This is a genomic window from Streptococcus pantholopis, assembly GCF_001642085.1.
Taxonomy (GTDB): domain Bacteria; phylum Bacillota; class Bacilli; order Lactobacillales; family Streptococcaceae; genus Streptococcus; species Streptococcus pantholopis.
In genome coordinates, this window is the sequence record NZ_CP014699.1 from 345,785 (window position 1) to 461,127 (window position 115,343).

Genomic DNA, 115,343 nt, shown 5'->3' on the forward strand with positions numbered 1-115,343 from the left:
ATTCTGCTGAGGAGCCTCGTCTTCGGTCAGGTTCAGCTGATCATGTGCTCTGGCATAGATACTGGGCGAAGAGATGTGTACTAAGCGCTGGCAGTGATATTTTTGACAAAGCTCCAAAATATGCTGTGTCCCTAAAACGTTGGTGTTGTAAAAATCCTGCCAAGGTCCCCAAAGATCAGATAAAGCGCCCGCGTGAATAACCGCTGAACAGCCTTGAATAGCTTTTTCAAGGTCAGAGAGCTGTCTTAAGTCCCCCTGAACAAAAGTCAGTGCGCCGTGCTCTCTTTCCAGCTGTTTGCCGATCTCTTTCCTGCGTCCAAAAGCAACAATTTGATAAGCATGTGCTGCTAATTCACGGACAATATACTGTCCCAAAAAGCCGGTTGCTCCTGTAACTAAAATTTTCATATTTCTCCTAATAAACGATTGATTTCTTTTTCCGCAGCAGCAGAAGGGGAGTAGGCCTGAGCGGCCTGTGAGAGTGCTTTTAAAGCCGGCCAGTCACGCGTCTCTATTAAGGCCGTAAATTCCTTGTCGATTGTCTCAAGCGGGTCAGATCTTTTGAGGCGGCGGCCGGCGCCAAACCAAGCCAAACGTGCGGCATAATCCGGCTGATCATAATCATAGGGAATGGCCAGAGCAGGCTTGCAGTGTCTGATACAGGCATAGGCAATACCTGCTCCGGCATGATGGATAACCGCATCAACCTGAGGCAGAACCGTTTCATAATCAAGATAGGTTCTGACAAAGATATTATCGGCTAAAGGTTCTTTAGCTAAGTCAGAGACTTTCTGACCGAGTGAGACAATGAACTGGATCTGGGGGTGTCGGGCAGCCAGATCGGCTGTGATCTTCAGCATATCTCTTTTTCCCCATAAAAGGTGGGTGCCGTTAGTCACTAAAATCCGTTTGGTGAATTGCTGTTTCCATATTTTTTCTGTCAAAGAGGGCGGCTCTTTCAAATAAGCAGGGCCTGCCCACTTAAGCTGCGGCGGGAAATCGTCACGAAATTCAAATTCTTTCATGCCAAGAGCCAAGATAGATTCCGGAGAGTAAAGGTTTTCCAGACCTTGTTCATTGTAGAGTTTGAATTGATAGGCTGACAGCCTGCGGTGATAGTAAAGAGCGGCGCTGAGTTTAAAAAAATGAACCAGTTTCCTGCCGACAAGATCTCTTGCTTCCCCCCATAAGCTGTTTTTTGGACTTAGTCCGCCCAGATAGCTGGGAATACTGCGGGTACTTTCAATAACAAACGGACTGGGTATCGTTGTTATCCATTTAAACTGCAGTTTTTGATGGAGTAAGGCAATTGGAGCTGCGACAAAGTCTGCTATAACGATATCCGGCTGATAGTCTGAAAAAGCGCATTCCAGCTCAGCAGTCAGCTGTTCAAGAATGGTTAAATACTGCGAGAGCTGTTTTAACATTCCCAGAGCAGAAATCTTTCGTTCCGTGTTGGCAATCCGTTCAAAGGCATAAGGGTCCTCTGCATGAATCACCTGACAGGAAAAACCGCTGGCTGCAGTAATCTCCTTTTTAGCTAAACCGGTGTAGACACAGATCTTGTAAGTAGAATTTTTTAAGAGCGGTCTCAGCATTCCCAGCAGCGGATAAAGGTGGCCGCTGAAGGGCGGAGCAACCGCGGCTATTTTAATTCTTTTTGATCTGCTCATAAATAATCCTCCTAATATCAGGATTGCTGGGATAGTCAAAATGACTGCCGGCAGTCCAAGTCTCTACCTGATGCCGGTCTAAAAAGCGCGAATAATAATCTTTACGGCTCTTGATAACATGCAAATCCAGCAGAGGGAGGGCAGGAAGGCTGTAAGCGACTGGACCAAGAGCGAATACTTTTAAAGGGTAAATCAATTCTTCCTGCTGCAGCAGGAGAGACAGGAGATTTAAGCCCTGGCTTTGGGTGATGATAACACAGTCCCGATACTGCAGGACAGGTTTTAGAAGGCGGCATACCATATTTTGAAACTCTTTGTCAAAAACAGTATGCCCAAAATAATGGATATTAGACCAGCTCGCTTTAAGTAGGGAGATGCTTTTGCTTTTGTCATGTTTAAACTGCTGATGGTAGGGAAAATTACTAAAGACAGGACTGTAACCTGCCAGACTTAATTCCTGCAGCAGGTCTTTTTGGACAGCGCTTAAGGCAGCCGTTTCCAGCTGGCTGCTGCCGCTTAGAAGCAGCAGTAGTTTATCCTGGTTTAAGAGGCTTCCCTGCTTTTCATCGAGCTGCTGAAGCTGCTTTTTATAATGGCTGAAATTAAACATAACGAATCTTTCCATCGATAACTTGAATTTTTCTTTGCCGCCAGACAATCACAGGTCCCGTTACCAAGGTATAAAGATAAATAAAAGGGAGGAACAAATCGTTTAGGCATTCAAAACCAATCGTTAGAAGTGTTTCCTTTTTTTTCAGCATATGCCAGCGGAACAGGTATTGTGCAGAAGCCTTCAGCAGAAGCAAAGCAAGTCCCCATATCAATTCTTGATAACCGAAAAAAAGACTGCTGACCAGCAAGCAAAACGGCAAAACGGCGGGGAAAAAAGCGATAAGTAAAAAAGGGAAAGAAACAGCCTGCTTCATAAAAACATTAGCAAAGAGCAGCCATCTTTTTAGCAGAAGCAGATAATGGTGTCCTGAATGGACAGTGGTTCGGACTTGGCAGAACAGTCCGGACTGAATGATTCTGATATGCTCTGATTGGCAGACTGTGGCCAGAGCTAAATCATCGCACAGCCAGTCCTGAATCCGCTCAAAAAGATGATAGTTTTTGAAAGTGGCGGTTTTAGCAAAATAAAACATGCCATTAATCGACTGGCTTTTCTTGAGAGCAGCCATTGAAAAGTAAGTAAAAAAAGACTGGCTGCTGACAAAGGCTGCAAGTAGAGCCGACCAAAAGGTTTCATTATCATCATTATAAGGGATACCGGTTACCAGCCAGTCATCAGCTTGATTGCTGTACAGTTTGATTTGGGGTAAAACAGCCTTATCAATAATACTGTCATCATCCAGAACGATTGTATAAGCAGTATCAACAAATTGCAATCCTTTTTGCAGTTTAAAGACTTTTGGATTAAGACTGTCCGGCACCTCTTCACAATATATCAGATGAATCCGTTTGGAATTAGGCTGCCTATCTATAATACTGCGGCAAATATCCTGTGCCAATTTATCATCTTGATCGACCAGCCAAATGAACTGCATATCCTGAGTATGATCAAGATTAGCCTGCAGACAGTCAGAAAGCCGTTTATCTCCGGATAAAATAGGCTGCAGTACCGTATAATCACTGTCCTTTAAAACAAGGTCAGAGCTGGAAGGGAGCTGTTTAAAGTAGTGCTGTGCTAAAACCATGCGCAGTCCAAATAACAGAACAAAAGCTAAGAGGCTGATGAGATAAAACATTTTAACTCCTAAGTCTGTCTAAAAAGTTAGCTATCAAAAATAAGCTGATGCGAGTCGGTAAAATTTTAAATAGGCCGTCAAGAGTTCGGCTTCCTAAGCCAAAAACAGCAAAAGGCCGCCTGCTGCTGCAGATTGACAGGATTTTTCTGGCTGCTGTCTGTGGTGAAAGCTGGCCTCTTTTTTCAGCCTGTTTGGGACCTAAAAAAGCTGTGGCAACAGGCCCCAAACAGACTGCCTGAATGATAATACCGCTCTTTTTCAATTCCTGATTCAGGCTCAAAGAATAAGAGAGCATAGCTGCTTTGCTGGCACTGTACATAGCCATATAAGGATGAGGAAAGCGTGCGGCCAGCGAACAGACAGTGATAACCCTGCCCTTTTGTTCAGCAGCCAGCCATTTCTGACAAAAAGCTTTTGTGAGAGTGACCGGACTTAAAAAATTAAGCTGCAGCATCTGCTCGTCATCATAGGCAGAAATGCTCAACGCTTCTGCAATCTCCCCTCTGCCAGCACAATTAATCAGTAAATCAATATCTAAATCAGTTAAAGCAGATAAATCTGACGATTGGGACAAATCAGCTGCTATGATTTGACAATCGATTTGATAAGACTGAATCAAATCTTGTTGCAGCTGCAAAAGAACAGACTGTCTTCTGGCAGTTAAAATGAGATCCACCTTGTTTTCAGAAAGCAGGTAGGCGACTTCACGCCCTATCCCTGAACTGGCTCCGGTTAGAAGTGCCCGCATAATGTCATCTCCTATTTTTCCCCATTATAACATACTATAATCAGAAAATTTATCAAAAAACAAACAGACAGAACAGCCCGTCTTTATTAGTTTGAAATCCCCAGTATTTATAAGGAATCTCTGTCCCATCTCTGCCCAGTTTATTAGTGAGGTCGCTGTTCCTTGCTTGACAAGGGATAAGAACGTCCAATCAGCCGCTGCGTCAAACGCATCTGTCTAAAAAGTGAAACGAGGCAGGACTTTTATCCCAGCCTCGTTTCTTGCTCTTCAATGGCAGACAGCAGCGCAGGCACTTATTTCCCACTAAGCATTGTCTTTTCTATTCGCTGCCATCTTTCTCAGCAGCAGAAAAAACAATTTCTGATTCTTGCTTTCTCTGATTCAAGCAAATCTCCGATTAACTGCAGAGCAGTAGGTAAAAACCGGCCTTCTCTGAAGTGAGAGCCTATTATAGTATGCTTATTTTTTAAAGGTCATGTCCAGCCAGTCTAAAACAATATGATTCATGAGTCTCAGATTATTGACCTGACAATGGGCATCCGCACCGCTGAGACTGTCAAATTCTTTAAGCGTAACTGGAATTCCTCTTGCAGACAGGTTTTGGCTTAATACTCTGGCTTGCCTCAGGAGTTCAGGGCTCTCCCCTTTTCCAGCTAGAAATAAAGACGGGACGGCGATTTGCTCTCTATTTACTGTCTGTGCCTGTCTTAAAACCTCTTTGACCGCCAAAGCAAAGTTCTCTGTTCCGAACTGCCAGGCATATTTTCCCAGACTGACATCAGTCACAGCATTGAAATGAGACAGAAGCTTCCCCGCAAACCGCAAAATCGGGTGAGGCAGTGAAAGGACTTGCCCAAAAGAACGCCGGAAAACCGCTTTGATATCGTAAATCGGTGTGGAAGCAATCCAGGCCTTGATTCTTTTATCTTTTTCAACGGCCTGTGCTGTGAAATAGCCGCCTCCGCTCAATCCCATAAGCGCAATCTGTTCTGACGGCGCTTCATACCAGTCCAGAACAGCTGAAACGGCTTGAGCGGCATCAATAGTAAAAGTGAGATTTCTTGCCGGGTTGATACCTTGCCCCGGTAAATCAACCATCAGTACATTATAGTCCGCCAGATAAGCCTGCCGGCCAAGAAAATAAAACAAATCAACTCTGCCGGTATCGCCGCCTCCGATTATCAGCAGAGTGGCTTGTTTATCCTTCTTGCTTTTTAATTGATAGCCCGGTAAATAGGTTTTTTGGTAAGGGACTGTGATTTCCTGCAGGGGAAAGCCGGCTGAGCGAGCTCCTTTGAAGAAGTTATTTTCCATTTCCCGATAGGCTGTCTGATAATCAGCTGTTTCTGGTTTGGAAAACTGCAGAGCCGCTTTTAAAGCATAGCAAGCTCCAAAATACTGCTGCGAGGCCGTGCGGTAAAAGCCGTTTTTTGCAGAGAGCTGTGCCTGCTCTGACAGGTAATAAGCATGTCTGGAGAAGGCCTGTACCCAATCCATAGGATTTCCGTCTCTTATCTCTTCTGAAATAGCAAGGATTTCCTCAGGACTCATACCGATTAACTGACTGATTCCTAAATTCCAGTTCAAGGTAAAATTCATGTCTTCATTGCGAAAGATTCTTGTCCTCCCCTGTCTTTTTAGGAGTACTTTGCTTTTCTTCATAGCTACCTCCTTTAAATGTCTTGATAATAGTCATAACAGCTTGATCTAGCTGTTTATATAAGTCAGCTGTATTTAAAAATTCCTGAGCATATTCGCTATCGCCTTGATGCCAAAGGGCTGCCTGCTCAAATAAAAGCCGCATTTCATTTAGAATCTGCATGCGGTGAGACAGGTAGAAGACAATGCCATAGAGGTGAGGGCTGATTTGCCGTTCGCGGCTGTTCTCAAGCCGCTGATAGCCAATCAGCTGTTTATCTGCCAAGGAACGGAGAGCTGTGCTGGTGCTGGCCTTTGAAAGACCAAGTTCTTTTAAAATGCGGTTGAAGGTCACCGAGTTCTTTTCTTCCATAATCAAGAAAGCCAAAATCAGCGCTTGATTTTTGGGGAAATCCAATCCTGTAAAAATTCTGCTGATATCTTCTATTTTTTTAAACTTTTCTGTGCCCATATTCCCTCTTTTTAAATTATAATTAGTTTAGTTCATTATGAACTAAACTAATTATAGCCTGATTCCCTTAAAAGTTCAAGCAAAAATCCCTTCTCACATTTTGATAAGAAGGGATTTACTTTTTATACCGATTTTACTGAAGCCGTATTACTAAAGCCACATAGCTGTTAAGATGGTTTTGTCACCATTAGGTAAAGAAAATAAGGAGCACCGATAACGGAGACGACAATTCCTGTCGGAATACCGGTACCGACCAGCAGCACGCGCCCAATTGTGTCAGCGGTGAGTAGAATAAAGATACCCACAAACATTGAAGCCGGAAGAACAAGACGGTGATCGCCTCCAAAGATTCGGCGCGTAATATGCCCTGCCACCAGACCGACAAAAGTAATGTTTCCTACTAAAATCACACTGAATGCTGCCAAAGCAGTGGAGAGGATAAGCGTATAGAGACGTTCCCTTTGCAGCTGCAGACCAAGCGCAAGGGCCGTCTGTTCATTGAGGTTCATAATATTAAGCGCATAGCTGCGGCTGTAAGTTATCACCCAAAGCAGAATCAGAATCGGTGCAAAAAGAGTCAGCATTGTCCAGTTCCCGCCTGTTACCTTACCGCTCAGCCACTCAACAATATAGGACATCTTATAGTCATCAAGTTTAGAAATAATAGTGACCATAGCACCTGAAAGCATGCTGGAAACACCGACTCCGGTCACAATTAAGCGATTCGGGCTGACCCCGTGATTTTTTTTTCGTGAAATGAAGTAAACTGCCATAATGGTTGTTCCGCCGCCAAGCATAGCAAAAATCGGTGTCATACTGACAGCGGCGGGATTGCTGAAATCAGTCAGGCCGACAGCAAAAGCAACAGCCAGACCGGCTCCGGTGTTTATCCCCAGAATCCCAGAATCAGCTAAGGGATTTTTGGTTAGTGTCTGCAGGAGAACACCGGCAAGTGCCAAGGAAGCACCGCCCAGAATGCAGGCGATAATCCGCGGCAGTCTGATTTGACTGATAATCAGCAGCATGAGCCTGCTTTTACTGCCGCCAAAAACAGCAAAAACATCTTTAAATGAAGAATTAGCATAGCCGACTGAGAGTGATACAGCAACTGTCAGGACTAAAAGAAGCAGCAAGAGGGCAAAGCGCAGTCTGATTTGTTTATAAGACATCATAGATTTTTACCCTTTCTGACCAGCCAGAGAAAATAAGGCAGGCCAATGATAGAAATAATAGCACTGATTGGTGTCTCAGCAGGCGGATTCAGGGTACGGCAGACAATATCAACCCACAGCATGAATGTGGCACCAGCGAAGGCAGTCATAGGCAGCAGAATACGGTAATTTTTAGGAAGGAACATTTGCATAAAATGCGGAATGATCAATCCGATAAAGGAAATGGATCCGACTAGAGCAACAGCTCCGGCTGACATTAATAAGACAATAGCCAGCAGGCTGACAGTAATAGCAAATGTATGCTGGCCCAAAGCTTTGGCTACTGTTTCATTCAAACTGAGAATCGTCAGCTGATGAGCCAGTAACTGTGCTAAAATCAGACCAGCTGCGATGAAAGGAGCGATGATGGCCAGCATCCTCCAATTAATCTGGATCAGGCCGCCAGCCTGCCAGCCAATAACAGCTGTTGACAGATTAAAATAAATGGTTACTGCCTGGCCGAGAGCAGAAAACAGGGTGGATACCATAGCACCAGCCAGAATTAACCGCAGCTGATTATAGCCTTTTCCTTTCTGGTAAGACAGGCCGAAAACCAGCAGAGCCGAAGCAAAAGCACCGATTAAACAGACTGTTAAAATCCGTGTATAGTGCATATTATCAAAGACAGCATAAGCGATAATTAAGGCCAGCCCGCTGCCCGCATTTATGCCTAACAGACCGGGATCGGCAATCGGATTGCGTGTTACCCCCTGCATAATAGCTCCGGCCTGAGCCATAGCGGCACCGACCAGAATAGCAGCAAGTGTTCGAGGCAGCCGCAAATCGACAATCACATCCTGCTCCCTTGAATCCGTTAAAGGATGCTTAAGCACTTCAAGGAGCTGTGTATGACTGTAAGTCACAGCTCCAAAGCGCAGCCCTGCATACCAGCCGAAGACAAAAAGCAGCAGTATCAAAATGACAGCCAGCCAAAGTGTTTTAGACTGGCCACTGCGGCTGAGAAAAAATTTTTCACTCATCATACGATGCCACTTCTGCTAAGAATTAGCGTCTTTGACAGCCTTGACGAAGGCATCAATCTGTAAGTCCAGGGACATCGGGTCAGAGAAGTAAAAAAGATTGTAGTCAACTTCAAGCGCGTGCCCATTTTTAACAGCCGGAAGACTCTGCCAAATATCACTTTCTTTAAGGGAAGTCGCAGCCTCTTGGGTACTGGAATTAACATTTACAATTGCATAATCACCGACATAATCGGGAAGAGCTTCTTGCGAAACGCCGAACCAGCCGTCTTTAAAAACGTCATCAACAACTTTTTGAGGTGCAGGATAACCCAAGGACTCATAGATTAATTCCCCGCCGCGGCCGAAGTTGTCGCCGTACAGATAGATATTTTTATCATAAAAATCCATAACCGTAAAGGTTGTATCTGCATCCAAATAATCAGCTAACTCCTCCTTAGCTTGCTCAGTTTTTTCTTTCCAGGCGTCAAGCCAAGCCTGAGCTTCTTTTTCCTTGCCGAAAATTTTTCCGAGATCGGTTATCATCTGTAAATAATCACTTTTACCATAAGAGATTTCGATAACTGGCGCAATTTCTTTGAGGGGTTCCAGATTATCATCGCCGGAAAAAACAAGAATTAAGTCCGGTTCTTCAGCAGCAATGGCTTCAGTATCAGAAGTTGTTAACTGCACAGCGTCCTTTAACTGGTTACCAAAAGCAGCACTGTTTTTTTCAAGATCAAGCGAGTAACTGGACACATCAACCCCTAACTCTAAGAGGTAGCCTGTGTAAGAATAAGCAAAATTCACCACTTTTTTGGGATTTTCAGGGATATCACCATAATAGGTAATCCCTTCAATCTCAGGCATAGAAGAAAGAGCAGCAGAATCTTTATTATCATTTCTGCTGCAGGCAGCAAGAAAACAAACTGCCGCAAAAACAGTCAAACAAAATAAAATCTTTTTCATCACAACACTCCAAAAACAAGATACAAAGCCCGTTAAAAGAGCAAAGCAAAAATGACGGTAAGCCAGAAATCTTCGATTTCGTCGGCGCACCTCTGCCAGGACGACTAGAAGGCTGCGGTCGGCCGTTAAGACGACAAAGCCTTCAGACGTCTACGGCTGATGGTAACTAAGTAACGACACAAATTTCCAGCCCCTCACTCTCCCGTTTCTAGATTCGGGCTGAAATCATCCACTGGATGATTTCACTGCACAGCTCTTAGGGCGTGTTCAGTTCACAAGATACCAAGGGCGTTCAAGCTCACAGCAAAAATAGGAGCCTGACCGCCGAGTCACTAAAGACTCTAGGAAGGGCTGTCTTTTTTGCAAAGAGCTTAGCCCGTGTTCAATTCGACAAGATACAAAGCCCGTTAAAAGAGCAAAGCAAAAATGACGGTAAGCCAGAAATCTTCGATTTCGTCGGCGCACCTCTGCCAGGACGACTAGAAGGCTGCGGTCGGCCGTTAAGACGACAAAGCCTTCAGACGTCTACGGCTGATGGTAACTAAGTAACGACACAAATTTCCAGCCCCTCACTCTCCCGTTTCTAGATTCGGGCTGAAATCATCCACTGGATGATTTCACTGCACAGCTCTTAGGGCGTGTTCAATTCGACAAGATACAAAGGGCGTTCAAGCTCACAGCAAAAATAGGAGCCTGACCGCCGAGTCACTAAAGACTCTAGGGAGGGCTGTCTTTTTTGCAAAGAGCTTAGCCCATGTTCAATTCACAAGATACAAAGCCTCTTTCAAATTTCTACAGACAGTGAAATTAGAAATAAGCAAGAGCTGTCTCTTTTACAATGAGATTTGAGGCTCTGTTTTGCAGTTTAATAAGATATTAGCTTAACGTTTATAAAGCTAAAGCGGATTTTGAGTTTTTCTGCATTCTGATGGCAGATCAGCCGCCAATAGCTATCTTATTAAATTTATCTATATAAGCTGGTAAGTCAGCAATATTGGACATTTATGGATAGGATCTTCAATAATTTCAGCCTTTATTTGGAAAATATCGCGCAAAACCGCATCAGTCATAATATCTGAAACACAGCCGTAATATTTTATTGCCCCATTTTTCATAGCAATAAGCTGATCAGAAAAGCGAGCTGAAAGGTTTAAATCATGAAGAACCATGATAATCGTTTTTTGAGATTTTGAATTGAGCGTTTTCAGCAATTCTAAAATCTCAAGCTGATGGTTCATGTCCAAGTAAGTTGTCGGTTCGTCAAGAAAAATCGTATCTGTATCCTGAGCCAGAGCCATTGCAATCCAGACCCGCTGTCTCTGACCGCCTGACAGCGAATCAACATCTGCGTTAGCGAATTGAGTGACTTTGGTTGCTTCCATAGCCCAGTGGATTTTACTGCGATCCGCATCACTTAGACTCCCCAAATATTTTTGATGGGGGAACCGTCCGTAGGAGACTAATTCATAAACTGAAATCCCTTCAGTAGCTTCTAAAACCTGAGGCAGCAGGGCAATCTTCTGAGCAACCGCCTTGGTCGGTAAGTGGGCAATGGCCTGACCGTCAATATAAATCTGACCGCTTTTTAATGCCTGAATACGGGTCAGAGCTTTGAGCAAGGTGGACTTGCCAGATCCGTTAGCCCCGATAATGGTCGTTATCTGCTTATCCGCAAGTTTTAGAGACAGATTGTCAATAACAGTCTGTTTATCATAAGCCACAGAAATGTTTTCAGCACGAATGTCTGACATATAGGACCTCCTTTCTAAATAGACTGAAGAAGCTGTCTTTAATCCTTATCCGGCTTCCTGTCGGCTAAGCAAGGAGCTTACAACAGGGCGGATTTATTATCAAGACAGCGCTTCTATTTTACAAGCAGCCTAAAACATAAAGTTTTACAGCAAAATCTTGTAAAATTACCATTTATTATAGCATAGAAAAAAGGCTTAAAAAAGCCTTTTCAGAGATATTTTAGAACTTTTAGTCTTGTTTAGAACGGTTAAAAAGAAGGGACCAGAAAGGTCCTTGCTATCTTTTGCTGGCTCAGCAATAGCTTTTGGCCGTTTCTAGATCTCCCGCATAGGGAGCGCGTTTTCCCTCAACAATTTGGTAGGCATCAGCGCCTTTTCCTGCGATAATAACTGCATCTTTGTCAGTCTGTGTCAGGCTGAGACCGGCTTTAATGGCCTGCTTGCGATCAACGATGATTTGAACAGGCCTGCTGATATGTCGGGCTATTTCTTCGGAAATGGTTTGCGGGTCTTCAAAATTAGGATCATCAGCCGTTAAAATAACCTGTAAATCAGGATGGGCATTAATGACATGGGCAAAGTCCTTTCGCCTGCTCTCTCCTTTATTGCCCGGAGCTCCGATTAAAAGAATAATTTGACCGCTGTGATAAGTTTCAACCACCCTGACTAATTTTTCCAGACTGTCACCATTGTGGGCATAATCGATAAAGACATTGGCGCCATTAGCCTGTCTCAGCACCTCCATCCGCCCGGGGACAGTCGTTTCAGCAATCCCTTTTTGAATATCAAAAGGAGAAATTCCAAGTCTGAAACAGGCTAACCCAGCGGCCAGCGCATTTTCCTGATTGAAGGCACCGATTAGCTGAATGCTATAGTCTCCAGCCAGCTGGCCGGTAACTTCAAAAGAAAAGGCCTGAGAATGATGGATCTGATTGTCTGACTGAGAGCCGTAAAAGGCATGCGGTTTAAGGCCGGTCTGTTCCGCCAGAAGTGAGAAATGGTCCATATCACTGTTAATAACGACAAATTTGCTCTTGTCTATCAGCTGGCGCTTGTGATAGAAATAATCTTCAAAAGTTGGGTGCTCAATCGGCCCGATATGATCCGGGCTGATATTGAGAAAGACCCCGACATCAAATTGAAGGCCATAAACCCGGCTGGTCAGATAAGCTTGGCTGGAAACCTCCATAATCAGATGACTCCTGCCATTTGCTGCGGCTTCTGCCATCATCGCAAATAAATCCAGACTTTCAGGGGTGGTTAATTGTGATTTAAAAAAGTTTTGACCGTCTAGGGTTGTGTTCATGGTTGAGAGCAGAGCCGGTTTATGGTTTTGCTTGAGAATGTGATAAGCAAAGTAAGCAGCAGTTGTTTTTCCTTTTGTGCCGGTGATGGCAAGGAGCTTCAGTTTATCCTGTGGGTTATCATAAAATTCCATGGCAATAAGACTCATTGCCTTCTTGATATCTGTCACAAGGACTGCAGGAATACCGACATCATAATCCTGTTCGGCTACGTAAAACTGCAAACCGGCAGCAACAGCGCTTTCCAGATAGCGCTTCTTAAAAGCTGCTCCTTTGACGAAAAAAAGCGTCTGAGCATCGGCAGACCGGCTGTCATAACTGATTTTTGAAAAGGAAAAGGGCTTTTCCCAAGTGAAATAGTAGTTCTGTCCTGCTATAATTTCCCGAAAATTGCAGTCTTTTTTTAAAATCTCTAATGTCTTTTCAATAGTAATCATACTCCTATTTTAGACTGAATGGTCCCGTTTTACAAGTAGCGGGCAAAAGTTTATAATAATTAATAGTCTTTGATATTAATTTGAGAAGGAAAAGCTATGTCTGAAAACGAAAAAAAAATGTCCCAGCAGGCTCAGATGGTCCGCGGGACGGCTTGGCTGACGGCCTCTAACTTCATCAGCCGCCTGCTCGGGGCTCTTTACATTATCCCTTGGTATGCCTGGATGGGGACACATGCCGAAGAAGCCAATGCCTTATTTGGAATGGGCTATAATATTTATGCCCTCTTCCTGCTGATTTCAACGGCAGGTATCCCTGTCGCTATCGCTAAACAAGTTTCCAAATATAATACCTTGGGTCAGATGCAGACCAGTTATCAGCTTTTGCGCAGGATTTTGCTCTATATGCTCGGTTTTGGTCTGATTTTTGCGCTGAGTATGTATATCGGCTCTCCCTTGCTGGCTGCCTGGAGCGGGGGCGGTGCAGATCTGGTTCGTGTGATGAAAAGTCTGTCCTGGGCTGTCCTGATTTTCCCGGCTATGAGTGTTTTGCGCGGTTTTTTTCAAGGTTTCAATAATTTAAAGCCCTATGCCATGAGCCAAATTGCAGAGCAGGTCATCCGCGTTATTTGGATGCTGCTGACAGCCTTCATTATTATGAAAATCGGTTCCGGCGACTATGTTGCTGCCGTTGTACAGTCGACATTTGCGGCTTTTATTGGGATGATTGCCAGCTTGGGGGTTCTGTTTGCTTTTTTGTGGAAAGAAGGAATGTTCCGGGCTATTTTTACTAGGCAGCCTCAGCATGCTGATATCAACACCAATGCTCTCATTATTGAAACCTTTAAAGAAGCGATTCCTTTTATTATCACCGGTTCAGCGATTCAGATTTTTCAGCTTGTTGATCAGTGGACTTTCGTCAATACTATGGAGAGTTTCACCGATTACAGCAACCGAGAGCTCCATATCCTCTATGCTTATTTTTCTTCAAATCCTAATAAGATTACAATGATTTTGATTTCCATTGCCACAGCAATCGGCGGTGCCGGCATTCCCCTGCTGACTGAAAACTTTGTCAATCAGGATCAAAAAGCGGCCGCCCGTTTAGTTGTCAACAATATCCAGATGCTGCTTTTAGTGCTTGTTCCTGCTCTGGTTGGGGCAATCGCTTTAGCAGAGCCGCTTTATACTTTATTCTACGGTGCTCCCAGTCAGACGGCTCTGTGGCTTTTTGTAGCTGCTTTAGCCCAGGTTATCTTTCTGGCTTTATACAGCATGCTGGCCCCTATGCTGCAGGCACTGTTTGAAAACCGTAAGGCAATCTATTATTTCATCTACGGTCTGCTTCTTAAATGTGTCCTGCAGATTCCAGGGATTTGGTTTTTCCAGGCTTACGGCCCTCTGCTGACTACGGCTGTCGGTTTAAGCTTACCGATTTTTCTAATGTACCGGCAGATTCACAAAGTAACCCATTTCAGCCATCAGGCTATTCTTAGAAAAACACTGCTGATTGCCATAATGACAGTTATTATGGAAATTGCTGTTATTCTGTCCATTCTGCTTTTTAAACCTTTCTTAGAACCAGCTACGCGTCTGGGAAGCATTCTCTATCTGGCTTTGATTGGGGCTGTCGGTATAGCTGTTTACGGCTATCTGTCTTTGGCTACCCGCACTGTGGATCCTTTATTAGGCAGCCGAGCAGAAAGCCTGCGTCAGAGGCTGCACATTAAGGCAAGGCGGTGACTGTTAAGCCGTTTCTAACAGCAAAAAAAGACCCTCCCTTGAGTTACTAAACCCCCAAGGGAGTTTTTTTACAAAGAAGTCAGAAGCGTACTCAGTTAATCAAGCTGCAGAGTCTGTTAAAAGAGCTAAACAAAAGACGAAAAGTCTGACATCTCTCCTCCCCCGCTAAGACGATAAAGCCTTCAGACGTCTCCGACAGGCGGTAGGTTAAGAATAGCAGGGACAGAATTTTTTCATTTTTCTTCTTTGTCAGCTTTGCTATAAAAAAAAGCTATAACCCCCTATTAGGAAATAAAATAGCCAAAGACCTATTTACAGCAGGAATAAGTGATAGAATAGTAAGAAGATACAGAAAAGGAGAAGGGAAAGATAATGACAAAACAATTAGGCTTGGGAACGATTCTGGCTCATGCGGGCATTAAATCTGATAAAGCCACAGGAGCACTGGCTGCCCCGCTGCATTTTTCAACCACCTATCAGCATCCGGAATTCGGGCAGTCGACAGGCTTTGACTATACCCGTACAAAGAATCCGACCCGGGCAGCCTTAGAAAAAACTTTAGCTGCTATTGAATATGCTGATTTTGCTTTGGCAACCAGCTCTGGTATGAGTGCTGTTGTTTTGGTTTTTGAAACTTTTCCAATCGGCAGCAAGGTTGTTGCAGCCCGAGATCTTTATGGCGGTTCTTTCCGCTGGTTTGATGAGCAGGAGAAGAACGGCCGCTTTTTCTTTACATATGCTCAAACAGAAGAAGACCTGCTGGCAGCTATCACAGATGATACAGATATTGTTTATTTAGAAACGCCGACTAACCCTTTAATGATTGAGTTTGATATTGAAAAGATAGCCCGGCTGGCTCATGAAAAGGGAGCAAAAGTGCTTGTTGACAATACTTTCTACAGCCCGGTTTATCAAAATCCTCTTTTACTGGGGGCAGATGCTGTTATCCATTCGGCAACGAAATATTTATCAGGACATAATGATGTTTTGGCAGGTGCTGTTATGACCAATGATCAGAACCTTTATGATAAGCTTTTTTATAATCACAATACAACCGGTCCAACCCTTTCTCCTTTTGATTCTTATCTGCTGATGCGCGGTTTGAAGACACTGAAACTGCGTATGGAAAAAGCGACAGAAAACGCTCAAAAAATAGCAGCTTTTCTGAAGCATTCCCCAGCTGTCAAAGAAGTGTACTATACAGGCAAAGGAGGCATGGTTTCCTTTAAGGTCTGTCATCCGGCTAAAATTCCTGCTATAATCAATCATCTGGAGCTGATTACTTTTGCTGAAAGTTTAGGCGGTGTAGAAAGCCTGATTACTTATCCTGCGACACAGACACATAAAGATATTCCTGCAGCAGATCGCGAATCATACGGTCTGACCGATGATTTGCTGAGGCTGTCAATCGGTATTGAAGATGCTGCTGATCTCATCGAAGATTTGCAGTCAGCGCTGGAGGGTTAACAGATGCAAACATACGATTTCACCACTAAACCTAACCGCCTCAATCAGTCTTCTGTTAAGTGGCAGAAAAGTGAAAATCAGCCGGATTTGCTGCAGATGTGGGTGGCCGATATGGACTTTTTACCGCTTCCGGCTGTCAAAAAGGCTCTCTCTGATTATGCTGACCAGCATGTTTTTGGCTACACTTACCCAAGCGACAGTTTGTATCAGTCTATACTTGACTGGGAAAAAAATGAGCACGGCTATTCAACGGAAAAAGAACATGTGGTTCTCATCGAAGGGGTCGTTCCGGCTATTTCAACAGCTATTCAGGCCTATACTCAAGAAGGAGAAGCTGTTTTGATTAATACGCCGGTTTATCCGCCATTTGCCCGTTCGGTAAAGTTAAACCAGCGGCAGCTGATTACCAATTCTTTAGTTATCAGAGACGGCCGGTTTACCATCGACTTTACGCAATTGGAAGCAGAAATAATAAAGCATAAGGTAAAACTTTATCTTCTATGCAGCCCTCATAATCCCGGCGGACGCGTCTGGACCAAAGAAGAGCTGCTTAAGCTGCTTGAAATTTGCGAAAGGCATCAGGTTATACTGGTTTCTGACGAGATTCATCAGGATTTAGCCCTTTTTGGGCATCATCACCACTCCATCAATACAATTGACCAGCGTTTTAAGAATTTGACCCTGGTGCTGGCCTCTGCGACAAAAACCTTTAATATTGCGGGAACCAAAACCAGCTTTGCGATTATTGAAAATGATACCCTGCGCAGGGCTTTTAAGAAAAGACAGCTGGGCAATAATCAGCATGAACTCCCTGCGGTTGGCCTATTGGCTACAGAGGCTGCATTTACCTACGGAAAGCCTTGGCTGGAGGAGCTAAAAGCTGTCTTGGAAGAAAACATCACTTACGTTATAGATGTTTTAGCAGAAAACACCAAGATTAAGGTGATGAAACCAGAAGGAACTTACTTGATTTGGCTGGATTTCAGCGCCTATGGCCTGCAGCAGCCGGAGATTAACCAAAAACTGCAAGATGAAGGCCGTCTGGTCTTAAACGATGGTTTCAGCTTCGGTCCTGAAGGTAAAACCTATGCCAGACTTAATGTAGCAGCGCCGCTGACGACTGTCAAAGAAGCCTGCCGAAGGATAATTCAAGTATTTGGGAATAAATAATAATATAAGAAAAAACCATATGTTGCTGTACAAATCAGTCAAAAGCCGAATAAGTCATTCAACTTTTAACTGATCTGTCTGCTCATATGGTTTTTGCCTGTTTAACAGCTTACTCACCTGATATCAGCGGTTTCGATGGTTACTTGATTGCCATCGGTCGGATCTTCGGTGAAAATTTTGAAATCCTGCTGGGACGATGGACTGAAGCGGGCAACAGTATAGGTCTGTCCGTTAGGGAAGATAAATTCAACACTGTTAATATCGGTAACAACCTGCAAGGTAATGTTTTGCTGCTCTTTTAGCTGGCTGTCTGCCAGATAGCCGTTGCCATTGCCCAAGAGCCCGTTATGATAATAATCGGCTGCTCCCTGACCGTTTATACCGCGGTTTAACTCAGCTGCGTACTGCTTAACGTTATACATGCCATTACTTGGATCATAGTTGAAATGAATATAGTCTTGTCCCTGCCAAATATCAATATAGATACGTCCTGAATAATTTCCTTTTGTATTGACAAAATCCAGCTTATAGTATTGAACAGCCGACTGATTGGGAATATCATAAAGCCCGTAAACCTCACCATTTGTGTCCTGTCGGTCGACCCACAGATTATGGCTTTCCGACTGCGGATTGTCTTTAGTGATATTGTCATAATAGCCAGTACGGCTTAAGGCTCTTTCAGGCAAAATCAAGCTTTGGCTGACGGTCAGATCGTTTTGCAGGACTAATTCACGAGCGCTTGAATAAGAACCTAAGCGCTGAGCATAAGGACTGCTAGCTTCTTGGTCTGAATGAACCCCATTAGTGAAATAGTTCCAGTTACCGACCCAGCCAAGCGTGATTATAGAAGTATTGCTGCTGTCAATATCATCGCTCCCCGAAAAATTAGCGCCGTAATAGTCGGACCCTTGATCCAGACGCCTAGCATCCGTTTCAGGAACAAAAAGCCCGTTAGCATCAAGATGGCCAACAATATAGTAGGTTCCTGTTGTTTCACCCTTGGAAGCGTCTTTGGCTCCAAAGAAGAGGACCTGCTTGCTCTGCCCGTTGGGCATGGTCAGTGTCTTGAGGACCGGACATTCAACGGGAGCATTATTTTCCCAGGAATGCCCCTGAAAGAAGGTTGCACTGATGATTTTGGAATTTCCTTGCCTGTCAGCTTTTTTCCAGTCAAGTCCATTGTTTGACTGATAGACACCGATGTCAGATCCTTCTGCGACATACATCACCATCTTATTATTCCAATAAAAAACATTTGGATCGCGAAAATCGGGATGTCTGCCGCCCACAGTTTCTGAATCAGTGATATCAGCAACTGCCTTGCCTTCATTTAAAATATGGCTGAAGGTTCTTCCGTTATCCGATGAGTAGGCAGCATAAATATTCTGCTGACGGTCGCTCTTTCGTATTCCAGTAAAATAAGCCACTTTTACTCCAACAGGGGCTCCCTCGATGGAACCATCATTATAGACAACCGAACCGGTCCAAGCAGACAGCCAGCCTTCTGCAGCATCACCGCCTGACGCCGGCAGAGCACTGTGCTGCTCACTGTAATGGATAAAATCAGTAGTAGTCGTATGGTACCAATCCTGTCCCTGCTCACCAAAAGGATTTGTGGCGCCGTCGGCAGAATGTAAAAAGTAGATATCATAGTACTGACCTTCCTCGTTCCAGAGGATAGTCTGCAAGTCATTAGACCAGCCATGGGCTGTACTAAGATGTGCCTGCTGCACATGTTCACTTGAAGTCAGTGATTCAGCCATAATGACCCGCTGCAGCAGCCAAAAAGCAGCTGTTCCCGCAAACAAAACCACTCCTCCCCAAAAAATCCAGTTCCTCGACGCTTTCTTCATCGTACTCCTCCTTTTAAATAAAGATACAAAGGCCGTATAAAACGCAAAAGGGAAATGACGGTAAGTCCGAAATCTTCGATTTCGCAGACGCAGCCCTGCCAGAAGGACTAGAAGGGTGCGGTCGACTGTTAAGACGACAAAGCCTTCAGACGTTTACGGCTGACGGTAAGTCTGAAATCTATGATTTCGTTGTCCCACTCCCGCAAAGCCTAGTAGGCCATTTAAAGCTTTGAAAAAGCGAATAAAGTGCCACTAGACGACTAGCGTCTTGCACATAAGACTATAACAAACATTAAGGCCTATTTTTAAAATCGTCTTTCAGACATCTACGGCTAGCTAGCTTGAAATCAATTCTCAACTTAGCCACATCTGTTTCCCCACAACGCTTTCATATTATTTGGCAAGATAACATTATGATTACAAAAATTATCCGTTTTTCTGTTTTATCAAATACAGGTCAGAATATCTAAAAAATCTTCTTTTTTGCCCTGATTTAATTGTAAAAAAAAATCGGGAAAAAGCAAATATCGGAATAGCAAGTGTTACCTAAAAATAATCTTAAAGTAATAGGAAGCGCTTTCAAAAATGCGGCGTTACAGTTCTGTAATTTGTTTTTGACTTTTTGCCATGTTAGAATGCTAAGCACAAAAAAAGAAAAGGAGATTTCTGATGAAAGTTCGGAAAATTATGCGTAAATCCAAAAAAAGATGGATTGTACTGACTGTTGCTACTGCAAGTTTAGCTCTTGCTGCCCAAGGGAAAACTACTTTTGCTGATACAGTGAACAGCAGTGAACAGGAAACAGTGACACAGACGGAGACAGTTCCAGCTGAAGCAAATGAAACAGCTGAACTGCAGGCAGTACAGTCTGAAACGGACAGTAACGATATTCAGGCTACCTCAGAAGAGCTGACTGCTGAAAATACAGATTCGGAAGCTCCTGATTTGGCTAATAAGGCAGCTGGTTTGTCAGACTCTGAAAGTGAGCAGGCTGAGGAATTGGCAGAAGCAGGAGCTGTCAGAGCCGACGATAATCAAGAAACGGATGCTGAGGCTCAGACAGATCCTGCTGCTGAAAACACTGTTGATCCTGACACCGGTTTAACAGCAACAGCTGCTTATATCGCTCAGGAAGCACAGCTGGATATTTCCAATTTAACGGATGCCCAAAAAGAAGCTCTGAATAAAATTCAGCTGACAAGCGATGCTGAAACGGGGACCCAGATGACTTACAAGCAGTTTGAAGAAATTGCTAACATCTTGGTCGCTCAGGATCCGCGCTATGCTATTCCTTATTTTAATGCCGAAGTCATTGAAAATATGCAGGCTGCTACAACAAGAGATGCTCAAACTGGAGAGATAGCTGATTTGGATGTATGGGACTCTTGGCCAGTACAGGATGTCCGGACTGGCGAGGTTGTTAACTGGAACGGCTACCAGCTTGTTATCGCTATGATGGGGATTCCAAATACCAATGATAACCATATTTATCTTCTTTATAATAAATACGCTGATAATGATTTTTCTAATTGGAAAAATGCCGGTTCCATCTTTGGTTACAACCAAGATGCTGTCACTCAGCAGTGGTCAGGTTCTGCTACTGTAAATGATGACGGAACCATTCAGCTCTACTATACACAAGTTGACACGAGTGATAATAACAGCAATAATCAAAAATTGGCCTCTGCCACTTTAGTATTATCATTTGACGATGACAATGTTTATATTGATTCTGTGGAAAATGACAAAGTTCTCACCCCAGGCGGTGGCGACGGTTATTATTACCAAAGTTATGAGCAATGGCGTTCAGCCTTTACCGGCGCAGATAATATTGCCATGCGGGATCCGCATGTGATTGAAGATGACAATGGTGACCGCTATCTCATCTTTGAGGCCAGCACCGGAACACAGAACTACCAAGGTGAGGAACAGATTTATAATTGGACCAATTATGGGGGCGATGCAGCCTATAATGTTCAGAGCCTCTTTCGCTTATTGGAAGATCCGGATATGTACACCCGTGCCAGCATATCCAATGCGGCCATCGGAATTTTAAAATTGACAGGTGATGTTAAAGATCCAGAAATTGCAGAGTATTACACGCCTCTTTTGACTTCGCCGATGGTCAGTGATGAGATTGAACGGCCTAATGTTGTTAAACTGGGAGACAAATACTATCTCTTTGCTGCTTCACGCCTCAATCACGGCAGCAATAATGATGCCTGGAATCTAGCCAATGATGTTGTGGGAGATAATGTCGTCATGCTGGGCTATGTTTCTGACAGCCTGACTGAAGGCTATGTTCCTCTCAATGATGTGGGCATAGTTCTGACCGCTTCGGTTCCTGCTGATTGGCGGACAGCTACTTATTCCTACTATGCGGTTCCAGTTGCTGGGTCTGAGGATACTCTGCTGATCACTTCTTACATGACCAACCGCAATGAGGTGGCCGGTCAAGGTAATAATTCAACCTGGGCCCCAAGTTTTCTTATTCAGGTTTTACCGGACAATACGACCCGTGTTTTGGCGAAAATGACAGAACAAGGGGACTGGATCTGGGATGAAGGCAGTGAAAGCCAAAGAACGGTAGGAACACTGGAAACAGCCTATCTGCCGGGAGAAAATGATGGCTATATTGATTGGAATGTCGTTGGCGGTTACGGTCTAATACCGCATACACCGGCTCTTCCGGATGAAGACACAGACAATCCTAATGGTGATGAAGAGGATATCAATGATAAGCAGAATAATCCGGACAATGAGCAACAAGAACCTGACAGTAAACCGTCTGATAAAACAATTTCTGTAACAGTCCACTACAATGCCGATATTTCGGGCACTATTACGCTGACTGAACAGAATCTTAAAGACTTGCTTAATCTTATAGCGCATCGGCTTCAGCAGCCGGAAAAAACGAAGCAACAACAGACTTTTGCACCTCAGCACACAATCAAAAAATCACGAGACAGCCAAAAATCACGGCAAAAATCTCTGGATAGTCGGTATAAGGCAAGAGGGCAAAAGAAGGCCAGACGGAATAAATCACAGTCTAAACGGTCTGCAGGCTTCTTTGCCGCTTCATCGCTGAGTTTTCTTTCGAGCTTATTTGCCTTCTTTGGATTAAAAATCTTTTAAACTGGTCTAAACTTCTTTGGTAAGCAGCAGTACTACCAGCTGCTAAAACTGAGGTAAATCTTATAAAAACCGCTTGAGAATGGATTTTCAAGCGGTTTTTGTTCGCAGTTATTTTGACTGCTCCGTTTTGAACTTTTTTATGACTAAAAAAGTGCTGTTTTTGCTTTTCTGATTTTTTCTGTACAGCCTTTTTTTCTAAATTTTGGTATAATCAGTAAAGGTACTGTAAAAACATGGCCTACAAGCTCAGAAAAGTATTTTGTCTCCGTATCTTGCCAGTCGGTTGGCTTAGGGTTGCTTTTCAGCTGTTTTATACGGGCTTTGTGTCTTGGTTTAATTGAACACGGGCTAAACGCTGCGGGAAAAAGATGTCCTGACTTAGAATCTGGCGATTCGTCAGTCAGTCCCCTATTTTCCTTTTGCGTTTTATACGCCCTTTGTATCTTATTTGAAGGAGTTTAATTGATTATGGGGAAATTTCAAGTTATTTCACATCCGCTTATTCAGCATAAGCTGTCTATTTTGCGTCAGACGGAAACGTCGACCAAGGAGTTTCGGGAACTGGTTAACGAAATCGCTATGCTTATGGGATATGAGGTGTCGCGAGATCTGCCTTTGGAGGATGTTGAAATTGAGACACCTATCACTAAAACGAAGCAAAAGCAGCTGGCTGGTAAAAAATTGGCAATTGTGCCAATTCTGCGTGCCGGTATCGGTATGGTAGACGGTCTGCTCAGTTTAGTGCCCGCAGCTAAAGTTGGCCATATCGGCATGTACCGCGATGAAGAAACCCTGCAGCCGGTAGAATACTTGGTTAAACTGCCTGAAGATATTGACCAGCGCCAGATTTTTTTGGTCGATCCTATGCTGGCGACAGGAGGTTCAGCAGTTTTAGCTGTTGATACGCTGAAAAAACGTGGAGCAGCTAATATCAAATTTGTGTGTTTAGTTTCAGCCCCTGAAGGTGTCAAAGTGCTGCAGGAAGCGCATCCTGATGTTGACATCTATACAGCTGCTCTTGATGAAAAACTTAATAAAAATGGTTACATTGTTCCGGGCTTAGGGGATGCCGGCGATCGTCTGTTTGGAACAAAATAAATTTTTTCTGAAATGCAATTTATTATTTGACCTTTATTGACCAAATGATTATAATAGTATCAGATGCTGAAAGAAATGGAGAAAATTTATGATTCCTGTAGTTATTGAACAAACAAGCCGCGGCGAACGTTCGTATGATATCTACTCTCGTCTTTTAAAAGACCGTATTATCATGCTGACAGGTCCGGTTGAAGATAATATGGCCAACTCAATTATTGCCCAGCTCCTTTTTTTGGATGCCCAGGATAATACTAAAGATATCTACCTTTATGTTAATACTCCGGGTGGTTCTGTGACAGCCGGCCTTGCGATTGTTGACACAATGAACTTTATCAAGTCCGATGTGCAAACTATTGTTATGGGGATGGCTGCTTCCATGGGAACCATCATTGCTTCAAGCGGTGCTAAAGGAAAACGTTTCATGTTGCCTAATGCCGAATATCTTATCCACCAGCCGATGGGAGGAACAGGAAGCGGTACGCAGCAGTCAGACATGGCAATTGTTGCCGAACAGTTGCTGAAAACCCGCAATAAGCTGGAGCAAATTTTATCAGAGAATTCCGGCAAACCGATCGAACAAATCCATAAAGATGCTGAACGCGATTACTGGATGGACGCTAAAGAAACGCTGGAATACGGCTTTATTGACGAAATTATGGAAAATAATGAACTGAAATAGTTCAGCCGCTGATGGTAAAAGTAAATATGAGAGGGACAAGCTGCCATGTTTGCAGAGAGCAGCCTGTCCCTTTTTTTGAGGCGGTGGGAAAATGCAGATAGAAAGACTACTGCAAAAACAAGTAAGAGCAAAATCTAACGATAGATTGCAAAACATAGGATCAGGCAGCTACCATACCCTTGTCTATATTTCATGTGCCTGAGTTTCTTGGACCGTGTTCAATTACAGTTGCTGCCTCTTAAAGGCTGCCCGTTTTTAGAGCTGTCAGCTGGTTTTTTATGAAAAAAAGTCTGCATTTATGTTATAATTTTTTTATGTTAAAAATTGATGATCAGCTGCTGGCTATTGAGGATGCGATGGATGATGTTCTAAAGGCTTTTTTATCTTTAGAAATGGTGAAGCAGTACCGTCAAGCTAAACAGGATTTTTTAGCTGACAGCAGTCTGCAGCAAGAAATTCAGGCTTTTCAAAGACTTCAGGAAAATTATGAAGCAATTAAGCCGTATGAGGTAAAACGGGATGAGGCTTATGCGCTTCGCAAAAAACTGCTGGTCCAAAAACGGGCAATTGATATGAACAGCCGTCTCATTCGCTACCGGCGTCTCGAGGTTGACATGCAGACACTCTTAGCAGAGCTTTCGCAAAAAATTTCTGCTGCAGTTTCGTCCGATGTTTTTGTTGATACGGGCTTGCCTTTAGCTCCGCATAAACGTCCTCATAAAAGCGGCAGAGGCAATAATATTAGAGAAAGAGGGGAGAATCATGCTGAAACCAGAGGATAGGCAAGGAATTGCTGTTTATCTTTATTATAACCGTGATGCGCGGAAACTAAACAAAATCGGCGATATCATTTATCACTCCCGCCGGATGCGCTATCTGCTGATTTATGTGGATAAGGCTGTGCTTGAGGAAAAACTGGCTGAGCTTTCCCAATATAAATTTGTCAAAGATGTGAGAGTTTCGCATTTGGATGCTGTCGACCGTGACTTTGTAGGGAGTTTGTTCAGAGAAGAAAAAAATTAGTTTAAAAGTCTTGACAATTTTCAGATAATTCAGTATTCTTATTAAGGTATCTACTAAGAATTTTAAGGAGAAAACTATGAAGAAGAAATTTGCTTTAAGTGCAGCAGCTTTCTTGAGTACAATTGTTTTGGCGGCCTGCGGAGCAGCCCCGTCCAGTAATTCATCAGCTGATGGCAATGATATCGGCGATACTATAAAAATCGGTCTGAATCTTGAGTTAACCGGCGATGTTTCAGCTTATGGCAATGCTGAAAAGAATGGCGCCGAATTAGCTGTTGAGGAAATCAACAAAGCAGGCGGTGTGGATGGCAAAAAGCTTGAACTTGTATCCAAAGATAATAAATCGGATAATTCAGAAGCGGCTACTGTGGCAACTAATTTGGCGACCGAAAGCAAGGTTAATGCGATTGTCGGTCCAGCAACTTCTTCTGCTGTAGCTTCTGCCAGCCCTAATGCTCAGTCAGCTGCGGTTCCGCTGGTAACCCCTTCAGGCACACAGGATGATTTAACTGTTGATAAAAACGGTGATGCTTATGAGTATATCTTCCGGACGACCTTTATTGACAGTTATCAGGGGCAGGTACTGGCCAAATATGCAACAGAAAACCTGAAGGCAGATAAAGTTATCCTTTACTATGATAACTCCAGCGACTATGCCAAAGGGATTGCTGAAGAGTTTAAAAAAGAATACAGCGGCGATATTGTCGCCGAGTCCACCTTCCAGTCCAAAGACACAGACTTTCAGTCAGCTTTGACTAAATTTAAAAACAGAGATTACGATGCCATTATTATGCCCGGCTATTATCAAGAGACCGGAACAATTATCAAACAGGCACGTGAAATGGGGATTGATGCGCCGATTGTCGGTCCTGACGGATTTGCTGATGAGCAGCTGATTAAATTGGCCGGTGCTGAAAACACCAATAATGTTTACCACATTTCCGGTTTTTCAGCAGCAAGTTCTGATAAGGCAGCTGCATTTGTTAAAGCATATGAAGAAAAATACGGCCAAGCTCCGTCTATGTTCGCTGCTTTGACTTATGATTCTATCTACATGATTGCCGAAAGCGCTAAAGGTGCAGATAATTCAAAAGACCTTGCAGCTAATCTTGCAAAATTGGAAGATTTTGAAGGAGTTACGGGAACAATGACGATTGACAAGAGCCATAATCCGGTGAAATCTGTTTCTATCATTGGTTTGACTAATGGTGAAGAGTCATCATCAGAAGTTGTCGAAGCGGATTAGTCTTAAAAAGGAAGTGAGGCTGAGACAAGAGTCTTAGCCTCTAAATGTTGTCTCAGGCCTGATTGACTTGAAAGATGCAGCCATTTCCGGTCTTATTTAAAGTATGAAGCGGCTTATCTTTCCGACTTCAGCAGTTATCCGCATACTGTAAAGTCTGCCAGGTCTTGCGGGAGCGGGACTGTGAACCTTTTTTCAGCCGATAAAGAGGTTCTGTCCCGCTCCCTATATTATTTTATGTTAGAAAGTTTGGTGAAATTATGCTTCAGCAGCTTGTAAACGGTCTGATTTTAGGGAGTGTTTATGCTCTTTTAGCCCTAGGATATACTATGGTTTATGGGATCATCAAGTTGATTAACTTTGCTCACGGTGATATTTATATGATGGGGGCTTTTATTGGCTATTACTTGATCAGCTACTATCATTTAAATTTTTTTCTTGCTCTCCTTTTAACGATGGTCATTACTGCCGCTCTAGGTGTTCTTATTGAATTTCTGGCTTACAGGCCTTTGCGCAACTCGACTCGGATTGCTGCTTTAATTACAGCAATTGGTGTTTCCTTCTTTTTAGAATATTCAATGGTCTATCTGGTCGGAGCGCAGGCCCGTCCTTTCCCTCAGGCGATCAAAACGGTTAAATACGCCTTGGGTCCTGTAAGCATCAGCAATGTCCAGATCATTATTCTGCTTGTCTCTGTTATTCTGATGCTGGCTTTGCAGTTTATTGTGCAGAAAACAAAGATGGGCAAGGCCATGCGGGCCGTCTCAGTTGATAGTGATGCTGCGCGGCTGATGGGAATCAATGTCAACAGCACTATCAGTTTTACTTTTGCACTGGGATCCGCTATGGCAGGAGCGGCTGGTGTTCTGATTGGGCTTTACTATAACTCCATCAATCCGCTGATGGGAATGACACCCGGAATTAAAGCCTTTGTCGCTGCGGTTCTGGGGGGATCGGTATTATTCCGGGAGCTGCTTTAGGCGGTTTTATCATCGGTCTTTTGGAAACTTTCTCTATTTCTATCGGACTGTCCAGCTACCGTGATGCGGTTGTATATGCTATTTTGATTTTTATTCTGTTAATCCGTCCTGCGGGTATTCTTGGCAAATACATGAAAGAGAAGGTGTGAGACAATGAAAAAAAATCTGAAATCTATTCTGGCTTGGATTGCTGTGATTGCACTTGTCTACATCATTCTGGCAGCACTTATTAATTCAGGCTTTTTAGGTGTCTACTATATTCAGATTCTTATGGGAATCGGGATTTCGATGATTATGGCTATGGGAACCAATTTGGTTCTGGGTTTTTCCGGGCAGTTTTCTTTGGGACAGGCTGGCTTTATGGCTATCGGAGCCTATGCGACAGCTATTATAACAGATTTTAATCCGACTTACGCCGGCTATTATCTGTCTATGGTTGTTGGTGCGCTTTTAGCAGGAGTTGTTGCTGTTATTGTCGGTTTTCCTACACTGCGGCTTAAAGGCGACTACTTAGCCATTGCTACTCTGGGTGTATCGGAAATCATTAGGATTGCTATTGTCAACGGCGGTGAGCTGACGAACGGAGCAGCCGGCTTGACAGGTATTCTGCCTTATTCACAATGGACAACGGTTTTTATCTTTGTTGTGCTGATTTTAATTTTCTTTATGAACTATCTGCGCAGCTCTTTTGGCCGTCAGGTTATTTCCGTTCGTGAAGATGAAATTGCCGCTGAAGCAATGGGTGTTAATACCACCAAGGTTAAGGTGATGACTTTTGCTATTGCAGCAATGACAGCAAGTATTGCTGGTTCTCTGTATGTCGGCTATATTGGGACAATCGCTCCTAAAGATTTTACAATCATGAGATCGATTGATTATCTTATTATTGCGGTTCTGGGGGGACTGGGCTCGATGACCGGTACGATTGTGGCGGCAGTTGTTCTGGGCTTCCTCAATATGTATCTGCAAAATTTCTCAGATGTGAGAATGATTATCTACTCTTTAACTTTGATTCTGGTTATGGTCTTCCGGCCGGGAGGCTTGCTGGGAACAAAAGAGTTCAGTTTTGCACGCTTATTTAAAAAGAAAACTAAGGAGGGCAGACAGTAATGGCACTTCTTGAGATAAAAAATTTAACAAAGAACTTCGGCGGTTTAACTGCAGTCGGGGATGTGACAATGGAGCTCAATGAAGGGGAGCTTGTTGGCCTTATCGGTCCTAATGGCGCTGGTAAAACGACTCTCTTTAACCTCCTGACAGGTGTTTATGAGCCGAGTGAAGGGACAGTCAGTCTTGACGGCACTATTTTAAATGGGAAACTTCCTTATCATATTGCCTCTTTAGGTCTGTCGCGTACTTTCCAAAATATTCGGCTGTTTAAGGACATGACAGTCCTTGACAATGTGCTGATTGGTCTGGCTAATAAAGCCTCTCTCCCAATTTTTTCCAGTTTGCTGCGTCTGCCGAATTTTTATAAAAGTGAGCAGGAACTGCAAAAACAGGCTTTCGAATTGCTTTCCATTTTTGGATTAGAGGACAAGGCTGAGACCTTAGCTAAAAATCTGCCTTACGGTCAGCAGCGGCGCTTAGAAATCGTCAGAGCTCTGGCAACCAAACCTAAAATTCTCTTTCTGGATGAGCCTGCTGCTGGTATGAATCCGCAGGAAACGGCAGAACTGACCCAGCTTATTCGTCAAATCAAGGATCGATTTAAGATTACTATCATGCTGATTGAGCATGATATGAGTTTGGTTATGGATGTCACTGAACGCATTTATGTTTTGGAATACGGCCGTTTAATTGCCCAAGGGACACCGGATGACATTAAAAATGATCAGCGCGTGATTGAGGCTTATCTGGGAGGTGAAGCATAATGGCTATGTTAACAGTTGAAAATCTCTCAGTCCATTACGGCGTTATTCAGGCTGTTAAAGAGGTTTCATTTACAGTGAATGAAGGAGAAGTGGTCTCTCTAATTGGAGCTAACGGCGCCGGTAAAACATCTATTTTGCGAACGATCTCCGGCTTGGTCCGCCCAAGCAGCGGCAGTATCGTTTTTGAGGGGGAGGCTATCCATCGGGCCGCAACGCGTAAAATTGTTGCCAGTGGTCTTTCTCAGGTACCAGAAGGACGTCATGTTTTTGCCGGCCTGACTGTTCTGGAAAATCTTGAAATGGGAGCTTTTTTAAGCAACAACCGTGAAGAAAGTCAAAAGAATCTGCGACAGGTTTTTGACCGTTTTCCGCGTTTGGAAGAAAGGAAAAACCAAGATGCTGCAACTCTCTCAGGCGGGGAGCAGCAAATGCTGGCTATGGGCCGGGCTTTGATGAGCAAGCCGAAACTTCTTCTGTTAGATGAACCGTCCATGGGTTTGGCGCCGATTTTTATTCAGGAAATTTTTGACATCATTCAAGCTATTCAAAAACAAGGAACGACTGTCCTCCTTATCGAGCAAAATGCGCATAAGGCTCTCTCTATCGCAGATCGCGGCTACGTTCTTGAAACTGGGAAGATTGTCCTTTCCGGAACTGGTCCGGAACTTTTAGAGTCCGATGAGGTGCGCAAGGCCTACTTAGGCGGCTGAGGAATCAAAGGATAACATGGAGGCGGTGCTTCTTTGACTTATCCATTGTCAGGGAAGAGCTAAAAATCATCTGCCAATCTGTTTTTCTTTTCGGCCTACCTAGCTAAAGATGAACGGTGCAAAAGGTAAAATGATGCGCAGATTGCCAGAATCAGAACAATATTGCAGAAGTTTGGGGGAAGACCGAGCTTCTTTAACTGTACTGACTCGGACTATCCGCTAATAAATTTTGCTATATTTAGAAAGAATAGAACCTATAGTTAAGAAGCATAAGACTTATTTCAAATAAGCATTTGCTCTTAGACGGAAAAGGCTGTAAAATAAAATTATAAGAAAAATTTGGTCTTTAGATAAAGAGTTAATAATCCAAAGACCATCTGACACTTATTTTTAATGAAAGGATTGAACGTCTGGGAATGTCTTGACAGATGATTTCATCTTCACTGAACTTAGATGGAAAAATCTGAGCAGGAAGAAGTTTTAGCATCCTAAACCTGATAACAGTTTAAACTGTTGGCAATATCAGGAAGGGCAGATTTCCTCGACGTTCTCGGTAAGTATGTATGAAAACAGCTATTTTTGAACACGCTGGTTCAATGGTTATTGAAGATGTCGCTAAACCGACACTTCAGGCAGATGATGATGTGATTATCAAAGTTGTCCGTGCCTGTGTCTGCGGGTCTGATTTGTGGTCCTATTCGCATGGCGATGACAAACCGGCTCATTCAGATAACAGCGGACATGAGGCGCTGGGGATTGTCGAAGAGACAGGTCCCGCTATTAATACGGTTCAGCCGGGTGACTTTGTAATTGTTCCTTTTACTCACGGCTGCGGGGAGTGTGATGCCTGCCGTGCTGGATTTGATGGTACTTGTGATAATCACAAAGGCGCTACTAATTGGAGCGGCGGCTACCAGTCAGAGTATATTCGTTTCCACTATGGGAACTGGGCTCTTGTTAAGGTTCCCGGCCAACCGTCAGATTATTCAGAAGGTATGATTAAATCCCTTTTGACTTTAGCAGATGTTATGCCGACAGGTTACCATGCAGCGCGGGTAGCAGATGTTAAACGCGGAGATAAGGTTGTTGTTATCGGGGACGGCGCTGTCGGACAATGTGCAGTAATAGCGGCCAAAATGCTTGGTGCTTCACAAATTATTCTGATGAGCCGCCATGAAGACCGCCAGCAAATGGCTTTGGCTTCAGGAGCGACAGGAATAGTTGCTGAACGCGGAGAAGAAGGAATTGCTAAAGTACGCGAGATTTTAGGCGGCGGAGCAGATGCTGCTCTTGAATGTGTCGGTACAGAGGCTGCTATGGATCAAGCACTGGGTGTACTGCACAATGGCGGCCGGGTAGGCTTTGTAGGTGTGCCGCATTACAGCAACCATCCGCTGGGGTCTACCTTTGCTCAGAACATCATAGTTGGTGGCGGTTCGGCATCGGTGACAACATATGATAAGCAAGTCCTGCTGAAAGCCGTTCTTGACGGGGATATTAATCCAGGGCGTGTTTTCACGGACACTTACTCATTGGCAGATGTCAATCAGGCTTATCAGGATATGGCTGACCGTAAGACCATCAAGTCTATGCTTGTTGTGGGCGATTAAGATATAAAAACAAAGCTGAGATGTTAATCTCAGCTTTATTTATTGGGAGAAAAGGGGATAAGTGAGATAATTATAGCTGCAAGCTAGGTGAGAAAATTCTATTTTTTCTTTTTGATAAGCCGCTATCTCCTATGGAGCATACTACTACTTTAATTCCTCTCTTACCAGTTCTAAAAATTTTTTGGTTAATCCTGACTGGCTGCTTTGTTTTTTCCAAAGAATTTGTAGCGAGTCAAGGTTGTCTTCGGCAAAAGGAACAAAGTCCAGCTTACTGTCTTTAAAATCTGTTTCAATAATGCCATCGAGCGTTAAGGCGATACCAACGCCCTCTTTAACCAGAATAGAAGCGTTATAGAGCAGATTATAAGTGGCAACGATTCGGTAGTCGCCAAATCCTGCCAGAAGCGACTCATCAATAGTTGTCTGAGCAGAGACAATGAGCGGATAAGCCAGCGCATCTGCTAGACTTGGTTGTTTATATTTGGTTAAGGGATGGTTTTTAGGAACTAAGACTCCCCAGCGGTCACGATTCGGGAGCGATAAGTGATTGTACTTTTTTATATCGTAAGGTCCAATAGTAATGGCTAAATCATAGACCCCTCGGTTGAGCCGTTCAAGAACATCATCTGCATTGCCGCTGCGGATGTGAATCCTGATATTAGGATAGCTGACTGTCAATTTTTTGACAGCACGAGCCACTATATCTAAAGACTGTGTTTCAGCAGCTCCGATATAGATATCACCAGCCAAATTTTCTGATCCGCGTATGCTGCTTGCGGTCTTATCCACCAAACTCAAAATTTCAATCGCTCGATTGTAGAGATACTGGCCATCGTCAGTCAGCTGAATCTCACGGCTCCCGCGGTGAAAAAGAACGGTGCCGAGTTCCTCTTCAAGTTCCTTAATCTGGCGCGATAAGGTCGGCTGGGTGACATGCAGCGCTTGCGCAGCATTTGAGATGCTCTTTGTCTGTACAATGGTCACAAAATAATTAAGAACACGAATATCCATACAGCCTCCTATACCTGATAATGATATACCAGCTTTATTATACCATTGAGACCGAAAAACTGCTTAGTTTTCCTTTCTATGCTTTTAAACTATAACTTGTATTTATTATAAGTATTTGCTATATAAAAAGACGCATGGTAAAGTATAAGTACAGAATGCGGAAGGAAAGAAAAGCATGAAAGAAATCAACCAAGCTTTACTGACAGGCGAACGCGCTTTATTTCAGCAAAGAGAAACCAGCATAAAAAATTCAGTTTTTGAAGATGGTGAATCACCTTTGAAAGAAAGCCGTCAGATTGAACTGGAAGATACGATTTTTCGTTGGAAGTACCCGCTTTGGTATGCCAAAGAGATTACCGCCAGACATCTCAGTCTTTTAGATACAGCACGTTCTGGTATTTGGTATACACATGGGATTGCTATCTCAGACAGTGTCATCCAAGCTCCAAAAACATTTCGGCGCAGTTCTGCTATTACCCTCAAAAATGTTCAGCTAACCAATGCGGAAGAAACAATGTGGGCATGCGAAGATATTCAGCTGGAGCAGGTTAATGTGGTAGGGGATTATTTTGCTAAAAATGCTAAAAACATCAAGGCTAAGCACCTCACGATTACAGGAAATTATGCTTTTGACGGATCAGAAAATGTTGAATTGTCACAAGCAACCCTGCTGAGCAAAGATGCGTTTTGGAACTGTAAAAACGTGACTGTGAAAGATTCAACTATTGTTGGCGAATACTTGGCTTGGAATTCTGAGAATATTACTTTTATCAACTGTACGATTGAAAGCAATCAGGGATTGTGTTATCTGAAAAATTTAGTGCTTAAAAATTGTAAAGTGATCCATTCAGACTTAATTTTTGAGTACACAACAGTACAGGCGGATGTTATATCAACCATTGACAGTATCAAAAATCCGATTTCAGGAGAGATTTCAGCTGTCGATATCGGCGAACTCATCTTTAATGATCCGGCTCTTGACTCCAAGCAGACCCGTATCCATTTAGCTAAGGAGCTTATTCATGATAAGGTATGATTTTGGGCGTGTGCTTAATCGACGCCGTGTTAACAGCTACAAATGGGACGTTGCTGACCAAGAACTGCCAATGTGGGTAGCTGATATGGATTTTGAAACAGCCCCAGCAATCACAGCTGCTATCCAAAAACGCTTATCTCAAGGTGCCTTAGGCTATAATACTGTCCCAGATTCCTTATTCAAAGCCTATATTGACTGGTGGGGCCGCCGGCATGCTTATTACATGGAACAGGATTGGCTGATGTTTTGTACAGGAACAGTACCGGCAGTATCGTCCATTGTGCGCAGTGTGACCAGCTCTCGTGATAAGGTTTTACTGCTTTCACCTATTTACAACATTTTTTATAATAGTATTGTTAATAATAATCGTGAGGTTTTAGAGAGTCCCTTGGTCTATTCAGGCGGACAGTATCACGTTGATTATGAAGATTTAGAGACTAAACTGGCAGATGAGAAAACAAGGCTCTTGATTTTTTGCAATCCCCATAATCCCATAGGAAGAGTTTGGAGGCCAGAAGAATTAAGACGTATCGGCTCCCTATGTGTGAAATATAAGGTCATGATTCTGTCAGATGAAGTACATTGTGACTTGACCCATGACAGTGCAGTTTATACTCCGTTTGCCTCTGTCTCAAAGGACATAGAGAAACAGACAGTGACCTGTTTATCACCATCAAAGGCCTTTAATATTGCTGGTTTAAAGTCGTCTGTCATCGCTGTTTCTGACGAAGAACTAAGAAAAACAATTTACAGAGCTATCAACACTGATGAAGTGGCAGAGCCGAACAGTTTTGCAGTTCAGGCAACTGAAGCGGCATTTAATGAGGGAGAAGACTGGCTCAGCCAGCTTAATAACTATTTAGCAGGGAACCGTCATTATCTTGAAAAAGGACTGGCAGAATCTGTTCCTGAAATTCATATTGTCCCGTCTCAGGCTACTTATTTGATGTGGCTGGACTGTTCAGCTTTAACAGAAGATACAGCAGCCTTATGCAGCTTTATTCGACAGACAACAGGACTGATTTTATCAGATGGCAGTATTTTCGGCGGCAATGGCCAGCTTTTTATTCGCTGGAATTATGCCTGTCCTAGAACGCTATTGGAAGATGGTCTGAGACGGTTTAAACAGGCTGTTCAGGCTTATAAGAGGCAATAAAATGAAAAAAATAATAATTTTAATTATTTGTTTTCTGCTGGCCGGCTGTTCGGCAGCTGAAAGTGAGCAGTCTCAGTCAGATGAAGCAGGCAGTCAGACGACTTCTGGTAGGAGCCTCTCCGATTCTCAGGAAACAAATGAGCGTGAAAAGGATAGGGAAGAAACTGTGATAAAAGCAAGAATTGATGATCAAACATTCGAAATCGTATTAAATGACAGTCAGGCAGCTGAGGAATTTAAAGAGTTGCTGCCTTTGACAGTAGAGATGGAACATGTCAACGGCAATGAGGTCTATGCCCCATTAGGTGAGCAGTTTACTGCTAATAATCAGCAGGCAGGCCAAATTCATGCTGGAGATCTTAAACTATGGTCAGGCGATGGTCTTGTCCTCTTTTACAAAGATTTTTCTTCAAATTATTCTTATACAGATCTAGGCCGCATGACAGACAGCAAAGGGCTGGCAGATGCTTTAGAGCAGTCCTCCACTGTCAGATTTGAAAGGGAGTAGATAGATGTAGCCTAAACGCTGCGGGAAAAAGTATGGTCAAGTACACAACTGACTTCATAGTTAGGCAGCCGTAGACGTCTGAAGGTTTTATCGTCCTGCGGCCGACTGCACCCTTCTAGTCGTCTTGGCAGAGGTGCGTCTGCGAAATCAAAGATTTCGGACTTACCGTCATTTTCCTTTTGCGTTTTTAACGGGCTTTGTATCTTGATGAATTGAACACGCCCTAAACGCTGCGGGAAAAAGCATGGTCAAATATAGAACTGATTTCACAGTTAGGCAGCCGTAAACGTCTGAAGGCTTTGTCGTCCTAGCGGCCGACCGCACCCTTCTAGTCGTCTTGGCAGAGGTGCGTCTGCGAAATCAAAGATTTCTGGCTTACTGTCATTTTTGCTTTGCTCTTTTAACGGGCTTTGTATCTTGATGAATTGAACACGGCCTAAGCTCTTTGCAAAAAAGATAAAACTTCCTAGAAACTGGGGTTTCTTCGTCAGTTTTCCTATTTTTGCTGTGAGCTTTAAACGGGCTTTGTATCTTATTGAATTGAACACGGCCTAAGCTCTTTGCAAAAAAGATAAAACTTCCTAGAAACTGGGGTTTCTTCGTCAGTTTTCCTATTTTTGCTGTGAGCTTTAAACGGGCTTTGTATCTTGTTGAATTGAACACGGCCTAAAATCCTAGTGAAAAAGATGGCTGTCAGCGTGATGCCAGCATCACTTGCCAGTCCCTATTTTCATACGGATTTTTAAACGGCCTTTGTATCTTTTTTATGGAGGGGATATGATGTCAACTTTAGTGATGTATTTTTCAAAGACTGGGCATACGCGCGAAAAGGCGCAGGTGATTGCCCAAAAGCTTCAAGCGGATCTTTATGAAATCAAAGAGAAGGTGCCATATGGAGCTGCTGATTTGAATTGGCGCAATCCTGCCAGCCGCTGCAATCGTGAGCAGGAAGATGAACAGAGCCGACCGGCCTATCAGGGGGCATTGCCTGATGTCAGCCGTTATGACCGCATTCTTATCGGCCATCCGATCTGGTGGGGCCGCCCGCCAAGGATTATTGATACCGTTCTGGAACAGCTTCATCTGCAGGATAGCGGCAAAATACTGGCTTCGTTTGCAACTTCTGGGGGATCGACCTATGCACAGTCACAGGCTGTCATGGCTATCCTGCTCGGTTCTTCTGCTAAGCGGGGCCGTGTTCTCTCCAGCAATAAGAGTATAGAGAAATGGCTGGAGGAAAACAAACTGCTGTCATAGATTTTAGATTATCACTGGCATTGTAAAAAATAAAGGCAGTGCAAACATGGGCTGTCTTTATTTTTGCCTTTTGGAAGTGAAGTTTTCTTAATTCTGCTAATAAGTGCCGGCATGTTTTCTTTCCAAACGGGTATATTTGACCTGCATGCCTCAGTTTACGGCTTTTCTGACTTTTTGTTATAATAAAAGTAAGGCAGTGAGGAGGGATTTTATGCCAGTAAAAGATTTTATGACCAAAAAGGTTGTCTATGTTTCTCCAGATACGACAGTGGCAGCCGCAGCTGATATGATGCGGGAGCAGGACTTAAGACGGCTTCCGGTCATTGAAAATGACCGTTTGGTTGGTTTAGTAACAGCAGGGACGATGGCAGAGGCCAGTCCGTCAAAAGCGTCCAGTCTTTCAATTTATGAAATGAATTATCTGCTTAATAAGACGAAAATTCGTGATATCATGATAAAAGATGTTGTGACGGTTTCGCAGTATGCCAGACTGGAAGATGCTATTTATATCATGATGAAGCACCGTGTTGGTATTCTCCCAGTTGTCGATAACGGTCAAATTTACGGGGTGATAACGGATAAGGATGTCTTTAAAGCTTTCCTGGAAGTTTCCGGCTATGGCGAGGAAGGCGTCCGCGCTGTTATTTTGGCGGACGACAGTATTGGAGTGCTGGCCAAAGTTGTTGATACCATTACAAATGAAAATCTCAATATTAAGCATACCGTTATTGCCAGCCGCAAGTCTGGCAAGACTGTCATTGAGGTACAGATTGACGGTCAAGTCGCTATTGAGGATTTAAAAGACAAATTGCTAAAACAGGGGATAGAGGTAGAATCAATCGAAAAGACAGCTGCCAAATCTTTAAAATAGAAGAGAAGGACACCAGCAGATGATTGCCGGTGTCTTTTTTGATGAAAATTTGCTAAAATAAAAGTATCAAATGCGGGCCGTTAAATTTAAAAACGGTTGAAAGAAGAAACGATATTGGCATGAACTGCCGGAGATTGATTTTTTACTTAAGCGGCAAGGAGGGAGTAAAGTAAGGAACTGTATGTCTAAAGGGTTTATTATTTCTTTTGAGGGGCCAGACGGTGCCGGCAAAACAACAGTCTTAGAAAAACTTTTGCCCCAGCTTAAAAAAAAGGTTAAAGCAGATTTTATCGTTACCCGTGAACCTGGCGGTGTACTGATTGCTGAGCGTATTAGAGAAGTTATTCTGGATGTCAGCCACGCCAATATGGATGCCAAAACAGAGCTGCTGCTCTATATGGCTGCCAGACGGCAGCACTATATCGAAAAAGTACTGCCGGCTGTAAATCAAGGGAAAGTTGTGCTGATCGATCGTTTTATTGATAGTTCTGTGGCTTATCAGGGAGCCGGAAGGGGACTTGATAAAGAAATCATCAGTCAGCTGAATGCCTTTGCTACGGATAACCGCCGACCGGATCTGACCCTGTATTTTGATTTACCGTCTGAAATAGGCTTAGGCCGTATTCAGAAAAATAAGGACAGGGAAGTCAACCGTCTGGATTTGGAAACGCTGGATATGCATCAGCGGGTCCGACAAGGCTATCTTGAACTGGCTCAGGCTGAGCCGGACAGGATTACCACACTTGATGCTTCTCTCAGTGCAGAAGCAGTTACTGAAAATGCTCTGGAGGCAATCATGAAACAAATCAGTAAAAGCAGGTCATTATGGATTTAAAGCAATTACAGCCTAAGCTCTTTGCAGAGTTTAAGCAGATTTTGCGGGCAGAACGTTTGAATCATGCCTACCTCTTTTCAGGGACTTTTGCAAGTTTTCCTATGGCCCTTTTCCTTGCCAAAAGCCGTTTTTGTGAGCGTTTACAGAATGGTCTTCCCTGTGGGAACTGCCGGTCATGCCGCTTAATTGAAGCAGGAGAATTTGCGGATGTGAGGGTTATCGAACCGATCGGCCAGATTATCAAAACGGACACAGTGAAAGAACTGCTGCGGAATTTTTCACGGTCAGGTTTTGAAGGGAAAGCGCAGGTATTTATCATTAAGGAATGTGAAAAACTGCATATTAATGCGGCTAACAGTCTGCTGAAGTTTATCGAAGAGCCGCAGAGTTCGGCCTATATGTTTTTGCTGACAGCTGATGAGAGTAAAGTTTTGCCGACTATCAAGAGCCGTACACAGATTTTTCAATTTCCTAAAAATGAAGCTTACTTGCTAAAGCAAGCTGAACAGGCCGGACTTTTAAAGAGTCAGGCCAGACTCTCTGCACAGCTGGCTCACAGTCCGGAAGAGCTGGACGAACTGCTGAGCAATAAGAAAAATCTTGAGCTTGAGCAAGCCTGCCGGCGCTTTACAGCCAGTCTTCAGAAAAATCAAGATTTAGCTTATTTAGAAACGGCCAGACTGGTTCAGTATGCTGCAGAAAAAAACGAGCAGGCTCTGATTTTTCAGCTGCTGACAATACTTTTGGCAGAAGAAATAAAAGAAAAACAAAACCGGCGGCTCCTTCAGCTCCTTTTGCAGGCCCGTTTGATGTGGCAAAGTAATGTCAGTTTTCAAAATGCATTGGAATATATGGTGATTTCATGACAAGAGTAATTGGAATTAAATACGGAGAAAAAGATGATTTAAGGTATGTGCAGTCAGACAGCTCTTATCAAAAAGACGATTTTTTAGTTATTAAAAATAAAAAAGGGAGTCGTCTGGCTCAGGTCGTTCAGCCTGATGTTACTGTCGGTCCGGCTAAGCTTCCTGCAGAGTTGGACCATGTTTGGCGTTTGGCTGATCACAAAGACCTTGAAACACACCGTAAAAATACAGAACTGGCGGAGCACTCTCAGGCAAAGGTAAGGGAGCTGATTGCCTCTCACCGTTTGCCCATGAAGCTGCTGGATATTGTTTTTCCTTTGGAGAGGAATTATGTTCTAATCACTTTTTCTGCGGAAGGGCGTGTTGATTTTCGTCAGCTTCTTAAAGATTTGGCTGCTCTTTTTAAAACACGTGTGGAACTGCGGCAGATTAACAGCCGTCAGGAAGCAAAAATTTACGGCGGACTCGGCCCCTGCGGCCGGGCACTATGCTGTTCCAGCTTTTTAGGTGAGTTCCCGCCTGTCTCTATTAAGATGGCTAAAAATCAAGGTTTATCGCTAAGCTCAGGTAAAATGACGGGAATTTGCGGCCGGCTGCTGTGCTGTCTGAGTTTTGAAGAAAACTTCTACCAGACCAGTAAGGCGAAATTTCCTGATTTGGGAACAGTTGTTGAAACGCAAAATGGCTCAGGTGTTGTCGCAGGGATTGATGTATTTTCGGAGACCTTGCAGGTTCGTCTGACAGATCAGGAAACGCTGTTGACCTATGCAGTTGAGGAGGTTAGAATTGGTGGATAAAAAGAAGTTGTTTGATGCTTTTGATGACTTTTCTCAAAATTTGATGGTAACCTTGGCTGAAGTTGAAGCTATGAAAAAACAGGTTCAAGAGCTGGTCAAAGAAAATACAGGACTGCGTTTAGAAAACACCAAGCTGCGTGAGCGTTTGCATCAATTGGAGCCTGAGACAGAAGCCAAAGCTCCCCACCAAGGCAAAGATCATTTGGAGAGTATCTATCAGGATGGCTTTCATGTTTGTAATTCTTTTTACGGTCAGCGCCGTGAAAATGATGAAGGCTGTGTTTTTTGCATGGAATTGCTGTATAGAGAGTAGGTCCAATGCAGATACAGAAAAGCTTTAAAAATCAGACTTCCAATGGAACTCTGTACTTAGTTCCGACACCCATCGGCAATTTACAGGACATAACCCTGAGAGCTGCTGAAACGCTGAAAACAGTTGACTATATCTGTGCGGAAGATACGCGCAACACAGGTATACTGCTGAAGCATTTGGCTGTTGAAACCAAGCAAATCAGTTTTCATGAGCATAATGCAGCTGAGAAAATTCCTGCTTTACTGTCTTTACTGACTTCTGGCAAGTCCTTGGCCCAGGTTTCAGATGCTGGTATGCCTTCCATATCGGATCCTGGACATGAACTTGTGCAGGCAGCCCTTGCTCAGGGTATCCCGGTTGTGGCGCTTCCCGGCGCTTCTGCCGGTATCACCGCTTTGATTGCCAGCGGCATAAGGCCTCAGCCTCATATTTTCTACGGCTTTTTACCCAGAAAAGCCGGCCAGCAAAGGTTATTTTTGGAGGAAAAGAAGAACTATCCTGAAACACAGATTTTTTATGAATCGCCTTATCGGCTGGCAGCTACCTTAAAAACGATTCTGGCTGTTTACGGAGACCGGGAAATTGTTCTCGCCCGCGAATTAACAAAGCTGCATGAAGAATATCAGCGGGGGAGGCTTTCGCAAGTATTAAGCCACATTGAGGAAAATCCCCCTAAGGGAGAATGCCTTTTGATTGTTGCGGGCTGTGAGCAGAAAAATAAGGCCCCAGCTTTGACAGAGAAAGAAATTTTAGCTCTTATCCATGGCTTTATAGCCGAGGGGCTGGCGCCGAATGCGGCCATAAAAAAAACCGCAAAGCGTAACGGTCTAAAGAGACAGGATGTATACAGCCTCTATCATCAACTAAATGACTAGTCTGCTGACTGTAAAAAAGCGTCTGCAGTGACTGCAGGACGCCGGTACAAGACAGCTTTTCTGCCCTCAACTTTGAGTATTTCTTTCAGCCCCTCTGCATCAAGTGCAAAGGGGCTTTAACAACACACTGTTAGCCTGCTGCCCTTTCGGCAGTCAGAACAATTTCCGCTTTTGTGCAGCTTGTTTATGGCTGTCTCAAATAATATGAGTTCCATGAACTGCTTGGCAGCCTGTCAGGCGGCAGACTTCCTGATAATTATCAGCCCTGACACCGCCGCCCGGCATTATCTCGATCCTGCCGTCTGCATAAGAACGGAGTTCTTTAATCCAGCTGGCATTTTCTAAAATATCATTTTTCTGCACAGAGCCGTGCAGCAATATACGGACAAAGCCTAAGTCAACCAGCTGGTCTAAGGCTTCTTTTTGTTTGTTTCTTGGGATATGGTCAAAGGCCATATGAAAAACCAAAGGCAGCCCTTGCGTTGCGGGGAGGAGTTGGTCGATAGCAGCAGCATCCACCTCATTTTCTTCTGTCAGCAGACCCAGAACTAAACTGTCACTCTCTAAGGCAACAGCCTGTAAGATGTCTTCTTCCATAATTTTGAGCTCAAAATCATTGTAGACAAAAGATCCGCCCCTAGGCCGAATCAACGTAGCCAGACTGATATTTTTTTCATGGAGGAGTTTGGCAGCTTCTTTAATGACACCATAAGATGGAGTCGTTCCTCCGACCGTCAGATTATCACAAAGCTCAACCCGTGTCACTTTTTGACTGTTTAATGCCGGCAGGTTGGTCATATTCTCCGCACAAAACTCTTTAAAAATCATAACACCACTCCCATCACAAGATACAAAGCCCGTTAAAAAATGGAATGATTTGGTTTTCCAATTATTTTTTCATACGGCTTCATTTGAATCTTTACCTTATTATAGCATGATTTTTTGTCTGCTCCTATTTGGATACTTGATAAAATTCTGACAATTGTGCTATAATTTGTAATATTATACGGAGGTATGTTTTGATGGCGATTTATAATTTTTCTGCAGGTCCTGCAGTGCTGCCAAAGCCTGTGCTGGAGCAGGCTCAAAGAGAAATGCTGGATTATCAGGGAAGCGGTATGAGTGTCTTAGAACTGTCTCACCGCTCCAAAGAATTCGATAGCATTATCAAAGATGCTGAGCAGCTGCTGCGAGAATTAATGGCGATTCCCGATAACTATAAGGTCTTATTCCTGCAAGGAGGAGCTTCAACCCAGTTCAGTATGCTTCCTTTAAACCTTGCCAAAGGCCGTAAAGCTTATTATCATGTTGCCGGTTCCTGGGGGAAGAAGGCTTACACAGAGGCTGTTAAACTGTCTAAAACAATTCCTTTCGACCCGATTTTATTAGCTTCTTCGGAAGAAAGCGTTTATGACCATATCCCTGCTTTTGAGCCATCGGCGATTGATCCGGACGCTGCTTATGTTCATCTGACCACCAATAATACGATTGAAGGGACAGCTGTTTACCACCTGCCGGATACCAACGGTGTCCCGCTTGTAGCTGATATGTCCTCTAATATTTTGGCTGTGCGCTATCATGTCGAAGATTTCGCAGTTATTTATGCCGGTGCACAAAAAAACATCGGTCCAGCTGGCGTGACTGTTGTTATTATTCGCGAAGATTTCCTGAATGATGAACCAGCGCTTTCTTCTATGCTGGATTACCGTATCCAGGCAGAAGCCGGCTCTCTCTACAACACACCGCCGGCTTACAGTATTTATATTGCTAAACTTGTTTTTGAATGGGTTAAAAAACAGGGCGGGGTTGATAAGATGGAAGAGGTTAATCGAGAGAAATCAGGTCTCCTTTATGATTTTATCGACCAGTCTGATTTCTATACCAGCCCTGTTAAGGTCGCTGCCGAGCGTTCGGTGGCTAATATTCCTTTTGTTACGCCAAATAAGGAATTAGATGCTAAATTTGTTGCTCAAGCAACACCGCTTGGTTTTAAAAACATCAAAGGGCACCGCAGTGTTGGCGGCATGCGTGCCAGTCTTTACAACGCTTTCCCGCGTCAAGGAGTACTGGAGCTAATTGACTTTATGAAGCAGTTTGAAGCGGAAAACAGTTGATTCAGTTGTGCAGTAAGCAAAGAAAAGGCAGAATTATGGATATTAGACAAGCTTTTCCCAATGAGACCGATCAGATTATGGCGGTTATTGACAGTGCCAGACAAGTATTGGCAGAATCTGGCAGTAAACAATGGCAGGGTGACAGTGGCTATCCGGCTCAGGAAGATATTGCTGAGGATATCTTACAAGGACGAGGCTATGTCGGTATTGTGGATGGGCATATTGTAGCCTACGGAGCGGTAATTACAGACGGAGTTCCTGCTTACGACAAGATTTATGAAGGGCAGTGGCAGCATAATAATCACCGTTATATCACCTTTCATCGAATTGCTGTTTTGGCGGAGGCAAGGGGGCAAAAAATCGGTCAGACTTTCCTGCAAGGTCTGATCGAAGGAACGGACGGACATGATTTTCGCTGTGATACAGACGAGAAAAATGCCATCATGCGGCATATTCTTGAGAAACTTGGCTATGTATACTGTGGCAAGCTGCCGATTGATGGTGAACGTCTGGCTTATCAAAAAATCAAAACAAAAGCCGAAAAAGCTTTCTACCAAGAAGTTGATGAAGCTGACTATCACGGTTTAGTCTAAATGCGCCAGCAGTCGGCAGAAGCAGGAGAACTAACCTCCCTGCTTTTTGTAAATAACATGATGATAAGGTTTTATGACAGTAAAAGCTGCAGCGGGTTAGGTAATCTCCTGAAGGAAATAGGCCTGCTTCTTAATCAAATACAGCTGCTGTCAGTTAAAAAATAGAAAAGGGAGGCTGATTTTTCAGCCTTTGTGTGGAGAAAATGGTATTTAGTGTCAAAACATTTAACAATATTAATCAGCTGGGCTTAAAGGAACTGGGCAACGATTTTCAAATTGACGGCGACCGCTCTGACAATCCAGATGCCTATATCATTCGCAGTCAGAATTTACATGATGTCAGCTTTCCGAAAAATCTGAAGGCCATCGCCCGTGCAGGAGCCGGAACCAATAATATACCTATTGATAAGGCGACAGAAGCCGGAATTGTTGTTTTTAATACTCCCGGAGCTAATGCTAATGCTGTCAAAGAAGCAGTTATAGCAGCTATTCTCATGTCGGCGCGTGACTATATTTCCGCAGCAGCTTGGGCCAATACTCTAAAAGGAGATGATGTGCCTAAGCAGATAGAAGCTGGGAAAAAGCAGTTTGCCGGAACAGAGGTTCGCGGTAAAAAGCTGGGTGTTATCGGCCTTGGCGCTATCGGTTCTCGCATTGCTAATGATGCCCGCCGTATCGGCATGACTGTCTATGGCTATGACCCCTATGTTTCAATTGAAGCGGCCTGGAATATTTCTCATCATGTCAGACGTGTCCGCGATATCAAGGAGATTTTTGCCAACTGTGACTACATCACTGTCCATGTTCCTTTGACCGATGACACTAAAAATACCTTTAATGCTTCAGCTTTTGCACAGATGCAAAAAGGGACGACCATTATCAACTTTGCCCGTGCAGATCTGGTTGATAACACGGCGCTCTTTGAAGCTATCGAAACCGGTGTTGTCAAGCGCTATATCACCGATTTCGGCACAGAAGAATTGCTTAATAAAGATAAAATTACAGTATTCCCTCATGTTGGCGGTTCGACAGCAGAAGCAGAGCTCAACTGTGCCATTATGGCCAGTCAGGAAATCCGTCAGTTTATGGAAACCGGGGAAATCACGCATTCTGTCAACTTCCCCAATATGCACCAAGCCCTGACGGCACCTTACCGTATTACACTGATTAACCGCAATGTCCCAAATATTGTGGCCAAAATTTCAACCGCTGTTTCAGAGGTCAATATCAATATTGCCAATATCCTCAACCGTTCAAAGGGCGATTATGCCTATACCATCCTTGATTTGGACGAGACAGATCATACCAAAATCAAAACCTTGGTAGATGCTTTTGAAGCCAGTGATAATATTATCCGTGTCCGTTTGATTAAGGGAAATAAATAGAAGCGTTCTCCCTGCAGGAAGATTCTGAAATGGCGTCTATACTTTTATGAACTGAACACGGGCTAGGCTCTTTGCAAAAAAAGATATATCTAAGTTTAGAAGTGATTTCAAGTTAGCCAGCCGTAGCCGTCTGAAGGACGATTTTAAAAATAGGCCTTAATGTTTGTTATAGTCTTATGTGCAAGACGCTAGTCGTCTAGTGGCACTTTATCGCTTTTTCAAAGCTTTAAATAGCCTACTAGGCTTTGCGGGGGTGGGACAAGGAACTTTGTGGTCTGGGGTTCTGTCCCACTCCCTAGCCGTCTTGGCAGGGGTGCGCAGACGAAATCACAGATTTCTGGCTTACCACCATTTTTGCTTTGCTCTTTTAACGCCCTTTGTATCTTAATAGGAGGGGGGATAATGCTTTTTAAACAAGTCTATCATTCTCCTTTAGGGGATTTATTATTAGCAGCTGCTGATGATGTTCTTTTAGGCACCTGGTTTGTAGGTCAAAAATACGAACTCTCAGGTTTTGAAAAATTAGATTTTACAGAGCAGGAGAATACTGTCCTGTCAGCTGCAAAGGACTGGTTGGAGGCTTATTTTGCCGGAGTGCCGCTTCCGCTTCCAGATTTTCTGTCTCCTCAAGGGACAGTTTTCCAGCAAAGAGTATGGACCCTTCTCACACATATTCCTTTTGGCCAAACAGTAACCTATGGCGAGATTGCCGAAGAGCTTCGCTGTCGGTCAGCTCAGGCAGTCGGCGGTGCCGTGGGGAAAAACCCAATCAGCATTTTTATTCCCTGCCACCGTGTATTAGGCAGTCGGGGACAGCTGACAGGCTATGCCGGCGGACTGGACAGAAAATATTGGTTGCTGGAACATGAGGGGGGGAAAAGAAGAGAGACTGTTTTTGCAAATAAATAAAGGCAGCAGGCAGTAAAGGAGGTAAAATGCTGGTATTTTATGAATACCCTAAATGTTCAACCTGCCGTAAGGCCAAGGCTGAGCTGAAAGAATTGGGACTGAACTTTGAAGCTGTTGATATCAAGAAAAGTCCGCCTCAGGCTGAAGATATCGCCCTTTGGATAAAAAGGTCCGATTATCCGCTGAAAGCATTTTTTAACACCAGCGGCCAGAGTTACCGGACTCATGGGCTAAAGGATAAGATTCAGGGCTTGACTGTGACTGAGGCAGCAGCACTTTTAGCTGCTGATGGTATGCTGCTGAAGCGGCCGATTTTGGTTAAAGACGGTGAGCTCCTGCAGCTTGGCTATCGGACAGCTTACCGCATGTTAAATTTATGAGCTGTAAAAAATTAAGCCAGTGAAGCTTATAGATGTCTTTTCTTGCAAAAACCCCCGAAAGAGCAATCTTTCGGGGGTTTTTGAGATTATTAGACCTATGGCTTGTTTACGGCTGCTAATTGAACACGCCTAAGAGCTGTGCAGTGCCATATGGTGGCCCGAACCCAGAAAAGGAAGAGTAAGGGGCTGGAGGTCGGTATCGTTATCTAAGTGAAAGTGAGCAGTTTATTTAAAGATCAATGCTTCTTTATATTAAACTGGTTATAAATCAATTGTCAAAACAATCGGTGTGTGATCCTGCCGGCTGCCGGAATCAATCATTTCGGAGCTGGTAACTTTGTCAGCAATGCGCTCAGAAGTCAGCCAATAATCAATTCTCCAGCCGGAATTATTGATTTTACTGGTAGGGCTGCGCTGCGCCCACCAGGAATAGACATTGGGAATATCGCCGTGCAGATGGCGAAAGGTATCTGTAAAGCCTTTGTTCAGCAGATTGGTAAACCCTTGGCGTTCTTCATCAGTAAAACCTGGTGAACGGCGGTTGGAGTTTGGATGAGCCAAGTCAATTTCTTTGTGAGCCACATTGTAGTCGCCGGTCGCCAGAACTGGTTTTTCCCGATCCAGAGCAGTCAGGTAATCGGCATATTTACAATCCCAGAGCTGCCTGTCAGCCAGACGTTTAAGTCCATCTCCGGCATTGGGAGTATAAACTTGGGTGACAAAGAAATTTTCGAACTCCAAGGTGATAATCCGTCCCTCGGCATCCATCGTGCTTGGCGCTCCAATTTCTGGGAAAGTAACGGCCGGCTGCAGCTGCGCCTGGTAGAGAAACATGGTTCCGGCATAGCCCTTTCTGGCTGGTTCAACAGAAGAACGCCAGGCGACTTGATAATCTGGGAAATAGCTTTTTAGGATATCCAGATGTTTTTTCGTTGGTCCTTTAGCAGACAATTTTGTTTCCTGGATTGCAATGATTTCTGCCTTTTCAGCTGCTAGGGTATCCATGACAGCACGCGAAAGAAGGGCTCGGGCAGAATCACTGGTTAAAGCGGCATTAAGTGAATCAATATTCCATGAAATCAGTTTCATATTTCATCCTTTTTTGAATTTTTTTCCTATTATAACAAAAAACAAAAGGAATTGCGATTACCATGTTCAGATGCATGTTATTGCACTCTCGCTTTTATTGGACATTTAAAAACAAAATTTTCTGCGATTGAGCCTGTTTTTGAAAAAAATTTCTTCTGCTGCAATCCCCTAAATGACGGTTTTTCTTTTGCCGTCAGCAAGAAAATCCTGCTCGACAAGCCCTGTTCAAGAGATAAAATTGTGGTAGAATAGTGGTATCTATTAGTTCAATACTATAAAAACAGCTGATGAAACACTTAAAAAGAAATCAGCCAGTTTTTGTACATGGCCTAAGAGCTGTGCAAAAAAGATAAAATCTCCTAGAGTCTCAGCGACTCTTCGTCAATTTTCCTATTTTTGCTTTGCTCTTTAAACGCCCTTTGTATCTTTGTTTAGAGGAGGAGATTTATGATGAATCAAGAGGAATGGTTAGATTATTTTAGGACGGTTTACGGTCGTCAGCCGAGTGCAGCAGAAATTCAAACAGCTTTGCAAAATGGCGACTTCGTGCAAACTGCTGCCAACCAAGATAAGCTAGAGCCGCTGCACCAGCCAGCTGCCAGTCAGCCAGAGGCGGCCGCTCCTCAGCCAGCTGCTAATCAGCCTGCCGGCTCTGTACCGCCTCAGTCTGTTGCTGCCCAATCCATGCCATCAGTTCAGCCGCCGGCCAAGAAGAAAATGAAAACATCAACTATCATTGCTGTCAGTGTCGTTGCGGGGCTGATCTTGCTTTTCAGTATTTTCGGCGGTTATGCGGCTTATCGCTACTATTCTGGTAAAATTGACGGTGTCTGGGAGCTGACCTATGAGCGTTATTATGATGAAGAAGAAGAAAAATGGCATACTGTCCTCGAAGAAGAGAACAATATTGAATCCCATTTCTTTATATCCGTCGAAAACAATGACTTTTCACAGTATGGTTATTATTATAATAAGTGGCATGATGGCGATAATGCTGAAGCAGATATTTACTTGACCAATCTGTTTAACCCGCTTTTTAAGGTCAATCCCTGGGAGAAAAGGCTGCTGCGGGCAAGCAGCCCTAAAGCCTATAAGAAAAAGGTTGACGAGGTGATGGATAACTTTTCCGCTTACTACAGTGGTTTTGATGAAGATACAGTAGAAGATTTAAAACAAGGTTACATCGATTCATATGATGATATGGGTGAAAACCAATACAAATACAGGAAATCAGGCAGTACTTTAACGGTTGAAATCTATAATGAGAAAGGTAAGCTGATTGACGAAATGGTCTTTAAAAAATTATCGTCAAAAGAGGCTAAAAAGATGGTTTCAGATTATGAAAAGATTGAGGAAAATTACCGTAAGAAGTATGGTCAGTACAGTGAGTATTGAAAAACAGGCTTAAAAAAGTAAAAACTCTCTGACGGCTATGCATTCCTTTCTGACGGCAGCAGGACGTGAGAGAATTATAAGAATAAGGAAGCAGAAAAAAACAAGAACTTTAGGAAATTTGACGGCGCTGCTTTTTAGGCCGCCGCTCCTAAGCTTCTGTTTTTATCTGTTTCCTTTTTTAACTGTTCAAGCGAGCTGAACTTATGCTATAATAAGGTGTTGCCCCTTGCAGGAGCTGTCGGTGTTTTTTCATTGTGAGGTTTAAAGAACAACCGGCGGTAAATGAACTGCTGTCTGGGATTTTATATAGGAATTCATCTGAGATATTTTCTATCTTACTGAAAGGGATACTATGACTGATAAAAAATCATTTTATATTACAACGCCGATTTATTATCCTTCTGGGAAACTTCATATCGGTTCTGCTTATACGACTATTGCCTGTGATGTTATGGCGCGTTATAAACGGCTGATGGGCTATGATGTGTTTTATCTGACCGGACTGGACGAGCATGGTCAAAAAATTCAGCAAAAAGCAAGGGAAGCCGGTATCAGCCCGCAAGCTTATGTTGACAGCATGGCAGAGAGTGTTAAGGAATTGTGGGAGCTTCTGGATATTTCTTATGATAAGTTTATTCGAACGACAGACAGCTACCATGAAGATGTTGTGGCTAAAGTTTTTGAACAGCTTCTGGCACAGGGAGATATTTATCTGGGTGAATACACTGGCTGGTACTCTGTTTCAGATGAAGAGTATTTCACGGAAAGTCAGCTGGCTGAGGTTTTTCGGGATAAAGAAGGTCAGGTTATCGGAGGTATTGCGCCTTCCGGCCATGAAGTTGAAAAAGTTGCTGAAGAATGCTATTTTTTCCGACTCAGTAAGTATGCCGACCGTCTAGTTGCTTTCTTCAAGGAGCATCCGGACTTTATTACTCCGCATGGGCGGATGAATGAAATGCTGAAAAATTTCATTGAACCAGGCCTGGAAGATTTAGCGGTCAGCCGAACAACCTTTACCTGGGGTGTAGAGGTACCAAGCAATCCAAAACATGTGGTTTATGTTTGGATTGATGCGCTGATTAACTATATTACAGCTCTTGGTTACGGACAGCAAGATTACAGCAACTTCGATAAGTTCTGGCCTGCAGATATTCATATGATTGGCAAAGATATCCTGCGTTTCCACTCTATTTATTGGCCGATTATCCTTATGGCTTTAGATCTGCCGCTGCCAAAACGTTTAGTAGCGCACGGCTGGTTTGTGATGCAGGACGGCAAAATGTCTAAATCAAAAGGCAATGTCGTCTATCCTGAGATGCTGGTTGAACGTTACGGGCTCGATTCCCTACGTTACTATCTCATGCGCAGCCTTCCAGTAGGGTCGGACGGAACCTTTACGCCGGAAGACTATATCGGCCGAATTAATTATGAATTAGCCAATGATTTAGGCAATCTTCTTAACCGAACAGTTGCCATGATTAATAAATATTTCAACGGCAGCATTCCGGCTTATGCTGAGAAGGTGACAGCTGTTGATGCTGATTTAGAAGCCTTTGTTGCTGAAAATCTGACAGACTACCACAGACAGATGGAAGCAGTGGATTATCCGAGAGCCTTAGAAGCTGTATGGCAGATAATTTCTCGGACCAATAAATACATTGACGAAACAGCGCCTTGGGTTTTAGCTAAAGATAGCGGGAAAAATCAGGAGCTGGCTGCTGTTATGGCCCATCTGGCAGCCAGTCTGCGCGTGGTGGCTCACCTCATTCAGCCTTTTATGATGGCAACCTCTGACGCTATCATGGAGCAGCTGGGCTTTGGTCCGGCATTTGATCTTGTCAGCCTCAGCCTGTCAGCCATGCCTTCAGGAGCTAAGGTTATTGCACAAGGGAGCCCTGTTTTCCCACGTTTAGATATGGAAGCAGAAATCGCTTATATCAAGGAGCAGATGAATGCTGACAAAGCTAGTGAGCAAGAGTGGAACCCTGAAGAGGTTGAACTTAAATCCGATAAAGCGCTAGTTGTTTTTGATGATTTTGATAAATTAGAAATTCGCGTGGCGGAAGTCAAGGCAGTTGAAAAAATTGCCGGATCGGATAAACTATTGTCTTTCCGTCTGGATGCTGGTGATGGCGAGGACCGTCAAATTCTCTCCGGTATTGCCAAATATTATCCGAATGAGCAGGAGTTAGTTGGTAGAAAAGTACAAATTGTTGCTAACCTTAAACCGCGGAAAATGATGAAAAAATACATTAGCCAGGGTATGATTCTCTCAGCTGAGCATGATGGTCAGCTGACTCTGCTGACAGTTGACCCCACCCTGCCAAATGGCAGTGTGATAGGCTGACAGACAGTCAGGAGAAACTGAAACAGCTGGAATGGCATGAAAGTTTAAATTTTTGTCGCCCCCCTTCTAGTCGTCCTAGTAGAGGTGCGCTGGCGAAATCGAAGATTTCGGACTTACCGCCAGCCGTAGCCGTCTGAAGGTTTTGCAGTCTTTACAGCCTGCCGCCCCTTCTAGCCGTCCTGGCAGAGGTGCGTCTGCGAAATCAAAGATTTCGGACTTACCGTCATTTCCCTTTTGCGTTTTTAACGGCCTTGGTATCTTAATGAACTGAACACGGGCTAAACGCTGCGGGAAAAAGATGTCCTGACTTAGAATCTGGCGATTCGTCAGTCAGTCCCCTATTTTCCTTTTGCGTTTTTAACGAGCTTTGTATCTTGTTGAAATTGAACACGCCCTAAAATCCTAGTGAAAAAGATGGCTGTCATCGTGATGCCAGCATCACTTGCCATCCCCTATTTTCATACGGATTTTTTAACGGGCTTTGTATCTTGTTAATTGAACACGCCCTAAGCTCTTTGCAAAAAAGATAAAACTTCCTAGAAACTGGGGTTTCTTCGTCAGTTTTCCTATTTTTGCTGTGAGCTTTAAACGGGCTTTGTATCTTGTGTTTAAGGAGCTTTATGAAAGAAAAGCAATTTGGTGATCTTACGTGGATTTGTGTCAATTTGGATGAAAAACTGGACAGTGAGCAGTTGAAAACCGATTTGGCAATTGATGAAAAAATTATTGCTTATGCTTCTGATGTCGATGAGTTGGCCCATATTGACTATCATGAGAAATTGGAACGGTTGATTCTGGTGTATGATGCTATTCATGATAAAAAGATTGATAATGTTTATGCGACAACACCGATAACCTTTATTCTTAAAGAAAAGCGGATCATCATTTTGCATACTAATGATAATGCTTATATGATTGAGCAGTTTGCTGCTTTATTTGAATCAGAGCCCATTGCTTCTGTGTATGATTTCGTATGTGCCGCTTTAGTTTCTATCTCTAAAAATTATTTTCATATTTTAGAAGGTCTTAACAAAGAGCTGAAAGATATCCGAAAGAAACTGCGTAAAAAGACAACTAAAGATCGTCTGCTAACCTTGTCGGATATAGAGATGATTATGATCGGCATTAGATCATCCAGCAAGCAAAACTATCTTGTTTTAGAACAGCTGAAGGATTCATCATTGAACTGTCCTTTTTTGACCGGAGATGACGATAAGCTCTCTGCAGCAAAAATTGAAGCCCGGCAGATTCTTGAAATGTCCGAACTGACAGCACAGACGCTGGCACAGTTATCAGAGACTTACAATAATATCTTAAATAATCAGCTGAATGATACGATGAAGATTTTAACAGGTCTGTCCATTCTTTTGGCAACACCGGATATTATTACCGGTTTCTTTGGCATCAATGTCCCTCTGCCGGAAATTTTAACGGTTTATTCTTGGAGCTGGCTGCTTATTCTTGGAATTATTCTTCTCTTTGGATTAGCTGTGAGCAGGCTCCTTATCTGGGTCCTTCGCAGAAAATCATAACAGCAAAAGACGAAAAGTCCTACTTTTCGTCTTTTTTAGCCATAAAAATTTCACAAAAAAATATTTTAAACAACAAACAAAAAACAAAGCTAAGCATCGGCAGGAACGCCCTTTGCTGCTATAAAGTGAATTATAGAGGGAGGCTTTTTTTGATATAATGGGTAGAAACAAAAGGCAGTAAGGATTTATTTAGTGAACAGAAAATACCAATCTTTATTGTCTGACTGAAAAACAGGAGTAGATTTATGGTTAAAACAGTTCTTATAACCGGTGTTTCGTCTGGTATCGGTCTGGCACAGGCCCGCCTCTTTTTAGAGAAGGGCTGTAAGGTATACGGTGTGGATAAAGGGGCTGCCCCTGACTTAGAGGGCAAGTTTCACTTTATGCAGCTTGATTTGACGGAAGATTTAAGTGCCCTCTATGATTTTGCAACTGAGGTGGATATTCTGTGCAATACAGCAGGTATCCTTGACGGTTATCAGCCTCTTCTTAATCTTTCAGAAACTGACTTTGAGCTGGTTTTCCGCACTGATTTTTGGGCCGCAGTACAGCTTATCCGCCATTATTTGCCCAAAATGATTGAGAAAAAAGCGGGTATTATTATCAATATGTGCTCTATTGCCAGCTTTTTAGCTGGAGGAGGCGGTGCAGCCTATACCAGCGCCAAGCATGCACTGGCTGGTCTAACCCGGCAGCTGGCTTTGGATTACGCCAAAGACAATATTCAGGTATTTGGAATTGCGCCGGGTGCCGTAAAGACGGCAATGACAGCAGATGATTTTAAGGCCGGCGGTTCTGCTGATTGGGTAGCCGCTGAAACCCCTATCGGACGGTGGACGGTTCCGTCTGAGATTGCTGAATTGACGCTTTTTTTGGCTTCAGGAAAAGCACAGTCCATGCAGGGAGAGATTGTCAAAGCTGACGGCGGCTGGTCATTAAAATAACAATTTTTCTGAAAGCCGATTAAACAAAGTTTTTTAAATAACCTGACTAATTTATCATTCAACAGCTGACTTAAGTGAATAGTAAGGAGATTTCAATGTCTAAAAAGAAAGGTTTAAGCAGACCGGCTAAAGTGTTTTGGGGACTGCTGGCTGCTGTTCTCATCGCCGTCACAGGAATTTGGGGGTATAATCGTTATATGCAAAAGAAAAAGGTTGAACAGCTTTACCAGCACGGCTTTCAGTTGCTGGAGGAACAGATAGCTACTTATATTAAAGAGAATTATTCCGGTGTCAGTAAAATCGAGTTTTCACCGATTTATATAGACGGTGATGACCGTTTTACGGTTAGGACGGCTTATACAGTTCCTATCATTTACGATAAAGAAGGGAATGAGGCACAGTTTGGAAGTCAGATAAATCATTTCGCTCATTCCAGATATGGGCTTCTCAATTATCTGCGGATAGACTGGGATATTTATGGGACAGAGATGATAGAGCTGGCTAACCAGTCCGGAGATTATGTCGAAGTGACTTACGGAGACAGCCTGCCAAAGGATACGAAATGGACAGACAATGAAGATATTGACAGCAATATCGAAGCCCTAGTAAATATAGGAAAGCTGAAAGGGATTGAAAAATCGGCTCAGGGCAGTCCGTCGGCTGAGGTCCGTTATAATGTAACATTTAAGAAGGGGATACTTAAATATGACATTGACAGATAAAAAGATACAAAATTTACAAACTGTTATTAAGGAAAATGTCTCACTCAAAGAGGGAACAACATTTAGAATCCCTAAAACCAATGAGTATTACCAAGTGGTTAACAGTATAGATGAGACAACTCAGGCCTTAGCAGTAGCTCCGGTTTATTCAGATGGTCAAGTAGATTACAGCCAAACGGCTATCGTTGTGGCAGGGACATAAAAATAATGACAAAGGTCACTTGCTTTTTTGAAACTGCTATGCTATACTAATGAAAATTAAAACGAATTATCCACAAGGAACAAGGAGCAGGTTATGGCTAAAAAGAAAGGGTTGAGCAGACCGGTAAAAGTGTTTTGGGGACTGCTGGCTGCTGTTCTCATCGCCATTACAGGAATTTGGGGGTATAATCGCTATATGGCAAGAGAAAAAGTGAATCAGCTTTATAAACATGGTTTCAGACTTTATGAAGAACAAATCGCCACTTATATTAAAGAGAACTATTCCGGTGTCAGTAAAATCGAGTTTTCACCGATTTTTGTAGATGGAGACGGACGCTTTACGATGCGAACAGTCAATGTCGTGCCAGTGATTTATGATGAAGAAGGAAATAAAGCGTACCTTGGTAGAATGATAGGACAGCAAGGTTATGGTAATTATGGGACTGGGAACGGTCCGGTTTTATCTATTGATAGTGCTGGAGAAGAAGTTATTGAGCTGAAAGATTTTGATGCGGATAAGGTTTATGATGTATCAGGATATAAGACACTTCCCGATTTTGCTAAATTAAAATCGAATTCTCTGATGGATAAAAATGTGGCAGCCTTAGTAGAAAAGCATCAATTGGAAGCTGTTGAAAAATCATCAGAAGGCAGTCCGGATATTGAAATCGTTTATAACTTGGAAATAAGGGAAGGGGATTACACACAATGGCATTGACAGACCTTCAAATTCAAGATTTACAAGCAGTAATTAAAAGTTGGAATTCTTATACAATTGGAGCAAAAGACAGTGTAGGCAATCAGGAATATGAAATTGTCAACACTCAAGACGGAACGACTGAGGCCATTGCTGTAGCCCCGGTTGTTGATGGCACGACCGACTACAGCCAAACGGCTATTGTTGTGGCGGGGACCCAACCTGGTTTCACTGAATCCACTAAAAATGCGATTGAAGCTAGAAGCGGGATGACCCCGCAGGTGGACGATATCTCCGATTTTTATGATAGCACAGCTGCCAAACTGGAAAAAGACCATGGCGGTGGGACCATTTCCAACATGTCCGGTTTCAGCCAGTCGGGTCCGGCAGTTGCTAAAGTGGCCGCAGAGCATCAGGTTCCCAAGATCACCAACTTCATGGACTGGGCAGCCAGCAGCGCTCTCTATTCTAAGGCTAATCCTAAAGGCATAACCGCTGAGGAGAAGGCTTGGCTGGATCAGCACGCCACCATTTATATGGATTCGACCAGAGATGTGACCTATCTGGATGGGAAAAATCATGGGGACATTCCTTATGGCAAGAAATATATTGTTGAAGGTACAGGGGACCCTATTTCCGACCATGACACGGCTTTTCCCCGTATCAAGGGGAATGGTCTGGATATAGACTGGTATGTCAAGCACGGCCAGTTTGCTTCCGGCATGACCAAGGAGCAGGTGATTAAGGTGGCCAGAAAGAAGGCTAAAGAAGCCGCGAAAAACTGGGATATTAAAGACCCCAGCACTTGGTTTAACAGCACCGATTACCGGCTTTATCTGCTGAGATATGTTATGACCTACGGCGACTTTGCGGTTGAACCGACCAAAGCCGAGCTTCTGACCTCTTATAAGAAGACAGTCAAAGACCTGAGAAGTCAGCTGAAAACAGCGACAGGGTCTAAGCGAATCAGCTTGCGGGAGGAGCTGTTGCGGGCAGTTGCTGAGAAAGCTAGGCTGCAGGCCGAGCTTAAAGTTCAAGAGATTAAAGATGAGATTGCTCAGGCAAAAGAAGCTCTGCAGGCAGACATCACGGCGACGCGTCAGGCTATGTACCAAATAGCAGAAGAACTGACGGATAGTGAAGTGGCCGAACTGCTGAGCCCTTACACTATGGAGAATTTATGGGACAGTCAGGCAGAGGCCCAAAATTTAGCAGAAGCTGATGCCTACCAAAACAGGATGATGGCTTTTGCGGATAAGCTGGAAGCAGCGGCAGACAATCTAATAGCGACCGATCAGGAAGGGGCAGCTTTGTTTTCAACTAACAAGAAGTAGGCAGACAGAGGTGCATAAAGGGCATTGTAACTGAAGCATAGAAGGTGGGGTTCTTATGGGGATGGGAGTAACGGCTGATTTAGACATGCTTGTCCAAGCGGCCAAGGAGACTAAGAAAGTGCAGGAGCGTTTGGCCATTCAGGGGGCTTTGTCGGCAAAGCAAGGCGAATGGGAGAGCCAATCGTTTGATTTACAGAGCTGCTTAGAGACGAAAGCTTCTGAACTGCAGACTTTAGCGCAGGGGACAATAGCTTCTGAGCTGGCGGATTGTTTTACGGGTCAGGCAGCCGACAGTGCAGCGGTCTATCTGGCCGAATGGCCTCAGGTAGACTTTAGCAGCTTGATACGAGCTTAAAAGGGGAGGAAGAGATGACAGATAAAGAAGAGCAATTGACACAGGAACATTTGGAGCGGGTCAAAGCCATAGACGAAGCTGTTTGGCGCTGCGAGGATATGCAGCAGGAGGCCTCTAAGCGGACAGAGAATCTGGCTAACTGGCTGCTAGGGCAATGCCGTGATCTGCCTGAGGCTATGCCAAGCCATACGATAGGGGCATTAGAAGATGAGCGTGACCAGCTGCTGCGTAAGATTCGTCAGAAAGAAGATGAGTTAGAGGAGGCTAGAACAGAAGAAACCACTGCTTACAATCAGGCTGTAGAGGAGCTGCAGGAGCAGCAGAAGAAGGAGCGTCAGCAGGCTGAAGCGTTAAGTATGCTCAAGCGGCGCTTGGAATTCAGTATCGCCCATGTGGCTTTTCTTGGGTTACAGTCTGATAAGAGCAAGGGGCGTTTTCGCTGTGAGAGCTGCCGTTATGAGTGGGAAGCTGAGCTGTCATCTGTGACAGGCCGAAAGAGCTGCCAGCAGTGCGGGATTTCCTTTGAAAAATAAAGACATAAAAAAGGCAGCCGTTTAGCTGCTTTTTCTTTTTATATGACTTTAATCTGCCTGTCGGACGGCCGACCTGTTTGACAGCGATAATTTTGCAATGCCCATACCAGCCGTTGAGAAATTCCTGCTGCAGCTCATTACGATTTTTTATTTTTAAAAATAAAGAGCTTGCTGAAAAGATAGTTGGTTACCATGATGAGTATTTGGCTGATAAATGTCTCAATGGCATTAACCCAGGCTAAGTTGTTGTGTACAAATCGGCCGATAATATGGGGGAAAGTATCGACAAAGACATAGGCTAGAAAAACATCTAAAAAATAAGTAAAGAGCCGGGCCAGAGCGAATTTTAGAAAACGGCTGAACCAGCCTCTTCGCTCTTGGTCGAAGACGAAAAAATCATTGGTAACAAAAGCAAAGATGACAGCAAGGATGTTAGCCAGCGAGGTGGACACCAGCCCGCTGGGATAAACTGTAAAAATAAGAATCCGAACTGTCATGTAAAAAACAGTAGTCAGGACACCAAAGAAAAGGTATTTAATAATTTCATTTTGAATGGCTTGAGTTAAAAATGTTTTGTTAAAATATTTTTTCATAGATTCCTTATACCATATAATAGAAAATAAAGCTAAGAGCTTCGTCTTTGCCTTTTATCACTAAAGTAAGTTTCTGCTGCTTTTTACTCAACAGTATCGGTTGCAGCTGAAGCAGGAGTATCGGTATCAGCTGCAGATGAAGCATCGGAAGCTGAAGATGGTGCCTGATATTGCTGATCTGCTGAACTGTCGTTGCCGTAAACTTGGTTATTATTGGCATTAGAATCATAACCACCGTTAGCCGCTGATCCCTGTGATGTATCGGTATTGCTGCCATTATCTCCGGAAATAATAACAGTCGTTGTCGAGGTAGTGTCTTTATCTTTTGAACTGACACCGTTTAAGTAATTGTTGATTGTAATACTTGCCACGATAATACTTAAAATACTACCGATTAAAGCGATTGTTTTTTGCAAAGCAGAAAAGCCGGATTTGATGTGTTTTTTAGGGGTAGCGGATGTGGTTTTACTAGGTTTCTTACGACGGGAATAATTTTGAGACATACAGTCCTCCTTATACTAAGATACAAAGGCCGTCTAAAAATCCGTATGAAAATAGGGGATGGCAAGTGATGCTGGCATCACGCTGACAGCCATCTTTTTCACTAGGATTTTAGGGCGTGTTCAATTCATTAAGATACAAAGCCCGTTAAAAGAGCAAAGCAAAAATGGCGGTAAGTCAGAAATCTTTGATTTCGCAGGCGCACCTTTGCCAGAACGACTAGAAAGGTGCGGTCGACTGTTAAGGCGACAAAGCTTTCAGTCGTTTACGGCTAACTAACTTGAAAACAATTCTAAACTTAGCCACATCTTTTTCCCGCAGCGTTTAGGGCGTGTTCAATTCACAAGATAAAATTTTAAGCTTAAGGGCTGTGATTCTGTCTAGTTTTGTCCAGTCTGTATCAGCCTTTTTGAGCTCCACTACCTATTATACGATTTTATCTTGAAAAATGCTAAAAAAAGATGGGAATAAATCATAAAGAAGTATTTAGACTTATGATATAATGAAATCATTGAAAATATAAAGAGGTCAGGAAATGATTTATTTTGATAACGCAGCGACAACGCAGCCTTATCCGGATGTTTTGGAAACTTATCAGGAAGCTGCTGCTAAAATATACGGCAACCCTTCCAGCCTTCATTATCTTGGGCATCAGGCTAAGCGTGTTTTAGAAGCCAGCCGCCGGCAGATTGCGGACTTGCTCAATGTCAAGGCAGAAGAAATCTTTTTTACATCGGGCGGAACAGAGAGTGATAACTGGGCGCTTAAAGGTCTGGCTTTTGAAAAAGAGCAGTATGGTAAGCATATCATTATCTCAGCTGTCGAGCATCCAGCTGTGAAGGAGTCGGCTAAATGGCTGGGAGAACACGGTTTTACAATCAGTTATGCGCCGGTGAACAGCAAAGGCTTTGTTGATCTCAAGGCTCTGGCAGATCTTATCAGGCCGGATACGATTATGGTTTCTGTGATGGCTGTTAATAATGAGATGGGGGCTGTTCAGCCGATTCAGGAAATTTCAGGCCTCTTGGCAGATAAACCGACTGTAACCTTTCATGTGGATGCTGTTCAGGCGGTCGGCAAGATTCCTGTTGGTGATTATTTAACGGACCGAGTTGATTTGGCCAGTTTTTCCAGCCATAAGTTTCATGGAGTGCGGGGGCTCGGTATTCTTTATAAAAAATTAGGCAAACGGCTGACTCCTCTCTTAAATGGCGGCGGTCAGGAGTCTGACCTTCGTTCAACGACAGAAAACCTCCCTGCTATTGCAGCAACAGCAAAAGCTCTGAGGCTGGTTGCTGACAGACAAGCTGCTGCCGTTTCCGGACTAATACAAATGAGAGATCTGCTGTATGAGGCGCTGTCAGACTATGACGATGTTCTTATTTTTTCGGGCAGAGATGAGCAGTCTGTTCCCAATATTGTAACCTTTGGTATCAAAGGAGTTCGGGGAGAAGTTTTGGTTCATGCTTTTGAAAAACACGACATTTTCATATCTACGACCAGTGCTTGCTCTTCAAAAACCGGAAAACCGGCCGGAACTCTGCTTGCCATGGGAATTCCTGTCAAATCAGCACAGACCGCTGTCCGAATCAGCCTTGATGATGATAACAATATGAGTGAACTGGAGCAGTTTTTGACTGTTTTTCGTCAAATCTATGCTGATACAGCAAAGGTTCGTTAAATGAAGTAAGAAAGGAAGAGACCAAAGAAAACCATAGGCAGGGTCAGTCTGTCTCTAAGCTGAGAACCTGCGGTTAATGTGTTCAAGTGTCTTAGATAATATCATGATGCAGTATTCAGAAATTATGATTCGCTACGGCGAACTGTCAACTAAAGGAAAAAACCGGATGTTTTTCATTAACCGGTTAAAAAACAATATCAAACATGTGCTGTCTGTTTTCCCAGAAGTCAAAGTAAGCGCCGATCGTGACAGGGCTCATGTTTATCTCAACGGCTGTGATTATCTGCCGGTTGCCGAGGCTCTGAAAGATATTTTCGGAATTCAGGCTTTTTCGCCTTCCTATCGGATTGAAAAGGATACTGAAGCCCTTAAAAAAGCGGTTCAGGAGCTCATGCTGTCCATCTACCAAGAAGGGCAGACTTTTAAAATTACCAGTAAGCGGAGCGATCACCATTTTGAACTGGACAGCCGAGAGCTCAATCAAGTGATGGGAGGAGCTGTTTTTGAAGTTCTTCCAAATAGTCAGGTGCAGATGAAGCAGCCTGATATTAATCTGAAGATTGAAATCCGCGAAGAGGCAGCTTATCTGTCTTATGAAAATATCAAAGGAGCTGGGGGACTTCCTGTAGGGACATCGGGCAAAGGGATGCTGATGCTGTCAGGAGGAATTGATTCCCCAGTTGCCGGCTATCAGGCCCTTAAGCGCGGTGTGGCGATAGAGGCTGTTCATTTTGCCAGTCCTCCTTATACCAGTCCGGGGGCGTTAAAAAAGGCTCAGGATTTAGCGCGGAAATTAACCAAATTTGGCGGAGATATCCAGTTTATTGAAGTCCCCTTCACTGAAATCCAGGAAGAAATCAAGGAAAAGGTGCCGGAAGCTTACCTGATGACTGTGACCCGCCGTTTTATGCTGAGAATTACCGACCGTATCCGTCAGGAACGATCAGGCCGTGTTATCATCACTGGTGAGAGCCTCGGTCAGGTTGCCAGTCAGACTTTGGAATCTATGCAGGCAATCAATGCTGTTACGACGACACCGGTTATTAGGCCGCTTGTAACGATGGATAAGCTTGAAATCATTGAAATGGCACAAAAGATTGACACCTTTAATCTATCTATTCAGCCATTTGAGGACTGCTGCACGATTTTTGCACCGGATCGGCCAAAAACCCATCCTAAAATAGCAAATGTTGAACAATATGAAAAACGGCTGGATATTGAAGGACTGATAGAAGGTGCGCTGTCAGGCCTTAAAATAAGGACGGTCTCTCCTCAGGCTGAGAGTGATGAGGTCGATGAATGGCTTACCAGTCTTTTATAGGAGCTTTTTGGATCCTGTCTTGCAGTTCCAAAAAGCAAAAGAAAGGGACACTATGACTGTTTACAGTATTAATTTTGGACTGACTTGGGCCAATTCAGGTGTCGAATACGCTCAGGCTTACCGCAATCAGCTTCTGACTCAGTTAAATGTCGATCATCAATTTATCTTTTTAGATTTTATTTGGCGGCATAACATTGCTGATTTGGCAGCTAATCTTGGTTTTAAGAGTGATGAGGTTATCTGGCTCTATACATTTTTTACTGACCAAAAGCTGGCTCCGACGACCTTTACACTGGCTGATTTACAAAAGCTTTTCCATGGCAGGCTCAGTCAGAAGCTGAGCAATGGTAACTTTGTGCGTTTTTTTTACAAAGAGGAAGATGTTTTTTTAACGGCCTACTTAAAGGAAGAAGGCTCAGATATTGTTCACCGTGTGGAATATGTTTCGCAGGGGAAGCTGATTCGGAAAGATTTTTTCTCCTATACCAGAATGTTTACAGAGTACTATGCGCCTAAAGATAATAAAGCCTGTCTTTATCAGCGCCGTTTTTTTAATGAAGATGGAACCTTGGCTTATGATGAACTGATTGACGGCGACGAATCGATTTTTCGTCTTGCCGATCAGATTTGCTATTCAAAAGAGGAATTCATAGCGTATTTTATTCGCTCGCTAGCTCTAAGTTCAGAGGATATGGTCATTTTGGACCGGTCACTGGGGATCGGCTCTGCGGTTCTGCCTTACGTTAAGCCGGCTAAACTGGCTGTTGCTGTTCATGCGGAGCACTTTGTCAAGGAGGCGAGTAAGGATGCCGCTGTTCTTTGGAACAATCATTATGAATACCCCTTTTCACATGCAGGTGAGGTTGATGTTTTTCTTTTAGCGACAGAAAAGCAAAAGTCTGTTCTGGCAGAACAATTTCAGCAGTTCACCCCCTATCGGCCGCGCCTCGTCAGTCTTCCTGTCGGCAGTATCAGCCGACTGAAGAGCCCCAAAGAGCCAAGGAAACCTTTTTCTCTGGTGACGGCATCGCGTTTAGTAGCGGAAAAACAGCTGGAGATTTTGATAGAAGCCACTGTTCAGGCGCGGCAAACTCTGCCTGACTTAAGTCTTGATATCTATGGTCAAGGCAGTGAAGAGTCAAAGCTTTTGCAGCACATACGGGAAAATCAGGCTGAGGATTTTATCCGCTTGTGCGGCCATCAAAATTTGGACGAGCTTTACCAAAATTATCAGGTTTATGTGACAGCTTCAAGAAGTGAAGGTTTTGGCTTATCACTCATGGAAGCACTTGGGTCAGGCCTGGCTTTGATTGGTTTTGATGTTCCTTATGGCAATCAAACCTTTATTGAAGAAGGAAAGAATGGCTATCTCCTGTCGATTTCTGATTTTAACGACGGACTGCTCAGCCAAGCTTTCAGTCAAAGGATAATTGACATTTTTCAGTCAGGCAGTCTTGAGTCCATGTCTGAGGCCTCTTATGGCAAGGCTGAAGACTTTCTGACAGAACGAGTGGCGCATAAGTGGCTGGAATTGCTTGAGGAGGTGACAGGCAAATGATTAATTTATTTGACAGTTACAATCAAAATAGCTGGGATTTGCATTATTCCCTCCTAGTATCTGGCTACAAACAGCCCAGCATCGCCCTCAATGATGATGGGTTTCTGCCCTATGATGTGACCTCGCCTTATCTGTTTTTCACTGATTTTGCAGCTGTTTCCGGCCGGCCCCTTTATTTCAATGAATTGCGCCTTCCCCCTTACTGGGAGATCAGAACAGACCGCAATCAGGCCGGTATTTGGGATTTGGGCCGGCAGCGCGGGCGTATCCGCTTTTTCCAGACGGACAGTCAGCGTGTTATCAAGGAAGTGGACTGGCTGGATGACAGAAAGGAGCGCCGGCTGACCGATTGTTATAACCGGGTTGGTTTTCGCTTTTCTCAGATTAGCTATAATACATCCGGCCAGCCTGTTCTGCGCTCTTATTTTGACAGGAATAATCAAGAGGTGCTGCTTGAAAATTATATTACCGGCAATCTGATTTTAAACTATCAGCAGCAAGTCTTTATTTTTAAAAATAAACTGGAATTTTGGCTTTTTTATCTGGAAGCTGCTCAGTTTAATTTGGACCGTATCTTTTATAATTCTTTAGGCCATCCGTTTTTGCTGGCTCAATCACTCCAACATTCGGGTGAAGATGTCCTCTTCTGGCAGGAAAATAGTGTGACGGCCCTGTCTGACAATATGAAGAAACTTTTTCATCAGAACAGCCGCTCTACTAAAATCGCCGTCCAGCACTCAGCTGTTTATCAAAAACTGCAGCAGTCCTTAACCGAAACAGAGGCTTCTTTAACAGACTACTTAGGCTTTCTCTACCCTTTTAAGCGGGAAAACCAGGGCCGCAGTCAGGTGCTGATTGTCACCTACTCGGATCAGCTGCAGGACTTGACTGCCTTAGTTACCAACCTCCCGGAAGTCAGCTTTCATATTGCTGCCCCAACAGAGATGTCCAGTAAGTTATTAGCTTATAAGAAGTATGCTAATGTCCGCCTCTATCCCCGTGTCGATCAGTCCCGGCTCAGCCAGCTCTATCAGGCCTGTGATTTTTATTTGGATATTAACCACGGCCGTGAGGTTCCTGCTGCTCTTCGACGGGCTTTTGAAAATAAGATGATTATCTTTGCCTTCAGCCAGACGGCTCATAATCATCGCTATATTGCGCCAAATCACCGTTTTCAGACTGCAGAAGAACTGCTTTTTGTCTTTTTGCAGGTTTTAGCCCATCCGCCTATTATTCCTTCTTTGCTGAAAAAACAGTATGAAGGTGCAGACTTGGCAACAGTACAGGATTATCAAAAGTTTATCGGCTGATAGAACGCTTTGCAGCAAAAAGTCTGGAGTGTCTGCTCCAGACTTTTTGATATAAGGGTATAAAGGCCGAATAAAAAGCAAAAAAATAGGGAATCGGCACCAGTTCGCTTTATCTTAGATGGTTATCTTTCCTCGAAGCCCTTAGCCTGTGTTCTGTTTATTTTTTTCATAAAAGTTGTTTGAAAATCTGATGAGAGTGTTATAATACAGATAAGGAGGCTCTTATGAAAAAGTTTAGGATTATTTATCGCAAAACCAGTCTAATCTGTCTGCTGATACTCTGTCTGTGCTTGCTTCTGGCTGCGATATTTGATTTACTGGGAAATGTTCCAGTAAAAAAAGACAATGCAAAAACAGAAAAAAAGACTGCCCGCCTAGTGGCCAATGGTGATATTTTACTGCACGACATTCTTTATACCAGCGCCAGACAAGAAGATGGGAGTTATGACTTTACACCCTATTTTGAGTATGTTAAGGACTGGATCGATGGCGCCGATTTGGCTATTGGCGATTATGAAGGAACAATCTGCCCCGACTATCCTTTAGGGGGCTATCCGCTTTTTAATGCGCCGCCGGAAATTGCTGCCTGTATGAAAGACACAGGCTACGATGTTGTCGATTTAGCTCATAATCATATCTTGGATTCTCAGCTGGCCGGTGCTCTAAATACTGTTGATGTTTTTAACAGTTTGGGCTTAGACACCATTGGTATTTATAAAACAAACCGTGCTCAGGAAGATTTCCTTATTAAGGACGTAAAAGGAATCAAAATAGCCATTTTAGGCTATGCTTACGGTTACAATGGCATGGAGGCCAATTTGACTGAGGCAGAATATGAAGCGCATCTGTCCGATCTTGATGAAAAAGAAATGAAAAAGGAAATCAAAGAAGCGGAAGAAAAAGCTGATATCACTGTTGTTATGCCGCAGATGGGAACAGAATACGCATTAGAGCCAACTGATGAACAGATAAAACTTTACCACAAGATGGTTGACTGGGGAGCAGATGTTGTTCTAGGCGGCCACCCTCATGTAGTTGAACCAGCGGAGATTGTCGAAAAAGACGGGAATCGTAAATTTATCATTTATTCTATGGGAAATTTTATTTCCAATCAGACCTATGAGCGGATGGAAAACGTTTGGCCCGAACGCGGCTTGCTGATGGACCTGACCTTTGAAAAAACAGGCAGCCAAACGGTCATTAAAACAGTCAAAGCACACCCGACTCTCGTTTGGTCATGGGGGAAAGGCGAATACGGGAGTGAAGGTTACGAGTACTTCAATTATCGGGTTCTTATTTTAGAAGATTTTATTGAAGGCGGCAGACACCGCGATCTATTAGACGAAACGATGCAAACTAAAGTGGATCAAGCTTACCAGGAAATGACTGAATTAGTCAACCTGCAGTGGGAGTAAAACAAGATACAAAGCCCGTTAAAAACGCAAAAGGAAAATAGGAGACTGACCAATCAATCCAGGAAGATTCAAGGTCAGGCTATCTTTTTCCCGCAGCGTTTAGGGCGTGTTCAGTTCAACAAGATACAAAGCCCGTTAAAAACGCAAAAGGAAAATAGGAGACTGACGATGAATCCAAGAAGATTCGAGGTCAGGCTATCTTTTTCCCGCAGCGTTTAGGGCGTGTTCAGTTCAAACAAGATACAAAGGCCGTTAAAAGAGCAAAGCAAAAATGGCGGTAAGCCAGAAATCTTCGATTTCGCAGACGCCCTTCTGCCAGAACGACTAGAAAGGTGCGGTATAAACTTAGACTTTCAAAGGCCGTCTTAAGTCTGTTCAGCAGGGCGCAGGCTGCTGGCTTGACAGCGCTTATATGACCTGCTGTTTTAACTCTTATTCCTACCTATTATAATGAAAAAATTTTCTCACTGCAGGGGTAAGCAGCAGAAGTTATGCCTATCGGCTTTGCTAAAGTCAAGATAAAAGTCTGTGATAAAGAAGGGCTGCCGGATTTTCTGTAAAATAAAAATCTAAAGTTCTTGAAAAATGCTGCTTGGCATGGTAGAATAGTAATGTTGACTAAATGCACGTCCAGTGCAACCGCTCGGAAATCGTTAGTTAAGCAGAAAGTGACTTTCTCACGATTGCGGCGAGTCTTCACAAGAGGAGTATCCTCAAAAAAATATAGGAGGTGCATGATGAGCACATATGCAATCATCAAAACTGGCGGTAAGCAAGTAAAAGTTGAAGTGGATCAAGCTGTTTATGTTGAGAAGCTTGACCTGGAAGCAGGAGCAGAAGTAACCTTTGATGAGGTTGTCCTTGTCGGCGGTGAAACAACTAAAGTTGGGACTCCTGTCGTTGAAGGGGCTACTGTCCTTGGCAAGGTTGAGAAGCAAGGCAAACAAAAGAAAGTTGTTACCTTTAAATATAAACCTAAAAAAGGAAGCCATCGCAAACAGGGCCACCGTCAGCCTTATACCAAGGTTCTCATCACAGCTATTAATGCTTAATTATTATGATTGAAGCGACATTTACTCGCAGCCGTTCGGGTCTTTTGGAAGGCGCTGTGCTGAAAGGACATGCCGGAAGCGGTGACTATGGCTTTGATATTGTCTGTGCATCTGTCAGCAGTCTGGCTCTAAATTTTGTAAATTCACTCGAAGTGCTGGCCGGCTGTTCTGCGGATGTTGATATAGATGAACAGACAGGGGGATATATGGCAATCTCACTCCCGTCTGGTTTTGATAAAGAAGAGAAAGTTCAGCTTTTATTTGAGTCATTTTTTCTGGGTTTAGCCAATCTGGCTGAGCATTCATCGGAATTCGTGACTGTAAAAGTGCTTGAAAACTAGTTTTAAAGAGAGGAATACCATTATGTTAAAAATGAATCTTGCTAATTTGCAGCTTTTTGCTCATAAAAAAGGCGGCGGCTCCACATCAAATGGACGTGATTCAGAAAGCAAACGTTTGGGTGCTAAGGCAGGAGACGGCCAAACGGTCAAGGGCGGTTCAATTCTGTACCGTCAGCGCGGCACTCATATTCATCCGGGAGTGAATGTCGGCCGCGGAGGAGATGATACCCTTTTTGCAAAGGTTGAAGGTGTCGTACGTTTTGAGCGCAAAGGGCGCAGTAAAAAACAGGTATCGGTTTACCCGATTGCTAAATAGTTCTGTCTTCTGTTTGATGAATCGTTAAAACTGCTTGCTAGGCTTTAGTCAAGCGGTTTTTTTGTCTTATCGTGTTTGCTGCTGTTTTTAAAAATATTGGAGCAGCTGATTTTAAAGTGACATCCGGTTATGAGAGTACCGCTAATGTGTGATTTTTTGTATAATAGAAATAGTAAATAAAAAGGGACAGTTGTATTATGAATATTCAACAATTGAGGTATGTTGTGGCGATTGCCAACAGTGGAACTTTTCGTGAAGCAGCGGCCAAACTTTTTGTCAGTCAGCCTAGTTTATCAGTGGCTGTGCGCGACTTGGAGGCAGAACTGGGTTTTCAGATTTTTACACGGACAACGACAGGGACCGTCTTAACCAGTCAAGGGCTGACTTTTTATGAAAAAGCTCTGGAAGTTGTTAAAAGCTTTGATAGTTTTGAAAAACAGTTTTCCCAGACAGATACCAAAAATAATGAATTTTCTATTGCCAGTCAGCATTATGACTTTTTACCGCCCCTAATCACTGTTTTTTCTAAGACCTATCCTGATTATAAAAACTTTCGCATTTTTGAATCAACAACGATTCAAATTTTAGATGAGGTGGCTAAGGGGGACAGTGAAATTGGCATTATCTACATTAACAATCAAAATCGCAAGGGACTTTTGCAGCGGATTGAAAAGCTGGGACTTGAGTATGTGGAGCTGATTCCTTTTCAGACCCATATCTATTTGGGTAAAGATCATCCTTTAGCTGCAAAATCAAGTCTGACCATGGCTGATTTGGCTGGCCTGCCTACTGTCCGGTTTACTCAGGAAAAAGATGAATATCTCTATTATTCTGAAAACTTTGTTGACACAACAGAGAGTTCGCTTATGTTCAATGTGACCGACCGTGCCACATTAAACGGTATCTTAGAGCGGACAGATGCTTATGCGACAGGTTCAGGTTTTCTTGACAGCCGAAGCGTCAATGGCATTACGGTTATTCCTTTGGCAGATAATTTGGATAATAAAATGATTTATATTAAGCGGCGGGATAAAAATTTGTCCAGCTGTGCGCTGAAATTCGTTACCGCTATGCAGGATTATTTTGCTAAATACAGACCTTAGGAGGAATTATGCGAAAATTACTGCTGTCATTCTGCGCTTTTTTGCTTGTGAGCTTGGACCAGCTGAGCAAATACTGGATTGCTGCACAAATGAATCCGGGGGAAACCCAGCCGTTTTTTCCGGGGCTGTTCAGCTTAACCTATCTGCGCAATTACGGAGCAGCTTTTTCCATACTGCAGCATCAGCGCTGGCTTTTTGCGCTTATCACTTTGGTTGTTCTTACAGTGGCTGTTTATTATCTGATTAAAAATATCAAGGGCGATTTACTGCTTCTTTTTGGCTTAATTTTAATTATTGCAGGCGGTTTAGGCAATTTTATTGACCGCCTCTGCTTAGGGTATGTGATTGATATGATTAATCTGGACTTCATGGAGTTTGCTGTTTTCAATCTGGCGGATTCTTATCTGACGGTTGGAGTGTTGGTATTAATGATTGCATTATGGAGAGATGGAAGAAATGGAAATCAGGATTAAAGCAGCAGGCGACCGTTTGGACAAGGCCCTGTCAGATCAGACTGATATGTCCCGCAGTCAGATTCAGCAGTTGATCAAAGCCGGTCTTGTCTCAGTCAACGGTCAAAGTAAAAAAGCCAGCTATACTGTGCAGATTGGCGATTTGGTTTCATATCAAACGCCGCAGGCAGAAGTTCTTGAATATAGGGCTGAGAACCTCCCTTTAGATATTATTTATGAGGATGCCGATCTGGCTGTTGTCAATAAACCTCAGGGCATGGTTGTGCACCCTGCTGCCGGCCATACAAGGGGCACCTTAGTGAATGCTCTGCTTTATCATATCAAAGATCTGTCTGCTATTAACGGAGTTATTCGGCCAGGCATTGTCCACCGCTTAGATAAAGATACATCCGGTCTTTTGATGATTGCTAAGAATGACCAAGCGCACCAGAAGCTGGCTGCTGAACTAAAAGATAAAAAGTCACTGCGTCAGTATCTGGCTATTGTGCATGGCAATCTGCCTGATGATTACGGCCTGATTGAAGCCCCGATTGGGCGCAGTAAAAAAGACCGCAAAAAGCAGGCTGTAACAGCTCAGGGTAAACCAGCTGCGACACATTTCCGTGTTTTAGAACGTTTTGGCGCCTATACATTAGTGGCATTAACTTTAGAAACCGGCAGGACCCACCAGATCCGTGTTCATATGGCCTATATTGGACACCCTCTAGCTGGCGATGTCTTATATGGTCCGCGAAAAACGCTGCCGGGTGCCGGACAGTTTCTGCATGCTCAAAAACTTGGATTGACCCACCCAAGAACCGGTGAGCTGCTGGAATTTTCTGCTCCGCTGCCGCAACTTTTCCAAGAGACACTTGACAGACTGCGGAAGGAAGGCGGAGTTTGAGGCTCTTTGTTTCTTTTTGTTCAGCCCGCAGGGTATGGCTTGAAAATTGTTTAAATTTTGGTATAATATGGAAAGAATATAAATCCTTTAATACTGTCCTGTGAGGCAGGCAAGGAGAATCGCAGTAAATAAATAAGCAGTCCTGTTTTTTGCTGTACTGTAAGTTGTGAAATCTCCTTGTATCAGGGAGATTTTTTCTATTTTTATGAAAGGTTTGGGCTGAGATACAGGGCCGATCAGCTGCCTGATTTATATTGCAGGCTGAATCTTAATACTCCTCTTAACTAGAAAGGCTGTTTATGAAAACAAAAGAAATTGTTGATGATGTGACCATGAAACGTGCCATCACACGCATCACTTACGAGATTATTGAGCGCAATAAAAATCTCGAGAAGATTGTCCTAGCTGGGATAAAGACGAGAGGTGTTTTTATCGCCCGCCGTATTCAGGAACGTCTGCAGCAGCTTGAAGGGCTGTCTGTTCCGCTGGCGGAATTAGATACCAAACCCTTTCGAGATGATAGAAAGAGCGATGATGACACCAGTTTAATGCCACTTGATATTAACGGTAGAGAGATTATTTTGGTTGATGATGTTCTTTATACCGGCCGGACAATTCGGGCTGCTATTGATAATCTCGTCAGCCACGGCCGTCCTTCTCGTGTCAGTCTGGCTGTTCTAGTCGACCGCGGTCATCGGGAACTGCCTATCCGAGCTGATTATGTAGGCAAAAACATTCCTACCAGTACTGATGAAGAAATTATTGTTGAAGTGCTGGAATATGATGGCAAAGACCGTGTCAGTCTGGCATCACCCAATTAAATTAGAAGAAGGACGGTATAGATAAAGTGGAGAATATAAAATACGATGTGCATGAAAGGCCGGCTTCAGGCCTGCTGATTGGCCTTTCCTTTCAGCATCTGTTTGCTATGTTTGGAGCGACAGTCCTGGTGCCAATTCTGGTTGGCATTGACCCGGCTATCGCTCTGTTTTCCAGTGGGCTGGGAACTTTGGCGCATTTATCGGTAACACAGTACAAGATTCCAGCTTATATGGGCTCCAGTTTTGCTTATATTGCGACCATGCAGACTCTGATGAAAAGCGGCGGGATTGCTGCTGTTGCTCAAGGGGCTATAGCAGGGGGCTTGGTTTACTTATTGGTTGCCCTTGTTGTGAAATTTGCCGGAAATGCTTGGATTGATAAAGTTTTACCGCCGGTTGTTGTTGGTCCAATTATTATTGTTATCGGCTTGAGTCTTGCAAGCACAGCAGTTAATGATGTCATGCTTAAAGACGGTCAGTATAATTTCACCTATTTGCTGATTGGCATGGTCACCCTATTAGCTGTTATTCTCTTTAATATATATGGTAAGAAAATTATCGGAATAATTCCTGTTTTGCTCGGTTTAGCAGTCGGTTATCTCTTTGCAATAGCGATTGGTTTTTTAACCAAGCAAACAATTGTTGATTTTTCAGAAGTTGTCAGCAGCTCTTGGTTTTCCCTGCCAGATTTTGATATTCTCTTCTTAGATTATTCTTTTAAATTTTATCCCAGTGCTGTTTTGACAATGGCACCGATTGCCTTTGTGACCATGACGGAGCATTTTGGCCATGTCATGGTCCTTAACAGTCTGACAGGACGTGATTTTTTCAAAGATCCTGGTCTGGACCGAACCTTAACAGGAGATGGTCTGGCTCAGATTATCGCAGGAATCTTCGGAGCACCTCCGGTAACATCATATGGAGAAAACATCGGGGTTATGGCTCTGAATAAAATTTACTCGGTCTATGTGATTGCCGGTGCAGCCCTCATTGCTGTGGTGATGAGTTTTATCGGTAAGGTTTCAGCCTTGCTGTCCTCTATCCCAAGCCCGGTTATCGGCGGTATTTCTATCGCTTTATTCGGCGTCATTGCCTCAAGCGGACTGAAAATTTTGATTGAAAATAAGGTCGATTTTGACAATAAAAAGAATCTTCTGATTGCCAGTGTTATTTTAGTCTCTGGGATTGGCGGCTTAATGCTGCAGATTAATGGCCTGCAAATTACAGGTGTGGCTTTCTCAACGCTTTTAGGGATTCTTTTATACCAAATTCTGCCGGAGAAATAAAAAAACAATGCAGGCCTTGCTTTGGTGAGTGAGACCCGAGCCCTGTTAAGTTCTGTCCGGATGTTAAAGATTGTAGAGGAATTGAAATGGCTGTAACAGATGGAATGGTATCACTGAAACATTTAGTGACTATGGAAACCTTATCCAATGAAGAAGTTCTTGGTTTAATTGAGCGCGGTCTGGCTTTTAAGTATAAAAAAGCACAGTACCAGCTCGACCGGCAGTATTTTGCGGCTAACCTTTTTTTTGAAGCGTCAACCAGAACCCATAAATCATTTGAAGTCGCTGAGAAAAAGCTGGGGCTTGATGTGATTGATTTTGATGCTAAAACCAGCTCTGTCAACAAAGGAGAGACTCTCTATGATACCATTTTAACAATGAGCGCTTTAGGAGTAGATATTTGTGTTGTCCGCCATTGGGAGGTGGACTATTATAAGCAGCTGGTCGACAGCCGAACCATTCAGTCGGCTATTGTTAACGGCGGTGACGGATCAGGCCAGCACCCCAGTCAAAGCCTGCTGGACTTAATGACCATTTATGAAGAATTCGGAACTTTTGACAACTTGAAGATTGCCATTGCCGGCGACATCACTCACTCCCGGGTTGCACGATCCAACATGCAGATTTTAAAGCGTCTGGGGGCTCAGCTTTATTTTGCCGGCCCTTCTCAGTGGTACAGCGATGAATTTGATGTTTACGGAAAGCATGTTTCTATTGATGAGATTATCGATAGCGTCGATGTTTTGATGCTGCTTAGGGTTCAGCATGAGCGCCATGGCAAGGACGGAAGTTTTTCAAAAGAAAGCTACCATAGCCTGCACGGCTTAACTCCCAGCCGCTATCAGCTTTTAAAAGACAGTGCCATTGTCATGCATCCTGCACCAGTCAATCGTGATGTTGAAATCGCTGACCAGCTGGTAGAGGCACCGAGGTCGAGAATTGTTGCCCAAATGCAAAATGGGGTTTATGTCCGTATGGCTATCATTGAGGCTGTGCTGCAGGGTAAAGTATAGGCAGACCGATCTGGACTGCTTAGGAGGGATTAGCCAAAAAGCATTTGCCTGCCTGTTTGATGCTGATCGGCAGACTTAAGGAGAAGAAATAGAATGACAAAAAGACTTTTAATTTTAGAAGACGGAACTGTTTTTACCGGAACGGCTTTTGGTGCTGATCTTGATGTCACTGGTGAGATTGTTTTTAATACTGGTATGACCGGCTATCAGGAATCCATTACCGATCAGTCTTACAATGGACAGATTTTAACCTTCACCTATCCTTTAGTTGGTAATTATGGTATCAACCGTGATGATTATGAATCGATTTTGCCAACCTGCAAGGGAGTGGTTGTGCGGGAACACGCACGAAGGGCCAGCAACTGGCGGACACAGATGACTTTAGATGAGTTTTTAAAAGCTAAGCACATTCCGGGAATTGCCGGGATTGACACCAGGGCTCTGACAAAAATTATCCGTCGGCATGGCACGATGAAAGCGACCATGGCCAGTGTCGGTGATGATTTGGACCATTTGAAAGATCAGCTGCGGGCAACTGTTCTGCCAACCAACAATGTGGAGCAAGTGTCCGCAAAAACGGCTTACCCGGCACCAGGTATTGGTAAGAATATTGTTTTGGTGGATTTTGGTCTGAAGCATTCTATTCTTCGTGAATTTTCTAAACGGAACTGCAATGTGACTGTGGTGTCTCATAATATTACAGCTGAGGAAATTTTACAGCTTGCACCGGACGGTGTCATGCTCTCAAACGGTCCGGGCAATCCTGAGGATGTTCCTTATGCTGCTGAGATGATACGGGGAATTCAAGGGAAGATTCCGATTTTTGGTATTTGCATGGGACACCAGCTTTTTAGTTTAGCAAATGGGGCCAAAACCTATAAAATGCCCTTCGGCCACCGCGGTTTTAACCATGCCGTTCGAGAAATTGCTACCGGGCGTATCGATTTTACCAGTCAAAATCACGGTTATGCTGTTGAACGTGATACTTTGCCGGACTGCCTGCTGGTGACCCATGAAGAAATCAATGACCGGACTGTTGAGGGCGTGCGCCACCGTGATTATCCGGCATTTTCTGTCCAATTTCATCCTGATGCCGCACCGGGTCCGCATGATGCCAGCTATCTTTTTGATGAGTTTTTAGAATTGATAGATGCTTTTAAACAAAATCAAAAAAACTGACAGATCAATTTTTATCAGATCCAAAAGAGCTGTTCAGTTCATCTTTAGCACAGTGCGGATTCAGTCTTGGGACGGCAGATGAACAAAAAAGATTGAACAAAGGAAGAAAACAGAGGTAAGCAATGCCAAAACGTACAGATATTCAAAAAATTATGGTAATCGGTTCAGGTCCTATCGTCATCGGTCAGGCTGCTGAATTTGACTATGCAGGGACTCAGGCCTGTCTGGCTTTGAAAGAAGAAGGCTACAGTGTGGTTCTTGTCAATTCAAATCCTGCCACGATTATGACTGATAAAGAGATTGCAGATCAAGTCTATATTGAACCTATCACAATTGAATTTGTTACCAGAATCCTGCGTAAAGAGCGTCCGGATGCTCTTTTGCCTACCTTAGGAGGGCAGACAGGACTAAATATGGCTATGGAATTGGCTAAAGCCGGTATCCTTGATGAGCTGGGTGTAGAGCTTTTGGGAACAAAGCTGTCTGCCATTGACCAGGCAGAGGACCGGGATTTGTTCAAACAGCTTATGGAAGAGCTCGATCAGCCTATTCCCGAATCGGAAATTGTCAACAGTGTGGCAGAAGCGCTGGATTTTGCAGAAGCTATCGGCTATCCAGTCATTGTTCGCCCGGCCTTTACTTTGGGCGGAACTGGCGGCGGTATGTGCAGCAATGCTGAAGAACTTCGTGAGATTGCCGGCAACGGTCTTAAGCTGTCTCCAGTGACGCAGTGCCTGATTGAACGGTCGATTGCTGGATTTAAGGAAATTGAATACGAAGTGATGCGCGACAGTGCTGATAATGCTCTTGTCGTCTGCAATATGGAGAATTTCGATCCGGTTGGTATTCATACAGGCGATTCCATTGTTTTTGCGCCGACCCAGACACTGTCTGATATTGAAAATCAGCTGCTGCGCGATGCCAGCCTCAGTATCATCCGCGCACTTAAAATTGAAGGCGGCTGCAATGTTCAGCTGGCTCTGGATCCCAAAAGTTTTAAATACTATGTGATTGAAGTGAATCCCCGTGTTTCCCGTTCCTCGGCTCTGGCTTCAAAAGCAACCGGTTATCCGATTGCAAAATTAGCGGCAAAAATTGCTGTTGGACTGACACTGGATGAGATGACTAATCCGGTTACAGGAACCACTTATGCTCTGTTTGAGCCGGCTCTTGACTATGTTGTGGCTAAGATACCGCGCTTTCCTTTTGATAAATTCGAGCGAGGCGAGCGCCGTTTGGGGACGCAAATGAAGGCGACCGGAGAAGTCATGGCTATTGGCCGCAATATTGAAGAAAGTTTGCTGAAAGCCTGCCGTTCCTTAGAAATTGGCCTTTATCACAACGAAATGCCGGAATTGAGCGAAGTCAGCGATGATGCACTTTTTGAAAAAATCGTTAAGGCCCAGGATGATCGGCTTTTCTACGTATCAGAAGCTATCAGGCGTGGTTTTGCTATTTCCGAAATTGCCGATTTGACTAAAATTGATCTCTTTTTCTTAGATAAACTGCTGCATATTTTTGAACTTGAACAAGAACTGCTGGCGTCTCAGGGGGACGCAGAAGTGTTGAGAAAAGCCAAAAGCTACGGCTTTTCGGATCGCAAAATTGCTGATTTGTGGCAGATTACTCCGGAGCAGCTGCGCGCTTTCCGCTTAGAGCATAAGCTTGTCCCGGTTTATAAGATGGTGGATACCTGTGCGGCTGAATTTACGTCAGAAACGCCTTATTTTTACTCAACCTATGACTGGGAAAATGAATCTGTTCGTTCTGACAAGGAGTCTGTTATCGTATTGGGTTCAGGTCCGATTCGTATCGGCCAGGGAGTGGAATTTGACTACGCTACGGTCCATTCAGTCAAAGCCCTCCAGGCAGCCGGTTACGAAGCCATTATCATGAATTCAAATCCGGAAACCGTTTCAACCGACTTTTCAATCTCAGATAAACTGTATTTTGAACCTTTAACCTTTGAGGATGTCATGAATGTCATTGAACTGGAACAGCCTAAAGGGGTCATTGTTCAATTCGGCGGTCAGACAGCTATCAATTTAGCTGAGCCTTTAGCGAAGGCCGGTATCAAGATTCTGGGAACACAGGTGGCTGATTTGGATCGTGCTGAAGACAGAGACCTTTTTGAAAAAGCCCTTAAAGAACTTGATATTCCTCAGCCGCCTGGTCAAACAGCTACTAATGAGCAGGAGGCCCTGCAGGCTGCCCGCAAAATCGGTTTCCCGGTTCTTGTACGCCCATCGTACGTTTTAGGCGGCCGGGCTATGGAAATTGTCGAAAATGAGGAAGACCTGCGGTCATACATGCGAACAGCGGTTAAGGCCAGTCCGGAACACCCAGTGCTGGTTGATTCTTACCTTGTCGGCCGGGAATGTGAAGTGGATGCCATTTCTGACGGGCAAAATGTCCTGATTCCGGGGATTATGGAGCATATCGAACGTGCCGGTGTGCATTCGGGAGATTCTATGGCAGTTTATCCGCCTCAGACCCTGTCCTCATCCCTTCAGGCAACAATTGCAGACTATACGAAACGCTTAGCATTGGGACTTAATTGTATCGGCATGATGAATATCCAGTTTGTCATTAAAGATGAAACGGTTTATGTTATCGAGGTCAATCCGCGCGCCAGCCGGACAGTACCCTTCCTGTCAAAAGTCACCGATATTCCTATGGCGCAGGTAGCTACTCAGCTGATCTTGGGCGCTAAGCTCCCTGACTTGGGCTTTGAAGACGGTCTGTATCCAGAGAGCCCCCATGTCCATGTCAAGGCACCAGTCTTCTCGTTTACGAAACTGGCCAAAGTGGACAGCTTGCTTGGACCGGAGATGAAATCAACCGGCGAAGTGATGGGGTCGGATCTGACGCTCGAAAAAGCCCTTTATAAGGCTTTTGAAGCTTCTTATTTTCATCTGCCTGCATTTGGCAATGTTATCTTTACGATTGCTGATGACACAAAAGCAGAAGCCCTTGCTTTAGCCCGCCGTTTTGCTAATGTCGGTTACAGCATTTTTGCGACAGCAGGGACAGCTGACTATTTTCGAGAAAATGGTTTAGAGGCCGTTTTGGTCAATAAACTGGGAGAGGATGACGAGAATGATATTCCGGCTTTGGTCCGCCGAGGTAAGGTCCAAGCGATTATTAATACGGTCGGCAATAAGCGAACCTTTGACGAAGACGGGCAGACCATCCGCAGTTCAGCCATTGAACACGGAGTTCCGCTCTTTACAGCCATCGATACAGCAGCGGCTATGATTCGTGTACTGGAAAGCAGAAGTTTTCTGACTCAGGCCATCTAGAGCCTGTTTGACAGTATTTACCTATTCTGATATTTTTAAAGACAGCTCTGCCTGACGAGGTTGATCCGGCAGGGCTGTTTTTCTTACAAAACTGTAAGGTCATAACTGTATTTATCCGCTATACTAAATGTAGCAGGGAAGTGAACAAGCTGTTCATAAAATCTCTTTAAACCAGTCAGAATTTTCTTGACAAGAGGTCAAAAAGATTATATACTTGTTCTAATGATGTAATACAGTTGTATAGGAGGCACTATGGCTAAGAAGAGAAGTAGTAAGAAATTAAGCAAAAGAACAAAAGGAATAATCTGGGGAGCCGCAGCCGCCTGTGTCCTGATTATTGGTCTTATATTGTATCTGCAGCAGGCAAGCTCGCAGTCTAATTCTGTATCTAAGGAATATTCTTTGGTTAATGCTGCAGAAGGCAGTGTGAACTCGACGACCTTATTGTCAGGAACAGTTAAAGCGACTTCAGAGCAGTATGTCTACTTTGACAGCAGTAAGGGAACACAGGCAACAGTCAATGTATCTGTAGGCGATCAGGTAACTGCCGGCCAGCAGCTGGTTCAGTATGACGCAACAGCAGCTCAGGCAGCCTATGACAGTGCTGTCAGATCAGCCAATAAAATTGCCCGTCAGATCGAGTATCTGAAAACATACGGCAATCTGCCGACAACAGAAAGTTCAGTGGATGAAGAAACAGGGGAGGCCACAACAACTACAGTTCCTCCGACACAGCAGGCCACAGCTAGCTATAATCAGCAGCTGCAAGATCTTAACGATTCTTATGCGGATGCTCAAAGTGAAATTGCTAAAGCTCAGGAAGCACTCAATCAAACAATTATTACCAGTGACGTTACTGGGACAGTTGTTGAAGTGAATCATGATGTTGATCCATCCTCAAAAGAAAGCCAAACCTTGGTTCATGTTGTTACAGAAGGACAGCTGCGGATTGAAGGAACTTTGACAGAATATGATTTGGCTAATATCAGCAATGGTCAGCAAGTCAAAATCACTTCTAAAGTTTACCCTGATCAAGAGTGGACGGGAACGATTTCCCATATTTCAAATTACCCTAAGGAAGGAAATGCTGGAAACACAGCGAATGCTGCTTCTGGAAGTTCCGGATCGTCTGGCAGTTCAAGCGGAGCCAGCTATGAATACAGGGCTGACATTACCAGCCCCTTAAACGAATTGAAACAAGGGTTTACTGTTTCTGTTGAAGTGGTAAATGATACGAAGCATATTTTGGTGCCGCTGATGGCAATTGTCAATGAAGGAAAGAAAAACTATGTCTGGGTTTATGACGATAGTTCTTCTAAAATAAAAAAGGCCGAAGTCAGTTTGGGGAGTGCTGATGCCAAATCACAAGAAATTACAGGTGGTTTAGAGCTTGGGCAAATCATTATCGAAAATCCTGATAAGGACTTTCAGGACGGTCAAAAAATTGAGAATACCGTGTCAGGAGATACCGATTCTGCTAAAGACAAGTAAGAGGTGAAGAGATGACAAAGGACAGAAAACAGTTGATCAGCCTGCATCATATCACCAAATCCTATAAAAACGGCGATCAAGAATTACAAGTCTTAAAAGGGATAGACCTGACAGTTGATGAAGGAGAATTCTTAGCTATCATGGGTCCTTCCGGTTCAGGAAAATCCACTTTGATGAATATTATCGGTCTGCTTGACCGGCCGACTTCGGGTGACTACAGTTTAAACAGCAATCAGGTTGAAAAACTGACAGATAAAAAACTGGCAGCGGTTCGCAATGAAGAAATCGGTTTTGTTTTCCAGCAATTCTTCCTGCTTTCAAAATTAAACGCTCTGCAAAATGTTGAGCTGCCTTTAATATATGCAGGAGTGGGTGTCGGTCAGCGCCGAAAGCTGGCCCAGCAGTTTTTAGAGAAAGTTGAACTGTCTGACCGCATCAAACATCTGCCGTCCGAACTATCCGGGGGTCAAAAGCAAAGAGTCGCTATTGCTCGGGCTCTGGTCAATGATCCGGCTATTATTCTGGCGGATGAACCAACCGGTGCTCTTGATACTAAAACCGGTCAGCAGATTATGGAGCTCCTGACAGAGCTCAATCAGGAAGGCAAAACCATCATTATGGTAACGCATGAGCCTGAAATTGCCGATTTTGCTAAGCGCCGGATTGTTATCCGAGACGGAGAAATTAGTGCCGACACTACAGATAGTGTCAGAATTGACTAAGGAGGGAAAAATGGAAAACTGGAAATTTGCCCTTAGTTCAATTATGGGGCATAAGATGCGTTCTTTCTTGACTATGCTGGGGATTATTATCGGTGTGGCTTCTGTTGTTCTTATTATGGCTTTGGGGAGAGGGCTGCAGAACGGGATTAATAATGAAGTTTACCAAAGACAAAAAAACTTAAATGTCTACTATAAAACAGCTGAACAAAAAAAAGCTGAAGAAGACCCATTTTATTCTGGCAGTATTGATAATTTATCAGAAGAAGCACCAACCTTAAAAGAAGAGTGGGTGCGGCAGATAGCACAAAATACTGATGGGGTTTCCGGTTACTATATTACAAACAGTACCACCTCTGCTCTGTCTTATGGGAAAAAAACAATTGATAACGTTAATATAACAGGAATTAACGGGACCTATCTCTCTATTCAGAAATTCAAGATTGTATCAGGACGCGCTTTTACTGATACTGATTACCGAACGTTTGCCCGGATTATGATGCTGGAAGAACGTTTGGCTAAACAGCTTTTCGGAGACAGTGAATCTGCCTTGAATCAGGTTGTGGATTTAGCAGATAAAAATTATTTAGTGGTGGGTGTTTACAAGGATGAAGATGCCAATAGTTCTTACAATCCTACATCAGGCGGCAATGCTATCATGACCAATACTCAGCTGGCCAGTGAATTTGGTGTTCAGGAGAATGACCAAATTTATTTTCATATTGATGATGTCAACCAAGCCAATACAATCGGTAAACAGGCTGGTGCTGAGCTGACTAAATTATCAGGTGCCAGAGATGGTTTTTATGAAAATTTCAATATGGATGCTATTATCGAACAAGCCAATCAAATAGCTGGTATGTACACACTGGCCTTTGGTGTAATTGCCGGAATCTCCCTGCTTGTGGGCGGTATCGGTGTGATGAACATTATGCTGGTTTCTGTAACCGAGAGAACTCGGGAAATTGGCTTGCGTAAAGCATTAGGAGCCACACGCGGGAAAATACTGAGCCAGTTTTTGATCGAGTCCATGGTTTTAACCATTTTAGGCGGCTTTATCGGCCTGCTTTTGGCTTATGCCGGTGTTCAGGCTTTAAAAGCCCCTTTGAAAGCCCAGCAGATTATCCCGGAAGTGTCGCTTCAGGTTGTTGTTATCAGTATTATCTTCTCAGCATTTATCGGAATTGTTTTTGGAATTTTGCCTGCCAATAAAGCAAGCAAGCTGAACCCGATTGAAGCTTTACGGTACGAATAATTGGGGAATTGAACACGCCCTAAAATCCTAGTGAAAAAGATGGCTGTCAGCGTGATGCCAGCATCACTTGCCATCCCCTATTTTCATACGGATTTTTAACGGGCTTTGTATCTTGTGAATTGAACACGCCCTAAGCTCTTTGCAAAAAAGATAGTCTTCCCTTGAGTCTTTAGTGACTCAGCGGTCAGCCTTCTATTTTTGCTGAGAGCTTTTAACGGGCTTTGTATCTTGTGAATTGAACACGCCCTAAGAGCTGTGCAAAAAAGATAGCCTGTCCTAGAGCCTTGCGGCTCTTCGTCCAGTCTCCTATTTTTGCTTTGCTCTTTTAACGGGCTTTGTATCTTGTTGTTAAAGGGAGTGAGATGTCTTATCATACTTGGCAGAGAATTTTTAAATTAATCGGCTGGCTGTCTCTTTTTGCAACGGTTGCTTTTCTTGTTTATCTGTTTAAAGGTTTAAATATTTTAAACAATCCGGATGCCTTAACTAAGCTTTTGCAGGAACGTCTTGTTTTAGGTGCTTTGCTTTTTTTCCTGCTGCAGATTGTTCAGGTTGTTATTCCAATTATACCAGGCGGTGTGACAACGGTTGTCGGTTTTTTGACCTTTGGTCCGCTGCTTGGTTTTATTCTGAATTATCTGGGTATTGTGGTTGGCAGTGTCATTTTGTTTGCTCTGACACGTCATTTCGGCAGGCAATTCATCTTTCTATTTGTGACAGAAAAGCAATTTCACCACTACGAAAAAATGCTCTTTACACCGACTTATGAAAAATTTTTTATTTTAAATATGCTCTCTCCCGTTTCACCGGCTGATATCATGGTTATGGTGACAGGGCTCACCAGTATGTCATACAGCCGTTTTATCAGGATTATCCTGCTCTGTAAGCCATTTTCTATTGTAGCCTATGGGTATTTTTGGATTTACGGCGGCCGGCTGTTAAAGAAACTGTTATAAAAAACAGAGGTGTCAAGAAAAAAACTTGACACCTCTGTTTTTTATGCTACAATAGATAAGACGGGTTTACCAGAAGCTGGTAACTTGATTCACTATTTTACATTTAGAAAAGAGATTTTAATACATGGCAGTAAAAATTCGTTTAACACGCATGGGTTCTAAGAAGAAACCTTTCTATCGTATCAATGTAGCTGATTCCCGCTCTCCGCGCGATGGCCGTTTCATCGAAACTGTCGGCACTTACAATCCGCTTGTTGAAGACAATCAAGTAACACTGAAAGAAGAACGTATTCTTGACTGGTTGTCTAAAGGGGCTCAGCCTTCAGATACTGTTCGCAGTATTCTTTCAAAAGCAGGGATTATGCAAAAATTCCATGAATCAAAATTCAAAAAATAATGTAAGCTTATGGATACTATCGAAAATCTGATTATTGCGATTGTGAAACCTTTAATTTCACAGCCTGATTTATTTACAATCAGGATTCAGGACACTCCGGACTTCCTTGAGTATCATCTGGATTTGGATACTCGGGATATCGGCCGGATCATCGGCAAAAAAGGCCGTACAATCACAGCAATAAGATCAATTGTTTATTCAGTCCCTACTCAAGGGAAAAAAGTAAGGCTGGTTATTGACGAAAAATAAGTTTTTCTGTTTTTAGCACTGTCTCTGATGGAAAGTTTTTACTGGCTTGAATTGGAGGCAGTGTAAAATAGAATACTTTTTTGTTGAGCTCTTGACAAAAACGAGTGATTGACCTAAAATAGTAGGTGAGCTTTGGGGTATAGCCAAGCGGTAAGGCAAGGGACTTTGACTCCCTCATGCGTTGGTTCGAATCCAGCTACCCCAGTGAAAGTCTTTTGACAGGCCTGGCCTGTCTTTTCTTTTGCATTAGAGGTTAATGAGCAAAACTAAGCACAGCGGAGCAGAAAATGAACTATTTTAATGTCGGAAAAATTGTTAATACTCAAGGGCTTCAAGGGGAAATGAGGGTACTTAGTGTCACTGATTTTGCTGAGGAGCGTTTCAAAAAGGGAGCTGTTCTGGCTCTGTTTGATGATCAAGACCGTTTTATCAGAGATGTAGAGATTGCCAGCCATCGTCAGCAAAAAAATTTTGATATTATCAAGTTTAAAGGGCTGTATCATATCAATGATGTGGAACAGTATAAAGGATTTTCACTGAAAGTTGCCCAAGACAATCTTTCGGAACTCGAGGAGGGTGAATTTTATTATCATGAAATCATCGGTCTTGACGTTTATGAAGAGGATGTGTTTATTGGACGTATCTCAGAAATTCTCCAGCCCGGTGCTAATGATGTCTGGGTTGTTAAGCGTAAAGGCAAGCGGGATTTGCTGCTTCCTTATATTCCGTCAGTAATCCTAAATGTCGACAGCAAAGCCGGCCGTGTGACTGTTAATCTTTTGGAAGGACTGGATGATGAAAATTGATATCTTAACCCTTTTTCCTGAGATGTTTGCGCCTTTAGAACATTCTATTCTCGGTAAAGCCAAAGATAAGGGTCTGCTGGAAGTTCATTACCATAATTTCCGCCAACAGGCAGAGAATGCCCGCCATGTTGATGACGAACCATATGGCGGCGGACAGGGAATGCTGCTGCGAGCTCAGCCTGTCTTTACTGCTGTCGAAAACATAAAAGCAGAGCACCCGCGAATTATTTTGCTGGATCCCGCCGGAAAGCCCTTCAGTCAGGCTTATGCAGAGGAACTGGCAGAAGAAAAAGAACTCATTTTTATTTGCGGCCATTATGAAGGTTTTGATGAACGTATTAAGACCTTAGTGACGGACGAGATTTCTCTGGGGGATTTTGTTTTGACCGGAGGGGAGCTGGCTGCCATGGCTGTCATAGATGCGACTGTCCGCCTGCTTCCCGATGTTCTTGGGAAAACGGCCAGTCATCAGGACGATTCTTTTTCAACTGGTTTGCTGGAATATCCCCAGTATACCCGTCCATACGATTTTCGGGGCTTGCAAGTTCCGGATGTCCTGCTGAGCGGCCATCATGAAAATATCCGCCGTTGGAGGCTGGAGCAGAGTCTGCGGAAAACCTATGAAAGACGGCCCGATTTGCTAAAAGACGCTCAGTTATCGGATGAGGCTGAGAAGCTTCTGGCTAAGATTAAAAAAGAAGCCCTAGAATAAGCTTTGCTATATGAAAAGCTTAATAAGATTGAGTAATAATATAAAGACTGAAATGGTGAACCTAATCTTGGCTGCAATGCTAGGCAGGTATTTGAAATCTGTATGTTGTTTAAATAATTTGGGACTGCAGGTCTCCCTTATCGGAAGTCCTTAATTATCGTTTAGAATGGAGAAGGAAATGCTAAAGGAAGAAGCAATCTATGATATTACCATTATCGGCGGCGGCCCGGTCGGGCTCTTTGCCGCTTTTTATGCCGGTCTGCGCGGAGTTTCTGTCAAAATTATTGAGAGCCTGTCGGAACTGGGAGGGCAGCCTGCTGTTCTTTACCCTGAAAAATTAATCTATGATATTCCGGCTTTTCCGGCTGTCAGCGGAGCAGACCTGACGGATCAGCTGCTTAAGCAGCTGGAACGTTTTGAGGACCGCATCACAGTCTGTCTGAAAGAAGAAGTTAAAACCTTTACTAAGGAAGAGGGTCTTTTTACGATTCAGACCAGCAGAGCAGAACACCGCTCGCGGGCACTGATTATTGCCTGCGGCAACGGTGCTTTTGCTCCCCGGACTTTAGGTGTGGAAAATGAAGCTGATTATGCTGATCATAATCTCTTTTACAATGTGCGCCAGTTAGAGACCTTTGCCGGAAAAAGGGTTGTTATTTGCGGCGGAGGTGACTCAGCTGTGGACTGGGCTCTTCATTTAGCAGATATCGCTGAAAGTGTGACCTTAGTTCACCGGCGTGATGCTTTTCGGGCTCATGAACACAGTGTTGAACTGCTGCAGACTTCTGATGTTAAGATTTTAACGCCTTATATTCCAGTTGAAATTAAGGGCGAAAATGGTCTGGCCGAACAGCTTAAGATCCAAAAGGTCAAGTCAGAAGAAATACTCACTCTTGATTTAGATGCTTTGATTGTCAGCTTTGGCTTTTCAACCTCTAATAAAAATCTCAAAAATTGGGGACTGGATTTTAAACGCTCCAGCATTACGGTCTCCTCGCTCTTTGAAACAAGTCAGGCGGGTGTTTATGCTATTGGAGATGCTGCTGCATATGAAGGAAAAATCGATTTGATTGCTTCGGGTTTTGGTGAGGCTCCGACGGCTGTAGCTCAGGCAATTAATTACATTTATCCGGAGCGTGATAATCGGCTGGTCCATTCTACCTCTTTGATTAAATAAGAAAACACTGTCGTCCATTATCTGCTGCAAGCTGCCGGCTCAGTGTTTTTACCAGATTTCTCATACTCTTACCTGTTTAAACCTATTATTTTTTTCGACAATGAGGCTGGGACAAAAGTCCTGCCTCATTTTACTTTTTTAGACATATAAGTTTGGCGCAGTGATTGATTGGATGGTCTTATTCCTTATCAAGCAAGGGATAGCGGCCTCCCTAATCAACTGTTTCCTCATTTTTTACATAAGATACAAAGAGCCTAAGGCGTGTTCCTATTTTCTTATCAACTGATACTATCCTTGTGTTTTGAAAGAAATTGACAGAATTCTATTGACAGATTTTGAAAAAATAGTATAATGGAAGCTGTAAACGATTTCAAAAAAAGGGGGTGAGCGCATTTTAAAATCGAAACGCAAACAAGTGATTATGGAAGAAATTTCAAAAGACAGTTTTGTAACCTTAGAAAATTTGGTGACCATTCTCAAAACATCTGAATCAACTGTTCGGCGTGATTTAGATGAATTGGAGAATGAGCACAAGCTGCATCGGGTGCACGGCGGAGCTGAGCTCCTGCATTCTCTGCAGGAAGAACTGACTAATCAGCAAAAATCTATCAAAAACGTTCAGCTTAAAACTGACATTGCTAAGAAAGCGGCTTCCTTTATTGCAGACGGCGAAGTTATTTTCATCGATGCAGGTACCACGACCGAATTGCTTTTGGAAGAGCTATTTCAAAATGATATAAAAGTTGTTACTAATTCGATTCACCATGCCAGTAAATTAGTCGAGCGCGGCATTGATACCCTTATTATCGGGGGTGTTGTTAAAACGACAACAGATGCCAGTATCGGCAATGTTGCAGTGGAGCAGATCCGGCAGCTCAATTTTGATAAAGCGTTTTTGGGAATGAATGGAGTAGATGATATTTTTTTGACTACACCTGATCTTGAAGAGGCAGTTATCAAAAAAACCATCATTGAGAATGCTCAAAAGTCCTATATTTTAGCAGACTCTTCCAAAATCGGCCATGTTTCATTTGCTAAGGTGGCTCGGATTGAAGCGGCTGAGATTATTACCAACCATTCCGATCTGACCTTGATGAAAAAAATTAAAGAGAAAACGAGGGTATTCGAGGTATGATTTACACAGTTACTTTAAATCCTTCAATCGATTTTATTGTCCGCGTTGACAAACTTGAACTTGGAGAAGTCAACCGCATGAAGAGTGACGATAAATACACAGGAGGAAAAGGTATTAATGTCAGCCGTATTCTTCAGCGTTTAGGCTACGCCAGTATAGCGACTGGTTTTATCGGCGGGTTTACCGGTCAGTTTATCAAAGATGGTTTGTTGTCAGAAGGGATCAGCACACGATTTGTTGAGGTCGAGGAAGACACTCGGATTAATGTCAAAATCAAAAGCAGCCAAGAGACAGAAATCAATGGGACAGGTCCTGCTATTTCCGCCCAAAAGTCTGCAGAACTGCAGGCTGTTCTCGCTAATCTGTCCAATCAGGATACCGTTGTTTTTGCTGGAAGTGCACCGACCAGTTTAGGCAATGAAATCTATAAAGAACTGATTCCTTTAGTTAAAAAAACAGGGGCACAGATTGTCTGTGATTTTGAAGGTCAAACACTTTTGGATGCTCTGACGTATGAGCCCCTGCTGGTGAAACCCAATAACCATGAATTGGCCGATATTTTTGGAGTGAAGCTAGAAGGACTGGCTGATATTGAAAAGTATGCTCATAAGCTTCTGGAAAAGGGTGCTCAGCATGTGATTGTTTCCATGGCTGGAGACGGAGCCCTGCTGGTCAGTCCGGAGGTCAGCTATTTTGCTAAGCCGATTAAAGGTGAGGTGAAAAATTCTGTTGGTGCCGGTGATTCAATGGTTGCCGGGTTTACCGGTGAATATGTCAATACGGGCAATCTCCTTGAAGCTCTGAAATGGGGAGTTGCCTGCGGCACAGCAACAACCTTTTCAGATGATTTGGCAGACACCGTGTTTATTAAGGAAACTTATGAAAAAGTAGAGGTAGAAAAAATATGAAAATTCAAGACTTACTGAGAAAAGAAGTCATGATTCTTGATTTACAGGCAGTAACCAAGGAAGCTGCTGTTGATGAAATGGTTACAAAACTGGTTGATAAAGGCATTGTAACAGATTTCGCTGTTTTTAAAGAAGGGATTATGAACCGTGAGGCACAGACTTCGACCGGTTTGGGTGACGGCATTGCGATGCCGCACAGCAAAAACGCAGCTGTTAAAGAAGCAACTGTTCTTTTTGCAAAATCACAAGCTGGTGTGGACTATGAGGCTCTTGACGGACAGCCTGTTGATCTTTTCTTTATGATTGCTGCTCCGGACGGTGCTAATGATACTCACTTAGCTGCTTTGGCTGAATTGTCAAAATACCTCTTAAAAGACGGCTTTGCCGATAAATTGCGCCAGGTAACCAGCCCTGATCAAGTGCTTGCTGTTTTTGACGAAACAGAAGAGGACAGCAAAGCCTCTGCACCGGCTGCCAGTGAACCGGTATCAGATGATCAGCCGCTTGTCGTTGCTGTTACAGCCTGCACAACAGGGATTGCTCATACCTATATGGCAGAAGAAGCCTTAATTAAACAAGGGCAGGAAATGGGTGTTCAGGTCCGCGTGGAAACAAATGGAGCTTCAGGAATCGGCAATAAATTAACTGATGATGAAATTAAACGCGCTAAAGGGGTTATTATTGCTGCTGACAAAGCTGTTGAAATGTCGCGCTTTAGCGGTAAGCCTTTAGTGTCTAGGCCTGTTGCTGACGGGATTAAAAAATCCGAAGAATTGCTGAATATTATCCTTGAAGGCAAGGCGGATACCTATACTGCCTCTGGTGCTGCTGCAGATACGGCTTCTTCAGCAGAAAGCAAAGCAGAAAAACAGGGCCTCGGCAGTGCTTTTTATAAGCATCTGATGAGCGGTGTTTCCCAAATGCTGCCTTTTGTCATCGGCGGCGGGATTATGATTGCTTTAGCCTTTTTACTGGATAACCTGCTGGGGGTTCCAAAAGATCAATTAAGCAGCTTAGGTTCTTATAATGAAATTGCGGCTTTGTTTAAGAGTGTCGGTGATGTGGCCTTTAACTTTATGCTGCCGGTTCTTGCGGGTTACATCGCTTATTCAATCGCTGAAAAACCGGGTCTTGTTGCTGGTTTTGTCGCTGGTGCCATTGCTTCTTCCGGTCTGGCTTTTGGGAAAGTACCGTTTGCGGCAGCTGCCGGTGATATTCCGGATGCTATCCCGTCAGGTTTTCTAGGCGCTCTTGTCGGCGGTTTCCTTGCCGGCGGTGTTATCTTAGTCTTGAAAAAACTGCTTGCCGGTCTGCCTCGCTCGCTTGAGGGAATTAAGTCTATTTTGCTCTATCCTCTGCTTGGCGTTTTTGTTACCGGATTTCTGATGCTTGCTGTCAACATTCCGATGGCGGCAATCAATACGGCTTTAAACAATTTCCTTGAAGGCCTTTCGGGCAGCTCGGCCGTTTTGATGGGCTTGGTTCTCGGCGGCATGATGGCTATTGATATGGGCGGACCTTTCAACAAGGCAGCTTATGTCTTTGGTACAGGAACACTGGCTGCCTCTATTGCCGATGGCGGATCTGTTGTTATGGCAGCTGTTATGGCAGGCGGTATGGTACCGCCGCTGGCTATTTTTGTCGCAACGCTTCTGTTCAAAAATAAATTTACAGAAGAAGAACGGAATTCCGGTCTGACTAACATCATTATGGGTCTGTCTTTCATTACAGAAGGTGCCATTCCTTTTGCAGCGGCTGATCCGGGACGGGCTATTCCAAGCTTTATGGCTGGATCGGCTTTGGCTGGCGCGCTGGTTGGTTATGCAGGAATTAAGCTGATGGCTCCGCACGGCGGTATCTTCGTTATCGCACTGACCTCAAATCCACTCCTTTATATCCTATTTGTGCTGATAGGAGCAGTGGTATCAGGGATTCTCTTTGGAGCTCTGCGTAAGGCGCAGTAATAAATTTATCAAGATTTTTATAGCAATAGTTTGCTGCAGTCAAAATCAGAGACTGACTCTCTCTGATTTTGGCTTTTTTGCTGCCATTTTACTCAGATTTAGAGCTGCTGAAGATTGAAATCATTAGGGCGAAAGCGCACCTAACCAAAGGAAAACCGATAAAACATAAAAAATTCTGATCCAGCAGTTTGTCAGCCGATTCTGTAGTTGATCTGTTGCATTTCTAAACTGGTTTTTTAAGAGACTTTTGTTATACTAATACATATTATAATCAAAAGCGAGTATTGTATGAAAAAACTAAGATTAAAGAAAAAACAAAAAAACAGGCTGCTTACTTTTATTTTGCTCTTTTCTGTTTTGGCACTTATTTTTGCTGCATACTTAGACCGGGACAAAGAAACAGAGCCAGCCAATCAAACCCTTCTCCAAGATCAAACCACTCTTGATTTTATTCAAACCATCGGCCCCACTGCTCAGGAAATCGCAGCCGCAAATGATTTGTATGCATCAGTGATGATTGCTCAGGCTGTGCTGGAATCTGACAGCGGTCAATCGGCTCTCAGTCAGGCTCCAAATTTTAATTTTTTTGGAATCAAAGGAGATTATATGGGGCAATCGGTGACGATGGCAACTTTGGAAGATGATGGGAGCGGTCATTATTATCAAGTTGATGCTGATTTTCGTTCTTACGGCAGTCAAAGGGAATCCCTGCAGGATTATGCTCAGCTTCTTCAAAAAGATATCTACAAAAATGTCAGAAAGACTTCAGCCCGCTCCTATCAGGAAGCGACGGCTGCCTTAACCGGTACCTATGCCACTGATACAGCTTATGGAGAGAAACTGAACCGCATTATTGAAACCTACGGTTTAACTATCTACGACAGGATTTTTTAATGGCGTCAGAACTTGACTTATAGCCAACTGCAAATGCTATAAGAAAGTGAACCGGTGCTTGAGTTAAGGAATGCTGCAAATGTCCTTTTATTTGACTTTTACAGCAGATACAAAATACAAGTCTGGAGCGGTTCTGCTAGTTCTAAAAGCCGGATTTCTGCTAGGATTAGGAGAAATTAATGGTCTGCTGTTTTATGCAACACCGAAGGAGCAGCTGCTAAGTGAGGAAGAAAAATGCTTTTATATGATGTGACGATTGTTTTAACCGCTATGATGGCTGGTTTTATGCTCTCATACTGCCTGACTATCGGACGGTATTTTAATTATTTGCTGGAAACTGCTAAATATGACGGTTTTTCGGCTTATTACAGCCCCTTCAGGCGGGAGAAACGAGTTCCTAGGCAGTATGCTGTCTGTGTGCTTGGCCAGTTTATAATAGCTGTGCTTTCCTTGTTTTTTAGCTGGCAGTCCGGTACTTGGCTGGCACGAATGGGAGCGGTTCTGCCCTTGTTTTTACTGCTTGCCGCCCACCGTTTAACAGGATTTGGTAAAAGCGAGGAAGGGATTAACAGCGGCCGGATGAGTGATACAATGCGCCGCATTTACTTGAAATGGAATCTGCCCCTGCATTTTTCTTATTTTCTTTTATATTTTGCTGCTTCCTTGTTTCTCATCTGGAGCAGATAATAAAGCAGAAGGAGGTTTTTAATGGAGACCATTGATGTTTTTGCCCATGTCCTCTTGCCGGAGTTTTACAAAAGAATGCTGATGCTGGATCAGGATTTACCCAAAAAACAGCCTTTCATTCAGAATCCGCTTTTGACAAATATGGAACTGAGACGGCAGCATAAGAAAGCAGGAGTACGTCAGGTCATTTCTTATGTTAATCTGAATCCAGAGGACTATATGTCTGGAAAAACAGCCGCTCTTTTAACCAGAAAAGCTAATGCAGAGCTGTTGCAGACGGTACAGGAGAATTCTGATCTTTTTGCCGGCGGCGTAGCTATGCTGGCGCTAAACAATATCGACGAGAGCCTGCAGATACTGGATGATTTTGTCAAGGTCCATAAGGAAATTTTAGGTGTTCAGCTTTTTACCAGACATTTAGGCCAGTCTGTTGCCGATCCAGCCTTTAAACCTATTTTTGCCAAATGTGCTCAGTTAGGGTTTCCGATTTGGCTGCATCCGGTTTTTGATGAGCGCAAGCCGGATAACAATATCATACTGTCATGGGAATATGAACTGTCACAGGCCATGCTGCAGATTGTTCAGGCGGAATACTTCCAAGAATTTCCAGATTTGAAGATATTGGTGCATCACGCCGGGGCTATGGTTCCGTATTTTTCTGAGCGTATTAACCGTATTTTACCGGAGTATTTGGCCAAAGATTTCACTAATTTTTATGCTGACACGGCCCTTCTGGGGAATGCAAAAGCATTGGATCTGGCAGCCGCCTATTTTGGCTGCGACCATATGTTCTTTGGAACAGATGCCCCTCTTGGTGTGCTGCCTGCAGGTGCTACCGATGAGATTTTGACTGCTGTCGAAGAAATGGCTGTCTCTCAGTCGGACAGAGAAGCCATCCTTTATCATAATTTTGCCGCTAAATTATATAGAAAGTAAGGAAGATAAAAATGACCAATCATTTGACTAAAACCCCTCTTATGCGAATTTTTAAGCTTAAAACTGCTCCTGATAAGCTAGAAGATTTTAAGGAGATTGGAAAGCATAATTTACAAACATCCATCGAAAAAGAACCGGGGACTCTGGCCATGTACAGCAGTTATTTGCCTGAGGATAAAACAACCTTTTATGTTCTTGAAATATACAAGGATGATGAAGCTTATCAAGCGCATGCTGCTTCCCAGCATTTTCAGTCTTTTGCAGGTTTTGCTGCTAAGCATCTGACTGAACGCCTTATTTATCAGACTGAACCGCAGTGGCTGCGAGAAAAAGAAAAAGCGATTGACCTTCACGGACAAAATGAACTTACTGTCAAATTGGCTGAAGTTGATGTCAAGCCTGAAGACAATCAAAACTTTCGGGATATTGTAACAAAAGAAATGGCAGCAGCGATGGCAGAAGAACCAGGGGTGCTGGCCATGTATGCTGCAAAGCTTGCTGACAGTGCTGCTTCTTGGTGTTTTTTTGAAATTTATGCCAATGATGAGGCTTATGAAAAGCACCGTCAGACTCCGAATTTCACCGCTTATCTGGAGCAGACCAGAGAAATGGTGCAGTCCAAAAAGTTAATCAGCTTAACTGCCGGCACCCTAGTCAATCAAGGCGGCCTGTTTTTTGACTCCTCTCTGCAGCAGGCACTTAAACCCTAACAAGGACTGATAAAGAAGGAGTCTTTGCATCAGCTCTTGTTTTTATTGCAGAAGTATGATAACTGGTAAGGTTTTTAGCTTAAAAGAAATAGATAGGAGTGCTGCAATGTCGCCTATTAAACATAAAAAAGTAGAACTGACAGAACTTTTTTATGATTTGGTTTATGTTTATGCGATCAGTCAGGTGACTTCGCTTATTCACCATGTCCACCATGGTATTGTCGGACCCTACGCCTTTTTTACCTTTTTTATTGGTTTGATGATTTTTATTAATTCTTGGATGGTGCAGACTGTCTTTACGAATCGCTTTGGCAGCAATTCTCTGACTAATATTCTGTTTATGTTTGCTCAGATGGCCTGCCTTTTAGTTTCCTCTACTGCCATTACAGGAGACTGGTCATCAGATTTCCCTTTATTTATACTGCCTGTCGCCCTTATTTCTTTTATTTTGCTGCTTCAGTATGTTGCTGAATATTTTAAAACTGACAATCCGGCTGACCGGCATTTTATTAAGCAGTTTTTCTATATTTTAGGCCTTCGTTCGGCTGTTTTATTTCTGGCAGGCTGGCTTCCTTACCGTATTGGTCTGCTGGTTGGAGCTTCTGGGATTGTTGTTACCTGGCTACTCCCCAGCGTCTTAACAGCACCTAAGAAACGTGTGATGCAGGAGGCGGTGACGCCCTTAAATTTTCCTCATCTGATCGAGCGTTTGTCTCTCTTAATCATTATCACTTTTGGCGAAATGCTGATAGGTATTGCTCCTTATTTTGGCAGAAGCAGACTGTCACTTGATTCATTTTTGATTTTTCTGATTGTCACCAATCTTTTTATGATTTATATTGTGGAAATGGACCATATGATTGATCTTCACAAGACGGGTGTGTCCGGTAATGGTGCTATTTATTATCATTATCCAATTTTGTTTGGCCTGAGCTTTGTCACAGTGTCGCTTGGTTTTTTAGGTGAGCAGGAAGCCAGCAACGGTTTTGCGCTGCTTTTGCTTTATTTGGGAATTTTGTTACTGCTGGGAGCACTTTTCTTACATAATATCTATAATAAAAAAACACACCGCTTTAACAAACGATTTTGTCTGCAAACGCTCTGCCTGCTTGCCAGCGGTTTTGCGGTCAGCCTTTTCTTTCTTGCTTCTGCCGGCAGTTTGATTATGATTGCATTTTTAACAACCCTGCTGTTAATGATTTATTTTGTAGGCTTTAATTTAAAAAGACAAAGCTAGCTTTCTTTTTGACGAATAGTTTCTAAACAACTCCGAGATCATTTTCGGACTTGTTTTAGAAAGTCATTAAACTGCTAAGCAAAAAGAGCGGGCAGGCAAAAATCCATAATTGCTCAGGTCTGTTTATTTGGAATAAAGGTTCAAGCCGCCATTTTATAAAACCCTTCAAAAATGCTATAATAAAATCATGGCAAAAAGAAAGAACAGAAAGAAAGGCCGCTCAAGAGGGCGGCTGACAAAAGCAGAACAAGAAAAAAGAAGAGCGATTAAAAGGATGGTCTTTTCTGTCCTGACGGCGCTAGTCCTCTTTTTTGGCCTTATTCGCTTAGGCTTTTTTGGCGTAACGGTCTATAATGCAGTGCGTATCTTTGTAGGGAGTTTGGCTTATCTGGTTATTTTGGCTGTGCTCATCTATCTGTTTGCTTTCAAATGGCTGAAGAAATTTGAAGGCCTGATAGGCGGATTTATGGTGACTTTAATCGGTCTGCTGCTGGAATGGCATGCCTATTTTTTCTCTCTGGCATCTCATAGGGGAAAACCGATTTTTGAAACAACAGTTAACGTTCTTGTAAAAGAGCTTCTTAATGTTCAGGTTAAGCAGTTTACAGGCGGCGGCTTGATTGGAGCTGTTTTATATAAACCGGTTGATTTTCTTTTCTCTAATATCGGCTCTTTCTTAATCGGGGCACTTTTTATTCTTTTGGGACTCTTTTTGATGAGTCCTTGGGATATCTATGATATTACAGATTTTTTCAAAAACAGTCTGCAAAAATTACAGAGCCGGCATGAGCGCAAAAAACAGGAGCGTTTTGTAAAACGTGAAGAAAGAAGGGCAGCAGCAGAGCGTGAACTGGCTGAAAAAGAGGCTTCAGAAGCTTTGCAGGCTGCTTTGGAAAACGAAACAGATCAGGGAATGCCTTCTCCTGCTTACCCAGCAGAGCCTGAGATTATTGCTTATGACAATGGCTATAGCGCTGACCTTTCCAAAACTGCCCCTATTCCGGAAAGTTCAGCTTTTGATTTGGATCAGCTGGCTGATGGCGATAACCATGAGCATACTTTTCCAGATGAAGAGTCAGACATAGGCGATGAGGCTATTGAAGTTGATTTCACACCGAAAGCTCCGCTTATCTATAAACTGCCTTCCATTGATTTATTTGCACCGGATAAGCCTAAAAATCAATCCAAGGAAAAAAATTTGGTGCGCAAAAACATCAGAATTCTTGAAGAAACCTTTGCCAGTTTTGGGATTAAAGTCAGTGTTGAGCGTGCTGAAATAGGCCCTTCTGTCACCAAATACGAAGTTAAACCGGCTGTAGGTGTCCGTGTGAACCGTATCGCTAATCTAGCAGATGACTTGGCCTTAGCTCTTGCAGCTAATGATGTGCGGATTGAGGCTCCGATTCCAGGGAAGTCTTTAGTGGGAATTGAAGTGCCTAATTCGGAAATAGCCACGGTTAGTTTTCGTGAGCTCTGGGAGCAGGCGGATACCGATCCGGACAAATTATTGGAGGTGCCGCTTGGTAAAGCAGTGAATGGTCTGGCGCACAGCTTTGATCTGACCCGAATGCCTCACCTGCTTATTGCCGGTTCAACAGGCTCCGGTAAGTCAGTTGCGGTTAATGGGATTATTGCCAGTATTTTGATGAAGGCACGGCCTGATCAAGTCAAATTTATGATGATTGATCCTAAAATGGTTGAGCTGTCTGTTTACAATGATATCCCGCATCTGCTGATTCCAGTTGTCACCAATCCCCGCAAAGCCAGTAAAGCACTGCAGAAAGTCGTTGATGAAATGGAAAACCGTTACGAACTATTCAGTCATCTCGGTGTCAGAAACATAAACGGCTATAATGCCAAGGTTGAAGCCCACAATGCTAAATCTGATCAGAAAGAAATTCCATTGCCGCTGATTGTTGTCATTGTAGATGAGCTGGCAGATTTGATGATGGTGGCCAGCAAAGAAGTGGAAGATGCCATTATCCGTTTAGGGCAAAAAGCGCGTGCTGCAGGGATTCACATGATTTTGGCGACACAGCGGCCTTCTGTTGATGTCATTTCCGGGCTGATTAAGGCTAATGTTCCGTCGCGTATCGCTTTTGCCGTATCCAGCGGAACAGATAGCCGGACGATTCTTGATGCAAATGGAGCCGAAAAGCTATTGGGACGCGGCGATATGCTTTTTAGTCCGATCGGCATGAGCCATCCTGTCCGCCTGCAAGGTTCTTTTATCTCTGATGATGATGTGGAAAGAATCGTAACCTTTGTCAAAGATCAGGCAGAAGCAGACTACGATGAGAATTTTGATCCGGGTGAGGTGTCAGAAAATGACGAATTTTCTGGATCTGAAGACAGTCAGGGGGACCCCTTGTTTGCACAGGCAAAAGCGCTGGTGCTGGAAACGCAGAAGGCCAGTGCCTCTATGCTCCAGCGGCGTCTTTCGGTCGGTTTTAACAGAGCCACACGCCTGATGGATGAATTGGAAGAAGCAGGAGTTATCGGCCCCGCAGAAGGAACAAAACCAAGAAAGGTCCTGATGACCAACCAATAAAGAGCTTTGCCATTTATCGACTATAGCCAATGGCAGTTAAATAGCAGACCTTGGCGAACTTCGCTCAATCCATGGCACAAATTTGTCAGCTCTATCTAGCAATGCTAAAATGCTGTTTCAGAATTATTTTCAAGAACGCCTCATTACTGTTTACGACCTAAAAACGACCGTTCATGACTAGGTAATTTTCTTTGCACTTTTTTCTGCTATAATAACGACATCTGGAGGCCATAGGATGAAACAAAGTAAAAAATTTAAAGAACTGAAACAACATGAATTAGCACAAACAGTCGGAGGAACGGGTCAACACTTTTTAATGGCCGGGCCCTTTGATTGGTTGAAAAGGACTCATAAACTTAGTAAACATGCTTAAAAAACATTCGACTCTTTTAGTCGAATGTTTTTTTAATAACTATTGTCTGTCTAAAATGATAATTTTTACTTGATGTCTGTATTGACAAGTTTGAATAGCGTTTTAGCATTTTGTTAATGGTTTTAAGACCAATACCGCGCCCTAAGCCTCTACTTGAGTAATCCTTATGGTAAATTAATTCCACAGGAACTCGCTCTTCTTTTGTAGTGTTCTCTACGATTAAGATATACTCATCTTCCTGATAAAAACAGGCAATTATTATAGCGGGTTTCTCAGCTTCCAAGGCAGCCTCAATAGCATTATCACACAAAATAGACAGCAGGCGAACGTAATCCAGCAAAGGAATGTCCGGAGCTCCAATTTTGTCTTTAACTTCAAGTTCAACCTCGATATGATAAGATTCTGCTTCTAAAACCTTAGCTGATAAAAGACTCTTTACAGCATCGTTATCAATATTAATTAATCGTCCAATGTCGAATTTTTTATTTTGAACAAGATGCCCTGACTCTTCTAACACAGTGTTGTAAATTTTTCGTACCATATCCATATTATTTTGGTCGATTCCTTCTTTTAAGCTTGCTAAGATATTAGCATAATCATGGCGAAAGGCTCTTAATTCTTCGTACAATCCTTCAATTTGCTTACTATAGACTGATAAAGAGTGTAACTCATACTCACGCGCTGCTGCAACTTCCCCCTCCAGCCAATTCTGGTAGGAACGGTTCATGTAAGATAGCATTAGAATGAAGAAAATGAAATAAAAAATAACTAACCACTGACGGTAAGGCAAAGTTGGAACTCCACCATAAACATCCATTCCAGTTAAAAATTCAATCCCTATATAGTAAAAAATCATAGTTGTGTTTGTAAAAATTAAAACTTTTTTTAATTTTTTCACCTCACTCAGCATGATAAAAGTTTGAAAGTTAATTTTAGAAAGCTTTACCATTAAGAAATATATGATTATTACTGAAATTTCTGTAATGATAAACAATCCATCATTTTTGCTTAAATCAATATAATTAATGTGCAACATAGGGAAGATAAAGAAACTAATAATTCTTTTAAAAGCGCTCTCTACAACCCATGGAATGCTTCCATAAAATATATAGAGAGAAAGAGGCTGTGTTTTATCTTTCAAGTAGGATAGAAGCATCAAAATTAAAATTCGGCCGATAATTGTATAAAACCATGTAAAATCTATAATAAAGAAGGATAGACCTATTATTGCTATTTCCCATAACTTTAATTTTTCGCCTCTAACGTTGGAGTAAATCAGCATAATGACAGGATAATAAGCTAGCTCACTCAGATAATGGCTTATCATCTTCTCACCTCATCTCACTCAAGAGGGCTTTTACTTTATCTCTGGAAACTAGACAGTAATCCCCTGTTTCAAAGTAGGCACTCCGTCTTTGTTTATCAAATCTTTTGACATTATCCACATTGATAACAAAAGAACGATGGCATTTGAAGAGACGTTTGTCAGATTTAGCCACTTCTGCGATGGTTGCATAAAATTCAAACCTGTCATTTTTTGTATGTAAAATAACACGATGTGCAGCAGGAGATGTTTCAAAATAAAGAATATCATTATAAGGTATGCGTACTCGTGCTTTTGATGTTTCAAATAAATAATAACTCTCACCAAAATAACCAGATTGGTGCTTCATGGCTTCTTTTAAACACAGTTCTATACGTTCACTGAAATCCTGCTTATTCAGATTTTTATCGATAAAATCGATGGCCCCTACCAGCGATTGATAAGTTATGAGCATAAATTCTGAATGACTTGTGATAAAAACAATAATGGCTGTTGCATCTTTTTCACGGATAGCTTTGGCAACCTCTATCCCTTGCTTTTTATCCTCTTTAATTTCTAAATCAAGAAAGAAAATTTGATGTTCCCCTTTTTCAGATGACTTAGCTATAATATCCTTTGAAGAACTAAAAGTCTCTAATCTTTGATAAAGCCAATGATTTTTTGACATAATCGCTTCAATTTCACGCTCCATACGAAATTGTTGAATGATATCATCCTCAAGTATATAAATATCTAACATAAACCTTCCCTAACATTCACCATTTGCGATGGTTTTATTGTAACATAAAAGAGACTTGGCTCATTTCCTAGAGCTTAAAATACTCTTAAGAGGATATTTCATTTCTATAATGCAACTTACCTTTCTTTAATATTTTTTGGAGTTCGTTTCAGTAAAACGAATCCTAAGGCAGAAATAATAAAACCGTAAAAGGAAAATCGATTGCCATTCATACCTAAGTGAGGCAGAATCTTTTTTTGGACTGTACTGTTTTTTTCCACATGTATCTTTGGGAAACTTTCATTATCTGGAATAAATGGTGCTGCTTGAGCAGCGTCCATGATGTCTTGAGACAAAGCAGCATCTGGTGTTTGAGTATGACTGTTTTCTAAGCTCTTATTTCCCGTTTCTGCCGTCCCACTGGCAGTATCAGCTTCCACCCTAGCTGTTGGGGTATCGTCATAGAACAGATGATCATAGAGTTCTTGGCCGGAAATACCGCTGCCGATCCAAGTGCTTATTACTCTTCCATTTTGCAAACGAATGGTAGTTGGTGTTCCAGGGATACCGAGCGTAACGTAAAGAAAATGTTTTGCCCCTTCATCAAAATCTTCGCTATCAGTATTATAATACTCTAAACGATTGTCTATTAAAGCGTTGAATGCCTTTAAAGCTGGTGAGAATTGGCGGCAGTAGTAACAAGTCGGACGTCCGATATAAATCACATGCTCTTTCCCGTCTTCTGCAAACATAGAATAAACTTCAGTAATCGGGACTTGATTAAAATTGCTTATATTTTCCTCATACTGATAAATCGTTATTTCCGTTTCTTCGTTTTCCTCTGCCTCGTCAAATGCAACAGCAGCTGGCGACTCCTCCTCTGCTGGCAAAGCGTCTCCGTCAAGGGCCGCATAGCTATTTTCAGCGGCTTCACCTCTCGGGTCTGCCTCTTCCGATTTTATATTTTCTTCAGTATCGTTAACAGCAACAGCCGCATCAGCCGGCTGAATGGCTTCTTCGTCAGCAAATACCGCTGCTGTAATCATAGAAACAATAGCTGCTGCTAAGAAAATCATTAATTTCAAAGTTTTTCTTTTCATAAACTCTCCTTAGAATTGAAATAAAATGAGAGTGGAACAGTTGATTAGGAAAATTCTTATCCCCTGCGCCAAACGCATTTAGCTAAAAAAGTGAAACGAGGCAGGACATTTGTCCCAGCCTCAATTGTCTGCAAGTTATAATCTCAAAGACGATCAAAATAATTTCGCTGTTCTAAACCAATAGAAGTATTAGTGACTTGCCATTTCTTTTGATATCAAATCAATAAATGATGTAACATTAAATTCCCGTCATCATCAAATGAGATAAGCAGCTGCTGTAAAAAGAGAGGTTAAGTAGAAACCGCTAAATTTCTTCCTTAACAAAATATTTTTTAAAACATAAGTCCGCTTACAGCTAATCCACGGCCCAAATTTGTCTTCAGTTGACCATAAGATGCAATTTTTTTGTAAAATTCACCGACATCTGAACTCATTGCTGTTTTTTTGGAAATATTTTGAATCCCGATGTTCCGTAATCTCTCTGCTAATGTCGTTAAAGCTTTTTCAAATTCTTTTTTATTTTCAATATCTTTTTTAAAGTCAACAAGGACTTGACGCTCATTGTCCTTAGTTTTTACATTTAAAATAAGATTATAAACGTCGTTTATAATTTGTTCTTCAGTTAGTTTAGACATATAGAGATCCTTTATTATTTAGCAAAATATCCCCCTGCAAGTGAAGATACCCAGCCAATTGCAATGACATCTGTTGTGGCTTGAAAAGCTCCTTTAGTCACAACATAGCCCCATTCTCCATTACTATAGCGGCAAGAATAGCCATTTGCTGCATAGTAAACAGGTTTGCAAATGCCGGTTCCTCCACCTTCCATTGCTGAAAGCTGTGTATCTGTTATTGTTTTAAACTGCTCTAGTGTTTTCAAGTTCTGCTCCCTGATTCTTTTTATTATCTTTGTCATCATGGCTGACAACTTTATTTTAACAAAGTTTTGTTTTGAAAGTCGTTTAAGTCATAAATTGTTAATTTTAAGTCGTGAATGGTGATCTGTCTTGAAACCAAACTTTTTAAATAATCTCTAGGACTTTTTATCCAGTCAAAAAGCTGATAGGACCAGCTATCAGCTTGAAAATACATATAGTATATTAGTATCCATATCTAATATTTGATAAACTTCGCAGTCTTTTTAACTGTTTTGATTGTTCTTCAGACAGCTGAATCTTATTCTCTGCCAAAACTTTGGATAACTCTATATTCATTCTGCTTAAGATTAATGGGCTAGATGTACCATTTGACTCTAGTTCCTTGCGGTAAGAAATAAAAAAGCTTTTTAATGGTCTAAATTTGAAATCTTTGCCAAAAGATTCTAATAAGTCATCAATAATGGCTACAGCTTCTTTGCTTCTCTCTTTGCCGCCAGAAAACCATCTTAAGCTTACCATTAGATAATTCCTCCTGAATGCCATCCGGCATTTCCACCAGTTAGAAGGTTCATTGCTGAATTATTTGCAATTGTAGTAACTGTTTGAGACCAATTCACCCAGCATTTATTTTCATTGCAATACAATCCATTGCCATAGTAAGTCGTCTTCCCACCCTCAATAGCTGAAATCTGTGCATCTGTCATTGTTTCAAATTGTTCTAAAGTTTTTGCTGTCATAGTTAATCTCTGCTTTCTTTTTTTATTTGTCATCATGATTGACATTTTTATTTTATCAAAGTTTTATTGTAAAATTTGCCTCAATCATAAATTGTTAATTTTAAGTCGTGAATGGTGATCTGTCTTGAAACCAAACTTTTTAAATAATCTATAGGCCTTTTTGTCCAGTTAAAAAGCTGATAGGACCAGCTATCAGCTTGAAAAAATGATCAATTACGATGAAAATAGACGACTGATGTCATACGACCGTGTTATAAATTATTTTTTTATGGGGATATTATTTGAACTTATAATAAAACCTATTGTGTAAAACATAACTAAAATATGCCATTCAAAAAATAGCAAGAAAGCATGCTTTTGTACAGTATTAATGATAAGTAATAATAAAACCATTAACAAAAACCAAAGTGTTTTTTTGACGTAAGAAATATAATTTTTTAAACATTGCTTTAAGCTTATCACCTCATGAAATTTTCTATAAAAAATAATATGAAGAAGAAGCTCGATAACTGTACTTGTCAATACTAAAACAATAATTGCAGAAAACGGAATTCCTATTAGATACCCTGCCCACTCTATCAATAATTCAGACAGGACTATTGCGGTTAAAACACGAATTTGATTATTCAAAAGAACACCTACCAAGAATTAATGGGTCCTTAACAAAGCCCATACCGAGGTACAGTATTGAGCGCCGTATATACCACCTGCTATTGCACCAGGGACATTGCCGATTAAACCGCCAACAGCTGCCCCTCCAGCCGTACAAATCCCAAGGGCTTGTCCAAATTCTCCTGCTGAAATACTATTCCCGCCTTTAATTAATAACAGAAAGTTGGTTGCTATCCAATATATTAACTGATTTCAAATTTTTTGCATTCATAGTAATAATTCTCCTGTATTAATGCGACCAAATTAAGCTAGCGGCAGCTCCTCCAGCCGCACATGCTGCATATGCATAAGGTGGTAAAAACATTCCAGTTTGAGCACACAGTACTACCCCCTCGACAGCTCCGCCAAATCCTGTCAAAAATGCATTAGCACTGTTTTTTCCTCCACCTTCAACGGCTGAAAGTTCTGTATCTGTTAATGTAACAAATTGTTCTAATATATCTAGGATAGTACACAGTAAAATAACAAAATAGAGTAGGTCATAGGGATTAATTTGCTTTATTTATGTTATACAGTATAAGCACTGTGAAAAAAACGAGAATTGTTCCCACTAAAATATCATCTGTTGATAAAATTGCTTTCACCCCCATTGATAAAAACAGTATATTTTTTAGGATAGTTCTCCAATTTTTCATCTACAAAAACTTCCAGCTGCTACCCCACCAGTCGCCATAGCTACACCTACACCAACAGGTCCTGCTATTGCTAGTCCGCCATATATAGATGCTGCTACTAAGGCAGCGCATGTTGGGCTAACTTTTCCACCAACAATCATCTCTAGTTCATTATCTTCAATTAACTGAAACTGTTCCATAAAATAATACCTCTTTCATAAAAATAAGTTTATCTACAAACTCTAAGTGCCGTTGCACCGCCGAGTACAGCAGCTCCTCCTGGTCCAGCAAACAAAAAACCTGCACCAGCCATCCCTGCAGTTCCTAGTACGCATGCAAGATCTCTTCCGTCTTTGTTTTTTCCACCTTCAACGGCTGAAAGTTCTGTATCTGTCAATGTAACAAATTGTTCTAAAGTTTTTGTATTCATTTGAATTACCTCCCAAAAACATTTTTGTCGTTGCAGCTGACAAACTTTAGTTTAACAAATTTTCTGGAAGATAAATGCCCAAGTCATCATTTGTCGTTTTTAGGTCGTAAATAGTCATTTTTTTGTATTTTCATGATTTTTACCATTCCCGATTTGACTTTGACTAAATAACAAAAAGGCTGGCAGATAAACTACCAGCTTAGAATAATATAAAGATATCTTTTACTTTGAAATAGTCTTATATACTACTGAAAGAAACAAACCAACAAGATAAGGAAGTAAATACTTTGTTCCCCAAAAAGAAGTTATTACTCCCGCAATTCCTCCAATGGAGAGAAAGTACAGTATCTTTTTTGTATTTATTTTTTTCATCATATAACATTTACCACCAGCAAGTCGCTCCATAAGCAGCCAGACCGCCTGCAATGCCAGCTATACCACCAACTGGTCCACCACCAATAAGACCTCCAATACCGCCTGCTACACCAGCTTTATCTGCGTCTCTCCAATTGCACCCTCCCCCTTCAACGGCTGAAAGTTCTGCATCTGTCAATGTAGCAAATTGTTCAAAAGTTTTTATATTCATTTGAATTACCTCCCAAAAACATTTTTGTCGTTGCAACTGACAGATTTTAGTTTAACAAATTTTCTGGAAGATAAATGCTCAAGTCATCATTTGTCATTTTTAGGTCGTAAATGGTAAAACTTGGTTAAAACAAAAGCCGATAGACAAAAGTGCGCTGCCAGTTCCTAATACCTGTAATACATGATTAGATTCATGAATCGGTATGGTGTAGAGGTTGTTCGAAAAAGTCAAAATAACTACTATCCTCCTGAACCAAAATATAAAGTCCTTCTTGAAGGGCGTTCTAAAATGTCACTCTCCCTTGATTATGCGTTTCCCAATGAGAGAATCCTTTCCAATTAGCTACTACAATACAAGAAAAATGAGTATACTATTGCTGAGAAAAACTTTGCTTAAACAAACGCATTGAAGTCAAACTCAATAAAGACCTATCCCTGTACAATACAGGGATAGGTCCTTTCAATAATTAATTGTCCAACTTTTTGGGGTCAGTACACAATAGAGTTGCTTTAAACTTTAGTTTTAGATATAAGTGAGATTTATAGAGGGTCTTCCTCAATAATTTGATAATGTTTCTGAAATTGTTTTTTTGAAACAACACGATGATTAGTAATATCTAAAAAATCTCCGATATATCCCACAGGATAAGAGGCATAACCAGGATAACTCAATAAGCTGATTTTCAAATTAAATTTCATAGACGGGTTTATTCCACTCATGGAAATTACCAATTTATTATCGTTCCATCTCAGATAATTTTGTTTAAAAGCTTGCTGAACCCATACTGGTTGAACATTCGTCTTGCTTATTTCCCATACATCAGACAGACGACCATTATATAATGCTTTCATAATTTACATACCGTATTTCTTTTTGCTAAAAAACTTCTAAATTATCTTTAAAATAACATTATTTAGAAATTTTTCCAGACAAATAAATATCAACAAGCATTAGGTGTCCCTCCAGTTCCTCCAGGAGGGCAAGAACGAACAGGACCACGGCGTGGATACTTTCCGTTTAATTGATCTACCACTTGACGAGGGTCAACAGGATGGGCAGCATTACCTATAGCACCCAATACAGCTCCAATCCATTCCATGCCTCCACCTTCAACGGCTGAAAGTTCTGCATCTGTCAATGTAGCAAATTGTTCAAAAGTTTTTGTATTCATTTGAATTACCTCCCAAAAATATTTTTGTCGTTGCAACTGACCGACTTTAGTTTAACAGATTTTTAATTCAATGCATGGCCAAGTCATCATTTGTCGTTTTTAGGTCGTAAACAGTCATTTTTTACCATTTGCGACTTTTTTTAAACTTTTTACGACTTGAAAAATCTTACCTTTCTATTTTGTGGCACAATAGTTTCAGTTTATTTTTAAAGGAAGGGCTATGAAAAGATATAAATATGTTAGTCAGATTGATTTACGAGATTGTGGTGTGGCAGCTTTGGCGTCAGTTGCCAAACATTATGGTTCAGATTTCTCGCTGGCTCACTTAAGAGAGCTAGCAAAAACAACTAAAGAAGGAACAACAGCTTTAGGCATTGTTGAAGCGGCCAAGAAAATGGGCTTTGAAACGCATGCTGTTCAGGCCAATATGGAACTGTTTGATATGGCTGATATTTCTTACCCCTTTATTGTTCATGTCAATAAAGAGGGGAAGCTTCAGCATTACTATGTTGTTTATAAAAGTAAAAGAAATACACTTGTTATTGGCGATCCTGATCCGACTGTCGGAATCACTAAAATGTCTAAAGAGTACTTTGCTAAGGAATGGACTGGAGTTGCTATCTTTTTAGCGCCTGCTCCCTACTATAAGCCTCATAGGGATAAAAAGAATGGTTTAATGAGTTTTTTGCCCATTATTTTTAAGCAAAAAGCTCTGCTGACCTATATTGTGCTCGCCAGCCTCTTAGTCACGTTAATTAATATTATCGGTTCGTATTATCTGCAAGGGATTTTAGATGAATATATTCCTAATCAGTTACAATCTACGCTTGGTATTGTATCTGTCGGACTGGTTGTTACCGATATTCTGCAGCAAGTTATGAGTTTTTCACAAAACTATTTATTAGTGGTTTTGAGCCAGCGGTTGACAATTGATGTGATTTTATCCTACACTATAGCGAAAGTTAAAAACAGCCGTTTTATCTTATTCATAAAAAAGCGCCGTACAACAGGTACGGCGCTTTTAAGACAGCGTTTAGGCCATCTTCAGTTCTAGTAACAGTTTATGGTTTATATTGTGAAGATTAAAATAACTAAGCCTAAGTAAAAAATGAAGGTCAGGATAAAGCCGGCCCGCCAGAAAAATTTGCAAAAACGGCGGTAAGAGAAGGAGGAGCGGCTGTGAATAAAACCAAAGGTCAATGCTATGGCCAGCAAAGACATGACAATCAGATAATACGGAAGCAGGCTGTGAACAAAAAAATGAGCGGAAACCAGAACAATCTCTGCTGCAAATAAGGGCAGAGCTAAATCGGGGGATTTTAACCCCAGCTTTCCCAGCCGGAAAAATTTCACGATAATAAAAGCAAAAAGCGGCGTCATGATAATAAAGGCAGCAGCCATTAATTTGTAGATATCCATACTGTTATTTTATAATGAATGCTGCAGAAAGTAAATAAAATCGCTGAAAAATCTTGCTTTTTTGTCCAAATAGTGTATACTAATTAAGTGTGCTTAGAGCACAGCTGTGGGAGGTAAAAATCTTTTATTTACCGCCAAAACCACAAAGGAGGATTTTAAAATGGCTAAAAAAGTCGAAAATGTTGTTAAGCTGCAAATTCCTGCTGGGAAAGCGACACCGGCGCCGCCAGTTGGTCCTGCGCTAGGTCAGGCAGGGATTAATATTATGGGCTTTACCAAAGAATTTAACGCCCGTACAGCTGATCAGGCCGGTATGATTATTCCGGTTGTTATTTCAGTATACGAAGATAAATCATTTGATTTTGTAACGAAGACGCCGCCGGCTGCAGTGCTTTTGAAAAAAGCAGCAGGTGTTGAAAAAGGTTCCGGAGAACCAAATACAAACAAAGTTGCTTCAGTGACTCGGGCGCAAGTGCAGGAGATTGCTGAAACGAAAATGCCAGATTTGAACGCTGCAGATATTGATGCTGCAATACGTATGATTGAAGGGACTGCTCGTTCTATGGGATTCACTGTTACAGATTAATTGTAACGCTGTCCTGTTGCCCGCAAAAACTTGATCATATTTTGATAAGTGACGTGGGAGATGAAAATCGATACTACCACATTACAAGGAGAAATTGAAATGGCTAAAAAAAGCAAACAAATGCGTGCTGCTCTGGAAAAAGTAGACAGCACAAAAGCTTACAGTGTTGAAGAAGCTGTAGCACTGATTAAAGAAACTAACTTTGCAAAATTTGATGCAACTGTTGAAGTTGCCTATAACTTAAATATTGATGTCAAAAAAGCTGACCAGCAGATTCGCGGTGCAATGGTCTTGCCCAACGGTACTGGTAAAACAGCGCGTGTTGTTGTCTTTGCGCGCGGTGCTAAAGCTGAGGAAGCTAAAGCAGCTGGAGCGGATGTTGTTGGTGAAGAAGACTTGGCTCAGCGTATTCAAGGCGGCTGGCTTGACTTTGATGTTGTGATTGCAACACCTGATATGATGGCTGTTGTCGGCCGTTTGGGCCATGTCCTTGGCCCCCGCAATCTGATGCCTAACCCTAAAACTGGCACTGTGACAACAGACCTTGCTAAGGCAGTTGAAGAGTCTAAGGGCGGCAAGGTAACTTACCGTGCAGACCGGTCGGGCAATGTGCAGGCCATTATCGGCAAAGTGTCTTTTGATAATGATAAATTAGTTGAAAACTTTAAAGCATTCAACGATGTGATTGTCAAAGCTAAGCCATCAACAGCTAAGGGAACTTACATCACGAATCTTTCCATCACCTCTACACAAGGTGTCGGTATTAAAGTCGATGCTAACTCTCTTTAATGTGTAAAAAAACTGGGACAGACTGTTACGCTTGTATAGCAAGCTTATCAGTCTGTCCCAGTTTTCTTTTTGATTCGGGCGGGGTCAGTTGTTTTTATTTAAAATGAAGAGCAAACAGGGTTTAAAGCTTTCAAAACTATAGCTTAGCACCTGAAACAGCTCGGAGGCTGCAGAACTCTGTGCTTCTTTGGCAGTTAGGTCAAGTGCTGGAAAGCAGAAGCAAACATTTTTATTAATTACCGGTCTGCAGTTTTTCTAAAATGATTTCAAATAGCAGAGTTCCAACTAGATTGAACATCAGTCTTGAACGCAGTTTAGCATGTTTTTTGGGGGCATCATAAACATATATGACAGCATCGCTGACCTGAGAGAGAAAGTCGTTCCCCAAACTAGTGATTGATAAGATTTGTGCACCGTTTTGCTTAGCTGAAAAGATGCTCTGGTTAACTTCATCGTTTTTGGCGCTTAATGAAAAAACCAAGACAACATCTTTTTGTGTTGCAATATCAGCAATTCTTTTAATACTGTAATGCTCAAAATAGTCGTTTGACCAAAGATTAACTAATTTCAGTTTTCTGTTGAAATCTGACATAGCCATATAACTTGATCCTACTCCAAGGCAAAAAATTCTTCTGGCCTTGATGAGATTTTCAGCAAAATAGTCAAAATCCGGCTCTGAGCACATTGACATTGTCTGGGTAAATTCCACCGTCAGCTGCTTTTTCAGTTCTTCAAAAGAAGATAAATGGCTGCTGCCTGATTGATTTTGTATCTCTTTAGTAAGTCTTAAATCATAGCGTAAATCATTAAACGTATGGTAGCCTAATTTCTTGCAAGCCCGAATAACTGTAGAAGATGATAGGAAAGTATCGCTGCCAATCTGCTTCAAAGTGAGACTTTCTAAATGTTCTTGCTTCATTAAATAATCAATAACTTCTTGTTCGCTTACCGATAATTTGTCATAATTATTCTTGAAATTTTCTAAAAACATTCTCTATCCTCTGAATCAATCAATGTATTTATACGAAAAAAGCAGTATATTTTTTATAGTAAAATTTTACTATTTTAGTAAAAAAAGTTCAATAGAGAAAGATTATCCGAAAACGGAGCTGCTTGCTTTTCCTATGTTATAATGGCTTCAGCAAATAAAGGAGGCCCTAATATGCAAAAGAATAAATTTATCTCTGCTTTTGAGCAGTTTGGACGATCATTTTTACTTCCAGTTTCTGTGCTGCCTGGCGCAGGAATTCTTAAAGGAATTGGGACTGCCTTCACGAATTCCAATACCTTAGAACTGTTTCCTGCCTTAAACAATTCCATTTTCCAGTTTATCATGAATTTTTTAATTGCGTTGGGAGACGCTGCGTTTGATAATTTACCTGTTATCTTTGCGGTGGGTGTTGCAGTTGGACTGGCAAAAAGGGAAAAGGGGTCTGCAGCTTTATCAGGTTTATTAGGCTTCCTGGTTTTGCACTACATTTTAAATTTTTTGCTAAGTGCCAGCGGGAGACTGGTTGATACAGCAGGGTTAGAGTCGACAGAAGCTAAGCTCCTGCTCGCTGATGCTATGCAGACTAATGTGCTTGGAATCCAAACAATGGATCTCAGTGTCTTTGGTGGTATTATTGTCGGCATTACAGTCTATTTTGTTCATAAATGGGCAGTCAAACAAGAATTACCGGCTGTTATTGGTTTCTTCAGCGGTCCTCGTTTTGTTCCGATAGTAACAATGGTCGTGATGTCTGGGGTTGCTGTTTTGCTGTTCTTTATTTGGCCAATCGTTCAAAGCGGTATTAGCGCACTTTCTGTAGCTATCCTAAAATCCGGACCTGTTGGAACATTCTTGTATGGTGTTGTGGAACGCGCTCTCCTGCCTTTTGGTTTGCATCACGGTCTTAATTGGCCAGTAAGAACGACAGAGCTTGGGGGCTCCTGGCTGATAAACGGAGAACAGGTGACCGGAACTGTGAACGCTTATTTAGCGTCACTGGCTGACTCCACCATTACTTCTATCGATCCTTCAATTACACGGTTTAATGGCGGTAAATTTGTTTACTTTATGTTTGGACTTTCCGGCGCTGCCTACGCTATGTATAAGACTGCTGCTCCAGCAAAGCGGAAAGTAGCTGGTTCTCTATTATTTTCAGCAGCAGCTACTTCTTTTTTAACAGGGATTACTGAACCGATTGAATTTACTTTCCTCTTTGTAGCGCCTGCTCTCTATGCTGTACATGCTTTTATAGCAGGTACCTCCCTCCTTGTTATGCATCTTTTGGGAGCGGGTGTGGCTACACCGACTGGGCACGGTTTTATTAATCTTGTTATTTATGGGATTCTTCAGGGTCCTAAAACTCACTGGTGGCTGGTTTTCCTTGTTGGGATTCCATACTTCTTCATTTACTACTTTGTTTTTAAATTTATGATTTTAAAATTCAATTTCAAAACACCAGGACGCGAAGATTCTGCTGAAGTGAAATTAGCTAGTAAAGAAGAAGCACGTGGGAAATATGGCCTTAAAATTCAGACAATTGGCAAAGAAGAAGCACCGGTTTCTGACAGCTCTAATATGACCAAAGAAGAGAAAACGCACCAGCAGGCACTCGGTCTTATTAAAGCTCACGGAGGGCCAGACAATATTGTTGATGTCAATGCTTGTATTACACGTTTACGTATTGATGTGAAAGATAAGTCGCTGGTTGATAAAGATGTTATTGTCAATCGCTATGAAGCCATGGGATTTGCTGAAAACGGTATGCAGATGCAATCCATTTATGGTGCTTATGCTAATGTGCTCAAAATGGAAATTCAGGATATTCTTGGCATAGGAGAATAGAGATGAAATCAAAGATTCTATGCGTAACTGATTTAGACGGTACTTTTATCAAAGATTCAGTTCAGGTTTCGCAAAATGATCTGCTTGCCTATCACTATCTGCTTAACTTCAGTGATTTTTCGATTGCAACAGGGCGTTCTGTCAAAGAAATTCACTATGTCACTGACCAGAACGCTATCAATTGTCAGCATTTTATTGCTTTTAATGGTGCTTTAATTATCAATTCAGATCAAGAAACCATATTTTCAGATGCTATTCCCCAAATGCAAGTGGCGGAGCTATTAGATTATTTAAAAAAGGAGCAGCTTGTCTTTGATGCATTAGACGGAGAAAGACGCATTGGCAATTTTTCCCATGAACACCCTGAACGTCTTTGGAATATGGAAATCATCTGCCCTGATAATCTCTATGATATTTTAATAAAAAGGGAGCTATTCAAATTCAATGTCCGCCCCCCTAAAGATACGGCAGGCAGCTGCCTGTCTTATCTGCAAAAAAAATTTCCCAATCTTGAAATATATCATTCCGGAGCGACTAGGATTGAAATAACAGCAAAAGGCGTTTCAAAGGGAGCGGCACTTCAAAAAATTGCTTCTTCCTATGACCTAGTTATTGCCTTCGGCGATTCTGGCAATGATATTTCACTTTTTGATAATGCAGATATTTCTTACTGCATGTCTGAGGCAGCAGCTGATGTTCAGCAGCATGCCACATTTACTGTTAATCATTTTTCAGATGCAATTGCCCATTTATCTCAGAACATTGGAAATTATTTAAATCACTGAGCGAGAGTGGGACAAAAATCGGTAAATCGTCATAAAATGCCGATTTCGATTTTGTTGTCCTACCTCCGAACAGTTGATTAGGGAGGTCGCTATCCCTTGTTCGACAAGGGATAAGAACTTCCGAACAACCACTGCGTCAAACGCATCCATCTAAAAAAGTGAAAGAGGCAGGGACTTTTGTCCCAGCCTTTTTTTACTTTCCGAAAATAAAGACAGGAGAAAAATAGTGAGCTAGACTAAAGGGGCTAGATGTGGTTTGGTTAGCGCTTATAGATAGGTTGATACAGCGGATAAATTATAACTTTCTTTTGACGAGGATGCTGCCAGCGGTAAGAGAGGAAAGACAAGCTATAAAATAATGAATTGGCTCATTCCTCTCTGCAAGCCGCATAAAGACAGCAAGTTTAGATTTTGCGTGAATTCCTTTAGATCAGTGCAGCTTGAGGCTTACCATAAAAAATAATATTAGACTATAAATCTTAGCAAAATTGTGATAGAATAATGAAGATAGAGTAAGGAGTAGGAAAATGGTGGAACCTAAATATCATCGTATTTTGATTAAACTGTCCGGTGAGGCTTTGGCAGGAGAAAAAGGAAACGGTATTGACCTGCCTACTGTTCAGGCAATGGCAAAAGAAATTGCCGAAGTTCACCATTCAGGTGTTCAAATTGCCTTAGTTATCGGCGGCGGCAATCTCTGGCGAGGTGAGCCGGCAGCAGAGGCAGGAATGGATCGGGTACAGGCCGACTATACCGGAATGCTTGGAACAGTCATGAATGCTCTGGTTATGGCCGACAGTCTGCAGCAGGTGGGAGTTGATACTCGTGTTCAAACGGCTATTGCTATGCAGTCTGTGGCAGAGCCGTATATCCGCGGACGGGCTCTGCGTCATTTAGAAAAAAACCGTGTCGTTATTTTTGGTGCCGGACTGGGCTCTCCTTATTTCTCAACGGACACAACAGCAGCACTGCGGGCTGCCGAAATTGAGGCGGATGCTATTTTGATGGCCAAAAACGGTGTAGATGGCGTCTATAATGCAGATCCTAAAAAGGATGCCAATGCTGTGAAGTTTGATGAACTGACGCATGTTGAAGTCATTAAGCGCGGTCTGAAAATTATGGATGCGACCGCTTCAACTTTGTCAATGGACAATGATATCGATTTGGTTGTTTTTAACATGAATGAACCGGGAAATATTAAACGGGTTGTCTTCGGGGAACAGATTGGGACAACGGTCTCCAATAAGTCCAATGAGTAAGGCTGTTAAAGTTAATGAGGGCCTTGTTTTAAAACCTAGCTTGCAAGGCCGCTAGCGTTTTCTGCCTTTCAGTCGGCACTTTGTTTTATGCGGAAATGGTTAAGCTATCAGCCTGTAACTGTGCAGGAACAAGGTAGAGGGGGGCAGCTGATGCCGCTCCCTTTCCTCGGCTTGCTGTTTTTTTGGGGCTAGACAAAACGTTTGACATCTGTTATACTTTTAAAAACGAAAAAGCAACTTTTGTAAGTGAAAAGGGAAACTTTTAACCATGAAAATCGATATGACAGAAGTCAATGAGAATAAGACAACTTTAACGACCTCTATTGATAATTTGAACAGTCAATTGGAAACTGCTAAGACTTCCTTTACGAATCTAGTCAATACCGACAGTCTTCAAGGGGAGGTCAAGACAGCCATAGACGGTAAGATTAATAACTATCAGATTCCGCTTCTGACCAACTTTTCCAATAGTTTATCGACTTTATCGGCCCAGTATGATAAGGCGATAGAGGCGTTTCAAACGACGGTTGAGGAGACCTCAGCTACGGCGATTATCGATACGGATTATCTGCAGGGATTAGAGGAAGGTTATAGTACGATAGAGAGCAGTATAGCGACGATAGACAGTGAGACGTCCAAGATTTACAGTTCGATATCTGATATCATCAGTTTGAGCAATCCCAGCAGTTCAGATATTACGACACCGTTGAGTGAAGCCAAGAAGGTATTGACGGATACCAAGAGCAACATGGAGACTTTTAACGGCTGGACACAGGGGACAGAATTCAGTGAACTGTTGTTGGCACAGTCAACGCAGTTACAGTCTCTAATGGGATTAGTTAATATAAGTTATACTGCATCTGGTGCTAAAACGTTTTACAACAAGACGGATTTTGCAGATAATGCAGCTTATGTTGCTCAGGCAATCTCGAATCAGTCAACTCCCGTAGGGCTACTGGCAAATGTAGGGAAACATACTTCAAGCTTCTTTGATTTTTTGGGAGATGAGAAATGTAGTATTGTTAAGGATTTACTGGCTGAATATACTAAAAAGGGATTGGAAAAAACTGGAACCGTAATTCAAACATTAGCTGGGCATAAATTGTTAAAATATGGCGTTGAAGGTTCTGGATTTGTTATGATAGACCCAGATACTAGGTTGGGGAGTAGGATTTTAACTGAGACAAGTAAAAAAAATATTTTAGGCTCAAAAATAGTAAAATGGGGAGAATACCTAGGTGGGAACCTAAAAGATATTCAATTTAAACAAGGTTGGGGGACTGCTGTTACAGGTATAAAATCCAATTTAAGTAGTTTGAAATCTGTAAAAGGTACTTATAAAAGTGTTGGAGCTATAGGAACACTTTTTGCTGTCACAGATGGAATTGATACTTATATTCAAAATAAAGAAACATACGGGGAATTCCATGCTGCAATTGATGGTATAGCTCATGCGGGAAGTTCTTTTACAGGAGCAGTAGTAGGAGCACAAATAGGTGCTGTTATAGGTTCAGCTATTCCAATACCTGTTGTTGGTACGGTTGTGGGGGCAGCAATAGGCAGTATAGCTGGTTCTGCAGTGTCTGATGGGATAAATAATATTTGGGACAATGTTTCTCATGGGAAATGGAAGTTATGGTAGTGCATATGTTTTATAGGAAAAGAATATTTATGGGGGATTATGCTGGTAAAGCTATTTATTATGATCGTAAAACTAAGGAAGCAGTGTACGCTCCTAAAAGCTTTTTGTTGAATACAGAGGGGGCTAAGAGAACAAATACTTTGATTCCTATGTTAGTTGTTCTTTTCATGTTTAGTTGTACTAATTTATTCATGATAAAAAAATTATTTAATATGGGAACATATACAGAAAAAACACTGTATTATATCGTGCTTATTTGGCTTATTGAAAGTATATTTTTAGTGGGAATTGTAGAGCTAGCACTTTATAAAAATGTTAGAACAGCAAAGTTAGCAACAGAATATGCTTTTAGGCAAGCAACTTTTAAAAATTTAATTTCAGAACAACGAAATGGAAAAACAGAACAGGGGAATATTATTTATATGAAAGTGCTGTCTGCAATAATATTACTTCTTCTCTTATTACCAGTCGTTTATGTCATTACTTATCAAGATTTAATAGGAAAAGCTATAGGAAATGAAATTTTTAGGACTATTATTCTTGGTCTTGTTATCCCAGTAAATATCATTGTTTTTAATCAAAATAGTCCAGTCCGTTTTTTTAAAACTATGCAATTATATAACCAAAATAAAATTAAATTTAAAGAGGAGTAAGAAATGGAAAATAAAATTTTACCTTTAGGATCGGTAGTAACACTTAAAGGTGGTGATGATACAGAGTTAATGATTATTTCACGTGGAAGTACTATTGAAGAGCTAGATAATCATAATGGAAAAAGAATGGTATATTATGACTATGGTTCAGTTGTTATTCCAAATGGGATGCAGAGTCCTGATACAGTTTTCTTTTTCAACCGTGAAAATGTTAAGTCGGTTCTTTTTGAAGGATACCGCAATGATGCGGAAGTCCATTTTACAAACCATTATGATAGTTGGGTACAAGCTTCTA

At 42.6% G+C, this 115,343-nt stretch carries 116 protein-coding genes, 1 tRNA gene, 3 pseudogenes and 1 other annotated feature (2 of these 121 running past the window's edge); of the genes and pseudogenes, 86 read left to right on the plus strand and 34 right to left on the minus strand.

The window, feature by feature from the left end:
• From A0O21_RS01625 to A0O21_RS01680, 12 genes are all read right to left on the minus strand, one after another.
• On the minus strand, positions 1–408 hold the 5' portion of the coding sequence (locus A0O21_RS01625; protein ID WP_067060398.1) for an NAD-dependent epimerase/dehydratase family protein. It extends 576 nt beyond the left edge of the window; 408 of the gene's 984 nt are visible here — the first part of the coding sequence; it begins with the start codon at positions 406–408; its stop codon lies beyond the left edge, outside the window.
• Positions 405–1,673, minus strand: coding sequence for a nucleotide disphospho-sugar-binding domain-containing protein (locus A0O21_RS01630; RefSeq protein ID WP_067060400.1), 1,269 nt, complete (start codon positions 1,671–1,673; stop codon positions 405–407). The genes A0O21_RS01625 and A0O21_RS01630 overlap by 4 nt, the downstream gene beginning before the upstream one ends.
• On the minus strand, positions 1,651–2,298 hold the full coding sequence (locus tag A0O21_RS01635; protein ID WP_148660291.1) for a hypothetical protein: 648 nt from the start codon (positions 2,296–2,298) through the stop codon (positions 1,651–1,653). The genes A0O21_RS01630 and A0O21_RS01635 overlap by 23 nt, the downstream gene beginning before the upstream one ends.
• Positions 2,276–3,421, minus strand: coding sequence for a glycosyltransferase (locus A0O21_RS01640; protein WP_067060404.1), 1,146 nt, complete (start codon positions 3,419–3,421; stop codon positions 2,276–2,278). Before A0O21_RS01640 ends, A0O21_RS01635 begins: the two co-directional genes overlap by 23 nt.
• 1 nt (position 3,422) lies before the next feature.
• Entirely contained in the window at positions 3,423–4,169 is a 747-nt protein-coding gene (locus tag A0O21_RS01645) for an SDR family NAD(P)-dependent oxidoreductase (protein WP_067060406.1), read from the minus strand.
• Between the two features lie 459 nt (positions 4,170–4,628).
• A complete protein-coding gene (locus tag A0O21_RS01650; protein ID WP_067060408.1) occupies positions 4,629–5,831 on the minus strand; it encodes an alpha/beta hydrolase family protein in 1,203 nt (400 codons plus the stop codon).
• Entirely contained in the window at positions 5,773–6,279 is a 507-nt protein-coding gene (locus tag A0O21_RS01655) for a MarR family transcriptional regulator (RefSeq protein WP_067060409.1), read from the minus strand. The genes A0O21_RS01650 and A0O21_RS01655 overlap by 59 nt, the downstream gene beginning before the upstream one ends.
• A 167-nt stretch (positions 6,280–6,446) precedes the next feature.
• Complete coding sequence (locus A0O21_RS01660) at positions 6,447–7,451, minus strand: FecCD family ABC transporter permease (protein ID WP_067060410.1); 1,005 nt, start codon at positions 7,449–7,451, stop codon at positions 6,447–6,449.
• Complete coding sequence (locus A0O21_RS01665) at positions 7,448–8,473, minus strand: FecCD family ABC transporter permease (protein WP_082854385.1); 1,026 nt, start codon at positions 8,471–8,473, stop codon at positions 7,448–7,450. Before A0O21_RS01665 ends, A0O21_RS01660 begins: the two co-directional genes overlap by 4 nt.
• A 15-nt stretch (positions 8,474–8,488) precedes the next feature.
• Positions 8,489–9,418, minus strand: coding sequence for an ABC transporter substrate-binding protein (locus A0O21_RS01670; protein WP_067060412.1), 930 nt, complete (start codon positions 9,416–9,418; stop codon positions 8,489–8,491).
• 968 nt (positions 9,419–10,386) lie between these two features.
• A complete protein-coding gene (locus tag A0O21_RS01675; protein WP_067060413.1) occupies positions 10,387–11,169 on the minus strand; it encodes an ABC transporter ATP-binding protein in 783 nt (260 codons plus the stop codon).
• 292 nt (positions 11,170–11,461) lie between these two features.
• Positions 11,462–12,910 carry a UDP-N-acetylmuramoyl-L-alanyl-D-glutamate--L-lysine ligase gene (locus tag A0O21_RS01680; protein WP_067060415.1) on the minus strand — a complete coding sequence of 483 codons (1,449 nt, stop codon included), beginning with the start codon at positions 12,908–12,910 and terminating at the stop codon, positions 11,462–11,464.
• Between the two features lie 96 nt (positions 12,911–13,006).
• Between A0O21_RS01680 and A0O21_RS01685 the strand changes: the two genes are divergently transcribed.
• The 3 genes from A0O21_RS01685 (at position 13,007) to A0O21_RS01695 (ending at position 17,287) form a co-directional block, all read left to right on the plus strand.
• Positions 13,007–14,650 (plus strand): putative polysaccharide biosynthesis protein, encoded by a 1,644-nt coding sequence (locus A0O21_RS01685; RefSeq protein WP_067060418.1) that lies wholly within the window; start codon positions 13,007–13,009, stop codon positions 14,648–14,650.
• A 372-nt stretch (positions 14,651–15,022) separates the two neighbouring features.
• The gene (locus A0O21_RS01690) at positions 15,023–16,117 is read left to right on the plus strand and encodes a cystathionine gamma-synthase (RefSeq protein ID WP_067060420.1); all 1,095 of its coding nucleotides are present in this window, start codon (positions 15,023–15,025) and stop codon (positions 16,115–16,117) included.
• A gap of 3 nt (positions 16,118–16,120) precedes the next feature.
• A complete protein-coding gene (locus tag A0O21_RS01695) occupies positions 16,121–17,287 on the plus strand; it encodes a MalY/PatB family protein (protein WP_067060422.1) in 1,167 nt (388 codons plus the stop codon).
• 113 nt (positions 17,288–17,400) lie between these two features.
• On the opposite strand, the gene A0O21_RS01700 is transcribed toward A0O21_RS01695, so the two are convergent.
• The gene (locus A0O21_RS01700) at positions 17,401–19,140 is read right to left on the minus strand and encodes a glycoside hydrolase family protein (RefSeq protein WP_082854386.1); all 1,740 of its coding nucleotides are present in this window, start codon (positions 19,138–19,140) and stop codon (positions 17,401–17,403) included.
• 1,224 nt (positions 19,141–20,364) lie between these two features.
• Here A0O21_RS01700 and A0O21_RS01705 point away from each other — a divergent pair.
• The 11 genes and pseudogenes from A0O21_RS01705 (at position 20,365) to A0O21_RS01755 (ending at position 31,492) form a co-directional block, all read left to right on the plus strand.
• Positions 20,365–22,275 (plus strand): glycoside hydrolase family 68 protein, encoded by a 1,911-nt coding sequence (locus A0O21_RS01705; protein ID WP_418346446.1) that lies wholly within the window; start codon positions 20,365–20,367, stop codon positions 22,273–22,275.
• Between the two features lie 468 nt (positions 22,276–22,743).
• Entirely contained in the window at positions 22,744–23,373 is a 630-nt protein-coding gene (upp, locus tag A0O21_RS01710; RefSeq protein WP_067060424.1) for a uracil phosphoribosyltransferase, read from the plus strand.
• A gap of 88 nt (positions 23,374–23,461) precedes the next feature.
• On the plus strand, positions 23,462–24,052 hold the full coding sequence (locus tag A0O21_RS01715; RefSeq protein ID WP_067060427.1) for an ATP-dependent Clp protease proteolytic subunit: 591 nt from the start codon (positions 23,462–23,464) through the stop codon (positions 24,050–24,052).
• 314 nt (positions 24,053–24,366) lie between these two features.
• The gene (locus A0O21_RS01720) at positions 24,367–24,834 is read left to right on the plus strand and encodes a YlbF family regulator (protein WP_067065019.1); all 468 of its coding nucleotides are present in this window, start codon (positions 24,367–24,369) and stop codon (positions 24,832–24,834) included.
• Positions 24,815–25,075, plus strand: coding sequence for a DUF2129 domain-containing protein (locus A0O21_RS01725; protein ID WP_067060429.1), 261 nt, complete (start codon positions 24,815–24,817; stop codon positions 25,073–25,075). Before A0O21_RS01720 ends, A0O21_RS01725 begins: the two co-directional genes overlap by 20 nt.
• Before the next feature lie 76 nt (positions 25,076–25,151).
• Positions 25,152–26,321, plus strand: coding sequence for an ABC transporter substrate-binding protein (locus A0O21_RS01730; RefSeq protein WP_067060431.1), 1,170 nt, complete (start codon positions 25,152–25,154; stop codon positions 26,319–26,321).
• A 257-nt stretch (positions 26,322–26,578) separates the two neighbouring features.
• Positions 26,579–27,447: pseudogene (locus A0O21_RS01735) on the plus strand (branched-chain amino acid ABC transporter permease).
• Between the two features lie 4 nt (positions 27,448–27,451).
• Positions 27,452–28,408, plus strand: coding sequence for a branched-chain amino acid ABC transporter permease (locus A0O21_RS01740; protein WP_067060433.1), 957 nt, complete (start codon positions 27,452–27,454; stop codon positions 28,406–28,408).
• On the plus strand, positions 28,408–29,172 hold the full coding sequence (locus A0O21_RS01745; protein WP_067060435.1) for an ABC transporter ATP-binding protein: 765 nt from the start codon (positions 28,408–28,410) through the stop codon (positions 29,170–29,172). The genes A0O21_RS01740 and A0O21_RS01745 overlap by 1 nt, the downstream gene beginning before the upstream one ends.
• A complete protein-coding gene (locus A0O21_RS01750; RefSeq protein ID WP_067060436.1) occupies positions 29,172–29,882 on the plus strand; it encodes an ABC transporter ATP-binding protein in 711 nt (236 codons plus the stop codon). The genes A0O21_RS01745 and A0O21_RS01750 overlap by 1 nt, the downstream gene beginning before the upstream one ends.
• A 563-nt stretch (positions 29,883–30,445) precedes the next feature.
• The gene (locus A0O21_RS01755) at positions 30,446–31,492 is read left to right on the plus strand and encodes a zinc-binding dehydrogenase (protein WP_067060439.1); all 1,047 of its coding nucleotides are present in this window, start codon (positions 30,446–30,448) and stop codon (positions 31,490–31,492) included.
• Between the two features lie 144 nt (positions 31,493–31,636).
• Here the strand turns inward: A0O21_RS01755 and A0O21_RS01760 are convergent, their stop codons facing one another.
• Positions 31,637–32,503 carry a LysR family transcriptional regulator gene (locus A0O21_RS01760; RefSeq protein WP_067060441.1) on the minus strand — a complete coding sequence of 289 codons (867 nt, stop codon included), beginning with the start codon at positions 32,501–32,503 and terminating at the stop codon, positions 31,637–31,639.
• A gap of 175 nt (positions 32,504–32,678) precedes the next feature.
• On the opposite strand from A0O21_RS01760, the gene A0O21_RS01765 reads away from it, so the two are divergent.
• The 10 genes from A0O21_RS01765 to rsmI all read left to right on the plus strand — a co-directional run bounded on the left by A0O21_RS01765 (position 32,679) and on the right by rsmI (position 41,017).
• Positions 32,679–33,539, plus strand: a complete 861-nt coding sequence (locus A0O21_RS01765; protein ID WP_067060443.1) for a DUF3737 family protein — start codon at positions 32,679–32,681, stop codon at positions 33,537–33,539.
• Positions 33,526–34,695, plus strand: a complete 1,170-nt coding sequence (locus A0O21_RS01770; RefSeq protein ID WP_067060445.1) for a MalY/PatB family protein — start codon at positions 33,526–33,528, stop codon at positions 34,693–34,695. Before A0O21_RS01765 ends, A0O21_RS01770 begins: the two co-directional genes overlap by 14 nt.
• A gap of 1 nt (position 34,696) precedes the next feature.
• Positions 34,697–35,203 carry a cyclophilin-like fold protein gene (locus A0O21_RS01775; protein ID WP_082854388.1) on the plus strand — a complete coding sequence of 169 codons (507 nt, stop codon included), beginning with the start codon at positions 34,697–34,699 and terminating at the stop codon, positions 35,201–35,203.
• 777 nt (positions 35,204–35,980) lie between these two features.
• Positions 35,981–36,460, plus strand: a complete 480-nt coding sequence (locus A0O21_RS01785) for a flavodoxin (protein WP_067060449.1) — start codon at positions 35,981–35,983, stop codon at positions 36,458–36,460.
• A 211-nt stretch (positions 36,461–36,671) separates the two neighbouring features.
• Positions 36,672–37,331 (plus strand): CBS and ACT domain-containing protein, encoded by a 660-nt coding sequence (locus A0O21_RS01790; protein ID WP_067060451.1) that lies wholly within the window; start codon positions 36,672–36,674, stop codon positions 37,329–37,331.
• A gap of 181 nt (positions 37,332–37,512) precedes the next feature.
• Positions 37,513–38,166, plus strand: a complete 654-nt coding sequence (gene tmk / locus A0O21_RS01795; RefSeq protein WP_067060453.1) for a dTMP kinase — start codon at positions 37,513–37,515, stop codon at positions 38,164–38,166.
• On the plus strand, positions 38,157–39,032 hold the full coding sequence (locus A0O21_RS01800) for a DNA polymerase III subunit delta' (protein WP_067060455.1): 876 nt from the start codon (positions 38,157–38,159) through the stop codon (positions 39,030–39,032). Before tmk ends, A0O21_RS01800 begins: the two co-directional genes overlap by 10 nt.
• Entirely contained in the window at positions 39,029–39,829 is an 801-nt protein-coding gene (ricT, locus tag A0O21_RS01805; RefSeq protein ID WP_067060457.1) for a PSP1 domain-containing protein, read from the plus strand. Before A0O21_RS01800 ends, ricT begins: the two co-directional genes overlap by 4 nt.
• Positions 39,822–40,142, plus strand: a complete 321-nt coding sequence (gene yabA, locus A0O21_RS01810) for a DNA replication initiation control protein YabA (protein ID WP_067065024.1) — start codon at positions 39,822–39,824, stop codon at positions 40,140–40,142. Before ricT ends, yabA begins: the two co-directional genes overlap by 8 nt.
• Before the next feature lie 5 nt (positions 40,143–40,147).
• Positions 40,148–41,017 (plus strand): 16S rRNA (cytidine(1402)-2'-O)-methyltransferase, encoded by an 870-nt coding sequence (gene rsmI / locus A0O21_RS01815; RefSeq protein ID WP_067060459.1) that lies wholly within the window; start codon positions 40,148–40,150, stop codon positions 41,015–41,017.
• A gap of 195 nt (positions 41,018–41,212) precedes the next feature.
• Here rsmI and A0O21_RS01820 read toward each other — a convergent pair whose 3' ends face one another.
• Positions 41,213–41,845, minus strand: a complete 633-nt coding sequence (locus A0O21_RS01820) for a copper homeostasis protein CutC (protein ID WP_067060461.1) — start codon at positions 41,843–41,845, stop codon at positions 41,213–41,215.
• Positions 41,846–42,039: 194 nt separating this feature from the next.
• Here A0O21_RS01820 and serC point away from each other — a divergent pair, with 194 nt between their 5' ends.
• From serC to A0O21_RS01845, 5 genes are all read left to right on the plus strand, one after another.
• A complete protein-coding gene (gene serC / locus A0O21_RS01825) occupies positions 42,040–43,131 on the plus strand; it encodes a 3-phosphoserine/phosphohydroxythreonine transaminase (RefSeq protein ID WP_067060463.1) in 1,092 nt (363 codons plus the stop codon).
• A gap of 35 nt (positions 43,132–43,166) precedes the next feature.
• On the plus strand, positions 43,167–43,724 hold the full coding sequence (locus A0O21_RS01830) for a GNAT family N-acetyltransferase (RefSeq protein ID WP_067060465.1): 558 nt from the start codon (positions 43,167–43,169) through the stop codon (positions 43,722–43,724).
• A 203-nt stretch (positions 43,725–43,927) separates the two neighbouring features.
• Positions 43,928–45,109: a phosphoglycerate dehydrogenase gene (locus A0O21_RS01835; protein WP_067060467.1), complete on the plus strand. Its 1,182-nt coding sequence runs from the start codon at positions 43,928–43,930 to the stop codon at positions 45,107–45,109.
• Between the two features lie 402 nt (positions 45,110–45,511).
• The gene (locus A0O21_RS01840) at positions 45,512–46,018 is read left to right on the plus strand and encodes a methylated-DNA--[protein]-cysteine S-methyltransferase (protein ID WP_067060469.1); all 507 of its coding nucleotides are present in this window, start codon (positions 45,512–45,514) and stop codon (positions 46,016–46,018) included.
• 26 nt (positions 46,019–46,044) lie between these two features.
• Positions 46,045–46,398 carry an arsenate reductase family protein gene (locus A0O21_RS01845; protein ID WP_067060471.1) on the plus strand — a complete coding sequence of 118 codons (354 nt, stop codon included), beginning with the start codon at positions 46,045–46,047 and terminating at the stop codon, positions 46,396–46,398.
• Between the two features lie 261 nt (positions 46,399–46,659).
• On the opposite strand, the gene A0O21_RS01850 is transcribed toward A0O21_RS01845, so the two are convergent.
• On the minus strand, positions 46,660–47,487 hold the full coding sequence (locus A0O21_RS01850) for an exodeoxyribonuclease III (protein ID WP_067060473.1): 828 nt from the start codon (positions 47,485–47,487) through the stop codon (positions 46,660–46,662).
• Between the two features lie 447 nt (positions 47,488–47,934).
• Between A0O21_RS01850 and A0O21_RS01855 the strand changes: the two genes are divergently transcribed.
• The 10 genes from A0O21_RS01855 to A0O21_RS01900 all read left to right on the plus strand — a co-directional run bounded on the left by A0O21_RS01855 (position 47,935) and on the right by A0O21_RS01900 (position 57,547).
• Complete coding sequence (locus A0O21_RS01855; protein WP_148660292.1) at positions 47,935–48,882, plus strand: hypothetical protein; 948 nt, start codon at positions 47,935–47,937, stop codon at positions 48,880–48,882.
• A 325-nt stretch (positions 48,883–49,207) separates the two neighbouring features.
• Entirely contained in the window at positions 49,208–51,229 is a 2,022-nt protein-coding gene (gene metG / locus A0O21_RS01860; protein WP_418346447.1) for a methionine--tRNA ligase, read from the plus strand.
• A 620-nt stretch (positions 51,230–51,849) separates the two neighbouring features.
• The gene (locus A0O21_RS01865; RefSeq protein WP_067060479.1) at positions 51,850–52,761 is read left to right on the plus strand and encodes a magnesium transporter CorA family protein; all 912 of its coding nucleotides are present in this window, start codon (positions 51,850–51,852) and stop codon (positions 52,759–52,761) included.
• A 245-nt stretch (positions 52,762–53,006) separates the two neighbouring features.
• Entirely contained in the window at positions 53,007–53,705 is a 699-nt protein-coding gene (locus A0O21_RS01870; RefSeq protein ID WP_067060481.1) for a 3-oxoacyl-ACP reductase, read from the plus strand.
• Positions 53,706–53,800: 95 nt separating this feature from the next.
• Positions 53,801–54,427, plus strand: coding sequence for a hypothetical protein (locus tag A0O21_RS01875; protein ID WP_067060483.1), 627 nt, complete (start codon positions 53,801–53,803; stop codon positions 54,425–54,427).
• Positions 54,411–54,629, plus strand: coding sequence for a hypothetical protein (locus A0O21_RS01880; protein WP_067060485.1), 219 nt, complete (start codon positions 54,411–54,413; stop codon positions 54,627–54,629). Before A0O21_RS01875 ends, A0O21_RS01880 begins: the two co-directional genes overlap by 17 nt.
• Positions 54,630–54,722: 93 nt before the next feature.
• Entirely contained in the window at positions 54,723–55,346 is a 624-nt protein-coding gene (locus A0O21_RS01885) for a hypothetical protein (RefSeq protein ID WP_067060487.1), read from the plus strand.
• Entirely contained in the window at positions 55,337–56,659 is a 1,323-nt protein-coding gene (locus A0O21_RS01890; protein ID WP_067060489.1) for a hypothetical protein, read from the plus strand. The genes A0O21_RS01885 and A0O21_RS01890 overlap by 10 nt, the downstream gene beginning before the upstream one ends.
• 55 nt (positions 56,660–56,714) lie before the next feature.
• Entirely contained in the window at positions 56,715–57,014 is a 300-nt protein-coding gene (locus A0O21_RS01895) for a hypothetical protein (RefSeq protein ID WP_067060491.1), read from the plus strand.
• Positions 57,015–57,028: 14 nt separating this feature from the next.
• Complete coding sequence (locus A0O21_RS01900; protein WP_067060493.1) at positions 57,029–57,547, plus strand: hypothetical protein; 519 nt, start codon at positions 57,029–57,031, stop codon at positions 57,545–57,547.
• A 137-nt stretch (positions 57,548–57,684) separates the two neighbouring features.
• Here A0O21_RS01900 and A0O21_RS01905 read toward each other — a convergent pair whose 3' ends face one another.
• Positions 57,685–58,140, minus strand: coding sequence for a GtrA family protein (locus A0O21_RS01905; protein WP_067060495.1), 456 nt, complete (start codon positions 58,138–58,140; stop codon positions 57,685–57,687).
• Positions 58,141–58,223: 83 nt separating this feature from the next.
• The gene (locus A0O21_RS01910; protein ID WP_067060497.1) at positions 58,224–58,643 is read right to left on the minus strand and encodes a DUF6556 family protein; all 420 of its coding nucleotides are present in this window, start codon (positions 58,641–58,643) and stop codon (positions 58,224–58,226) included.
• 58 nt (positions 58,644–58,701) lie between these two features.
• On the opposite strand from A0O21_RS01910, the gene A0O21_RS01915 reads away from it, so the two are divergent.
• The 37 genes from A0O21_RS01915 to A0O21_RS02095 all read left to right on the plus strand — a co-directional run bounded on the left by A0O21_RS01915 (position 58,702) and on the right by A0O21_RS02095 (position 96,852).
• Positions 58,702–58,920 (plus strand): hypothetical protein, encoded by a 219-nt coding sequence (locus tag A0O21_RS01915; RefSeq protein WP_067060499.1) that lies wholly within the window; start codon positions 58,702–58,704, stop codon positions 58,918–58,920.
• Between the two features lie 256 nt (positions 58,921–59,176).
• Positions 59,177–60,322, plus strand: coding sequence for a cysteine desulfurase family protein (locus tag A0O21_RS01920; protein WP_067060501.1), 1,146 nt, complete (start codon positions 59,177–59,179; stop codon positions 60,320–60,322).
• Positions 60,323–60,428: 106 nt separating this feature from the next.
• Positions 60,429–61,643, plus strand: coding sequence for a tRNA uracil 4-sulfurtransferase ThiI (gene thiI, locus A0O21_RS01925; protein ID WP_067065026.1), 1,215 nt, complete (start codon positions 60,429–60,431; stop codon positions 61,641–61,643).
• 52 nt (positions 61,644–61,695) lie between these two features.
• Positions 61,696–63,201 (plus strand): accessory Sec system glycosyltransferase GtfA, encoded by a 1,506-nt coding sequence (gene gtfA, locus A0O21_RS01930; protein WP_067065028.1) that lies wholly within the window; start codon positions 61,696–61,698, stop codon positions 63,199–63,201.
• Positions 63,198–64,511 (plus strand): accessory Sec system glycosylation chaperone GtfB, encoded by a 1,314-nt coding sequence (gtfB, locus tag A0O21_RS01935; protein WP_067060503.1) that lies wholly within the window; start codon positions 63,198–63,200, stop codon positions 64,509–64,511. Before gtfA ends, gtfB begins: the two co-directional genes overlap by 4 nt.
• Positions 64,512–64,735: 224 nt before the next feature.
• Positions 64,736–65,926 (plus strand): CapA family protein, encoded by a 1,191-nt coding sequence (locus tag A0O21_RS01940; RefSeq protein ID WP_067060505.1) that lies wholly within the window; start codon positions 64,736–64,738, stop codon positions 65,924–65,926.
• Between the two features lie 627 nt (positions 65,927–66,553).
• Positions 66,554–66,632, plus strand: a sequence feature (ribosomal protein L21 leader region).
• Between the two features lie 31 nt (positions 66,633–66,663).
• Positions 66,664–66,978 (plus strand): 50S ribosomal protein L21, encoded by a 315-nt coding sequence (gene rplU / locus A0O21_RS01945; protein WP_067060508.1) that lies wholly within the window; start codon positions 66,664–66,666, stop codon positions 66,976–66,978.
• Between the two features lie 5 nt (positions 66,979–66,983).
• Entirely contained in the window at positions 66,984–67,319 is a 336-nt protein-coding gene (locus A0O21_RS01950) for a ribosomal-processing cysteine protease Prp (RefSeq protein ID WP_067060510.1), read from the plus strand.
• 22 nt (positions 67,320–67,341) lie between these two features.
• Positions 67,342–67,635, plus strand: coding sequence for a 50S ribosomal protein L27 (rpmA, locus tag A0O21_RS01955; RefSeq protein ID WP_067060512.1), 294 nt, complete (start codon positions 67,342–67,344; stop codon positions 67,633–67,635).
• A gap of 197 nt (positions 67,636–67,832) precedes the next feature.
• Entirely contained in the window at positions 67,833–68,738 is a 906-nt protein-coding gene (locus A0O21_RS01960; protein ID WP_067060514.1) for a LysR family transcriptional regulator, read from the plus strand.
• 8 nt (positions 68,739–68,746) lie between these two features.
• Positions 68,747–69,211 carry a signal peptidase II gene (gene lspA / locus A0O21_RS01965; RefSeq protein WP_067060516.1) on the plus strand — a complete coding sequence of 155 codons (465 nt, stop codon included), beginning with the start codon at positions 68,747–68,749 and terminating at the stop codon, positions 69,209–69,211.
• The gene (locus tag A0O21_RS01970) at positions 69,195–70,094 is read left to right on the plus strand and encodes an RluA family pseudouridine synthase (protein ID WP_067065030.1); all 900 of its coding nucleotides are present in this window, start codon (positions 69,195–69,197) and stop codon (positions 70,092–70,094) included. The genes lspA and A0O21_RS01970 overlap by 17 nt, the downstream gene beginning before the upstream one ends.
• Positions 70,095–70,393: 299 nt before the next feature.
• The gene (pyrR, locus tag A0O21_RS01975) at positions 70,394–70,915 is read left to right on the plus strand and encodes a bifunctional pyr operon transcriptional regulator/uracil phosphoribosyltransferase PyrR (RefSeq protein ID WP_067060518.1); all 522 of its coding nucleotides are present in this window, start codon (positions 70,394–70,396) and stop codon (positions 70,913–70,915) included.
• Between the two features lie 26 nt (positions 70,916–70,941).
• Positions 70,942–72,201 (plus strand): solute carrier family 23 protein, encoded by a 1,260-nt coding sequence (locus A0O21_RS01980; RefSeq protein ID WP_067060520.1) that lies wholly within the window; start codon positions 70,942–70,944, stop codon positions 72,199–72,201.
• Between the two features lie 86 nt (positions 72,202–72,287).
• Complete coding sequence (locus tag A0O21_RS01985; protein ID WP_067060522.1) at positions 72,288–73,214, plus strand: aspartate carbamoyltransferase catalytic subunit; 927 nt, start codon at positions 72,288–72,290, stop codon at positions 73,212–73,214.
• Positions 73,215–73,307: 93 nt separating this feature from the next.
• Positions 73,308–74,393, plus strand: coding sequence for a carbamoyl phosphate synthase small subunit (locus A0O21_RS01990; RefSeq protein ID WP_067060524.1), 1,086 nt, complete (start codon positions 73,308–73,310; stop codon positions 74,391–74,393).
• A gap of 122 nt (positions 74,394–74,515) precedes the next feature.
• A complete protein-coding gene (gene carB / locus A0O21_RS01995; protein ID WP_067060526.1) occupies positions 74,516–77,695 on the plus strand; it encodes a carbamoyl-phosphate synthase large subunit in 3,180 nt (1,059 codons plus the stop codon).
• Between the two features lie 252 nt (positions 77,696–77,947).
• Entirely contained in the window at positions 77,948–79,186 is a 1,239-nt protein-coding gene (locus A0O21_RS02000) for an efflux RND transporter periplasmic adaptor subunit (RefSeq protein ID WP_067060528.1), read from the plus strand.
• A gap of 11 nt (positions 79,187–79,197) precedes the next feature.
• Positions 79,198–79,908, plus strand: a complete 711-nt coding sequence (locus A0O21_RS02005; RefSeq protein ID WP_067060530.1) for an ABC transporter ATP-binding protein — start codon at positions 79,198–79,200, stop codon at positions 79,906–79,908.
• A gap of 10 nt (positions 79,909–79,918) precedes the next feature.
• Positions 79,919–81,160, plus strand: a complete 1,242-nt coding sequence (locus A0O21_RS02010) for an ABC transporter permease (protein ID WP_067060532.1) — start codon at positions 79,919–79,921, stop codon at positions 81,158–81,160.
• Positions 81,161–81,522: 362 nt separating this feature from the next.
• Complete coding sequence (locus A0O21_RS02015; protein ID WP_067060534.1) at positions 81,523–82,116, plus strand: TVP38/TMEM64 family protein; 594 nt, start codon at positions 81,523–81,525, stop codon at positions 82,114–82,116.
• Between the two features lie 124 nt (positions 82,117–82,240).
• The gene (gene rpsP / locus A0O21_RS02020; protein ID WP_067060536.1) at positions 82,241–82,513 is read left to right on the plus strand and encodes a 30S ribosomal protein S16; all 273 of its coding nucleotides are present in this window, start codon (positions 82,241–82,243) and stop codon (positions 82,511–82,513) included.
• Positions 82,514–82,522: 9 nt separating this feature from the next.
• Positions 82,523–82,762 carry a KH domain-containing protein gene (locus A0O21_RS02025; protein WP_067060538.1) on the plus strand — a complete coding sequence of 80 codons (240 nt, stop codon included), beginning with the start codon at positions 82,523–82,525 and terminating at the stop codon, positions 82,760–82,762.
• A gap of 133 nt (positions 82,763–82,895) precedes the next feature.
• A tRNA-Gln gene (locus tag A0O21_RS02030) sits at positions 82,896–82,967 on the plus strand.
• 82 nt (positions 82,968–83,049) lie between these two features.
• Entirely contained in the window at positions 83,050–83,568 is a 519-nt protein-coding gene (rimM, locus tag A0O21_RS02035; RefSeq protein WP_067060540.1) for a ribosome maturation factor RimM, read from the plus strand.
• Complete coding sequence (gene trmD / locus A0O21_RS02040; RefSeq protein ID WP_067060542.1) at positions 83,558–84,280, plus strand: tRNA (guanosine(37)-N1)-methyltransferase TrmD; 723 nt, start codon at positions 83,558–83,560, stop codon at positions 84,278–84,280. Before rimM ends, trmD begins: the two co-directional genes overlap by 11 nt.
• Positions 84,281–84,446: 166 nt before the next feature.
• A complete protein-coding gene (locus A0O21_RS02045; RefSeq protein WP_067060544.1) occupies positions 84,447–85,457 on the plus strand; it encodes an NAD(P)/FAD-dependent oxidoreductase in 1,011 nt (336 codons plus the stop codon).
• 391 nt (positions 85,458–85,848) lie between these two features.
• A complete protein-coding gene (locus tag A0O21_RS02050; RefSeq protein WP_257722090.1) occupies positions 85,849–86,592 on the plus strand; it encodes a DeoR/GlpR family DNA-binding transcription regulator in 744 nt (247 codons plus the stop codon).
• Positions 86,589–87,500: a 1-phosphofructokinase gene (pfkB, locus tag A0O21_RS02055; protein ID WP_067060548.1), complete on the plus strand. Its 912-nt coding sequence runs from the start codon at positions 86,589–86,591 to the stop codon at positions 87,498–87,500. Before A0O21_RS02050 ends, pfkB begins: the two co-directional genes overlap by 4 nt.
• Positions 87,497–89,464 (plus strand): PTS fructose transporter subunit IIABC, encoded by a 1,968-nt coding sequence (locus tag A0O21_RS02060; protein WP_067060550.1) that lies wholly within the window; start codon positions 87,497–87,499, stop codon positions 89,462–89,464. The genes pfkB and A0O21_RS02060 overlap by 4 nt, the downstream gene beginning before the upstream one ends.
• A gap of 288 nt (positions 89,465–89,752) precedes the next feature.
• Entirely contained in the window at positions 89,753–90,358 is a 606-nt protein-coding gene (locus A0O21_RS02065; RefSeq protein WP_067060552.1) for a glucosaminidase domain-containing protein, read from the plus strand.
• Positions 90,359–90,592: 234 nt separating this feature from the next.
• Positions 90,593–91,045, plus strand: coding sequence for a hypothetical protein (locus A0O21_RS02070; RefSeq protein WP_067060554.1), 453 nt, complete (start codon positions 90,593–90,595; stop codon positions 91,043–91,045).
• 21 nt (positions 91,046–91,066) lie between these two features.
• Positions 91,067–91,981 (plus strand): amidohydrolase family protein, encoded by a 915-nt coding sequence (locus tag A0O21_RS02075; protein ID WP_067060556.1) that lies wholly within the window; start codon positions 91,067–91,069, stop codon positions 91,979–91,981.
• Between the two features lie 11 nt (positions 91,982–91,992).
• Positions 91,993–92,691, plus strand: coding sequence for a putative quinol monooxygenase (locus A0O21_RS02080; RefSeq protein ID WP_082854389.1), 699 nt, complete (start codon positions 91,993–91,995; stop codon positions 92,689–92,691).
• Between the two features lie 106 nt (positions 92,692–92,797).
• Positions 92,798–93,928, plus strand: a complete 1,131-nt coding sequence (locus A0O21_RS02085; RefSeq protein WP_173644625.1) for a low temperature requirement protein A — start codon at positions 92,798–92,800, stop codon at positions 93,926–93,928.
• Positions 93,929–94,115: 187 nt separating this feature from the next.
• Positions 94,116–96,479 carry a DNA translocase FtsK gene (locus A0O21_RS02090; protein ID WP_067060559.1) on the plus strand — a complete coding sequence of 788 codons (2,364 nt, stop codon included), beginning with the start codon at positions 94,116–94,118 and terminating at the stop codon, positions 96,477–96,479.
• Positions 96,480–96,714: 235 nt separating this feature from the next.
• A complete protein-coding gene (locus A0O21_RS02095) occupies positions 96,715–96,852 on the plus strand; it encodes a bacteriocin (RefSeq protein WP_067060561.1) in 138 nt (45 codons plus the stop codon).
• Between the two features lie 16 nt (positions 96,853–96,868).
• On the opposite strand, the gene A0O21_RS02100 is transcribed toward A0O21_RS02095, so the two are convergent.
• The 12 genes from A0O21_RS02100 to A0O21_RS02150 form a co-directional block, all read right to left on the minus strand.
• Positions 96,869–98,176: a sensor histidine kinase gene (locus tag A0O21_RS02100; protein ID WP_067065033.1), complete on the minus strand. Its 1,308-nt coding sequence runs from the start codon at positions 98,174–98,176 to the stop codon at positions 96,869–96,871.
• 7 nt (positions 98,177–98,183) lie between these two features.
• Positions 98,184–98,915 carry a response regulator transcription factor gene (locus tag A0O21_RS02105; RefSeq protein ID WP_067060564.1) on the minus strand — a complete coding sequence of 244 codons (732 nt, stop codon included), beginning with the start codon at positions 98,913–98,915 and terminating at the stop codon, positions 98,184–98,186.
• Positions 98,916–99,031: 116 nt separating this feature from the next.
• Positions 99,032–99,994: a DUF6568 family protein gene (locus tag A0O21_RS02110; protein WP_067060566.1), complete on the minus strand. Its 963-nt coding sequence runs from the start codon at positions 99,992–99,994 to the stop codon at positions 99,032–99,034.
• A 332-nt stretch (positions 99,995–100,326) separates the two neighbouring features.
• Entirely contained in the window at positions 100,327–100,629 is a 303-nt protein-coding gene (locus tag A0O21_RS02115; RefSeq protein WP_067060568.1) for a bacteriocin immunity family protein, read from the minus strand.
• A 14-nt stretch (positions 100,630–100,643) separates the two neighbouring features.
• Positions 100,644–100,823, minus strand: a complete 180-nt coding sequence (locus A0O21_RS02120) for a garvicin Q family class II bacteriocin (RefSeq protein ID WP_099092232.1) — start codon at positions 100,821–100,823, stop codon at positions 100,644–100,646.
• A 271-nt stretch (positions 100,824–101,094) separates the two neighbouring features.
• The gene (locus A0O21_RS02125; protein ID WP_067060570.1) at positions 101,095–101,391 is read right to left on the minus strand and encodes a bacteriocin immunity protein; all 297 of its coding nucleotides are present in this window, start codon (positions 101,389–101,391) and stop codon (positions 101,095–101,097) included.
• Positions 101,391–101,609, minus strand: coding sequence for a leucocin A/sakacin P family class II bacteriocin (locus A0O21_RS02130; RefSeq protein ID WP_067060572.1), 219 nt, complete (start codon positions 101,607–101,609; stop codon positions 101,391–101,393). The genes A0O21_RS02125 and A0O21_RS02130 overlap by 1 nt, the downstream gene beginning before the upstream one ends.
• Positions 101,610–101,867: 258 nt before the next feature.
• Positions 101,868–102,239, minus strand: a complete 372-nt coding sequence (locus A0O21_RS02135; RefSeq protein ID WP_067065038.1) for a hypothetical protein — start codon at positions 102,237–102,239, stop codon at positions 101,868–101,870.
• Positions 102,240–102,510: 271 nt separating this feature from the next.
• A complete protein-coding gene (locus tag A0O21_RS10580; protein WP_335742808.1) occupies positions 102,511–102,783 on the minus strand; it encodes a Blp family class II bacteriocin in 273 nt (90 codons plus the stop codon).
• 129 nt (positions 102,784–102,912) lie between these two features.
• Positions 102,913–103,095 carry a Blp family class II bacteriocin gene (locus A0O21_RS02140; protein WP_067060575.1) on the minus strand — a complete coding sequence of 61 codons (183 nt, stop codon included), beginning with the start codon at positions 103,093–103,095 and terminating at the stop codon, positions 102,913–102,915.
• A gap of 29 nt (positions 103,096–103,124) precedes the next feature.
• Positions 103,125–103,325 carry a Blp family class II bacteriocin gene (locus A0O21_RS02145; protein WP_067060577.1) on the minus strand — a complete coding sequence of 67 codons (201 nt, stop codon included), beginning with the start codon at positions 103,323–103,325 and terminating at the stop codon, positions 103,125–103,127.
• A gap of 382 nt (positions 103,326–103,707) precedes the next feature.
• Positions 103,708–103,911, minus strand: coding sequence for a Blp family class II bacteriocin (locus tag A0O21_RS02150; RefSeq protein WP_067060579.1), 204 nt, complete (start codon positions 103,909–103,911; stop codon positions 103,708–103,710).
• 177 nt (positions 103,912–104,088) lie between these two features.
• Between A0O21_RS02150 and A0O21_RS10835 the strand changes: the two are divergent.
• A pseudogene (locus A0O21_RS10835) lies at positions 104,089–104,250 on the plus strand (IS3-like element ISLgar1 family transposase); the annotation flags it as partial.
• A gap of 200 nt (positions 104,251–104,450) precedes the next feature.
• On the opposite strand, the gene A0O21_RS02155 reads toward A0O21_RS10835, so the two are convergent.
• Positions 104,451–104,762: a hypothetical protein gene (locus A0O21_RS02155; RefSeq protein WP_067060581.1), complete on the minus strand. Its 312-nt coding sequence runs from the start codon at positions 104,760–104,762 to the stop codon at positions 104,451–104,453.
• Between the two features lie 89 nt (positions 104,763–104,851).
• Positions 104,852–105,082, minus strand: coding sequence for a class IIb bacteriocin, lactobin A/cerein 7B family (locus tag A0O21_RS02160; RefSeq protein ID WP_067060583.1), 231 nt, complete (start codon positions 105,080–105,082; stop codon positions 104,852–104,854).
• Positions 105,083–105,302: 220 nt separating this feature from the next.
• Between A0O21_RS02160 and A0O21_RS02165 the strand changes: the two are divergent.
• Positions 105,303–106,031: pseudogene (locus A0O21_RS02165) on the plus strand (cysteine peptidase family C39 domain-containing protein); the annotation flags it as partial.
• 119 nt (positions 106,032–106,150) lie between these two features.
• Here A0O21_RS02165 and A0O21_RS02170 read toward each other — a convergent pair.
• Complete coding sequence (locus A0O21_RS02170; RefSeq protein ID WP_067060585.1) at positions 106,151–106,501, minus strand: DUF3397 domain-containing protein; 351 nt, start codon at positions 106,499–106,501, stop codon at positions 106,151–106,153.
• Between the two features lie 160 nt (positions 106,502–106,661).
• Here A0O21_RS02170 and rplK point away from each other — a divergent pair, with 160 nt between their 5' ends.
• Together rplK and rplA are read left to right on the plus strand one after the other, a co-directional pair.
• Positions 106,662–107,087 (plus strand): 50S ribosomal protein L11, encoded by a 426-nt coding sequence (rplK, locus tag A0O21_RS02175; protein ID WP_067060587.1) that lies wholly within the window; start codon positions 106,662–106,664, stop codon positions 107,085–107,087.
• A 99-nt stretch (positions 107,088–107,186) separates the two neighbouring features.
• A complete protein-coding gene (gene rplA / locus A0O21_RS02180) occupies positions 107,187–107,876 on the plus strand; it encodes a 50S ribosomal protein L1 (RefSeq protein WP_067060589.1) in 690 nt (229 codons plus the stop codon).
• A gap of 232 nt (positions 107,877–108,108) precedes the next feature.
• Here rplA and A0O21_RS02185 read toward each other — a convergent pair whose 3' ends face one another.
• Positions 108,109–108,867 (minus strand): MurR/RpiR family transcriptional regulator, encoded by a 759-nt coding sequence (locus tag A0O21_RS02185; RefSeq protein WP_067060592.1) that lies wholly within the window; start codon positions 108,865–108,867, stop codon positions 108,109–108,111.
• A 171-nt stretch (positions 108,868–109,038) separates the two neighbouring features.
• Between A0O21_RS02185 and A0O21_RS02190 the strand changes: the two genes are divergently transcribed.
• From A0O21_RS02190 to A0O21_RS02215, 6 genes are all read left to right on the plus strand, one after another.
• Complete coding sequence (locus A0O21_RS02190) at positions 109,039–110,709, plus strand: PTS transporter subunit EIIC (RefSeq protein ID WP_067060594.1); 1,671 nt, start codon at positions 109,039–109,041, stop codon at positions 110,707–110,709.
• A 2-nt stretch (positions 110,710–110,711) separates the two neighbouring features.
• Positions 110,712–111,494: an HAD-IIB family hydrolase gene (locus A0O21_RS02195; protein WP_067060596.1), complete on the plus strand. Its 783-nt coding sequence runs from the start codon at positions 110,712–110,714 to the stop codon at positions 111,492–111,494.
• A 530-nt stretch (positions 111,495–112,024) separates the two neighbouring features.
• Positions 112,025–112,753 carry a UMP kinase gene (gene pyrH / locus A0O21_RS02200; RefSeq protein WP_067065041.1) on the plus strand — a complete coding sequence of 243 codons (729 nt, stop codon included), beginning with the start codon at positions 112,025–112,027 and terminating at the stop codon, positions 112,751–112,753.
• A 268-nt stretch (positions 112,754–113,021) separates the two neighbouring features.
• The gene (locus A0O21_RS02205) at positions 113,022–114,395 is read left to right on the plus strand and encodes a T7SS effector LXG polymorphic toxin (protein WP_067060598.1); all 1,374 of its coding nucleotides are present in this window, start codon (positions 113,022–113,024) and stop codon (positions 114,393–114,395) included.
• Between the two features lie 29 nt (positions 114,396–114,424).
• A complete protein-coding gene (locus A0O21_RS02210; RefSeq protein WP_082854393.1) occupies positions 114,425–115,048 on the plus strand; it encodes a hypothetical protein in 624 nt (207 codons plus the stop codon).
• Between the two features lie 3 nt (positions 115,049–115,051).
• Positions 115,052–115,343 carry the 5' portion of a DUF4176 domain-containing protein gene (locus tag A0O21_RS02215; protein WP_067060601.1) on the plus strand. 23 nt of this gene lie beyond the right edge of the window, so the window shows 292 of its 315 coding nt (coding positions 1–292); it begins with the start codon at positions 115,052–115,054; its stop codon lies off the right edge, out of view.

Excerpts from the sequence above, each read along its gene's own strand:
- A0O21_RS01630 (WP_067060400.1), bottom strand. The coding sequence starts at position 1,673 with ATGAGCAGATCAAAAAGAATTAAAATAGCCGCGGTTGCTCCGCCCTTC.
- A0O21_RS01635 (WP_148660291.1), bottom strand. The coding sequence starts at position 2,298 with ATGGAAAGATTCGTTATGTTTAATTTCAGCCATTATAAAAAGCAGCTT.
- A0O21_RS01640 (WP_067060404.1), bottom strand. The coding sequence starts at position 3,421 with ATGTTTTATCTCATCAGCCTCTTAGCTTTTGTTCTGTTATTTGGACTG.
- A0O21_RS01645 (WP_067060406.1), bottom strand. The coding sequence starts at position 4,169 with ATGCGGGCACTTCTAACCGGAGCCAGTTCAGGGATAGGGCGTGAAGTC.
- A0O21_RS01650 (WP_067060408.1), bottom strand. The coding sequence starts at position 5,831 with ATGAAGAAAAGCAAAGTACTCCTAAAAAGACAGGGGAGGACAAGAATC.
- A0O21_RS01655 (WP_067060409.1), bottom strand. The coding sequence starts at position 6,279 with ATGGGCACAGAAAAGTTTAAAAAAATAGAAGATATCAGCAGAATTTTT.
- A0O21_RS01660 (WP_067060410.1), bottom strand. The coding sequence starts at position 7,451 with ATGATGTCTTATAAACAAATCAGACTGCGCTTTGCCCTCTTGCTGCTT.
- A0O21_RS01665 (WP_082854385.1), bottom strand. The coding sequence starts at position 8,473 with ATGATGAGTGAAAAATTTTTTCTCAGCCGCAGTGGCCAGTCTAAAACA.
- A0O21_RS01670 (WP_067060412.1), bottom strand. The coding sequence starts at position 9,418 with ATGAAAAAGATTTTATTTTGTTTGACTGTTTTTGCGGCAGTTTGTTTT.
- A0O21_RS01675 (WP_067060413.1), bottom strand. The coding sequence starts at position 11,169 with ATGTCAGACATTCGTGCTGAAAACATTTCTGTGGCTTATGATAAACAG.
- A0O21_RS01680 (WP_067060415.1), bottom strand. The coding sequence starts at position 12,910 with ATGATTACTATTGAAAAGACATTAGAGATTTTAAAAAAAGACTGCAAT.
- A0O21_RS01685 (WP_067060418.1), top strand. The coding sequence starts at position 13,007 with ATGTCTGAAAACGAAAAAAAAATGTCCCAGCAGGCTCAGATGGTCCGC.
- A0O21_RS01690 (WP_067060420.1), top strand. The coding sequence starts at position 15,023 with ATGACAAAACAATTAGGCTTGGGAACGATTCTGGCTCATGCGGGCATT.
- A0O21_RS01695 (WP_067060422.1), top strand. The coding sequence starts at position 16,121 with ATGCAAACATACGATTTCACCACTAAACCTAACCGCCTCAATCAGTCT.
- A0O21_RS01700 (WP_082854386.1), bottom strand. The coding sequence starts at position 19,140 with ATGAAGAAAGCGTCGAGGAACTGGATTTTTTGGGGAGGAGTGGTTTTG.
- A0O21_RS01705 (WP_418346446.1), top strand. The coding sequence starts at position 20,365 with ATGACTTACAAGCAGTTTGAAGAAATTGCTAACATCTTGGTCGCTCAG.
- upp (WP_067060424.1), top strand. The coding sequence starts at position 22,744 with ATGGGGAAATTTCAAGTTATTTCACATCCGCTTATTCAGCATAAGCTG.
- A0O21_RS01715 (WP_067060427.1), top strand. The coding sequence starts at position 23,462 with ATGATTCCTGTAGTTATTGAACAAACAAGCCGCGGCGAACGTTCGTAT.
- A0O21_RS01720 (WP_067065019.1), top strand. The coding sequence starts at position 24,367 with ATGTTAAAAATTGATGATCAGCTGCTGGCTATTGAGGATGCGATGGAT.
- A0O21_RS01725 (WP_067060429.1), top strand. The coding sequence starts at position 24,815 with ATGCTGAAACCAGAGGATAGGCAAGGAATTGCTGTTTATCTTTATTAT.
- A0O21_RS01730 (WP_067060431.1), top strand. The coding sequence starts at position 25,152 with ATGAAGAAGAAATTTGCTTTAAGTGCAGCAGCTTTCTTGAGTACAATT.
- A0O21_RS01740 (WP_067060433.1), top strand. The coding sequence starts at position 27,452 with ATGAAAAAAAATCTGAAATCTATTCTGGCTTGGATTGCTGTGATTGCA.
- A0O21_RS01745 (WP_067060435.1), top strand. The coding sequence starts at position 28,408 with ATGGCACTTCTTGAGATAAAAAATTTAACAAAGAACTTCGGCGGTTTA.
- A0O21_RS01750 (WP_067060436.1), top strand. The coding sequence starts at position 29,172 with ATGGCTATGTTAACAGTTGAAAATCTCTCAGTCCATTACGGCGTTATT.
- A0O21_RS01755 (WP_067060439.1), top strand. The coding sequence starts at position 30,446 with ATGAAAACAGCTATTTTTGAACACGCTGGTTCAATGGTTATTGAAGAT.
- A0O21_RS01760 (WP_067060441.1), bottom strand. The coding sequence starts at position 32,503 with ATGGATATTCGTGTTCTTAATTATTTTGTGACCATTGTACAGACAAAG.
- A0O21_RS01765 (WP_067060443.1), top strand. The coding sequence starts at position 32,679 with ATGAAAGAAATCAACCAAGCTTTACTGACAGGCGAACGCGCTTTATTT.
- A0O21_RS01770 (WP_067060445.1), top strand. The coding sequence starts at position 33,526 with ATGATAAGGTATGATTTTGGGCGTGTGCTTAATCGACGCCGTGTTAAC.
- A0O21_RS01775 (WP_082854388.1), top strand. The coding sequence starts at position 34,697 with ATGAAAAAAATAATAATTTTAATTATTTGTTTTCTGCTGGCCGGCTGT.
- A0O21_RS01785 (WP_067060449.1), top strand. The coding sequence starts at position 35,981 with ATGATGTCAACTTTAGTGATGTATTTTTCAAAGACTGGGCATACGCGC.
- A0O21_RS01790 (WP_067060451.1), top strand. The coding sequence starts at position 36,672 with ATGCCAGTAAAAGATTTTATGACCAAAAAGGTTGTCTATGTTTCTCCA.
- tmk (WP_067060453.1), top strand. The coding sequence starts at position 37,513 with ATGTCTAAAGGGTTTATTATTTCTTTTGAGGGGCCAGACGGTGCCGGC.
- A0O21_RS01800 (WP_067060455.1), top strand. The coding sequence starts at position 38,157 with ATGGATTTAAAGCAATTACAGCCTAAGCTCTTTGCAGAGTTTAAGCAG.
- ricT (WP_067060457.1), top strand. The coding sequence starts at position 39,029 with ATGACAAGAGTAATTGGAATTAAATACGGAGAAAAAGATGATTTAAGG.
- rsmI (WP_067060459.1), top strand. The coding sequence starts at position 40,148 with ATGCAGATACAGAAAAGCTTTAAAAATCAGACTTCCAATGGAACTCTG.
- A0O21_RS01820 (WP_067060461.1), bottom strand. The coding sequence starts at position 41,845 with ATGATTTTTAAAGAGTTTTGTGCGGAGAATATGACCAACCTGCCGGCA.
- serC (WP_067060463.1), top strand. The coding sequence starts at position 42,040 with ATGGCGATTTATAATTTTTCTGCAGGTCCTGCAGTGCTGCCAAAGCCT.
- A0O21_RS01830 (WP_067060465.1), top strand. The coding sequence starts at position 43,167 with ATGGATATTAGACAAGCTTTTCCCAATGAGACCGATCAGATTATGGCG.
- A0O21_RS01835 (WP_067060467.1), top strand. The coding sequence starts at position 43,928 with ATGGTATTTAGTGTCAAAACATTTAACAATATTAATCAGCTGGGCTTA.
- A0O21_RS01840 (WP_067060469.1), top strand. The coding sequence starts at position 45,512 with ATGCTTTTTAAACAAGTCTATCATTCTCCTTTAGGGGATTTATTATTA.
- A0O21_RS01845 (WP_067060471.1), top strand. The coding sequence starts at position 46,045 with ATGCTGGTATTTTATGAATACCCTAAATGTTCAACCTGCCGTAAGGCC.
- A0O21_RS01850 (WP_067060473.1), bottom strand. The coding sequence starts at position 47,487 with ATGAAACTGATTTCATGGAATATTGATTCACTTAATGCCGCTTTAACC.
- A0O21_RS01855 (WP_148660292.1), top strand. The coding sequence starts at position 47,935 with ATGATGAATCAAGAGGAATGGTTAGATTATTTTAGGACGGTTTACGGT.
- A0O21_RS01865 (WP_067060479.1), top strand. The coding sequence starts at position 51,850 with ATGAAAGAAAAGCAATTTGGTGATCTTACGTGGATTTGTGTCAATTTG.
- A0O21_RS01870 (WP_067060481.1), top strand. The coding sequence starts at position 53,007 with ATGGTTAAAACAGTTCTTATAACCGGTGTTTCGTCTGGTATCGGTCTG.
- A0O21_RS01875 (WP_067060483.1), top strand. The coding sequence starts at position 53,801 with ATGTCTAAAAAGAAAGGTTTAAGCAGACCGGCTAAAGTGTTTTGGGGA.
- A0O21_RS01880 (WP_067060485.1), top strand. The coding sequence starts at position 54,411 with ATGACATTGACAGATAAAAAGATACAAAATTTACAAACTGTTATTAAG.
- A0O21_RS01885 (WP_067060487.1), top strand. The coding sequence starts at position 54,723 with ATGGCTAAAAAGAAAGGGTTGAGCAGACCGGTAAAAGTGTTTTGGGGA.
- A0O21_RS01890 (WP_067060489.1), top strand. The coding sequence starts at position 55,337 with ATGGCATTGACAGACCTTCAAATTCAAGATTTACAAGCAGTAATTAAA.
- A0O21_RS01895 (WP_067060491.1), top strand. The coding sequence starts at position 56,715 with ATGGGGATGGGAGTAACGGCTGATTTAGACATGCTTGTCCAAGCGGCC.
- A0O21_RS01900 (WP_067060493.1), top strand. The coding sequence starts at position 57,029 with ATGACAGATAAAGAAGAGCAATTGACACAGGAACATTTGGAGCGGGTC.
- A0O21_RS01905 (WP_067060495.1), bottom strand. The coding sequence starts at position 58,140 with ATGAAAAAATATTTTAACAAAACATTTTTAACTCAAGCCATTCAAAAT.
- A0O21_RS01910 (WP_067060497.1), bottom strand. The coding sequence starts at position 58,643 with ATGTCTCAAAATTATTCCCGTCGTAAGAAACCTAGTAAAACCACATCC.
- A0O21_RS01915 (WP_067060499.1), top strand. The coding sequence starts at position 58,702 with ATGGCAAGTGATGCTGGCATCACGCTGACAGCCATCTTTTTCACTAGG.
- A0O21_RS01920 (WP_067060501.1), top strand. The coding sequence starts at position 59,177 with ATGATTTATTTTGATAACGCAGCGACAACGCAGCCTTATCCGGATGTT.
- thiI (WP_067065026.1), top strand. The coding sequence starts at position 60,429 with ATGCAGTATTCAGAAATTATGATTCGCTACGGCGAACTGTCAACTAAA.
- gtfA (WP_067065028.1), top strand. The coding sequence starts at position 61,696 with ATGACTGTTTACAGTATTAATTTTGGACTGACTTGGGCCAATTCAGGT.
- gtfB (WP_067060503.1), top strand. The coding sequence starts at position 63,198 with ATGATTAATTTATTTGACAGTTACAATCAAAATAGCTGGGATTTGCAT.
- A0O21_RS01940 (WP_067060505.1), top strand. The coding sequence starts at position 64,736 with ATGAAAAAGTTTAGGATTATTTATCGCAAAACCAGTCTAATCTGTCTG.
- rplU (WP_067060508.1), top strand. The coding sequence starts at position 66,664 with ATGAGCACATATGCAATCATCAAAACTGGCGGTAAGCAAGTAAAAGTT.
- A0O21_RS01950 (WP_067060510.1), top strand. The coding sequence starts at position 66,984 with ATGATTGAAGCGACATTTACTCGCAGCCGTTCGGGTCTTTTGGAAGGC.
- rpmA (WP_067060512.1), top strand. The coding sequence starts at position 67,342 with ATGTTAAAAATGAATCTTGCTAATTTGCAGCTTTTTGCTCATAAAAAA.
- A0O21_RS01960 (WP_067060514.1), top strand. The coding sequence starts at position 67,833 with ATGAATATTCAACAATTGAGGTATGTTGTGGCGATTGCCAACAGTGGA.
- lspA (WP_067060516.1), top strand. The coding sequence starts at position 68,747 with ATGCGAAAATTACTGCTGTCATTCTGCGCTTTTTTGCTTGTGAGCTTG.
- A0O21_RS01970 (WP_067065030.1), top strand. The coding sequence starts at position 69,195 with ATGGAAATCAGGATTAAAGCAGCAGGCGACCGTTTGGACAAGGCCCTG.
- pyrR (WP_067060518.1), top strand. The coding sequence starts at position 70,394 with ATGAAAACAAAAGAAATTGTTGATGATGTGACCATGAAACGTGCCATC.
- A0O21_RS01985 (WP_067060522.1), top strand. The coding sequence starts at position 72,288 with ATGGCTGTAACAGATGGAATGGTATCACTGAAACATTTAGTGACTATG.
- A0O21_RS01990 (WP_067060524.1), top strand. The coding sequence starts at position 73,308 with ATGACAAAAAGACTTTTAATTTTAGAAGACGGAACTGTTTTTACCGGA.
- carB (WP_067060526.1), top strand. The coding sequence starts at position 74,516 with ATGCCAAAACGTACAGATATTCAAAAAATTATGGTAATCGGTTCAGGT.
- A0O21_RS02000 (WP_067060528.1), top strand. The coding sequence starts at position 77,948 with ATGGCTAAGAAGAGAAGTAGTAAGAAATTAAGCAAAAGAACAAAAGGA.
- A0O21_RS02005 (WP_067060530.1), top strand. The coding sequence starts at position 79,198 with ATGACAAAGGACAGAAAACAGTTGATCAGCCTGCATCATATCACCAAA.
- A0O21_RS02010 (WP_067060532.1), top strand. The coding sequence starts at position 79,919 with ATGGAAAACTGGAAATTTGCCCTTAGTTCAATTATGGGGCATAAGATG.
- A0O21_RS02015 (WP_067060534.1), top strand. The coding sequence starts at position 81,523 with ATGTCTTATCATACTTGGCAGAGAATTTTTAAATTAATCGGCTGGCTG.
- rpsP (WP_067060536.1), top strand. The coding sequence starts at position 82,241 with ATGGCAGTAAAAATTCGTTTAACACGCATGGGTTCTAAGAAGAAACCT.
- A0O21_RS02025 (WP_067060538.1), top strand. The coding sequence starts at position 82,523 with ATGGATACTATCGAAAATCTGATTATTGCGATTGTGAAACCTTTAATT.
- rimM (WP_067060540.1), top strand. The coding sequence starts at position 83,050 with ATGAACTATTTTAATGTCGGAAAAATTGTTAATACTCAAGGGCTTCAA.
- trmD (WP_067060542.1), top strand. The coding sequence starts at position 83,558 with ATGAAAATTGATATCTTAACCCTTTTTCCTGAGATGTTTGCGCCTTTA.
- A0O21_RS02045 (WP_067060544.1), top strand. The coding sequence starts at position 84,447 with ATGGAGAAGGAAATGCTAAAGGAAGAAGCAATCTATGATATTACCATT.
- pfkB (WP_067060548.1), top strand. The coding sequence starts at position 86,589 with ATGATTTACACAGTTACTTTAAATCCTTCAATCGATTTTATTGTCCGC.
- A0O21_RS02060 (WP_067060550.1), top strand. The coding sequence starts at position 87,497 with ATGAAAATTCAAGACTTACTGAGAAAAGAAGTCATGATTCTTGATTTA.
- A0O21_RS02065 (WP_067060552.1), top strand. The coding sequence starts at position 89,753 with ATGAAAAAACTAAGATTAAAGAAAAAACAAAAAAACAGGCTGCTTACT.
- A0O21_RS02070 (WP_067060554.1), top strand. The coding sequence starts at position 90,593 with ATGCTTTTATATGATGTGACGATTGTTTTAACCGCTATGATGGCTGGT.
- A0O21_RS02075 (WP_067060556.1), top strand. The coding sequence starts at position 91,067 with ATGGAGACCATTGATGTTTTTGCCCATGTCCTCTTGCCGGAGTTTTAC.
- A0O21_RS02080 (WP_082854389.1), top strand. The coding sequence starts at position 91,993 with ATGACCAATCATTTGACTAAAACCCCTCTTATGCGAATTTTTAAGCTT.
- A0O21_RS02085 (WP_173644625.1), top strand. The coding sequence starts at position 92,798 with ATGTCGCCTATTAAACATAAAAAAGTAGAACTGACAGAACTTTTTTAT.
- A0O21_RS02090 (WP_067060559.1), top strand. The coding sequence starts at position 94,116 with ATGGCAAAAAGAAAGAACAGAAAGAAAGGCCGCTCAAGAGGGCGGCTG.
- A0O21_RS02095 (WP_067060561.1), top strand. The coding sequence starts at position 96,715 with ATGAAACAAAGTAAAAAATTTAAAGAACTGAAACAACATGAATTAGCA.
- A0O21_RS02105 (WP_067060564.1), bottom strand. The coding sequence starts at position 98,915 with ATGTTAGATATTTATATACTTGAGGATGATATCATTCAACAATTTCGT.
- A0O21_RS02110 (WP_067060566.1), bottom strand. The coding sequence starts at position 99,994 with ATGAAAAGAAAAACTTTGAAATTAATGATTTTCTTAGCAGCAGCTATT.
- A0O21_RS02115 (WP_067060568.1), bottom strand. The coding sequence starts at position 100,629 with ATGTCTAAACTAACTGAAGAACAAATTATAAACGACGTTTATAATCTT.
- A0O21_RS02120 (WP_099092232.1), bottom strand. The coding sequence starts at position 100,823 with ATGGAAGGTGGAGGAACCGGCATTTGCAAACCTGTTTACTATGCAGCA.
- A0O21_RS02125 (WP_067060570.1), bottom strand. The coding sequence starts at position 101,391 with ATGGTAAGCTTAAGATGGTTTTCTGGCGGCAAAGAGAGAAGCAAAGAA.
- A0O21_RS02130 (WP_067060572.1), bottom strand. The coding sequence starts at position 101,609 with ATGACAGCAAAAACTTTAGAACAATTTGAAACAATGACAGATGCACAG.
- A0O21_RS02140 (WP_067060575.1), bottom strand. The coding sequence starts at position 103,095 with ATGGAACAGTTTCAGTTAATTGAAGATAATGAACTAGAGATGATTGTT.
- A0O21_RS02145 (WP_067060577.1), bottom strand. The coding sequence starts at position 103,325 with ATGAATACAAAAACTTTAGAACAATTTGTTACATTGACAGATACAGAA.
- A0O21_RS02150 (WP_067060579.1), bottom strand. The coding sequence starts at position 103,911 with ATGAATATAAAAACTTTTGAACAATTTGCTACATTGACAGATGCAGAA.
- A0O21_RS02155 (WP_067060581.1), bottom strand. The coding sequence starts at position 104,762 with ATGAAAGCATTATATAATGGTCGTCTGTCTGATGTATGGGAAATAAGC.
- A0O21_RS02160 (WP_067060583.1), bottom strand. The coding sequence starts at position 105,082 with ATGAATACAAAAACTTTTGAACAATTTGCTACATTGACAGATGCAGAA.
- A0O21_RS02170 (WP_067060585.1), bottom strand. The coding sequence starts at position 106,501 with ATGGATATCTACAAATTAATGGCTGCTGCCTTTATTATCATGACGCCG.
- rplK (WP_067060587.1), top strand. The coding sequence starts at position 106,662 with ATGGCTAAAAAAGTCGAAAATGTTGTTAAGCTGCAAATTCCTGCTGGG.
- rplA (WP_067060589.1), top strand. The coding sequence starts at position 107,187 with ATGGCTAAAAAAAGCAAACAAATGCGTGCTGCTCTGGAAAAAGTAGAC.
- A0O21_RS02185 (WP_067060592.1), bottom strand. The coding sequence starts at position 108,867 with ATGTTTTTAGAAAATTTCAAGAATAATTATGACAAATTATCGGTAAGC.
- A0O21_RS02190 (WP_067060594.1), top strand. The coding sequence starts at position 109,039 with ATGCAAAAGAATAAATTTATCTCTGCTTTTGAGCAGTTTGGACGATCA.
- A0O21_RS02195 (WP_067060596.1), top strand. The coding sequence starts at position 110,712 with ATGAAATCAAAGATTCTATGCGTAACTGATTTAGACGGTACTTTTATC.
- A0O21_RS02205 (WP_067060598.1), top strand. The coding sequence starts at position 113,022 with ATGAAAATCGATATGACAGAAGTCAATGAGAATAAGACAACTTTAACG.
- A0O21_RS02210 (WP_082854393.1), top strand. The coding sequence starts at position 114,425 with ATGGGGGATTATGCTGGTAAAGCTATTTATTATGATCGTAAAACTAAG.